This is a genomic window from Morganella sp. B601 (assembly GCF_051172335.1).
GTDB classification, from domain to species: Bacteria; Pseudomonadota; Gammaproteobacteria; order Enterobacterales; family Enterobacteriaceae; genus Morganella; species Morganella morganii.
In genome coordinates, this window is the sequence record NZ_JBPIZE010000002.1 from 516,448 (window position 1) to 631,790 (window position 115,343).

A 115,343-nucleotide genomic window follows, 5' to 3' on the forward strand; every position below is an offset into this window, starting at 1 on the left:
GCTTCGTCCTGCGCCAGTGCATTATTTAATACAATGCTTTCCGCATCACGCTGTGTGATTTTATCCGCAACAATAGCCGGGATAATGGCATATTCACTGACACTGCTGTTTTCCGTGCTTAACCGGGCAATCGCCAGACGGCCGCTGATCAGCTGAGACTGTGTGGTTTTATCCACCGTAATGCTTTTAATTACGTTATTGTCGGTGAAATTAAAATCAATACTGCCTTTTGAAATAATAATCCGGTTCATTTCAATCAGCTGCTTCACCTGAGCTTTATATTCCCTGGATAAAACAGCCTGTTTTTGCTGCTCACTCAGCTGCTTATCGCGCTCAAGCTGCGCTTTTTTATTCTCTTCCACCGCTTCCCTGGCTTCACGGGCCTGAACGCGCGATTTTTTTGCTGTTCTGCGGACTTTATCCATTTTTTTGCTGGTCACCAGTCCGGCTTTCAGCATCTGCTCTTGTAATGTGAGTTTTGTCATTGTCTTTTCTGAATCAGTTTAATATTGCAGGTAATTATACCGGTAATTTTCAGGATTGTATCCGGCACGTCAGGCCAGCTGCATTTTCAGCCAGTAACCCTGCTGGCACAGACTGAAAAATTCTTTGTGCTGCGGAGAAACCGTTTTCGCGTTATCCCCCGTGACCGTCCAGACAATCCACTGCTCCGGACACTGTTCGTCACCGGTCTGTACGGCAGTTTCTATCTCTTCACTGCACATCAGCTCAATACCATCGCGGAACTGCCATTTGCGGACCCGCCGGATCACTTCAGAGAGTTCATCTTTCTGATAATGGTCACAAATAACATCGCAATCAGTATGGTTTTGTATCGCGCGGGAAATATAATCTGCCAGCATCGTGATCATTTTTGTACTTTTGTCATAGCGGGGATTGTAAAGGGTCTGCGGCCGGTTGACAAACGGCGGCCGCTGTCACGCTTTCTGTAAAATTGTTAAATTTACGCGGATTTCAGCCGGTAAACCCGTTATATTTAAGATTCCGCAGTCATACGGGGAAGACAGAATGAAACGCTATTATAACTGGATCTGCCGCCATAAGCTGTACACCCTGCTTATCGCCTTTATTATCACGGATATCATTCTGTGGGCGATTTTGTCTTTCACCATGTGAATAACATCCCTCCGGTATTTCACGCTGTTTTTTATGACAAAACTTGTTAAGATAATTCGCAGAATAATAACAGTAACCCGTCTGTAACGAGGTTACTGATTTAACCTTAACAAGGAGAATGCAATGTCGTTTGAATTACCTGCACTGCCTTATGCAAAAAATGCATTAGCGCCCTATATTTCTGAAGAAACACTGGAATACCACTACGGCAAACACCACAACACCTATGTGGTTAATCTGAATAACCTGATCAAAGGCACCGCATTTGAAGGTAAGTCACTGGAAGAGATTATCAAAACCTCTGATGCCGGTATCTTCAATAACGCTGCTCAGGTCTGGAACCATACGTTCTACTGGCACTGCCTGGCACCAAATGCCGGTGGCGAACCAACCGGTAAAATTGCTGACGCGATTAACAAAGCGTTCGGTTCATTTGCCGAATTCAAACAGCAGTTTACCGATTCCGCAGTGAAAAACTTCGGTTCCGGCTGGACATGGCTGGTGAAAAAAGCAGACGGCAGCCTGGCTATCGTCAATACCTCTAACGCGGCAACCCCTGTCAGCGGTAACGACAAACCAATCTTAACCGTTGATGTCTGGGAACACGCTTATTATATCGACTACCGTAATGCCCGTCCTAAATACCTGGAAAACTTCTGGGCATTAGTGAACTGGAAATTTGCGGAAGAAAACCTGGCGTAATCCGGAAACACATCATCCGGAAACGCAATACAGTTGATCAAAAAAGGGCGGAATTTTCCGCCCTTTTGTATTGATGAGGTGAATCAGAAAAGCATTGTTGCAAATAATACGATCATAACCAGTGCTGCAACCGCGGTTGACAAACCATATTTCAGATCTGTATCCATTCTTATCTCCAAAATAGCTGCTTAGTGACCAATGATGACTACCTGACATCCTGAATCATCAAAATAATTAAAACGGATGGTCTGACCGGAAAACCCGAATAGCTGACCATATCAATAACCATAGCACAGGTAATATTTTTTACTTTTGACCCGGATCAGACAACAATACCTGTTTTTACAGAAATTTTTCTATTGTTACCGCATAATGGCACTATAATAGCAATCGATTAACCGAATAATAAAATACAGACCGGCAGGTCAGGAGTTATTTTCATCATGGCAACGATTAAAGATGTGGCTAAGCGCTCGGGCGTTTCGACCACAACCGTCTCCCATGTCATTAATAATACCCGTTTCGTTGCGGAAGAAACGAAGGCGGCTGTCTGGGCTGCTATCAAAGAACTGCACTATTCACCGAGCGCCGTGGCGCGCAGTCTGAAAGTCAATAACACAAAGTCCATCGGGCTGCTGGCCACCTCCAGTGAAGCGCCGTATTTTGCGGAAGTGATTGAGGCGGTGGAAAACAGCTGCTACAGCAAAGGGTATACCCTGGTGCTGTGTAACTCTCACAATAATCCTGACAAACAGAAAGCCTACCTGGCGATGCTGGCACAGAAACGTGTCGATGGTCTGCTGGTGATGTGTTCAGAGTACCCGGATCAGCTGATTGCCATGCTGGAAGGCTACCGCAATATCCCGATGGTGGTGATGGACTGGGGCAAAGCGCGCGGGGATTTCACCGATGCGATTATTGATAACGCTCTGCACGGCGGTTATCTCGCCGGCCGTTACCTGATTGAACGCGGTCACCGCGATATCGCGGTTATTCCGGGGCCGCTTGAGCGGAACACCGGCGGCAACCGTCTGGAAGGATTCCGCAAAGCAATGAAAGAAGCCGGAATTACAGTACGCGATGAATGGATTGTCCAGGGCGATTTTGAACCGGATTCCGGTTATCAGGCCATGACACAGATTTTATCCGGTAAACAGCGCCCGACCGCGGTATTCTGCGGCGGTGATGCTATGGCGATGGGCGCGATTTGCGCGGCTGATGAAATGGGTCTGCGCGTGCCGCAGGATATTTCTGTGATCGGGTATGACAATATCCGTAACGCCCGTTACTTTACCCCTGCCCTGACCACCATCCACCAGCCGAAAGAGCGGCTGGGACAGATGGCACTGACGATGCTGCTCGACCGCATCGTCAACAAACGCGAAGATGCGCAGACCATTGAGGTGCATCCGCGCCTGGTCGAACGCCGCTCCGTGGCGGATGGTCCGTTTATCGATTACCGCCGCTGAGGATCAGCGCAGCCATTCGGCATTGAGCGTGTTGCTGTCCCCGAGATAATCGAGCAGCCAGCTCAGTGCCGGAGAGGTGTCTTTATCCACCCAGGTAATACAGCACGGGCTGTCCGGTAACGGCTGCTCTATCTTCAGCGCTGCCAGCCGCCCCTCTTTAATCAGCGGATCGGCGCGGTGTGCCGGCATCATTGCCACACACAATCCCGATTCCACACAGGCAATCCCGCGATCCCAGTCCGGCACCACCAGGCGGCGCTGATTATCCAGTGCCCACGTATCGCGTTTCGGCAGAGAACGTGAGGTATCTTCCAGACACAAACTCGGGTACGGCATCATCTCCTCATTGGTCAGGACATGACCGGCAGAGGCCAGCGGATGATCCGGACTGACCACCGCACGCCACGGCATAAAGCCCATATCGCGGAAATTATAGCGCTCGCCGATAGGGGATGCGCGTGTCGCACCGATTGCCACATCCACCCGTCTGTCCACCAGCGCATCCCACACCCCGTTAAACACTTCCGGATAAATATACAACTCGATATCCGGGAAATGATGATAAAAATCCAGCAGAAGTCGCGTTATCCGTTCCGGTTTTACGATACAGTCAACGGCGATGCTGAATTGTCCGCGCCAGCCGTTGGCAATCATCTGGCACTGGTGACGTGTGGATTTCATTTTTTTGATGACATCACGCGCTTCTTTGACAAACAACGCCCCGGCAGGTGTCAGTTCAACATCGCGGTGACGCCGTTCAAACAGCGGAACCGCCAGCCACTCTTCCAGCTGGCGGACACTGTAGCTGATGGCAGAAGGCACCCGGTGCAGTTCCTCTGCCGCCGCACTGAAACTGCCTGTCCGCGCCACAGCATCCACCACATCCAGCGTATATTCTGACCACATAATCCTTCCTTTCAAAAAATTTCACAGCAGTGTGCAAATAATAACGTTTTACAAGGGAAAACTCGAATAGTTAAAATACTAACTCACGCATTACACTTATTTAACATTCAGGTATTTCTCTGTGACTGTCAATAAATCGCCTTCCCGCGGCTTTCTCTTTTATCTCGCCGGACTCAGCATGCTGGGTTATCTCGCGATTGATATGTATCTGCCTGCATTCGGTATGATGCAGGACTCTCTGAACTCCACCGCCAGCGCTATCAGCGCCAGTCTGAGTATCTTCCTGGTCGGCTTTGCCATCGGCCAGCTGTTATGGGGACCGCTCTCCGATAAAATCGGCCGCAAGCCGGTTCTGCTGATGGGCCTGAGCCTGTTTGCCCTGAGCTGTCTGGCCATGGTCTGGGTTTCCACCCCGGCACAATTATTATTACTGCGTTTTGTGCAGGCCGTCAGTGTCTGCTCTGCCGCTGTCACCTGGCAGGCGCTGGTTATCGACCGTTATGATGATCACCGTGCGCAGCGTGTTTTTGCCGCAATTATGCCGCTGGTGGCACTCTCTCCGGCTCTGGCACCGTTACTGGGCGCATGGCTGCTCAACCACGGCGGCTGGCATGAAATTTTCCTCGTGCTCGGCGGTATCACCCTGCTGGTGCTGATCCCGACCCTGATGCTGAAAGAAAAGCATCATATCGCGCCGGATGCGGTCAAAACGGAAAAACAGAAAATCTCCTTCTTCCGTTTGCTGAAATCTCCGGTTTACAGCGGTAACGTACTGATTTACGCCGCGTGCAGCGCCGGTTTCTTCGCCTGGCTGACCGGTTCGCCGTTTATTTTGCGCGATATGGGTTATAACCCGAATGATATCGGTCTGAGCTACATTCCGCAGACTATCGCCTTTATGGTCGGGGGCTACGGCTGCCGTGCCCTGCTGTCGCGGATTAACGGCAAAACACTGCTGCCGTTCCTGCTGGCCGGTTACGCCGTCAGTATGGTGGGTCTGTATGCGATGGCAAAATTCAGTACTCCGTCACTGGTGGCGATCCTGATCCCGTTCTGCTTTATGGCCGCCATGAACGGCGCGTCTTACCCGATTGCGGTATCAAACGCCCTGGCGGTTTATCCGGAACACAGCGGTAAAGCAGCGGCATTACAGAATGCCATTCAGCTCGGTTTATGCTCCGCGATCAGTTTCCTGGTCTCTGCTCTGATGCATGAGCCACTGCTCTCCACCACAGCAGTGATGGCGGCAACAGTGATACTGACCATCGGCGGTTATATTATCCAGCGCCGCCCTTCGCGCACCTCCGTGACTATTGCGGAACAAAATCAATAGATTGCATCTCCTATTAAGAATATTCCTAATTACAGGCCGTACTCATGTACGGCCTTTTTTGTCATTGAATTTTAATTTCAGGCTCCTATACTTTTCTGACAATTCGTTTTAAATCCGGATTTTGAGCTTTGTTTTTGTTTTAACGATCACGTTAATACGCAGACTGTCACCCGATGACGGCCAATTACACCGGTTCTGTTGTTCCCGCGCAAAACGTCATAAATAAAGCACTCAGAATCCCGCTTTGATAAAAATTGGAGATAATATGAGTTCTGATTGTGTCGAAAATCAAAAAACGCCTGCCGACTCCTGGCAGCGGATTGCCTCCGATCTTTTAGACGAAGCCGGCATTGAGATTAATGGTTCCCGCCCTTTCGATATTCAGGTGCATAACCAGCAGTTCTTTAAACGGGTCTTACAGCAGGGCTCAATGGGACTGGGTGAAAGCTATATGGATGGCTGGTGGGACTGCGAGCGGTTAGATATTTTCTTTCAGCGGGTGTTACGCGCAGGGCTGGAAAATAAACTGCCGCAGAATATCAACGATATTATAAAAATCGCCATGGCTCGTCTGCGTAATCTGCAAACCAAAAAACGGGCGCGGATTGTCGGCGAAGAACATTATGATCTGGGTAATGACCTGTTTGAGCTGATGCTCGACCCGTATATGCAGTATTCCTGCGGCTACTGGAAAGGTCTCAGCGATGACCCTGCCAATCTGGCGAAGGCACAGGAGCAGAAACTGCATCTCATCTGTGAAAAGTTACAGCTGAAACCGGGTATGCAACTGCTGGATATCGGCTGCGGCTGGGGCGGGCTGGCAGCGTATGCCGCAAAGCACTTCGGTGTGTCCGTGACCGGTGTGACCATTTCCGCTGAGCAGCAGAAATATGCTCAGGCGCGTTGTGCTGATCTTGACGTAAATATTATCCTGGAAGATTACCGCGATTTACATGAACAGTATGACCGGATTGTGTCTGTCGGGATGTTTGAGCACGTCGGGCCGAAAAATTACGCCACCTATTTTGATGTAGTCAAACGCAATCTGAAACCGGACGGCTTATTTTTACTTCACACCATCGGTTCAAACCGCAATAAAGTGAATGTGGATGCCTGGATCGGAAAATATATTTTCCCGAACGGCTGTCTACCGTCTGTGCAGAATATCGGTGACAGCAGTGAAAATAAATTAGTAATGGAAGACTGGCATAATTTCGGGGCTGATTATGACCGGACACTGATGGCGTGGCATTCCCGTTTTCAGGCAGCCTGGCCGTCACTGGAAAATAATTACACACCGCGCTTTAAGCGGATGTTCACCTATTATCTCAACGCCTGTGCCGGTGCATTCCGTGCCCGTGATATCCAGCTGTGGCAGATATTATGGAGCCCGCAGGGTTGTGAGGGCGGATTACGCGTTCCGCGCTGAATAGCATATCTGCAATAAACTATCCGCAATAAAAAATCCGGTCTGACAAAAATCAGTACCGGATTTTTTTATCTGAATAATATCAGACCTGCGGTTTTTCCGTCGGCACCGGCGGCGTCAGGCTTTCCTGCAACTGCTGCATTTTCTGCGCCAGCACCCGCTCTGTGGTATCAACAATCGCCTGCGTCTGCGGATCCAGCTCAATATTCACTTTATCGCCCAGCCGTTTTTTACCCAGCGTGGTGCGCTCACGGGTTTCCGGAATCAGATGCACACAGAAACGGTTATTAACCACATCCCCGATAGTCAGGCTGATACCATCAATACCGACAAAGCCTTTATGCAGGATATATTTCATCAGGGCTTTATCTTCGATACGCAGCCAGATCTGATAATTATTTTCAGAAACAAAAATCTTGGCAATTTCCGCCGTGGTGACAATATGGCCGGACATAATATGCCCGCCGATTTCATCGCCATATTTAGCGGCTCTTTCCAGATTGACCACATCACCGGTTTTAATGCTGCCGAGATTGGTCAGTCTTAAGGTTTCCTTAACCAGATCAAAACTGATTAAATCCCCGTCTATTTTTGTGACTGTCAGACAGCAGCCGTTATGTGCCACTGATGCGCCCGTTTCTATCCCGGCCAGCATATCAGGCGGGAATTTCACAGTGTGAGTACGAAAATTTTCTTTTTCTTCGATGGCGACGACGGGGCCTTTGCCTTGTACAATCCCGGTAAACATGCGGATCTCCAGTCAGTATTCGGATAGATTTATGCAGTTTATCCTGAAACAGAGAATTAAACAGCCCTTCCCGTTACATCCCGCACATTTAATTGTATTGGCTTGTATTTGATTAATCGCTAGAATGATTTTTCCGCCTGATCCGGTAAATATGTTACGAATCCCGGAAAGTCTTTCCTCCTCCTTTTATCAGAATAAATAAGGTGTATTACGTGCAGAAGTATTTGAAAGAAGCGCGTACTTTGCTGGCTCTTGGTATTCCCGTTATTATCGCGCAGTTTACACAGACAGCGATGGGCGTGGTTGACACTGTGATGGCCGGCAGAGTCAGTGCGACAGATATGTCCGCCGTGGCTGTCGGTACCTCCATCTGGCTGCCCGCTATCCTGTTCGGCCATGGCCTGCTGATGGCGCTGACCCCGGTGGTCGCGCAGCTCAACGGCTCCGGTCGCCGTCCGGTGATTGCCAATCAGATCCGTCAGGGTATGTGGCTGGCGGCATTTTTATCCGTCCTGGTTATCGCGGTGCTCTATAACAGCCGCTACATTATTGAAAATATGCCGCATATTGACCCGGTTCTGGCTGAAAAAGCCGTCGGGTTCACTCACGCTATTATGTGGGGTGCGCCGGGTTACCTGTTTTATCAGGTGCTGCGCAGCCAGTGTGAAGGACTGTCGAAAACCAAACCGGGGATGGTGATTGGTTTTCTCGGCCTGCTGGTGAATATCCCGGTCAACTATATTTTTATTTACGGAAAATTCGGCGCGCCTGCTCTCGGCGGTGTCGGGTGCGGTGTCGCGACAGCTTCCGTGTTCTGGGCAATGTTCCTGTTTATGCGCTGGTATGTGAAACATGCCCGTTCACAGCGCGATGTGCAGCCGAAGACCCGTTTTACCCCGCCGGACTGGGCGGTAATGAAGCGGATCACGCAGCTCGGCCTGCCGATTGCCCTGGCACTGTTCTTTGAGGTCACGCTGTTTGCCATTGTTGCCCTGCTGGTTGCGCCATTAGGTGTCACGGCGGTGGCCGGACACCAGATTGCCCTGAACTTCAGCTCTCTGATGTTTATGTTCCCGATTTCACTGGGGATCGCCACCACTATCCGTATCGGCTTTAACCTCGGAAAAAGTTCCACGGAGAAAGCGCGTGTATCCGCCTATACCGGGCTGGGTGTCGGGCTGATGATCGCGGCGGTGACAGCGCTCTTTACCGTGCTGTTCCGTGAGCCTATCGCGCTGCTGTATAACGACAATCCGGAAGTAGTGATTATGGCCTCCGGCCTGATGCTGTTTGCCGGTATTTATCAGTTGTCGGATTCCGTTCAGGTAATCGGTGCCGGTGTGCTGCGCGGTTATAAAGACACGCGCGCCATCTTCTATGTCACCTTTACGGCTTACTGGATCCTCGGCCTGCCGTCCGGTTATATTCTCGGACTGACAGATCTGGTGGTACCGGCGATGGGCCCTGCCGGGTTCTGGATCGGTTTTATCATCGGATTAACCGCCGCCGCCATCGGTATGGCATGCCGGATCCTGTGGTTACAGAAACAGCCGGACAGTTTTATCCTGCAACACGCCGGTCGTTAACGGCTTTTTGGCAGGGGAAATGCACAGTTTTCAGTCCGATAGCATTAAATACGAGCAGTCGGACAAGAAAATGTGTTTTTCCCCTTGCAAGAGTCGGTTCTGATCGTTAATATTCGTCCCCGTTGTCAGCGAAGATATTAAAGAATGCGTCCATAGCTCAGTTGGTTAGAGCACCACCTTGACATGGTGGGGGTCGGTGGTTCGAGTCCACTTGGACGCACCATTTACTTCGCAAAGCAATTTTCACACAGTGCGTCCATAGCTCAGTTGGTTAGAGCACCACCTTGACATGGTGGGGGTCGGTGGTTCGAGTCCACTTGGACGCACCATTTCTCAGCAGTTCTGTTTTACCTCCCTTTTCAGTTCATCCGATTTTCAGTCCGCTACCCTCTTCTGTTTTCATTGTATTTCTGCGTATCAATACAGCTGTTTTCTTGCGTTACCGCAAGAATGTTAATTTATTTCTGATTTTATGATTCAAATCACACTAATAACCCTCTATAATGCCTGCGTAGTTGTTGAATGGATTCAGCTTGCTGATTTACAAGCACTGAAACAGAGAGGCGTGATAAAAAACACGCTATACTGAATCTGTTTTTTTACAAAAACGACTAATTTTAATAACCGGGGATCACGACAATTGCCTATTCTTACTCATGCGGTGTGAATACAGGCGGTTGTTCACTATTTACTCTCAATAACTGTAGATGGGCTGTCATGAAAAAGACCAAAATTGTTTGTACTATCGGACCTAAAACCGAATCAGAAGAGAAACTCGAAGCACTGTTAGATGCCGGCATGAATGTTATGCGTCTGAACTTCTCCCACGGCGATTACGAAGAACATGGTCAGCGCATCAAAAATCTGCGTGCTGTCTGTGCGCGTACCGGTAAGAAAGCAGCCATTTTACTGGATACCAAAGGCCCTGAAATCCGTACCATCAAACTGGAAGGCGGCAATGATGTCGCACTGGTGGCGGGTCAGACCTTTACCTTTACCACGGATAAATCTGTCATCGGTAACAATGAGCGTGTTGCCGTCACTTATGCGGGCTTCGCGCAGGATCTGAAACCGGGCAATATCGTTCTGGTCGATGACGGCCTGATCGGCATGCGTGTGAAAGAAACCACCGCAACAGAGGTTATCTGCGAAGTTCTGAATAACGGTGACCTCGGTGAAAACAAAGGGGTTAACCTGCCGAATGTGTCTATCGGCCTCCCTGCTCTGGCAGAAAAAGACAAACAGGATCTGATTTTCGGTTGCGAGCAGAATGTTGACTTCGTTGCAGCTTCCTTTATCCGTAAACGTGCCGATGTGGACGAAATCCGCGCTCATCTCAAAGCCAACGGCGGCGAACATATCCAGATCATCTCCAAGATTGAAAACCAGGAAGGGATGAACAACTTCGACGAAATCCTCGAAGCCTCTGACGGTATCATGGTTGCCCGTGGTGACCTGGGTGTGGAAATTCCGGTTGAAGAAGTGATTTTCGCGCAGAAACTGATGATCGAAAAATGTAATACCGCCCGTAAAGTGGTCATTACCGCAACTCAGATGCTTGACTCCATGATCAAAAACCCGCGCCCTACCCGTGCGGAAGCCGGTGACGTTGCCAACGCCATCCTCGACGGTACCGATGCGGTTATGCTGTCCGGTGAAAGTGCGAAAGGGAAATACCCGGTTGAAGCTGTCAGCATCATGGCGACTATCTGCGAGCGCACTGACCGCGTGATGCACAGCCGTCTCGGCGATTTACAGGCCGGTAAAAAACTGCGTGTGACTGAAGCAGTCTGCCGTGGTGCGGTTGAAATGTCAGAAAACCTGGATGCTCCGCTGATCGTTGTGGCAACCGCCGGTGGTAAATCCGCGAAGTCTGTCCGCAAATACTTCCCGAAAGCCCCGATTCTGGCGCTGACCACCAACGAAACCACTGCCCGTCAGTTACTGCTGGTGAAAGGTGTGACCACCAAACTGGTGAACGAAATCTTATCGACCGATGATTTCTACCGTATCGGCCGCGAAGCTGCGCTGGAAAGCGGTCTGGCCACCAACGGTGAAATCGTGGTGATGGTATCCGGTGCGTTAGTACCAAGCGGCACCACCAATACCTCATCCGTACAATTACTGTAATATTTTTCAGCATTGTCTGAATTAATGAGAGCACCCGCTGCGTGGGTGCTTTTTTTATTCTAAACTGTAGGGGAACATGAAATGAAGCAACGGGCCGCAAAATAATTGCCGCTTTCTGAATACGGGATGATACCGCACTGCTGTATCTGTCTCCGCATCAGATTATTTGGTTGAGAATTACGCAATTGCCGTTTTTTTTTGATTTATTTTGCGGTTTCAGGAAAATAATCTTTGTAAACGCTGAATTTCTATTCTCTTTCCCTATTGAAATGTGTAATATCATTACTGCTACTTGGTGATTAACTTTAATCTAGAGGGTATTAAAATGGGTCGTTCTAAGATTGTATTAGGTGCTGTAGTTTTAGCTTCTGCATTATTAGCAGGTTGTTCTTCTAACGCTAAATTTGACCAACTGGACAACGACGTTAAGACGCTGAATGCCAAAGTTGATCAACTGAGCAACGATGTTAACGCAATCCGCGCTGATGTTCAGCAGGCTAAAGACGAAGCAGCACGCGCTAACCAGCGCTTAGACAACCAGGTTCGTTCTTACAAAAAATAATTTGTAATCACGATCTGAAGAACAGGTGGCGTAGCATAAATTATGTTACGCCATTTTTTTATGCCCGCGATTTATGCCGGGCGTAAAAAAACCGCCTCACAGCGGAAGCGGTTTTCATTTATCACAGCGTAAAAGCGATATTACTCTGCGCTGTTTTCCTCACGGACAATCGGACCCGGCTGGGTTAACTGACCCGGAGCAAAATCGGCCGGTTTCAGGTTCAGTGCTTTCACTTCCGCTTCTTCGTCCATTTCCACCGGTGCAAAGTTAGTTTTCTCTGCCGGTGCTGCTTCCTGCTTATACTGCGCATCACGGCTGACATTCACCGGCATACCGGAGCGGCGGGCAATCGCCTGCTCAACGATGGCGCTGTTAGTGTCCGGAGACTGAATAAAGCTGGTCAGTCCGGCAGAACGCGCAATCGGCATAGTCTGCGGGTCGTCATTTTTATTACGGGACAGCGGCTGGTGTACTTCCACATAGCGCTGACCATCCGGTTCAACGGCATATTTCACCGGCTCATTCACGATCTGAACCCGTGTACCTTTCGGAATGGTTTTAAACAGTGCTTCAATATCATGCGGACGCAGACGGATACAACCGGAGCTGACACGCATACCGATACCAAAGTCCGCATTGGTGCCGTGGATCAGGTATTCACCGCGACCGTGCGCCAGACGCAGAGCAAACAGCCCCATCGGGTTTTCCGGGCCGGCCGGGATAACTGCCGGTAAGGTGATCCCCTGAGCCGCATAGGCTTTGCGGATATTCGCGGTTGGTGTCCAGGTCGGATCTTTGATCAGCTGGGAAACTGAGGTGGTCATGACCGGGGTATCACGCCCCAACTGGCCGATACCAATCGGGTAGACCCGCACGGTATTGGTGCCCTGCGGGTAATAGAACAGACGCAGTTCCGCCAGGTTAATCACAATACCCTGATGCGGGGTGTCCGGCAGGATCAGTTGTGACGGGATAATCAGTTCGCTGCCGGGTTTCGGCAGATACGGATCCGTCCCCGGGTTAGCTTCCAGCATCGCCAGCAGGCCGATACCGTATTCGGCTGCAATCGCTTCCAGTGAGCGTCCGTCATCCGGCACAACATAGGTGACGTTTTCGCCGATGACCCGGCCCTTATCCGCAGGGAGTTGATATTCGGTTGCCCGGGCTGTTAACGCAGTAACCGCTAACAACAGCCCGCCCAGCAACGGGAGAATTCGTTTCATTCCAGATCCTCAGCTGATGATATAAAAAAATACGTGGCCGCTTTCCGGCCACGCCAGGTAATATATTATTAGCAGAGTAAGTAAAAGGGAACGATGTTTTATCTCATTTGCTGCGTGTTTTGTATGATTGTTCTGACCATGGCGTTCAGTCCCTGAGTACGGGACGGGGTCAGATGGACAGAAAGTGCCAGTTCCGAAAAGATTTGTGCGATATCCAGATCACGGATTTCCGCCGGCGTTTTTCCCTGATACAGCGCGATAACCAGCGCCACCAGGCCTTTAACAATCGCGGCGTCGCTGTCACCGGCGAACCAGACCCGCCCTTCCTCATCCTGCTGCATGATGATCCAGACCTGACTCTGGCAACCTGATATTTTATACTGCGGCTGCCGCTGCTCTTCTGTCAGCGCCGGTAATTTTTCCCCCAGCTCAATCAGGTACAGATAACGTTCCTCCCAGTCATGGCAACGGGAGAAATTGCGCAGTAATTTTGCCTGATCCGGCAGCGTAATTTTCATCAGGATCCTTAACCCAGCAGTTTTGCGGTACGTTTCAGTGCGTCCGTCAGTATATCAATATCAGCTTCCGTGGTGTAGAGCGCCAGTGAGGCACGGCACATGGCACTGACACCATAATGCGCCAGCAGCGGCTGTGCGCAGTGATGCCCGGTGCGGACAGCCACGCCGTAGCGATCCAGAAATGCGCCGGTATCAAAAGCGTGATGCGCCCCGAGGTTAAAGGCGATCACCCCTTCCCGCTGTGCATTACCGTACAGAATAATACCGGGCACCTCTGCCAGCCGCGTCAGTGCATACTGCATGAGCGTGTGCTCATACGCAGCTATCTCCGCCATACCGATGTTATTCAGGTAATCCAGAGCAGCTCCCAGGCCGATAATGCCCTGGATATTGGGTGTTCCCGCCTCAAAACGCCACGGTACATCCGCATAGGTAATGCCGTTCGTCAGGCTGACCTCTGCGATCATGGCACCGCCGCCTTCGCGGGGCGGCATGTTATCCAGCAGGGATTTACGTCCCCACAGAATACCGATACCGGTCGGTCCGTACAGCTTATGGCCGGAGAATGCATAGAAATCACAATCCAGCGCCTGTACATCCACCGGCTGATGCATTGCGCCCTGAGCGCCGTCCACCAGTACCGCCAGTTCTCCCCCGGCGGCACGACTCAGTTCACGCGCCTGCGCAATAATCGCTTTCACCGGGTTCACGGTGCCGAGCACATTGGAGAGATGGGTAAAACTCAGTAATCTGGTGCGGTTATCGAGCAGTTCCGGCAGTTTGCTCAGCACCAGAGTGCCGTCATCCGCCATCGGCAATACACGAATTTCAATCCCCGCGCTCTCCGCCAGCATATACCAGGGCACAATATTGGCGTGATGTTCCATCTCCGTGATAATGATATTGTCACCATCATTGCAGAATGCGCGGCCAAAACTGTCCGCCACCAGATTGATGGCTTCCGTGGTGCCTTTGACAAAAATAATCTCTTCCGTCTGCGGCGCATTGATAAACGCCGCCGCTTTCTGCCGCACCGCTTCCGTGGCGGCCGTGGCCTCTGCACTTAATGTGTGAATGCCGCGGTGAACCGCAGCATAATGGTGAGACGTAAAATCACTCACCGCATCAATCACCTGCTGAGGTTTCTGGGCACTGGCGGCACTGTCGAGGTAGACCAGTGGTTTGCCGTTCACCTCCCCGGCCAGTACCGGGAAGTCTGCCCGCCGCTGTTGTGCTGAATAACTCATTACTGTTTATCCCCCTGATCCAGCGACTGACGGATACGCGCCATCACCACGTTATTCAGGACTTCATCGCTGATCGCATCAGTCAGTTCCGCAGCAAACGCGAGGATGATCATCTGCTTCGCGGCTTTTTCCGCGATCCCGCGTGTGCGCAGATAAAACAGCTGTTCCTCATCAATCCGCCCGACCGTCGCACCGTGGCTGCACTTCACATCATCGGCATAGATTTCCAGCTGCGGTTTGGTATCGATTTCTGCTTTCCGGCCCAGCAACAGGTTATTGTTGGTCATCTGGCCGTCTGTTTTCAGTGCATGCGGTGCCACTTTGATCATGCCGTTAAATACCGCGCGGCTGTTATCCATCACAATGGTTTTATGGCGCTGGCGGCTTTCACAATACCCCTTGTTATGCTCCAGATAAGTACGGGTATCAGCGATTTCGCCGTGTTTCGGCAACACCAGGCTGTTCATGGCCAGCACGATAGCTTCGCCGTTAAGCTGTGTACTGGTGTGATGGCGGGTCAGTTTGCCGCCGAGCAGAAAACTGGTGCTTTCCACACGGGCATGAGCGGCGATCACCAAATCATTATGAGCAAAATGGTACGCCTGCGGGTTTTCAAACCCCAGTTTCAGATGGCGGAAATCACTGTTTTCCCCCACGACTGCCGTCATCCGCGCCCCGGTGAAATGGGCGGATTGTTCATCCGGGCTGATAAAGTGCTCAATCACAGAAACAGCCGCATTCGCGCCGATATCGAGGTGATAGCGGCTGTGGCGCATATTCAGTGCGTCATTATGTGCCGTTGAAATATTCACGATATACAGGGGTTTTTCCGCCTGTGCGCCGGCTTTCACGCGGATCATTAACGGTGTCTGCGCCAGGCTTTCAGTCAGGTGCAGGAAAATCTCGCCGTTAACCGGTGCCGGGAATTTACTGTGGCGGTCAGCCACAGATAACTCAAACACACCAAAATCCGCATCACTCCACTGCGGGGCAAACACACCGTCCACCAGCACTATGCGGTATGCATTCAGTGAGGTCAGCACCGCCTCCGGTAAGACGTTCAGTGTTCCGGTCTTATCCTGATAATCTGCCTCCAGCAATGGTGTCAGCGACGTATAATGCCAGTCTTCCTGATGAAAGGCCGGGAAGCCGGTTTTCTGTGCCTGCTGCCAGTGCTGCGCGGCGTGCCCGGAGAGCGGATGCTGCGCGATCAACTGCTCTATCCGCCCCATTGCGGCCAGGTTGCGCTCACTGACCTCGCGGCGTTTCAGCGCGCGTTCACTGTTGGTCAATAAGCCAGCCATATCCCTGCTCCTCCAGTTTTTTCGCCAGTGAGAAATCACCGGATTTGATGATTTTGCCCTGATACAGCACATGAACAAAGTCCGGCTTCACATAATCCAGGATGCGCTGATAGTGAGTGACAATAATAAAGGCGCGATCCGGACTGCGCAGCTGATTCACCCCGTTAGCCACGGTCTTCAGGGCATCAATATCCAGCCCGGAATCCGTTTCATCAAGAATGCAGAGTGACGGCTCAAGGGCGGCCATCTGCAGGATATCGTTACGCTTTTTCTCACCGCCGGAGAACCCGACGTTCACCGCACGCGTCAGCAGATCCTGCGGCATATTCAGCAGCTCAATTTTATCTTCGATAAAATCGGCGAAATCGAAGCGGTCCAGCGCCTCTTCACCACGATATTCGCGCACTGCATTGACTGCGGTTTGCAGGAAGAACTGGTTACTTACCCCGGGAATTTCCACCGGGTACTGAAAGGCGAGGAAAATCCCTTCACCGGCACGGTCTTCCGGTGCCAGTTCCAGCAGGTCTTTACCTTTAAAAGTGACGGTTCCGCTGTCAATTTCATACTCTTCCCGGCCGGCCAGTGTGGCAGACAGGGTACTTTTACCGGAGCCGTTCGGCCCCATAATGGCGTGGATTTCCCCCGGTTTCACGTCCAGTGATAACCCTTTGAGGATTTCGTTACCTTCCACGCTGACATGCAAATCTTTTACGCTTAACATAATGTACTACTCCGTCCCGCCGGTTATCCCGCAGGCGCTGATTCTGATGGATTAACCGACACTGTGTTCCAGGCTTATCGCCAGCAGTTTCTGTGCTTCCACAGCAAATTCCAGCGGCAACTCAGAGAACACGTCTTTACAAAAACCATTTACAATCATCGAGATGGCGTCATCTTCGCTGATCCCGCGCTGTAAGCAGTAAAACAGCTGGTCTTCACCGATACGCGAGGTAGTGGCCTCATGCTCCAGTTGCGCACTGTTATTCATCACTTCCACATACGGGAAAGTGTGTGCGCCGCACTCTGTGCCGATCAGCATAGAGTCACACTGGGTAAAGTTACGGGCGTTTTCCGCCCCCGGCAGCACCTTCACCAGTCCCCGGTAGCTGTTCTGGCTTTTCCCGGCGGAAATCCCTTTCGAGATAATGGTGGATTTGGTATTGCGACCGATGTGGATCATCTTGGTACCGGTATCCGCCTGCTGTGTGCCGTTGGTCAGGGCAACAGAGAAGAATTCACCGACAGAGTTATCCCCTTTGAGGATCACACTCGGGTATTTCCAGGTGATAGCAGAGCCGGTTTCAGACTGTGTCCATGACATTTTGGAATTTTCACCCTCACACAGTGCCCGCTTGGTGACAAAGTTGAGGATGCCGCCTTCACTGTCACCGCCGGAGAACCAGTTCTGAACAGTGGAATACTTCACTTCCGCATCTTTATGGATGATCACTTCCACAACCGCCGCATGCAGCTGATAAGTGTCACGCACCGGTGCGGAGCAGCCTTCGATATAGCTGACATAACTGCCTTCATCCGCAATCAGAATGGTGCGTTCAAACTGGCCTGTTTTGGCTGCATTAATGCGGAAATAGGTGGATAATTCCATCGGGCAGCGCACCCCTTTCGGGACATAAACAAAGGTGCCGTCAGAGGCAACCGCCGAGTTAAGTGCGGCGAAAAAGTTATCGTGATTGGATACCACGGTACCGAGGTATTTCTGCACCAGTTCCGGATAGTCGTGAATCGCTTCCCCGAACGAGCAGAAAATCACACCGTGTTTTTTCAGCTCATCACGGTAAGTGGTTGAGACGGATACGGAGTCAAAAATCGCATCCACCGCCACCGCCTGCCCTTCGCGAACCGGCACGCCGAGTTTTTCAAAGGCTTCTTCCACTTCACTGGTCAGGAAACTGCCCGCCGGGCTTTGCACTGCCCCCGGCTGTGAGCCGCAGGTATCATCACACGAGCCGCATGACGGCGCGGAGTAATAGCTGTAATCCTGATAATCCAGCTGCGGATACTTCGCCTTCAGCCAGTGCGGCTCTTCCATCCCCAGCCAGTGCTGAAAAGCCTCCAGCCGGAAATTGAGCATCCACTCCGGTTCATTTCGTTTGGCGGAAATGGCGCGGATCACATTTTCGTTGATCCCTTTCGCCAGTTCATCGGTGGCGACGTTAGTGAAAAAGCCTTCTTTATAGCGTCCGTCATTCAGCCAGGTTTGGACGTCTTCACCAATCTCTGCATTGCTCTGAGACATAATATGGCTTCGCTCTTAAACCCCGAAGCTTTCACCACACCCGCAGGCATGCTGAGCTTTCGGATTATTAAATTTAAATATCTGATTCAGTCCCTCACGGACAAAATCCACTTCCGTGCCGTCGATAAACGGCATGGCTTTGCGCGGAACATACAGCCGGGCGCCATCACGCTCAAACAGCATATCCTCTGCATCCGCCTGATTAATCATTTCAAAAACATAACCAAACCCGGCACAACCGGATTGTTTGACACTCAGGCAAAGCCCGATACTGTCCGGGGTGTTTTTCATCAGTGTCACAATCTGCTTTGCAGCGGCCGCTGTCAGTGTGATACCTGTCCAGTCATTATCATTCAGTGAAAAAGTTTCCACCGGGTTGGTGCTGTGCGTTGTCATTATTGACCTCATAAAATTCGACGGGAGCTCTCCGTAAACATCATGTTAATGATAATATTTCTCACTTCAACCACTTGCTTTGAAAGGATATTCCGATTGCTGCTTAAATAATAGACAAATATGTCGGGCGGGCGTTATCATTTTTGAGCGGAAAATGAATTAATCTTTTGTTTATAAAAGAGATTATTTATCAATGATAAATACTCATTACCGTACCGTTCAGTACAATATCAATGGCACAAAAGGATCATTATAAATACGACTTTTGAAGAGAAGTGCCGGTACACGGAAATTCCGGGCGGAATTCACGTAATACCGGCTGATATATTGCTCAGATGTTAATTTTTTGACCCGCGCAGGATCGCGGTGGTCAGACGGGAAATACAGCATAAGCGCTGCTGTTCATCAAAAATCTCAATAGACCAGACCTGCTGATTGCGTCCGAGGTGTATCGCCTTGCAATAACCGGTAACAACACCACTGCGCACCGCACGCACATGGTTAGCGTTAATCTCAACACCGACCACGGTTTCCTCCCCTTCACTGCACAGATAACCGGCCACAGAGCCGAGGCTTTCCGCCAGTACCACCGATGCCCCGCCGTGCAGCAGGCCGTGCGGCTGTTTTGTCCGTTCATCAACCGGCATCGTCGCGATTAACTGCTCCGGCTCAACTGCCGTAAAGACAATGCCCAGGTGGCTGAGCATATTCCCTTCCGAAATGCGATTCAGTTCTGCCGGTGTTGCAGGTCGTTTCCATATCATTAATAAGCTCTCCGCGTCGTGTTTTATCCCGCTGTCAGGATACCAGTGTCAGCAGCGCCTGCAACGGGTGCAGCATCACTTTGCCTTCCATCCGTTTTACCTGACTGCGGCAGGAGTACCCGGTGGTCAGGCAACGCTCTGACGGCAGAGACTGGTACGGCTGCGCCCAGGAAAGCTGATAAATCCCTTTCGAGCGCGCCAGGTTCGGCATCTCATGACCGTAGGTTCCCGCCATACCACAGCAGCCGGTACTGACAGACTGTAGCGAGGCGCCAAAACGACGGAAGAGATTCTGCCAGATTTTCACACTGTCCGGCAGTGCTGTGGACTCAGTACAGTGGCTGAACAGATACCAGGGGGGAGTATCCTCACTGACATCTTTCACCGGTAATAAATCCGTATGTTCCGTCAGAAATTCATGGACTAACATCACGCGGAACTGTTGTTTCTCCGGTGGCAGAACGGTTTTGTATTCATCGCGGTAACAGAGCACCAGTGCCGGATCAACCCCCGCCATCGGGCAGCCGAGCCGCGCAACCCGGTTGAGGAAATCCGCCGTTTTGTTTGCCGTACGGGCAAAGCGGGCGAGAAAACCTTTAATATGCTGCGCTTTTCCGTTCGGACTGAACGGCAGCAGTACCGGCTGAAAACCAAGCTTTTCCGTCAGCGCGGCAAAATCGGCCACCACTTTTGCGTCAAAATAGCTGGTGAACGGATCCTGAACGATAAAGAGATAGCGCCCGGCCCGGCGCTGTTCCTCACTCATGCTTTCCAGCATTTCCAGGGTGACGGAAACCGCATTGCTTCCCGCCAGATGCTGTTTCAGTGACGGTGAGGACAACAGCGGTAAATCGGTCATGCCCACTGTTTTTTCACTGAGTTTCTGCACCCACGGCTGTTTCAGGAAAAAGTTAAACACCTTCGGCGCTTTCGCCATCAGCGGCGCACCGGCCTCCACATTCGCCACCAGATGGTCGCGCAGTGGCCGCAGATAGCGTCCGTGATAAAGTGCCAGAAACCGGGCGCGGAATTCCGGCACATCAATTTTAATCGGGCACTGTGTGGAGCAGGCTTTGCAGGCCAGACAACCGGACATCGATTCCTTCACTTCATGGGAGAAATCATATTCCCCGCGTGAGGCCCGCCGCGTATTACCGATTTTTTCAATCAGTCCGCGAAGTGAAATACGGTTCTGCGGTACGGCCTGTGATAATAATGCAGGGTCTGTGCCCTGCTCTGCCAGCAGCCGCAGCCACTCACGTACCAGTCCGGCACGGCCTTTCGGCGAGTGAAAACGTGATTGCGTCACTTTCATTGACGGGCACATCGGACTTTTGACATCAAAATTAAAACACAGGCCGTTGCCGTTACAGTTCATCGCACCGGAAAAAGTATTTCTGACCTCAACGGGGATCGTTCTGTCATAGGTGCCGCGCTTAATGGCATCCACCTGCATCATTGGTGCGTCACTGGTTAACGGCGCACAGATTTTGCCGGGATTGAGCCGGTTTTCCGGGTCAAATGCCCCTTTTATACGGCGCAGTTCGCGATACAGCGTATCACCGAAGAAAGCCTCACTGTACTGCGCCCTGAACCCTTTACCGTGCTCCCCCCACAGCAGCCCGCCGTATTTGGCAGTCAGCGCGACAATATCATCGGAAATCTGCTTCATCAGCATTTCCTGTTCCGGAGAGCACATGTCCAGCGCCGGACGCACATGCAATACGCCCGCATCCACATGGCCGAACATGCCGTATTCCAGGTGATGACTGTCCAGCAGTGCACGGAATTCAGTGATGTAATCCGCCAGATGTTCCGGAGGCACACAGGTATCTTCGACAAACGGGATCGGTTTTGCCGCCCCTTTACTGTTACCGAGCAGGCCCACCGCTTTTTTGCGCATTGCATAAATACGCTCAATACCACTCAGTTCCCGGCAGACCTGATAGCCAATCACACCCGCTTCATTATTTGCCATTAATGAATCCAGGCGTTCACACAGTGACGCAACCTGCCCGTCAATCAGCGCTTCATCATTACCACAGAATTCAACGATATTTAATCCCAGCAGGGTCTTATCCGGCACATCTGTGATCAGTTCACTGACGGAGTGCCAGACGATATCTTCCCGTGCCAGATTCAGCACTTTTGAATCCACGGTTTCCACTGACAGCGCCTGAGCCGCCACCATAAACGGTGCATTGCGCAGCGCGGAATCAAATGCATCATATTTGACATTCACCAGGCGGCGCACTTCCGGGATCGGTGTGATATTGAGTTTTGCCTCAGTGATCACCGCCAGTGTGCCTTCCGAGCCGGTCAGGATACGGGTCAGATCAAAGGTCTGCATATCATCACTGAAGACATGGCGCAGATCATAACCGGTCAGAAAACGGTTGAGTTTCGGAAAGCTCTCCAGAATGGTCTGCCGGTGAGTTTCGCAGCTCTCCAGTATGGTGCGGTAAAGTTCCCCCGCAGCACTTTCCTCCTGTGCACAGCGCCGCGCCTCACTGACCGGCAGCGGCGCGGTATCCAGCAGATCACCGTTAAGCAGTACCGAGCGCAGCCCCAGCACATGATCTGAGGTTTTGCCGTATACCAGTGAGCCCTGGCCGGAAGCATCAGTGTTAATCATTCCGCCGAGGGTGGCGCGGTTGGAGGTGGATAACTCCGGCGCGAAAAAATAGCCGTAAGGTTTCAGATACGCATTGAGCTGATCTTTAATCACGCCCGCTTCCGCCCGCACCCAGCCCTGCTCCGGGTTAATTTCAAGAATGCGGTTCATATAGCGGGATAAATCGATCACCACACCGTTATTCAGCGACTGACCATTGGTGCCCGTACCGCCGCCGCGCGGGGTAAAGGTAACCGACCGGAATTCATTCTGTGCGGCGAGGCGCATCACCAGAATCACATCGGCGGTCGAACGCGGGAAAACGATTGCCTGAGGCAGAAGCTGATAAATACTGTTGTCGGTCGCGAGTGTCAGCCGATCGCCATAGCGGGTGGTGGTATCGCCGGTAAATCCGCTTTCATTGAGGGCGTGAATATAACGTTCAACCGCCGGGCTTACCTGTGGGGATTGCGTTAATCGTGGGATCATTATCTGCGGCTCTTTTATCATAAATGGTCACATTGCAAATCTGACAATATAATTATGTGGTTAACTCTTCATTCTGATGCATGATTCATGCGAGAATATTCACCTTAACACACAATGTATTCATTTTGCGCCTGCAATAAAATAACGCAATATTTGCGCTCCTTTATCGGGAACAACCAGTTAATTCATTTACAAAGGGAAACTTATCCGTGGAAAAATCGCAACCGGGTTATGATTTACCTAAACTAATATTCGCCGTCGGAGCGATATCAATTCTCATTGTCATTAGTTTTTGGGTATTAAGTCCGTTTCTTCCGGGCTTCGTCTGGGCGGGTATGATAGTGATTGCCACCTGGCCGGTTTATACCGCAATCCGCCGCCGTGTCCGTAACAGCCGCTGGATAGCCGCATCTGTGATGGTCATGCTGATTATTCTGCTGTTTGTCTTTCCGCTGGCGCTGCTTATCAACAGTATTGTCGAGAACAGCGAGCCACTGATGCGCTGGGTCAAATCTCCCGGCCAGCTGACACTGCCGGAACTCTACTGGCTTGACTCAATCCCGGTTATCGGGCCGAAACTGTTTGCCAGCTGGACAACCCTGGTCGCCAGCGGCGGCAACGCGATGATGGCCAAAATCCAGCCTTACCTCGGACAGGGCGCGGCCTGGTTCCTGACTCAGCTACTGAGCGCCGGTAAATTCCTGTTCCATCTCGCGATTATGCTGCTGTTCAGCGCGCTGCTCTATCTTCAGGGCGAAGAAACAATGCGCGGCTTCCGTCACTTTGCTCTGCGCCTCGCCGGCATGCGCGGTGATGCCGCCGTACTGCTGGCAGCGATGTCTGTCCGTGCCGTAGCGCTGGGGGTGGTGGTCACCGCACTGACTCAGGCAATTATCGGCGGGCTGGGACTGGGGCTTGCCGGTGTGCCGTTTGCCGCTATCCTGACGGTGCTTATTTTTATCTGCTGTGTGGCGCAACTCGGCCCGCTGCTGATTATGATCCCGTCCATCATTTATCTGTTCTGGACCGGAGATACCACCTGGGCTGTCGTCATGATTGTCTGGGCCGGTATTGTTGCCACCATGGATGGCGTACTGCGCCCGTACCTCATCAAAATGGGGGCGGATTTACCGATGGTATTGATTCTGACCGGCGTTATCGGCGGGATGTTATCGCTCGGAATGATCGGGCTCTTTATCGGCCCTGTCGTGCTGGCGGTCTCCTACACTCTGCTGAAAGCGTGGATGAATGATGTGCCGAAGCCGTCAGATGACCTGACCGAGGTTCGCGCCTATATGGAAGAACAACTCACAGAAAAAGAATAAGTTTTTAATCAGAGGTGCAGAAATGCACCTCTGATATATTTAATTAATTATTCAAATATGGTTCATAAATAGCATTAATAATTTGAAATATTAATATACATTGAGAGAATTGCACCGGACTTATTCCGGATACGGACAGAGGTTCTGAATATATTTCACTTATCTAACAATCAGTAAATATATATATTGAGACAATTCTTAATGCAGGCATATCTTAATTATTTTAATATATCAGCCATCAAGTAACGAATTAAAAGGTATTGTTATTCATTACAATGATACCTTCCGAATACAAATATTGCTGTGTGTAGTCTTTGCCTGTCAGCCCATGATAGGCTTTTTTTTTGCCTGTAATTCAGGGTATCTGATTTGGTTTTATTTTGATTTGCCTTAAGTGCGCACAGACATTCTAACACTGAATACGAAAAAAAAGCCCGAAATAATCCGGGCTTTTAATCATTTTAAATGATTGAATCAGTGATTTTCTGCTAATGAAATCCAGGTTTTCACTACAGTATCCGGATTAAGAGAAACACTGTCGATTCCCTGCTCCATCAGCCAGGCAGCAAAATCCTGGTGGTCGGATGGCCCCTGACCACAGATTCCCACATATTTGTTACGTGCTTTCGCCGCTTTGATAGCCATCGACAGCAGCGCTTTCACCGCATCGTTACGCTCGTCAAACAGAGTGGAAACCACACCGGAATCGCGATCCAGACCCAGTGTCAGCTGTGTCATGTCGTTGGAGCCGATAGAGAAGCCATCGAAATACTCGAGGAACTGATCTGCCAGCAGTGCGTTTGACGGGATTTCACACATCATGATCAGACGCAGGCCGTTTTCACCGCGTTTCAGACCATGAACCGCCAGTTCATTCACCACGGCTTCTGCCTGTGCCACAGTACGGACAAACGGGATCATCACTTCGACGTTAGTCAGATCCATATCATTACGCACACGTTTCACTGCTTCACATTCCAGCGCGAAACAATCACGGAAATCATCATGCACATAACGGCCTGCACCACGGAAGCCCAGCATCGGGTTCTCTTCATGCGGTTCGTAGATATCTCCGCCGACCAGGTTGGCATATTCGTTGGATTTAAAGTCAGACAGACGGACAATCACTTTCTTCGGATAGAACGCCGCTGCAATCGTGGCAATCCCTTCAACCAGACGACCGATATAGAATTCAACCGGATCATCATAGCCCTGCATCATGCTGCGGATTTCAGCCTGTAATTCCGGAGTCTGCTGATCAAATTCCAGCAGTGCGCGCGGGTGCACACCAATCATACGGTTGATGATAAATTCCAGACGCGCCAGGCCGACACCTTCATGCGGCAGGCAGGCAAAGTCAAATGCACGGTCAGGGTTACCGACGTTCATCATGATTTTGGTACCCACTTCCGGCATTTTATCGATTTCAGAAGAGTGGATATCAAAATCCAGTTTGCCGCCGTAGACGTAACCGGTATCCCCTTCAGAACAGGAAACCGTCACTTCCTGGCCTTCTTTCAGGAGTTCGGTGGCATCACCGCAACCAACCACCGCCGGGATCCCCAGCTCACGGGCAATGATTGCCGCATGACAGGTACGGCCGCCGCGGTTGGTGACAATCGCCGCCGCTTTCTTCATGATCGGTTCCCAGTCCGGGTCAGTCATATCAGTGACTAACACATCACCCGGCTGAATACGATCCATCTGGCTCAGGTCATGGATAACTTTGACCACACCGGCACCGATACGGTGACCGATTGCACGGCCTTCAACCAGCACATTGCTCTGGCCGTTCAGCTGATAACGTTCCATCACCTGCTGGTTAGAGCGGACGGTTTCCGGACGCGCCTGAACGATATACAGTTTGCCGTTGTTACCGTCTTTCGCCCACTCGATGTCCATCGGACGACCGTAGTGTTTTTCAATGGTAACAGCCTGTTTTGCCAGTTCTTCCACTTCGCTGTCGGTCAGTGAGAAACGTTTGCATTTTTCTGCATCCACATCCTCAATACGCACCTGTTTGCCGTGGCTGGTGTCATCCGCATAAACCATCTGGATTTTCTTGGAACCCATGGTGCGGCGGACAATGGCCGGACGGCCTTTTTCCAGGGTTGGTTTGTGGACATAAAACTCATCCGGGTTTACCGCGCCCTGTACCACCATCTCACCCAGCCCGTAAGCGGATGTGATAAAGACAACCTGGTCAAAACCGGACTCGGTATCGATAGTAAACATCACGCCGGAAGACGCGAGATCAGAACGCACCATGCGCTGAACACCGGCAGACAGTGCAACACCACGATGGTCATAGCCCTGATGCACGCGGTAAGAAATCGCGCGGTCATTAAATAATGAGGCAAATACGTGCTTGATGGCGACCATGATCGCATCAATACCCTGCACGTTTAAGAAGGTTTCCTGCTGTCCCGCGAAGGAAGCGTCCGGCATGTCCTCAGCCGTTGCGGAAGAACGCACAGCAAAAGATGCGCCTTTCTCGCCTTCGGACAGCTGCTCATACGCGTGACGGATGTCCTGCTCAAATTCCGCGGAGAACGGGGTATCAATTACCCATGCGCGGATCTGTGCACCGGCTTTCGCCAGCTGGTTGACATCATCAACATCCGTTTTATCCAGCAGCTCATAAATGCGCTGGTTGACGCCACTTTGCTCAAGAAAGTCATTGAAGGCCTGTGCCGTGGTGGCAAAACCATTGGGAACAGACACGCCTAATCCGGAAAGATTGGTTATCATTTCGCCTAAAGACGCATTTTTACCACCGACACGGGGTACGTCATTCATACCTAACTGGTTATACCAAAGTACATTACACGGGGTTTGACCATTGTTGGACATTGCAAGCAATCCTTTTAACATTCAAAAGAAGGTAAAATCGGAAATACGGGCTCTGCTGAGCATCAGAAACAGATTATCACAATGTTTGTAAGAATATAGACAGGTGAATCGATCAACCCGATTACAATATTTTTTTATCCTTTATAATCATGTTTTAATTTATTTATGCCGTTGCTCCGGATTATCGATTCAGCAAAAAACATAGGAAAATAAATAACATGTCTATCACAACCGGCTCATCTTCTGATACACAAAATAAAGAAACACGGAGTGTCTTCTTTATTTCTGACGGAACGGCAATTACGGCGGAAGTATTAGGCCATGCTGTATTATCACAATTCCCTATCGATATTATCGCTTACACCCTGCCGTTCGTGGCAACTGTCGAGCGCGCGCTGGAAATCAGACAAAAAATCGATACCATTTTTGAAACCACCGGGTTACGCCCTCTGGTGTTCTACTCCATTATCTGTCAGGACGTGCGCGAAGCCATTACCGGCAGTCAGGGCTGCTGCCAGGACATAGTGCAAACCCTGGTCGCGCCGATTCAGAAAGAGATTCAGATGGATCCGCAGCCGATATTCAACCGGACCCACGGTTTATCCAAACGTAATCTGAGCCAGTATGACGCCCGTATCGCAGCCATTGATTTCGCACTGGCACATGATGATGGTGTATCCCTGCGCAATATGGATCAGGCGCAGGTTATTCTGCTCGGCGTTTCCCGCTGCGGTAAAACCCCGACCAGCCTGTATCTGGCTATGCAGTTCGGTATTCAGGCTGCCAACTATCCGTTTACCGCAGATGATATGGATAACCTGCAGCTGCCTGCGGCCCTGAAGCCGTATAATAATAAGTTATTCGGTCTGACCATTGATCCTGAACGTCTTGCCGCTATCCGCGAAGAGCGCCGCGAAAACAGCCGCTACGCCTCAATCCGTCAGTGCCGGATGGAGCTGGCAGAGGTGGAAGCGCTGTACCGCAAACACAAAATCAGCTACCTCAATACCACCAACTATTCGGTGGAAGAGATATCGACAAAAATCATCGATTCTCTGGGATTAAACCGCCGTATGTTCTGACAGCGGAAACGGTTAAGTGGATCACATTCCCCCGGTGATCCACTTTCTGCAATTGTATCTTGTAATCATCACGTTTTCGTTTATTGTGATCGGTATCACTGTGGTTTAACACAGCAACTGACCGAATTCAGAGACAGCACTAATCTATGGAAAAAACGGATGAACTGCGCACACGGGCGATAGACAAACTGATCACCCCGTCTGCGCTGGCCGGTGAGTTTCCGGCCACAGAAGCAATTAATAAGAATGTCACCACATCACGAACCCGCATTGAACGTATTTTAACCGGCGATGACCCGCGTCTGCTGGTGATTGTCGGCCCCTGCTCCGTGCATGACCCGATTGCCGCACTGGATTACGCACAGCGCCTGAGCGAGCTGCTGCCGAAATACAGCTCACGCCTTGAAATTGTGATGCGCACCTATTTTGAAAAGCCGCGTACCGTGGTCGGCTGGAAAGGACTGATTTCAGATCCGCGTCTGGATAACTCCTGCCAGGTCAATGAAGGTATCCGGCTGGCGCGCAAACTGCTGATCGACGTTAATGCACTGAATGTCCCGACAGCCACCGAGTTTCTCGATATGGTCACGGGGCAGTATATTGCGGATCTTATCAGCTGGGGGGCTATCGGTGCCCGGACCACGGAAAGCCAGATCCACCGCGAAATGGCCTCCGCACTCTCATGCCCGGTCGGCTTCAAAAACGGTACTGACGGCAATATCAAAATTGCGATTGATGCCATCCGCGCCGCACAGGCCGGTCATATGTTCCTGTCACCGGATAAAGACGGGCAGATGACGATTTATCAGACCAAAGGCAATCCGTTCGGGCACATTATTATGCGCGGCGGTAAGACACCGAACTATGCTGCCGGTGATATTGCTCACGCCTGTGATCAACTGCGCCAGTTTGATCTGCCGGAACATCTGGTGATTGATTTCAGCCACGGCAACTGTCAGAAAATCCACCGCCGTCAGCTGGATGTCGCCAAAGATGTCGCACAGCAGATTAAAGACGGCTCGCGGGCTATCGCCGGTGTTATGGCCGAAAGCTTTATTCAGGAAGGCACACAAAAACTGGTGAATCACAAAGCGCCGGTTTACGGACAATCAATTACCGATCCGTGTCTGAGCTGGGCAGATACCGTCACCATGCTGGATATTCTGGCTGATGCGGCGGATGCCCGTTTCATCTGAAACTATTCCCTTGTTACGAAACAGGATGCACCTGCATCCTGTTTATTCATCACCCGCAGTTATCATTCCTTCCCCATATAGTTGAGATGCCGCTCAATTTTTCCATGTAAATTCCCTCTCCCGAAAAAAATCACTTGAACCGGTTTCGTCAGCTGCTGATAATAATTTGCGAATGCGAATTGATATCAAATAAAATTATATGACTGAAAATAATCAGAATTCTGCTATATCCGTACTTACCGGATATAAAAATACAGCAACAGATAAAATCACGGTTATCAGCAGTGAAGCACTCCTGGGGCCGCAGCAGCGGATTATTATCCGCCACCAGAATGAGGAATATCACCTGCGCCGGACCAAAAACGGAAAACTCATTCTGACCAAATAACACACAGGCCAGCCACCTGTTTTCTTAAGGCAGCCAGCTTACTTTTTAATACCGGTTATCCGGTCTGCGCCGGTTTGGTGCAGATCGCGAAAAAGTAAGGATCTGCTATGCATAGTGAAACACTCTCCCGTTACCTTGCCCTGAAAGAACAGGGGCATCTTATCCACGCCCGTGATATCGCCGCTGAGATGGGTATATCCGAGGCAGAACTGGCACACTGCCGGACCGGTTATGATGCCTGCCGCCTCACCCCGGATATCCCCGCCATTTTCCGGATGCTGGGCACCGCCGGGGAGCTGAAAGGCATCACCCGCAATGACCACGCGGTACATGAACATACCGGCACCTATGATAATGCTGAATTCGGGGAACACGCCTGCCTGCTGCTGAACCCGTACGGGCTGGATTTACGCTTTTTCCTGTCTCAGTGGCAGACAGTATTTGCCTTCGCGGAAAATACTCCGCGCGGCCTGCGCCACAGCCTCCAGTTTTTTGATCGTCACGGGGATGCTGTCCATAAAATTTACACCACCGCTGATACTGATATGGGTGTCTGGCATCATCTGACGGCACAGTTCGCCGCATATGATAACCCGCCGGTTGTTCCGGAACCAGCCGTCATCCCGGCCTGCACATCACTGACACCGGAGCAGCAGGCTGAATTTACCCGTCACTGGCAGAAAATGACGGATGTTCACCAATTTTTTGTTCTGTTAAAAAGATTTAATATCAGCCGCTTGCAGGCATTCCGTTGTGTGGATAACACCCTGGCACAGCGGGTGGATAACAGCGCGTTGTCACGCCTGCTCGCACAATGCACGGAAGAACAGAATGACATTATGATCTTTGTCGCCAACCGGGGCTGTGTACAAATTTTTACCGGCGCCATTGGCCGGGTTGAACCTTATATCAGCCCCCGCGACGCACAGCACTGGATCAATATTTTCAATCCGTCGTTCACTCTCCATCTGATCGAATCAGCTGTTGCGGAATCCTGGATTACCCGCAAACCCACCACAGACGGTATTGTCACCAGCCTGGAATTATTTGATAAAAACGGTCAGGCTATCGCCCAGCTGTTCGGACAGCGTACCGAAGGCGAACCGGAACAGGCTCTCTGGCGCAGTCAGATTAATGCCCTGCTGACAGACTGCGGCGGTGAGGCGGCGGCATGAAAAAATATGTCCTCCTGCTACTGCTGCTCTGTTTTTTTCCGTCTGCACGCAGTATGCAAGGCAGCATTATTACCCTTGGCGGTGATGTCACAGAGATTGTATTTGCACTCGGTGCCGGTGACAGAGTAATTGCCCGTGATACCACCAGCGAGCATCCGCCGCAGGTCACTCAGTTGCCGGATGTCGGCTATCTGCGGCTTCTGAATGCGGAAGGTCTGCTCTCGCTTCAGCCTTCACTGATCCTCGCCAGTGAACTGGCTTATCCTTCTGCCGTGTTATCGCAGATCAGCGCGGCGGGTATCCCTGTCGTCACTGTCAGTGCCGCTGCAGAGCTGCCGGCCATTACCGCGAAAGTCCGTCAGATTGCGGAGACTCTGGCCTTGCAGTCAGCCGCCACCGAACTAGTCGCTGACATTAACCGGAAACTGGATGCTGTACCGCAGACACCTCTGCCGGTGAATGTACTGTTTCTGCTCAGCCACGCCGGTACTGCTCCGATGGCAGCAGGTACAGATACGGCAGCAGACAGCCTTATCCGCAGTGCAGGCGGCAGAAACGCAGCCGCTTCTTTCCGCCGTTATCGCCCGCTGTCCGCAGAAGGGATGATTGCCGCTCAGCCCGATTTAGTGGTGATCACCCGCAGCGGTCTGGCTTCTCTCGGCAACACCGGCAATCTCTGGCAGTTACCGGGACTGGCTCAGACACCTGCCGGGAAACATAAGCGGGTGCTGGTGGCTGATGATATGGGGTTTCTCGGCTTCGGGTTACAAACCCCGGATACACTGCATCAGTTACGTGAAGCGATGGAGGCAGCAGCCGTGTTATGAATAATCCGCCCGCCTTTCATCTGCGCCGCCTGTGCCTCTGTTTTCTGTTGGCGCTCATGGTATTAACTGCCATGAATACCGGCGGACTGCCGGTCTCTGTCAGCGCATTCCTGCGGGGTGAAATAACCCCGCAACTCTGGCAGATCTGGTTATCTATCCGTCTGCCGCGAATTGTTCTGGCAGTTCTGGTGGGTATGGCACTGGCCACCGCCGGGGTATTATTGCAGGGATTATTCCGCAACCCGCTGGCAGACCCCGGTCTGCTTGGGATCAGCAGCGGCGCAGCCGTTGCGGTGGCACTGGGAATTGTTTTTATCGCGCCTTATCTGAGTGGTGCAATCACACTGTACCTGCATATTATTACAGCCTTCAGCGGTGCACTTTGTATCAGCGGACTGATTTTTCTGCTCAACCGCCGCCGTCAGCCTTTGCTGCGTCTGTTGTTATGCGGCATTGCTGTTAATGCAATCAGTATGTCCTTTGTCGGCGTGCTCAATTATCTGAGTGATGATAAAGAATTACGCCAGTTTTCACTGTGGATGATGGGCAGCACCGGACACATCAGCTGGACTTTGCTTCTGCCTGCTATCGTACTGGTACTCCCTGTGTTTTATGCCGCATTCAGACTGGCACGTCCGCTGGATATAATTCAGTTGGGGGAAGAAGAAGCGCATTATGCCGGAGTGAATGTCCGCCGGACACAACAGTGTGTCCTGCTGGTAAGTGCTCTGCTCACCGGTATCGCTGTGGCACTGAGCGGAATTATCGGTTTTATCGGCCTGGTTATCCCGCACCTGATGCGTATGATTTTCGGCTGGCACCACCGGCTTCTGCTGGTGACATCAGCCCTTGCCGGTGCACTGCTGTTACTGCTCTCCGATACACTCGCCCGCACGCTGGTGGTACCGGCAGAAATCCCGGTCGGATTACTGACCGGACTGCTTGGCGCACCTTATTTTCTCTGGCTGATTTTCTCTGTGAAGGATTGATATGCCCCGTATAACCGTCAATAATCCGCCACCTGTGCTGGTTGCAGAGAATGTCAGTTTTTCCCGCCACGGACAGCCGGTAGTCAGTGATATTTCCCTGGCTTTGCACTGCGGAACCATCACTGCCGTTACCGGCCCGAACGGTGCTGGTAAATCAACCCTTCTTCGTTTACTCAGCGGCTATTATCCCTGTGACAGCGGACAGATTATGCTTCGCGGAAAACCAATGGCGTCCTGGTCTTCCGGTGCACTGGCACAAATCAGGGCGGTAATGACACAACAAAGTGTTATCTCTGCCCCCTACCGGGTCAGAGATATTATTGCATTAGGGGATTTGCACAGAGAATACACACACCAGGTAACTATTGATGAAGTGATACACCTGACAGCCTGTGAACCACTGCTGGAGAAACGCTGGTATCAGCTTTCCGGTGGTGAACAACAGCGGGTTCATCTGGCGCGCGCACTGATGCAACTAAGCTGTCCGCTGCCACTCCCCCGTCTGTTATTACTGGATGAACCGACTGCCGCACTGGATCTTCACCACCAGCAACACCTGATGCGGATGCTGAAACAGCGGGTAAGCACGACCTCCCTGGCGGTCTTCTGTATTCTGCATGACCTGAATCTGGCCTCTTTATATGCTGATCACGTCATAATGCTGAATAACGGGCGCATTACCCGTCAGGGAACACCAAGCGAGGTGCTGCAAAAAATGGTACTCGCGGAAACTTATCAGGCAGACCTGATAACACTCCGCCATCCGCTTACCGGCAATACATCTGTGTTACTTGCACCTTAATGTTGATCAGGTTTTGCCGTAACCCGTTGTTTGCGGCAAAACATGATTGCCGAAAGCAGACATAAGGTGTAGCCGAGCAATTCACAACCTTCTTCCGCCAGGTTTTTTGCCAGCCGGTTAAAATCATCACCCATCATTCCGCGCCATAAAATTCCCATACCGAACAGGCGGGAAAAAACCAGCACCACAAGCAAACCGGTAACCATCATGCCGTATGCCGGATGTGAGACAAAACGGTACAGCCCGTTAACCGCCGTACGCGGATGCAGAAAAGCATAGATAATCGCAATCAGTGAGACCGGAACGGCAAACCAGAACCATGCCCCGTGGGAAATATAGTCAAAAATCTGATCCAATTCTCTGATCAGCATGCTGGCAAAAAATCCGGCAATCAGAAAAAAGCCCGCCCTGTCCTCCGGCTCCTGCAGCCCTTTGCGGAAAAACAACACAATCACTGCCAGCAGCATCACCTCAGCAACAATTTCTGTCACCGAGTCTTCACCCAAATCATTCTTAAGAACCAGAATATCAATAAACAACAGACCTGTACTGGCAGCCATGATCAGTGCCAGCATAAAAAAACGTCCCATTGCCCCAAAAAGAAACCGAAATTGCTGTGACATAACTATCCTGAATTATATTTATCGTTGGTAGATTCTATCGATTTTGAAATCATAATTGGTGACATATGGTGCTATATGCTGGTGATAAAACAATTGGTTTCATCTATTGGTCTGATAATGATTCTCAATCATGAAAGGCACGATTTGCCTACACAATTCTTGGAAAATTCATAAAATATGGTTAATAACATATGTGACTATTAGAATTTATAGATTGTAAGCCCGATTTTGGGAGGTGAACATGTCAGAAAGTGTAGTGAACGATATTATCAAATGGCTGGAAACCCAGTTACAGCGCAATGAAGGGATCAAAATCGATACTATTGCGGATAAGAGCGGTTATTCAAAATGGCATCTCCAGCGTATTTTCAAAGATATCAAGGGATGCACATTAGGCGAGTATGTCCGTAAGCGCCGCCTGCTGGAAGCAGCAAAATCTCTGCGCGATAACGATATGTCTATTCTGGATATCGCGTTGCAGTATGGCTTCAGCTCACAGGCAACCTTTACCCGCATCTTTAAAAAACATTTCAATACCACACCGGCAAAATTCCGCGACCACGGCCAGCTGCCGGAACCGCGCTGTTTTATGGAGTGCGGGTCACACTAAACGGCTGAAAAAATATCCCCGTCTGCCGCAACCGGCCAAACGGGGATATTTTTTATTCTGCTGCAATCACTGAACAGATTAACCACCTGCTTTACTGAAGCTCTGATATCAGCCAGTCCCGCAACTGGATCAGCTCATCGTGCATGTCCGGATAACCGGCCATCAGCTCAGTGAATACCGCCGTTACAGCATCAGCGCTGTACCGCTGACCGGTCAGTAGTTGTGCCAGTTGCTCCAGCGGAGCCGGGTCAAGACTGTCAGTAAAAATCTGCGCCCGGCTGATAATCCCGCGCTCCACATCAAAATGCAGCTCAATACCCCCCCATTTAAAGCGGGTATCCAGCAGATGGCTGAAGGCCGGTGCATTGCCGAAATTCCAGTCCCAGCTGCTTTGTCTGGCAAAGGTTTCAGCAAATCCCGGCAGATCGGGCAGTGAATCCGGTGAAATCAGTTCCGCTTCCGCTTTCTCGCCGTAATAGTCGAAAAACGCGGTTTTAATCGCTTCGCAAACCCGCTCATGGTCAATCCCCGGAATAATTTCCGTCAGATTGGTCACCCGCGAGCGGACAGAAGTGATCCCTTTGGCCTGCAATTTCTTCGGATCCGGATTGAGATAATCCGCCAGACGGCTTAAATCCGCATTAATTAATACCGTGCCGTGATGAAAGCCGCGATCTTTGGTTTCCCGGTACGCCGAGCCGGAAATTTTCCGCTCACCGTCTTCGCAGTTAACCACCAGATCATTACGGCCGGATGCCGATACCGAAATACCGAGCCGGGATAAACCGCTGAGAATAATATTGGTGGAAACCGTTTTATCATATTCCGGTTTCCCGGCCATAAAGGTGAAATTCGTATTTCCCTTGTCGTGGAATACCGCCCCGCCGCCACTGCTGCGCCGGGCTAATTTAATATGGTCGGATTCCATTTTGCGGGTATTACATTCCTTCCACGGGTTTTGCGCCCGGCCGATAACCACGGTGTCATTATTGCGCCATAAAAACAGCACGCGCTGGTCAGCAGGCATCTGCCGGAAAATACACTCTTCAACGGCAAGGTTAAACCACGGATCAAAGGAATCAGAAATAAAAAGACGAAGTGACGACATGTTGTCCCCCGGAAAAAATAGGCTGCCGATAAGATAGCATATTTATCCCGGTGATTTTAAAGTCTGCGCGCCTGCCAGAAGACTTTTTTCCAGTAAACGTTATCCAGGCTGGAACGCATCACACCTTTGCTGGTCGAGGCATGAATAAAGGCACGGTCAGAATCATAAATGCCGACATGCAACCCGTTCTCGCCACCGCCGGTTTTAAAGAATACCAGGTCACCGGGTTGTAAATCCTCAACATCGATCCGGGTGCCGTAGGTTGTCTGAGCTTTGGTGGTGCGCGGCAGAGAAATAGCAAAGCGGTCATTAAATGTCCGGTAGACGAAACCGGAACAATCAATTCCGTTTAAATCCATTCCGCCGTAATGATATGGCGTGCCGTACCATTGCGATAATTGTTCCCGCAACTGGGCAATCACCATAATCGGGTCCGATAATTCTGTTTTGATCGGCGGTGCATGATATTTACGCGGCGTTGATGAACAGCCGACAACGGCTAATACGCAGATAAAAAGCAGAGAACGGAATATGATTTTCATTGTATTATCCCCGGCACGGCTGACCTTCAACCCGCAATACTGTATTAATATCTGCGGGTGAAAGTCAATATTTGCCGTATTTTACCGGGTGTTAAGGCATTTTCCGGTAATAAAGTAATGTCAGGTTTTCATCAGTGACAAATTCATCCGCCGGAGAAACATCATTTTCATCCACCCCGTGACGGTCACGCAGGATCAGTGCAACATTACCGGTTTTACGGGCATTTTTCAGCCAGGATTCAAAATCATCATGTGCAATAAATTTTGATCTGGTATCCGGATAGATATCACTCAGTCCGTATTTCAGCTCTCCAGGGCGGTCAAACATATAAATATCACTGCGCTGTAATTCCCAGGCCGCTGACGTGCCGACACCCACACTGTTAACCAGAATATAACGGGCGTCTTTCAGCAGCGCGATATTATTCTGAATAAAGATCTGCGGTAAATTTGCCCGTTCCGTCCGGCTCGGCAGCAGTGAGCTGACCGATAAGCTGATCGCCACGGTACAAAATGCTGCCAGCATCCAGTAACGACATCCTTTTATCAGGGTGAACACCGAAACAGCAATCCAGAACAGGAAAATTGCAATGGCGCCGATAAATTTCCCGCGCTCATCCGCAGAATATACCAGGGTATTTTCCAGGTTATTTATCACCAGCAGAGCAACAACTGCGCAACTCCCGAAAATAATATTGGTTACCGCATTCAGTTTAAAGACTGATACGGCTTGTTTCTTTATCAGGGTATGGATATACGCCGCCATCAGGAGTGTCAGTGGCGCGATAACCGGCAGAATATAGGTCAGTAATTTTCCTTTGGCGATACTGAAAAATAAGAACGGTAATACTGTCCAGCACAACAGGAAGAATAACGGCTTATTTTCACGGCGCTGTTGCCAGCCCTGTTTTAATGCGCCGAATAAAAAACCACTCCAGGGTAAAACACCGGCAAACAAGATCGGAATAAAGAACCAGAACGGCGAGAGGTTTTGCGCCTCTTTACTCATAAAGCGCTGTATGTGCTCAACCATCACAAAATAGCGCCAGAAATCAGGTTCGGCGTGATATATCGCCAGCGCCCACGGCAGTGTGATAAGCCCGGCGGCCGCAATTCCCGCCCAGCAATAACAGAGCATGGTTTTAAAACGGCGGTAAAAAATATGCACCGGGATCAGTGCAATAACAGGCAGCACCAATGCCAGAAAGCCTTTTGTCATCAGTGCCATGCCACAGGCCAGCCCGAAGGTGATCCAGTAGCCCAGCAGTGCACGGCGTGACTGCGCGGTGGTCAGGCCATAACTGAGGTAAATCACCAGCGTGACCCACATGGTCAGAATCGGGTCCAGCGTACTGTAGGTCCCGAGAGCAAGCACCAGTAACATACTGGCATACAGGAAAGCCGCTGTACGGGCGATTACTTTCTCATCCCACATTTTCATTGCCAGCCGGTAAACCAGCAATGTGCTGATCATCGTCGAGAACAGGACACCAAAACGCACGGCAAATTGTGTGTGACCGAACAGCATCTGACTGATGTTATTTACCCAGTAACCCGCCACCGGTTTTTCAAAATAGCGGATATCCAGCAGATGCGGCACCACCCAGTTGCCGTCAGCCAGCATTTCCCGGCTTATTTCCGCATAGCGGGTTTCATCCGGCTGCCATAACGCACGAAATTCCAAAGGAATAAAATAGGTCACTGCAATAAACAACAGAAATAACACAGTCCACATTGCGGCAGACGGATACGCCACATTAAACGCGGACTTACGGCTGTTAACGTCCAATATAACCTCCGGACAAGGATACAATTTTATAACAATAAGGTAACCATCTCTGTTACTTCCATTAAGACCAGAGCCCTGCAGAATAATTCACGGAAGAACAGGATATTTTTGTTATACAAGAAAGAATAAAAGGGAGGATTAATTCAGGCTTAACGGTTAATGGCGGCTTAATAAAACAGCAAACCGCCCCGTGACTATGAGGCTGGCTTCTCTTTGCTGTGAATCAGGCGCACACCAAACAGAATAAAAATAATACCGATGCTCTTTATCAGCGACACACCTTCATTAAACCAGGGCAGAAAGGCAGCCAGCAGATAGACAAACACATAACTCAGGCTGATAAGCGGATAAGCTTTATTGAGCGGCAAATCCCGCAGCGCGAGCAGCCAGCACACCATTGACAGGACATACCCCGCCAATCCGGCAAAAACGACTGCGAACGGCTGCCACTGAGACAACAGCCAGCGGATATCCAGCCATTGTGAACTCAGTGCAATATCGGGTAATTGTGTCACGCCCAATTTCAGCAGCAACTGAGCGGCTGTGACAAACAGCACACTGCCGAGCACCCAGAGATATCCGCGCATCAGTGTCCCGCTCCCATCAGAATCACGCCGGTGACAATTGCGGCCACACCGCACCAGTGCTTGCGGGTCACCCGCTCACCGTATAAAAACTGCGCCACCAGAGTGACCACCACAAAATTGATGCTCAGCATCGGATAGGCGATATTCAGCGGCATCACCTGCAGGAGTTTCAGCCACAGCAGCATCCCCAGCCCGAGCAGAAACACCGCCAGCACCAGCCAGTACAGGCCTCTGCGTTTTGCATTTTCCTGCGCTGCCTGCCAGACATCCACCGCCTGTTTCTGGCAGATCTGGCCGCCGCAGGTAAGAAAACTGACAATAATCAGTAAAACAATTTGCCCGAACACCATCACACCTTATGGCTGTTTATCATAGATATAGAGGGTCATCCGGCTATTTTCGGTCCGTTTGTCCGCCGGCGGCAGTTTGGCATCGTAGGTGTCATTTTTATCTGTTACCAGCAGTGCGACCTGCCCTTTTTTGCGGGTTTCCGCCAGCCAGTCTGCGAAAGTCGCATCATTCAGCAGACGGTATTCACTGTCCGGATATTTCAGGCCGTAAGTCAGCTCACCGGAATTATTCAGCAGATAAATATCACTGCGTTTCAGCTCCCAGGCCAGCCCGGCACCGATGCCGACACTGTTACTGACAATAAACGGACTTTTTTCCAGATCAGCCATATTCTGGCGGATAAACGCCTGCGGCAGTTTGGAATCCACGGAACGATCAGGCACAGCACTGCCAAATGTCAGACTGATCACCAGTGAGCAGGAAGCCGCCCACAGCCAGTGTTTTGCTTTCAGCAGATAACAGAGATACCCGATGATGCCCCAGATAGTAAAGGCGACAATGCCCAGTACCACTTTGGACCATTCATCCGGCTGATAGATTGGTTTTTTCACCAGATAGCTGGCCACGATCAGCCCGGCAACAGCCACCGCACCAAAGGTCAGGTTGAGAATGCCGTTCGCCTGCAGCGCTTTCATCCGGTGCTTGCGCACACAATCAACGCCATATTTGGCAATCATCACCGCGAGCGGTGCCATCAGCGGCAGCATATAGGTCGGCAGTTTACCTTTGGCAATACTGAACAGCAGGAACGGGGCAACAAACCAGCAGAACAGGAAAAACATCGGCGGATTATTGCGCCGCTCTTTCCAGCCTTTAAACAATGCGCCGGGCAGTAACGCCAGCCACGGCAGGCAACCGAGCAGGATCACCGGAATGTAGTACCAGACCGGTGAGGCGTGCTGGGCATCTTCCCCGGAGAAACGCTGGAAATGCTCCACCACAATGAAATAGCGCCAGTAATCCGGCTCCTGCTGATGAACCGCTATCGCCCACGGCAGGCTGATCAGCACCGCGCAGATCACCGCCAGCGGGCCGAATTTCAGTAACTCAGGGAAACGCCGCTGGTACAGCATCACCGGCAGCATTGCCACCACCGGGATCGCCAGCGCAAGGAAGCCTTTGGTCATAAAGCCCATACCGCAGGCCAGACCCAGCAAGCACCAGGAGGTTATCCTGGTTTTCACATTTTCGGCTTTCAGTGCCCTGAAGCTGAAGGCCATTGAGGCCACCACCCACATAGCAAACATCGGGTCCAGCACACTGTATGTGCCGACACTGAACACCAGAAACATGGAGACAAAGACCAGCGACGCAACAAATGCCGTATGACGGTTGCGCCACATCAGGAGAGTCATCCAATAAACCAGCAGAGTACTGATAAGGATGCTGAAGACAGAGCCTGCACGGACAGCAAAATTGGTATGACCGAAGACCAGCTGGCTGACGTTATTCACCCAGTAACCAGCCACCGGTTTTTCAAAATAACGCAGATCGAGTAATTTGGGAACGACCCAGTCGCCCTGTGTCACCATTTCACGGCTGATTTCCGCATACCGGGTTTCATCCGGATGCCAGAGCAGACGATCATTGATCGGGAAAAGGTAAGTTAACACGAAAAAAAGAGCCAGCAGAAAGGCTCCGATTTTACTCGCCCGGTTATTCAGCATGTAATGCTATCCCTCTTGTTGGCAGCCCAGCCACCCTTCCCGGCCGGGGAAATCACCCCGGACCACTTTGCCTGTCGGTAATGTTGATAAATCAGACGGCAGCAGTTCACTGAGCGGACAAAAGCGGAAATCCTCATTTTTAATCCGATCCAGCAACGCCTCAAACTGTGCGGCTTTGGACATGCCTTCCACTTCTGTGTGGATAGTATAGACCGGTACGCCCTGATCCCGTCTGATTGCATCGAGGATAAAGTCGTTGAAATCCGCATCAGCCACCTGCGGCCCCACCACTTCATCATAGGTCGGCAGTGTAACAGGAATCTGCACGGTTCCGGTAGTCCCGTCTGCAAGAAGCGGACGAAACGGATGCGTTCCGCGGCAATCACTGTTGTAGGCAAAATCAAACGCCTGTTTGGCTTCAATCACCCGCTCATCCGCGCGCCAGCCCGCTACCGCAGAGCACTGCACCGGCTGCCCGGTAGCCTGTGATAAGGCATCGGTTCCCAGACGAATCTGCTCTGTGATTTGTGCCGGTGTCCAGCGGCCGATTTTCGCCTGCCAGCCCTGGTGATCCCACGCATGCAGGCCGACTTCATGACCGGCATCCAGCGTCTGTTTCATCAGGTAACCCAGGTCACGGGCAATTTTCTTACCCGGCCACGCCGTACCAGCCAGCAGAATATCGAGGCCGTATAATGAAGCCGCATTGGAGCGCAGCATTTTCCACAGGAACTTAGGACGCAAAAGGCGCCACAAGTGACGCCCCATATTGTCCGGCCCGACGCTGAAGAAAAAACTGGCTTTAATATCGTGCTGCGCAAATACCTTCAGTAACTGCGGCACACCTTCCAGTGTGCCGCGGTAAGTATCCACGTCAACCCGCAGGCCGACATTTTTCATTACTCGTCGTTCCTCAGCTCTTCAACCGCACCGCGCAGGAAGAAGTCGAGAGTTTCTTCCACAGTCTGGCGGGTATCGATAGTCGGTTTCCAGTCCAGTAAACGTTCAGCATTTTTGATGCTTGGCTTACGGTGTTCCACATCCTGGTAACCTTTACCGTAGTAAGTGCTGCTTTCGATTTTACGGAAGCCGGCAAACGGCGGGAAGTTATCACGCAGCGGATGTTTCTCGAAGCAGTCGAGCAGCATTTCTGCCAGTTCGCGGATACTCGCTTCGTTCACCGGGTTACCGATGTTGATGATCTGGCCGTCACACTTGCCGTCACGGTTTTCAATGATGCGGAACAGTGCTTCGATACCGTCGTGAATATCAGTAAAGCAGCGTTTCTGCTCACCACCGTCAACCAGTTTAATCGGCGAACCTTCCACCAGGTTCAGGATCAGCTGAGTGATAGCACGGGAGCTGCCGATACGCGCGGAGTTCAGGCTGTCCAGACGCGGTCCCATCCAGTTGAACGGACGGAACAGCGTGAATTTCAGACCCTCTTTCGCGCCGTATGCCCAGATAACCCGGTCAAGCAGCTGTTTGGAAACGGAGTAGATCCAGCGCTGTTTGTTGATTGGGCCGACAATCAGGCGTGAATTATCTTCGTCAAACTCTTTGTCATCACACATGCCGTACACTTCGGAGGTAGACGGGAAGATGATGCGTTTGTTGTATTTCGCGCAGTAACGGACGATTTTCAGGTTTTCTTCGAAGTCCAGCTCGAACACGCGCAGCGGGTTACGGGTGTACTCGATTGGTGTGGCAATCGCCACCAGCGGCAGAATGACATCACATTTTTTGATGTGGTACTCAATCCACTCGGTGTGAATACTGACATCCCCTTCGATAAAGTGGAAACGCTCATCACCGATGAAACGGTCAATCGCGGAAGAGCTGATATCCATACCATAGATATCGTAGTTGCCGTCTTCCAGCAGACGCTCTGTCAGGTGGTTACCGATAAAACCGTTCACACCCAGGATCAGCACACGCTTGCGGCGGGCAACCTGCGCAGTGGCTTTCGGGCCGACGCGGACATCAGTCACGATACCCATTTCTGCTGCCAGACGGGCGCCCTGCACATACAGGCCGGATTCACCCTGGCCGCTGATCACTTCCAGCGCGCCGTTTCCGCAGGCAATCACCAGCGGTTCAGCTGAAATAACAGTTCCCGGACGTTTGCCTTTGTTATCGGCCAGCACGCGGCTGCGCCAGATAATCATTTTGCGCTCACCCAGGAAGGTGAATGCGCCCGGATACGGTTCTGTCACCGCGCGGACCAGGTTGTGGATCTGTGCAGCAGGCTGATTCCAGTCGATCAGACCATCTTCCGCACAACGGCGGCCGAAGTAAGTTGCCTGAGATTCATCCTGAGCGGTGGTTTTATAAGTACCGGCCTCAATCAGCGGTAAAGTTTTGTTCAGCAGTGTTTCTGCGGCTTCACGAACTTTACCGTGAACAATCAGGGAAGTATCGTCACCCCCGATAGTCACTTTTTCCTGCGCGACGATATCGCCGGCATCAGCTTTGGCAACCATTTTGTGCAGGGTAACACCGGTTTCGGTTTCACCGTTCAGCACGGCCCAGTTGATTGGTGCGCGGCCGCGGTATTTCGGCAGCAGAGAACCGTGCAGGTTGAATGCGCCTTTCGGTGCCAGCGCCAGAATCTCTTCGCTCAGCATATCGCGGTAGTAGAAAGAGAAAATAACATCCGGTTTCAGTTCACGGATGCGATCCACCCACAGAGGATGGTTAACGTTTTCAGGGGCATAAACCGGCAATTCCATGTCCGCACTGACGCGGGCCACCGATGAGAAGAAATGGTTTTCACCCGGGTCGTCCGTATGGGTAAAGACGGCCTGAATATCAAAGCCCGCTTTTTTCAGGGCCTTCAATCCGACACAACCAATATCATGGTAGGCAAATACGATTGCTTTCATTAGTTTTTTTCCTGAGTTTCAGTTTCACTGGTCTCTTTCGCCTGAGCGCCGACCACTTTTTGAATAAAATACCGGGGACGTGCACGAACATCGTTATAAATCCGCCCGATATATTCCCCGAGCAGACCCATTGCCACGAATTGTGCGCCGATAAACATAAATAAGATGGCGAACAGGGTAAACACTCCCTCTGCCGCCCACAGCGCGCCGAAAGCCACGCGCAGGATAATCAGTAACAGCGCCAGCAGGAAACCGGACGCGGCAATGATACTGCCGACAATGCTTAACAGGCGCAGCGGCGCTGTGGTCAGGCAGGTCAGCAGGTCATACATCAGATTGATCAGTTTGAGGAAACTGTATTTTGAGTCCCCGAACTCACGTTCTGCGTGTTTAACATCAATTTCAATCGTTTTACGGGCAAAGGTATTTGCCAGAATCGGAATAAAGGTGCTGCGCTCATGGCACTGTAACATCGCATCTATGATATGACGGCGGTACGCACGCAGCATACAGCCGTAGTCACCCATAGCGCTGCCGGTTGCGGCGATGATCATTTTGTTGATCATTTTTGAGGCGGTTTTGCGGAACCAGGAATCCTGACGGTTTGCGCGGCGTGTGCCGACCACGTCATAACCCTCTTCTGCTTTCTCAACCAGACGCGGGATCTCTTCAGGCGGGTTCTGTAAATCCGCATCCATGGTGATCACCAGATCACCACCGGCCTGTCTGAAACCCGCCATAATTGCGGAATGCTGGCCGTAGTTACGGTTCAGCAGGACAGCAACCACATGGTTTTCAGGGATCTCTGCTGCCTGCGTCAGCATTTCCGCTGAGCGGTCACGGCTGCCGTCATCCACCAGCACAATTTCATACGCCTGCTTCAGCGACTGACAGGCTTTGATTGTACGTTCCAGCAACTGAGGGAGACTCTCTTCCTCGTTGTAAACCGGAATTACCACTGAGACTTTCTTAATTTCGTTAAATGACACTTATTTCTGCTCCGCAAGAATAGCTCTGATTGCGTCTGTCACACGGGTCACATCACTGTCTTTCATATCCGGGAAGAACGGCAGCGAACATAATGTCGCGGTGTTCCACTCCGAATTCGGCAGTGATAATGACGGGTACCGTTCCCGGTAATATTTCTGGGTATGCGCTGCACGGAAATGCAGACCTGTCCCGATATTGACCGCTTTTAACTGCTCCATAAAGGCATCGCGATCGATGCCGCAGATCGCTTTATCCACACGGATCATCAGCAGATGATTGGCATGCAGATGCGGGTAATCCGGCACGGATAACAATTTAACCGGCAGCCCGTCCAGGGCTTCACGGTAAAGCTGTGCCAGGTGTGCGCGGCGTGCGTTCAGTTCGTCCATCCGGCTCAGTTGCACCACCGCAATCGCGGCGTGGATATCTGACAGGTTATATTTGAACCCCGGTTCGACCACTTCCGCCTGCGGTTTACGGCCCTGCATCTGACGGTCAAACGCATCCACACCCAGCCCGTGGAACTTAAGACAGCGGATACGCTGTGCAAGTTCATCGTTATCTGTAGTAATTAATCCGCCTTCCGCGCAGGTGACGTTTTTAATCGCGTGGAAAGAGAAAATAGCGGTGCCTTTTTCGCCGATCCATTCATCCCCGTAACGGGTACCGACGGCATGCGCGGCATCTTCCAGCAGGAAAATATTGTGTTCCTGTGCAATAGCACGTAAAGCAACCAAATCACAGGGCGCTCCGGCATAATGAACCGGGATGATGACTTTGGTCTTCGGGGTAATGGCTGCACGGACAGCATCCGGCTGAATCATCAGTGTATCGCGGTCAACATCAATCATCACCGGCACTGCGCCAAGCAGTTCGATCATATTGATGGTGGAAACCCAGGTCTGTGAAGGCGTGATCACTTCATCTCCGGGGCCGACACCCAGAGCCATCAGCGCAACATGCATACCGGCAGTTGCTGATGCCAGAGCAATGGCATGTTTACAGCCGAAACGCTGACAGAAATCCGCCTCCAGCTGCTGATTTTGCGGGCCGGTGGTGATCCAGCCGGAACGCAGTACTTTTTCAACAGCCGCGATTTCTGACTCCCCGATAGCAGGCCGGGAAAACGGAAGAAACTCAAGCATAAATACAACCTAATAAGAATCGGAAGTGATGATTATATCCTGAATTGATTCAATTGACGCTCAACACCAGGGCTTCGTTTAAACAATTCTTAATCTTTACGGCGACTACATAACAACAAATATATGTGACAGCATAACAAAAATCAGCGCTGTTGTTGATGCCAATCTGTTATTTGCCACTGTGTTTCTTGCGTTGGTCTGATACTTTTTATTTCAGACTGAAAAAGTTCGCTCAAAATATCTTCAGTCATAATTATCTGAGTTTCACCGGCCGCAAGTAACTGACCATCTTTAAGTAACACCACCGCATCGGCATGCAGATAACTGTGGTTTAAATCATGACCGCTGGTAATAATCGTCCCCTGCTGCTCACAAAACCGGGCTATCCATTTATCCAGCATCGCCTGCTGGGTAATATCCAGGTGGTTACGCGGCTCATCCAGTAATAAGTATTTCCCGGACAAGTCGTCCGTTGTCCATAATTGCAGAAATATAGCCGCTATTTTCACCCGCTGCCATTCGCCGCCGGATAATTGCATCAGCATACGCGGCAGTAACAGCTCCAGCTGAAAATCGCCGCACAGCTGATAAATAAGCTGTGTATTCTCCTGCACCGCCGGCATATAGAGTTGCAGATACTGAAACACCGTCATCACCGGGACACAGTCGGTGGTTTGGGTCAGATACGCACGGAACTGCGCCTGCTGCCGTTTGGGGATCGATTTTAAATCCGTGCCGCGATAGCGGATTTGCCCCTCATAACGCACAGCATCCGCCAGTGCCGCCAGCAGTGTACTCTTGCCGGAGCCGTTCGGCCCCAGCAGATGGATTTGCTGTCCGGCAAAAAACTGCAGGGCATCACAGGAGAGACGGCGGCCGATGCGGATCCCGCTGACATCAAGTAACAGATTGTCCATCAGCGGCGTCCTCCGTGATGCCGGGTCAGCAGATAAATAAAGGCCGGTGCACCGATGGTTGCAGTCACCACACCGATCGGAATTTCGGCATTGGATAAAATCAGCCGTGAGCATAAATCCGCCAGCAACAGACTGACGGCGCCGAATAATGCACAGGCAGGTAATAATGTCCGGTGATCGGTAATACCCATCAGCCGCAGCATATGCGGGATAATCAGCCCGATAAAGCTGATAGCGCCGGCCACCGCCACACTCAGGCCGATCAGCAACCCGACCGCAATAATAAACACATTGCGCCAGCGGTGTGCCGATACCCCCAGTTGCTGGGCATTAACCTCGCCCAGTGCAAGATAGTTAAGCACCGGTGCCTGCCACAGCAGCCACACAGCCACTACGGCTATCGCTGCCAGCAGCGGACTGAGCCGCCAGTCCGCCCCGGAAAAACTTCCCATCATCCAGTACATCAGCTGACGTAAATCCAGACTGGTGCTGAAATACACCATCCAGGTCATAAATGCGCCGCAGATAACCCCGAGAGCCACCCCGACCAGAAGCAACTGGCTGTTACTCAGCCGCCGGAAATGAGCAAACCAGAGTAAAATCAGTGTCAGCAGTGTCGCCCCGATCACCGCCCCGCCCCCCAGCACCCACAGCGGCGGCATGCCTTTGAAAAACAGGACGATAAAGACAACAAACACCCCGGCACCGTTACTCACACCGAGTAACCCCGGTTCCGCCAGCGGGTTTTCAAAAATAGCCTGCATCACCGCGCCAGCCATTGCCAGCCCGGCCCCCACGGCAATCACCGCCAGCACTCGCGGGAAACGCAGATCCCAGACAAATAACTGCGCGGTTTCAGATAGCCACTGGTCCGGTAAAATCCACATCTCACCGGCGCACAGTGCAACGGCGATCATTATCAGCAAGGTAACAGAAAGAAGAATTATGCGCTGTACATCCCGCTTTTTCCGCGTCTGTACCAGCTTCGTGATGGGGTTGTGAATATGCATGAGATCCCTGTCATTGTTCAAGACGGGAGGCAGTATACCTGAGTCAGAGTGATGTTAATGTCTGACAAACCACAGAAAAGAAAACGACCTCATAAGAGGTCGTTTCAGGTCTTACTCTTTCGGTGTCGATTTTTCGACCTTGGCTTTCAGTTTCTGCCCCGGACGGAAAGTGACAACACGACGGGCTGTGATAGGAATATCTTCACCCGTTTTAGGGTTACGGCCCGGACGCTGATTCTTGTCCCGCAGATCAAAGTTTCCGAAACCGGATAATTTTACCTGCTCACCATTCTCAAGAGAACGGCGTACCTCTTCAAAAAACAGTTCAACCAGGTCCTTCGCATCGCGTTTGCTCAGGTCCAGTTTTTCCGACAGATTTTCTGACATTTCAGCTTTAGTAAGCGCCATAGGTTTAGTCCCTCAAGGATGCTTTAAATCGCTGTTGCAACGCGGCAACGCATTTGTTTACGGTTGCTGCAATTTCATCTTCTTCAAGTGTACGCTCTGTATCCTGTAAGGTCAGACTGATCGCCAGACTCTTATAACCCTCAGCAACACCCTTACCATAGTACACGTCAAATAAGTTTATGCCAACTAACTGATTTACGCCAACTTTTTTACATTCGTTCAGAATGTCTTGTGCAGCGACGTTTTCCGGCACAACGATGGCGATATCCCGGCGGTTCGCAGGGAAGCGTGAAATTGCTTCAGCCTCAGGAATAATACGGTTTGTCAGTGCGTCCCAGCGGATTTCAAAGACAACCGTACGGCCGTTGAGATCCAGTTTTTTCTCCAGTTCCGGATGAACCACACCGATATAACCAATATGCTCATCTTCCAGATAAATCTCAGCACCTTGTCCCGGATGGAGGGCCGGATTTGTCGTTGCTTTAAACGATACACGATCTAATTTGCCAGTCAATTCCAAAATGGCTTCCAGATCACCTTTTAAATCATAAAAATCAACGACCTGTTTTTCCGATGACCAGTGTTCTTCATTACGGTTACCGGCGATAACGCCTGCCAGCATGGTTTCCTGACGGATCCCGAGGTCTGCGGCCGCATCCGGCACAAAGCGCAGACCGGATTCAAACAGGCGGACACGGCTCTGCTGACGGTTCTGGTTGTACACAACAGTGCTTAACAGGCCGGTCAGCAATGACAGACGCATGGCTGACATATCCGCAGAGATTGGGTTCGGCAGAATAATCGCGTCCTGACCCGGGTGCAGCAGGGTCTGAATTTTCGGGTCGACAAAACTGTAGGTAATCGCTTCCTGGAAACCACGGTCAACCAGCAGTGTTTTCACACGCTTAAGCGGCAGATGTGCTTCGTGGCGGGAGGTCATAATCAGGTCAGCGCGCAGCGGAACATCCGGGATATTGTTGTAGCCGTAAATACGGGCCACTTCTTCCACCAGATCTTCCTCAATTTCCATGTCGAAACGCCATGACGGCGCAGTCACCAGCCACTGATCCTGAGACATTTTCACATCACAACCCAGGCGGGTCAGAATATCCGTTACCTGCGCATCATCCACATGATGGCCGATCAGACGGTCAAGCTTGTTACGGGTCAGTGTGATCGTTGCCGTTTTCGGTAAATCAGCCTCAGAAACCACTTCAATGATTTCGCCCGGCTCACCGCCGCAGATATCCAGAATCAGACGGGTGGTACGCTCAGCCGCGATACGCTGTAACTGCGGGTCCACGCCGCGCTCAAAACGGTGTGAAGCATCGGTATGCAGACCATACTGACGTGCACGGCCGGTGATAGCCAGCGGGTTAAAGAATGCGGTTTCCAGCAGGATATTTTTAGTGGTGTCAGACACACCAGAGTGCTCGCCGCCGAAAATACCGGCCATACCCAGCGCACCACGGCGATCTGCAATCACCAGAATGTTATCTGTCAGTGTGACTTCGTTGCCGTCCAGCAGCGTCAGTTTCTCACCCTGCTCTGCCATGCGGACAATCAGTTCACCCTCAAGGGTATCCAGATCATAAGCATGCTGCGGCTGACCCAGCTCCAGCAGAACGTAGTTGGTGATATCCACGACCGGATCGATAGAACGGATGCCGCCGCGGCGCAGTTTTTCCACCATCCACAGCGGAGTTTTTGCTGTCACATCGACGTTTTTAATCACACGTCCGGTAAAACGCGGACACGCCTGCGGCGCATCAACACGGATAGGGAACGTGTCCTGATGGACAGCGGCGACCGGGGACATATCCGGAGCCTGATAATCCATCTTATTGAGAACCGCCACATCACGGGCCACACCACGGATGCTCAGGCAGTCCGCACGGTTTGGTGTGATGCTGATTTCAATCGCGGTATCATCCAGCTTCATATAGTCGCGCAGATCGGTACCGATTGGCGCATCTGCCGGTAATTCAATAATACCGCTGTGGTCAGCGCTGATACCCAGCTCAGAGAATGAGCAGAGCATACCTTCTGACGGCTCGCCGCGCAGTTTGGCAGCTTTGATTTTAAAATCGCCCGGTAAGACCGCACCGACTGTCGCAACAGCCACACGCAGCCCCTGACGGCAGTTTGGCGCGCCGCAAACAATATCGAGCAGGCGGTCACCGCCGGTATTCACTTTTGTCACACGCAGTTTATCGGCGTTCGGGTGCTGTCCGCACTCAACCACTTCCCCGATAACCACACCGTTAAACTGACCGGCAACGGCTTCTGTGCCGTCCACTTCCAGGCCGGCCATGGTAATCTGATCAGATAACGCGTCGCTGCTGACAGCCGGGTTTACCCATTCGCGTAACCAGAGTTCACTGAATTTCATGAGAGTATCCCGCCTTATTTGAATTGCTTGAGGAAACGAAGGTCATTTTCGAAGAATGCGCGTAAATCGCTCACGCCGTAGCGCAGCATAGTCAGGCGCTCCATCCCCATACCAAAGGCGAAACCGGAGTAAATGTCCGGGTCAATACCGACATTGCGCAGCACATTCGGATGTACCATCCCGCAGCCCAGCACTTCCAGCCATTTGCCGTTTTTACCCATCACATCCACTTCCGCTGACGGTTCAGTGAACGGGAAGTAGGACGGACGGAAACGCACCTGCACTTCTTCTTCAAAGAAATGATTCAGGAAATCATGCAGTGTGCCTTTAAGATTAGTGAAACTGATATCAGTATCCACAATCAGACCTTCTGTCTGATGGAACATCGGGGTGTGAGTCTGATCGTAGTCATTACGGTAAACACGGCCCGGCGCAATAATGCGGATTGGCGGCTGTTTATCTTTCATGGTACGGATCTGCACGCCGGAGGTCTGCGTACGCAGCAGACGTTTGGTGTCAAACCAGAAGGTATCGTGATCAGCACGTGCCGGATGGTGTGCCGGAATATTCAGTGCGTCAAAGTTATGATAGTCGTCTTCGATTTCAGGGCCGGATTCAACAGAAAAACCCAGTTCGCTGAAAAAGGTTTCGATACGTTCAATCGTACGCGTGACCGGATGCAGACCGCCATTTTCCATGCGGCGTCCCGGCAGAGAGACATCAATCCGCTCTTCAGCCAGACGGGCATTCAGCGCCGCAGATTCCAGGGAATCTTTGCGGGCATTCAGTGCGGTCTGAACTTCTTGTTTGGCTTCGTTAATCACTGCACCCGCAGCAGGACGATCTTCCGGCGGCAGATCCCGCAGCGATTGCATCTGTAAGGTTAAATGCCCTTTCTTACCCAGGTATTCAACACGTACCGATTCCAGCGCTGCAACATCCTTTGCCTCTTCGACGGCTGCTTTTGCCTGAGCAACCAGTTCAGCGAGATGTGGCATGTTTTCCTATTCCTCTGACCCTGTGGTCTTCAATTATGACGACGGTGCTGCCGGACGTGATTATCTCACCCGCTCCGGCAAGCCCCTGAAACAAAAAAGCCTCCAAACTGGAGGCTTACGGCGTTACTTTTCGTTTCTTTTTTACGCGCAAAGCCCCCTGAGTTCAGGCGCTAAAGTAAAAAAAGAAGCGGAAAGAAACGATATTATTCATTTTCTCAACTATTTATCAGTTAACCGGATGTATTTTGTCATATTACGCGAAAAACATACGGATATACAATGACAAATTATTCATTTCACAGATTTTTTCTGCCGGATAGCAAAAGAGGGAGCAAGCTCCCTCTTTTGTCTGAACAATTACGCCAGAGCGCCTTTTGCTTTTTCGACCAGCGCAGTAAATGCGGCTTTATCGAATACAGCGATATCGGCTAAGATCTTACGATCGATTTCGATGGATGCCTTTTTCAGACCGTTGATGAAACGGCTGTAAGACAGACCATTCTGACGAGCTGCTGCGTTGATACGTGCAATCCACAGCTGACGGAACTGACGCTTACGCTGACGACGGTCACGGTAAGCATACTGGCCAGCTTTGATTACTGCCTGGAAGGCAACACGATAAACGCGCGAACGGGCACCGTAGTAACCTTTCGCTTGTTTCAGAATTTTTTTGTGACGTGCGCGAGCAATGACACCACGTTTTACACGAGCCATACTAATCTCCTAAAGTCGTAAACTTTGCTAAAAACTTGCTTATGCGTATGGCAGGCAAGCGACAACTAAACCCAGATCCCCTTTGGAGACCATACCTTTCGGACGTAAATGACGTTTACGCTTAGTTGATTTTTTAGTCAGGATATGACGGAGGTTAGCATGCTTACGCTTGAAACCACCTTTAGCGGTTTTTTTGAAACGCTTAGCTGCACCACGTACAGTTTTAATCTTTGGCATTTTTATTTCCACTTCGCATTGTTAAACAACGAATTAATCCGGCGAATAAAAGCCGGGGTTGCCCCCGGCATTTATTACTTGGATTGCCGGACTATTTCTTCTTAGGAGCGAGCACCATGATCATCTGGCGACCTTCGATCTTCGACGGGAAGGATTCGACGGAAGCTAATTCACTCAGATCGTCTTTGATGCGGTTAAGCACTTCAATACCAATCTGCTGGTGCGCCATTTCACGACCACGGAACCGCAGTGTGATTTTGGCTTTATCGCCATCTTCAAGAAAACGAACCAGGTTGCGTAGTTTGACCTGATAGTCGCCTTCATCTGTGCCAGGACGGAATTTGATTTCCTTAACCTGAATAACTTTTTGTTTCTTCTTCTGCTCTTTAGCCGATTTGCTTTTCTCGTAGAGGAATTTGCCGTAATCCATGATACGGCAAACGGGCGGTTCGGCATTAGGGCTGATTTCAACTAAATCAACCCCGGCTTCCTCGGCTTTCTCAAGAGCTTCTCTCAGGCTGACAACACCAAGCTGCTCGCCTTCAAGACCAGTTAAACGAACTTCATTGACACGGATTTCCGTATTGATACGGTTCGGACGTGCTGTTTGAATTCTTTTTCCGCCTTTAATACCTTATTCCTCCGGTTGTTCTTCAAGTCTGCGACTGCGAATTTCTTCAAGCAGTGCGTCTTTAAATTCGCTCACGTTTATGCTGCCAAGATCGTTGCCGCGGCGGGTACGAACAGACACTTCGCCTGTTTCCATCTCTTTATCACCGCAGACCAGCATATACGGAACACGACGTAGCGTGTGTTCGCGAATTTTAAAGCCAATCTTCTCATTTCTCAAGTCTGCTTTTGCACGAATTCCGGCATCCTGCAGTTCTTTGACGACTTTCTGGACATAATCGGCCTGAGAATCAGTGATGTTCATCACCACTACCTGGTTAGGCGCTAACCATGTCGGGAAGAAACCGGCAGTTTCTTCAGTCAGGATACCAATGAAGCGCTCCATCGAGCCTAAGATCGCGCGGTGAATCATCACCGGGGTCACGCGTTCATTGTTTTCGGCAACATAAGTTGCCCCCAGACGAGCCGGCAGAGAGAAATCGAGCTGCACTGTACCACATTGCCATGCACGATCCAAACAATCATACAAAGTAAATTCAATTTTCGGCCCGTAGAAGGCACCTTCGCCCGGCAGATATTCGAATTCGATGTTGTTTTCTTTCAGTGCACTTGCCAGGTCAGCTTCGGCTTTGTCCCACTGGACATCAGAACCGATGCGTTTTTCCGGACGGGTGGACAGTTTAACCACAATCTTTTTAAAGCCGAAAGTGGAGTACATGTCATAGACCATGCGGATACAGGAACTGACTTCGTCCATTACCTGCTCTTCTGTACAGAAGATGTGCGCATCATCCTGAGTAAAGCCGCGGACACGCATCAGGCCGTGCAGTGCACCGGAAGATTCGTTACGGTGGCAGCTGCCGAACTCCGCCATACGCAGCGGCAGATCACGGTAAGAACGCAGACCCTGGTTGAAGATCTGAATATGACCCGGACAGTTCATCGGCTTAATGCAGTATTCACGGTTCTCGGAAGAGGTTGTGAACATGTGCTCTTTGTAGTTTTCCCAGTGTCCTGTTTTTTCCCACAGAACGCGGTCCATCATAAACGGACCTTTCACTTCCTGGTAATCGTACTCTTTCAGTTTCACACGGACGAACACTTCCAGCTCACGGAAAATTGTCCAGCCGTCGTTATGCCAGAACGCCATACCCGGCGCTTCTTCCTGCATATGATACAGGTCAAGCTGCTTACCGATTTTACGGTGGTCACGTTTTGCGGCTTCTTCCAGGCGCTGCAGATAAGCGGCTAACTGCTTCTTATCGCCCCACGCTGTGCCGTAAATACGCTGCAGCATTTTGTTTTCGCTGTCGCCGCGCCAGTAGGCACCGGCCACTTTCTGTAATTTGAAGTTATGGCAGAAGCGCATATTCGGTACGTGCGGACCACGGCACATATCGACATATTCTTCATGGAAATACAGCGCAGGATGCTCATCCTGACCGATATTTTCGTCCAGAATTTCAACCTTGTAATCTTCGCCGCGGGAAACAAACGTCTCGCGGGCCTCGCCCCATGTGACGCGTTTTTTAACGACGTCATAATCTTTTTTGGCGAGTTCCATCATCCGCTGTTCGAGTTTCTCGAGGTCTTCCTGGGTCAGTGACTCATCAAGATCAACGTCATAATAGAAACCGTTATCGATTACCGGACCAATCGCCATGCGGGTGTTCGGCCATAACTGTTTGATGGCATGACCTAACAGGTGAGCACAGGAGTGACGGATAATTTCCAGTCCTTCCTCGTCTTTAGCGGTGATAATGGCTAAATTTGCATCGTGTTCAATCATGTCGCAGGCATCGACCAGCGTACCGTTGACACGACCCGCGATACAGGCTTTCGCCAGACCGGCACCGATATCATTCGCAACATCAAGGACAGAAACAGGATGGTTAAACTGGCGCTGACTGCCGTCAGGAAGAGTAATTACAGGCATTTTTAAATCCTTATCTACAGTGGTGACCCATACGTAAGATCACATATAGAAATCTCATTTATTTGATTTTCAGTACGTTACCGGCAATTTCTTGCGTACATTGCAAGCCGGGTCACACCTGCGGATCATAATCTGCCGGGCGCCCTTGCCGGAACTCAAAATCCATACTAGCACAGCAAATAAGGATTAATAGATTTATGTGACCAGGTATCTGAAAAAGTGTGCCATGTCACAAAGAATGCAGAAATTATGAACATTTCCTTTTTAAAACAGTGCCTGCGGCGGATTTTAAATCATTTTTTTGTACTGTCAGAATCCGCCGCAGGCCGTTTTCAGGGAAGAACCAGATTATCTTCAGGTAATGAATCAAATGATTTCAGTTCATTTTTAAAATTCACCACACTCTTTTGGCCGGCACATTCGGTATCCCGCAACCAGTCACAATGATTATCCAGTTTGGCCTCTTTAATGCCCATCCACTGACTCAGCAGAGGCAGCATCGATAATCCGCTGCGGAAATGTGTTATGCGGTTTTGTGACTGTGCATCAAATGCAGTAATAAAAAACGGCACCTGAAAATTTTGTTTCATGCTGTCGCCGTGTGTCAGATTGGTATTCTCTGTGCCCTTATCCGTAAACAGCAGACCGTGGTCAGAGAAGTAAGCCATTGTCCAGCGCTGATGCTCCTGCCCTGCCATCGCGGCAATATCGGACAGTAATTTATCGGTATTCTCAATACTTTTGATATAGCAGGAAATATTACGGGAACCGATAAATTTATCGAAATTTTCAGTCAATCTTCCGCAGGGTTGCGGATGAGAACCGATTAAATGCACCACAATCAGTTTTTTACCGTTCTTCTCTGCCAGCGCATCGCGGACAAACGGCAGCAGCATTTCATCCGGCCCGCCTTTATCTGAACGGTTCGGGGCGAGAAAATGATAAAAACCCGCTTTTTTCCCCATAATCCCCACCGGAGAATCATAAATGCCTTTCATATGCTGATTTGAAATCCAGTACGTATGAAAACCGGCTTTATTTGCCAGTGCGATAAGATTATTACTCAGGTTTGTCACATTCCCTTCACGGGCAGCAAGTGCATTTGTCAGGGAGAGCGTGGTGGAACCGGACGCAGAAATATAGTTATCGAAAAACAGGCCGTTGCGGCTGCTCATCCACGGTGTATTCGGGTGTAATTCAAAACCGAATGCATGCATAAAATCTTTGCGGACACTTTCACCGATGACAAGAATATAGGTGTCATAACCGGTCTCTGTGACTTGCGGATCCCAGTGATCACTGGTTTCAATAACCTTGGCATAACGCAGATTATCTTTGCGGATTTGCACATAGCTTTCATAACTGTCACGGAAAAAACGGATTTCCGGTAAACCGGACTTAAATACCGAGACAAATCCTTCAGATTTTCCCTGAATATAATCTTTTGAGGATGACCAGAATGCGGTAATAAAAAAGACGGTAAACAATACAATTCGCTGATGGCGTTTTTTCGGCGGCTTCATCAGCAGCGCACAGCCTGCGGATACCAGCAGTCCGGCAAGATACAGATAGGTTTTGAACGGAAGTCCGGCAATATATTCCAGTGATTCCCCGTTATCCGTATACATCAGTGAACCAACCGCATTCACATCAGGATAACCGTAATTAATCCCTACCGCCCCGTAAATAAGGCCCAAAAGTAAATATATTGTCAGCAGCAGAACATACAGCACCCGGCTGAATGACAAACAGAATGTAAACAGCGCCGCCGCACTGAGAACATAAATAAACTTATATTCATAACCAAAACTTAAATGCAGAACCGACAGAAACAGAAAAAGTCCGGCTGTCGCAATAAAAATCCGTAACATACGTGTTGTCATCATACCCGGCAATTTTAATTATCAGTACAGAGAAAGTCCCGCATTATAGCGGGACTTTCCTCCGGGGACGACCGCTTTGTAACAATCACAGCTCTCAATTATTCACACCACAAAACTACCAGGTAAAACATTGATACAATTTATCATTGTTAATTCACCAATTGTAAAATGTTGTCCGTTATACTCCGTCCGTAGTAGAGATAAGTGAACTTTTGGTATTTCTCTTGCCCTGATCCTGAATCAGGGCTTTTTTTTTCATTTTTTCCGCACAACACGCAATTCCTCATACTCCCTCATTCTTTTCTTCACTATTAATGATGCCGGTCGTATGCTTTTTATACACAGAAGACGGACGCGTCATACCGAAATATCAGACGGATTTTTTGCAGCGGGAAATTCTGCGGGACAATGTCCGCTGCAGATCCACACTGCGGCGCAGTATCTGCAACGGAGAAAGAGTTCAGGAAGGGAAAATCAGAGAGTCAGTCGGCCATCGCCAGCGCGCGGTACGCGTTTTTCACTTTCCACAGATAACGGGGAGCCTGTGATGCAGGGTGTTTGCTCTGCACATGCTCATAAAATTCATCGGCTGACAGCGCGTTAATTTTTTCAATCGCCAGTGACCGGTTGTTATCAAACGTACGCAGTAATGCACCGGCGCCGTTAACATAAGAGACAATCGTTGCGTAATTGAGGGTTTGCGGGTCGGTAATGCCGGCCAGATGCTGGTCACGGATAATCCGGATATAGGTGGTACCGATGTCGATATTGGTTTGCGGATCCAGCAGTTCACGGGTGCTCGGTTCGCCGTTGCGGCCTTTCACACGATAGGCATCGCGCCCGGCGGTTGAGGCTTTAATCTGCATCAGACCCACCGCGTTGGATTTGCTGATCACGTCCGGCCGGTAAGAGGATTCCACCTCAATAATGGCGCGGATCAGTGTTTCATCAACTTCATAACGGTTGGATGCCTGGCGGATAAACTGATCAAACGGAGTGGCCGGATAGACACCACTGCCCTTTACCGGATAGGCGGAATAATCACCGATGCCGGACGATGGCGGCGTTATCCAGCCGCCGGAACCGGTACGGGACTGTTTGCTGCTTCCTGAGCAGCCCGCCAACAATAATGCTAAAGCAATCACACTAACGGTTTTTTTCACTCTGTTACCCTTTATCCGGCATTCTGACGAAGCTAAGAATACTGAAAACACACATAAACCAAAAGGAGTTTACTTAACTTTTACATTTTATGTGATTCATAGCATAGTGTGAATCGATCGTACTGAATGTTATAAAGATATTACGGAAGTGCTTGACAATACTAAATGATATTGATAATCATTATCAATAACGATATCCTTAGTGATTGTCACACTTTAACCAGGCAGGCTTATAAAATGAACAAAAAACAAAATGTGTTTTCCCTTCCGTCCCTGACACAGATATTCCGCCATGCTGTGCTGCTGCTTACCCTGTGCGCGGTCAGCGGATATGCCGCTGCAGCGGAGAAAAAATTTAAGGTCGTAACCACCTTCACCATTATTCAGGATATGGCGCAGAATGTGGCCGGTGATGCCGCTGTTGTGGAATCCATCACCAAACCCGGGGCCGAAATCCATGACTACCAGCCAACCCCGAAAGACATTATGCGGGCGCAGGATGCGGATCTCATCCTGTGGAACGGCCTGAACCTGGAACGCTGGTTTGAGCGCTTCTTTGAAAATTTACAGGATGTCCCGGCGGTTGTCATTACCGAAGGTATTACCCCTAATTCCATCCGCGGCGGCGCCTATAACGGTAACCCGAACCCACATGCCTGGATGTCCCCGACCAACGCCCTGATGTACATCGAAAATATCCGGGCTGCGCTGGTAAAACATGACCCGGCGAATGCGGAAACCTACAATAAAAACGCAGCTGAGTATGCCGCGAAAATAAAAGCACTTGATGCCCCGCTCCGTGCCCGTCTGGCCAATATCCCGGAAAATCAGCGCTGGCTGGCGACCAGTGAAGGCGCATTCAGTTATCTGGCCAATGATTATGGTTTTCAGGAAGTGTATCTGTGGCCGATTAACGCAGAAGAGCAAGGTACCCCGCAACAGGTCCGCCACATGATTGATACCGTCCGCGAATATAAAATTCCGGTTGTATTCAGCGAAAGCACCATTTCCGACAAACCGGCTAAACAGGTCGCCAAAGAAACCGGTGCAGAATACGGCGGCGTACTGTATGTGGACTCCCTGTCTGCCGCTGACGGCCCTGTTCCGACCTATATTGATCTGCTCAATACCACTGTAGATACTATCGCCAAAGGATTTCATCAATGAGTGATCAATTCAGCAAACCACAGCTGGTTGTCGATAACGCCACTGTCACTTATAACAACGGCCATACCGCGATTTTTGATGCCAGTTTCAGCATAGAGGGCGGCTCTATCTGCGCCCTCGTCGGTATTAACGGCAGCGGTAAATCCACCCTGTTTAAAACTATTATGGGGCTGGTCACACCGACACAGGGCCGGGTGACACTGAATGATGAACCGGTGCGTGCCGCGCTGAAAAAGAATGTCATTGCCTATGTCCCGCAGACAGAAGAAGTGGACTGGAACTTTCCGGTTCTGGTCTCTGATGTGGTGATGATGGGCCGCTACGGAAAAATGGGGTTTCTGCGCATTCCCGGTAAAGAGGACAAAAAAGCTGTCGCCGATGCACTGGAACGTGTCGGCCTTACCGGGCTGGGTCACCGTCAGATAGGCGAGCTTTCCGGCGGTCAGAAAAAGCGCGTGTTTCTGGCCCGCGCGCTGGCACAAAACGGTAAAGTATTGCTGCTGGATGAGCCTTTTACCGGTGTGGATGTCAAAACAGAGAATGCCATTATCGATTTACTGCGCTCACTGCGCGAAGAGGGGCATCTGGTACTGGTCTCCACCCATAACCTCGGCAGTGTGCCGGAATTCTGTGACCATGTGATTCTGATAAACCGTACGGTGCTCGACAGCGGCCCGACCGCCACCACGTTTACCCAGAAAAATCTGGAAAAAACCTTCGGTGGTGTGCTGCGTCATATCAATCTGTCCGGACCGGATCTGCATGACGACGATGACCCGCGTTCACTGACTGTTATTACAGATGATGAACGCGCCGCTGTCTTCTACGGCCATCAGGACAATCTGACGGTGAAAACCGGCAGTAAGGAAGAGCAGCCATGACAGAGCTGTTACTCCAGCCGTTTGAATACAACTATATGGTAAAAGCCATCTGGGTGAGCGGTATTGTGGGCGCGGTGTGTGCCTTTCTGTCCGCTTACCTGATGCTCAAGGGCTGGTCACTGATGGGAGATGCTCTCTCCCACTCTGTGGTTCCCGGTGTGGCGGGGGCTTACGCTCTCGGTTTCCCCTACTCTGTCGGTGCGTTCTTCACCGGGATGCTCGCTGCCCTTTCCATGACCTTTGTCCGGCATCTGACCCGCCTGCGGGAAGATGCGGTGATCGGGTTTATATTTTCCACCTTCTTTGCCGCCGGTCTGCTGATCGTTTCCCTGAACCCGACCTCTGTGAATGTACAGACCATTATTATGGGGAATATCCTCGGGATTGCCGATGAAGACATGCTGCAGGTGGAAATTATTATTGCTGTTTCTTTCCTCGTGCTGATGTTCATCTGGAAAGATCTGCTGGTGGTTTTCTTTGATGAAACCCATGCCCGCTCAATCGGCCTGAACCCGCTGGCACTGAAAATTATTTTCTTTACCCTGCTCAGTGCCTGTACTGTCGCGGCACTCCAGACAGTCGGGGCGATTCTGGTGATTGCGATGGTAATTACCCCGGGAGCCACCGCCTATCTGTTAACTGATCAGTTTAAAAAACTTCTGGTTATCGCGGTTGTATTAGGGGCTGTCACCAGCAGTGCCGGCGCCTACATCAGTTATTTCCTGAACGGCGCGACCGGCGGCATGATTGTGACCTTACAGACTATTGTTTTCCTGATTGCCTTCTTCTTCGCACCAAAACACGGCATGCTCTCAGCCCGCCGCCGTGCCCGCCGTGAATCAGCAAAACTGCGTCAGGAGGCAAACTCATGAGTGATTTTCTGACCTCTCTGTTTATTGACCCGTTTGCCTTTCCGTTTATGCAGCGGGCTATGTTTGCTGCTATTCTGACCGGCGCGGTCTGTGCCGTTCTCTCCTGCTTTCTGGTGCTCAAAGGCTGGTCGCTGATGGGGGATGCCATTTCCCATGCGGTATTGCCGGGTATTGTGCTGGCCTTTGTGATGGGCATTCCGCTGATTATCGGTGCGTTTATATCAGGGCTTTTCTGTGCTTTTGCCACCGGTTACCTGAAAGAACACAGCCGGATCAAAGAAGATACCGTGATGGGGATTGTGTTCTCCGGTATGTTTGCCCTCGGCCTGGTGCTGTTCACCCGTATTGATACCGAACAACACCTGACACACATTCTGTTTGGTAACATCCTCGGGATCACGCAGGCAGAACTGCGTCAGACCCTGATCATCGCGGGGCTGACCATGGTGGTACTGATGGTGAAATACAAGGATTTCATGCTGTACTGCTTTGATCCCAACCAGGCACGGGTTATCGGACTGCCGGTCCGCATGCTGCACTACGGGCTGTTATCACTGCTGGCACTGACCATCGTCGCCTCTCTCCAGGCGGTCGGGATTATTCTGGTGATCGCCATGCTTATTTCTCCGGGTATCATCGCCTTCCTGCTGTGCCGCAGCTTCGGCAAAATGATCCTGGTGGCGATTCTGGTCTCTGTCAGCTCCAGCTATACCGGCACTGTCGTCAGCTTCCATATCGACGGCGCCACCGGTGCCTGTATTGTTCTTGTGCAGGCACTCTATTTTGTGCTGGCACTGATTTATAACCAGCTGCGGTTATCTGCCCTGAAACGCCGCAGACAGGTTGCCTGACCTTCTGCATCACAGGGGATATTCTGTTACCGGGATATCCCCCGCTTCCGGACTCTTCCGAAACAGCCATCCGTTTTTGTCCTTTTCTGTATTTCCCTGCTCTTACTGTATAATTTGTGTGAGATGTCCGCTTTTTTCTTTTATTTTCCGGCGGTAAGATAGACTGACTGATAGACGGCTTAGTGAGGTGGCTCATGTGGCAGGCAGCAGGACGTATACTCAGTGAACATTTCGGCGAACACTCGTTCTCTGACAAGAAACAACTCGATGGCGGTGAAATCCACCGTTCCCGGAGTGCCCGTTACGGCGATCATCCGGTTTTTATCAAATATAACCGGCGTGACATGTTGCAGGTATTCAAAACCGAGGCGGAGCAGCTTGATGCTCTCAGCCGCAGCCGTACACTGACAACCCCCGCCGTTTATGGTGTCGGGTCGACAAAAGAGTTCAGCTTCCTGATTATGGAATATCTGCCGCTGAAGCCTTTTGATTCCCATTCCGCCTATATGTTCGGGCAGCAGCTGGCGCGTCTGCACCAGTGGCATGAACAGCCCCGTTACGGTTTCGATGAAGATAACCTGCTGGGCACCAATCCCCAGCCGAATGCCTGGGATAAAAAATGGGCTTCTTTCTTTGCTGAAAAACGCATCGGCTGGCAGTTACAGCTGGCGAAAGAAAAAGGTATCATCTTCGGCGATATTGACAGCATTATCCGGCGTGTACAGCAAAAGCTGTCTGACCACCAGCCGCAGCCATCCCTGCTCCACGGTGATCTGTGGCCGTCAAACTGTGCGGCGGTGGCTGACGGCGGAACAGTCGCGTTTGACCCGGCGTGTTACTGGGGTGATCGCGAGTGTGATCTGGCGATGCTCTCTTTTTTCCCTGAGCTGCCGATGCAAATCCTCGACGGCTATCAGCAGGTCTGGCCGCTGGAAAGTGGTTTCTTAGAGCGCCAGCCGCTCTATCAGCTCTATTATCAGCTTCACCGCAGCCATTTATTTGGTGATCGTTATTATCAGAGTGCACAGACGATTATTGACGATATTCTCGCCGGTTAATCCCTGTCTTACAGACAAAAAATACCCCGTCAGAGACTCTGCGGGGTATTTTTCATTCAGGCTGTTCTGCTTACCAGTTAAGAAACTTAATTAAGAACCACGCAATCGCGCCGATAAATACCGGCAGCACATACAGCACAAAAATTTGCCGGAAAATAGTGTGATTCGGAATACGTATTTTGGCGATTAAATCCGCCGGTGTTTTTCCGCTCTCTCTGGCATTTTCAATAATGGCCTGATCTTCAATATTCTCGCGGATAAATTTTACCTGCCGGGACATACGGATACCGGATGCACTCAGCGCCAGCCCCACAAACATCAGGATATAAATCAGTAAGAAACTCAGATTATGACCTTCAAAACCGAGTAATTTATCCGGTACAGGAGAGTTATTCCAGAATGTGTTCAGGAACGGTGTATTCACACGGATCATTTCCGTCACCACATTGATAAAATCCCCGATAACGGCATTAATTTTATCACTGCCGGTACTCTGCTGATGAGCCAGTTTCAGTAACGAAACAATGGTTGAGATCAGGGCCGGAATAAAAACCACCCAGCCTGCCACCCGTTTAAATACAGCAACCCAGCGTGCCTGTTGCAGCGTCATGCGCTTTCCTCATTTGATTTTTTCCCTGTAATCATAGCGCAGAAATCAGGAGAAGATCATTATCATTATTCCGGACTTTTTTACCCCGTAAATTATTAAGTCACTTAATGAACTCTCTGTCCCGGCTTGTTACAATCAGGGAATGTTTTAATTCATTGCAGGATCTCAGGAGCATACACTATGTCCCACACCTTACCGGTACAGGCCGCTGTTTTTGATATGGATGGTTTACTGATTGACTCCGAGCCGTTCTGGCTTCAGAGCGAAAATCAGGTTTTCAGCAGCATCGGCCTGGATATGTCATTGCGGGATAAGTTGCCCGATTTGCTGGGTCTGCGTATCGACCAGGTCGTGGAGCTGTGGTATCACGTTTCGCCGTGGCAGACTCCCTCCAAAGAAGAGGTCATTCAGCGGATTATTGATTCCACGATTGCCATGGTGGAAAAAGAGCGTCCGCTTCTGCCCGGTGTGGAACATGCGCTGTCCCTGTGTCAGTCACAGGGACTGAAAATTGCTCTGGCCTCCGCCTCGCCGCTCTATATGCTGGAATCTGTGCTGGAGATGTTTAACATCCGCCATTATTTTGATGCGGTGGTGTCTGCCGGTGATCTGTCTTACAGCAAGCCGCATCCGCAGGTTTATCTGAATGCCGCTGAAGCGCTGGGTGTTCCGCCGGTGCAATGCGTGGCGCTGGAAGATTCGGTTAACGGTATGATTGCCTGTAAAGCCGCCCGCATGCGCTCCATTGTGGTTCCGTCCGCTGAAATGGCCGCCGACCCGCGCTGGTCACTGGCAGATTACCGCCTGTCATCGCTCAGCGAACTGACTGCGGCGATGATCCGCTGATTATTTTTATGGCGGGAAATATCCCGCCCTGCTCCGTTAGTGAAATATTCCGGAGTTATTCATTAATAAATAAGCCTTTTTCTTTCTTACCCTCTGGCCGGGAGTCATAAAAGACTTTATACTGTAACACTGTATAAATAAACACCTGAGTATTTACCCGGTATCATGACAGCTGAGGGTCACCTGCTTTTCTCTGTCGCTTCTGTAGTGATGGTTCATCAGCTTCAGATTTCGCCTGATATCAGTCAGGGGGACTGGCTGCACCTGATCCCCGGCGCACTCGCCGGTGCACTGCTGCCGGATATCGATCATCCTAAATCCATGCTGGGGCAGTGGGTCCGCTTTATTTCCGTGCCAATCTCCCGCCTGTGCGGCCACCGGGGTTTCACCCACAGTCTGCTGGCTATTCTGACCGGCGTTATTCTGTTCCGCACACAACTGCCGGTCAGCTGGTCTGTTCCGGCGGATTTTTATCAAGCAGTGATTGTCGGGTATCTCAGCCACCTGGCCGGGGATATGCTGACGACCGCCGGGATCCCGCTGTTATGGCCGGTACGCTGGCGTTTCTGCATTCCGCTGCTGGGCAGCAAAGCCAATAAACGGGCGGAACGCAGTGTGGCGCTGATTGTACTGGTGGCCTCGTTCTATCTGCCTGCTCACTGGGAGGTCTGGTGGGATCATGTCCGGGAACTGATACTGGCTCAGATATCGGCCAGGCTATAAATAATCCGTTTTATATAACCACCTGCTATAGAAAAACATCCGTTTAATGACGATTCAGGCTAAATCAACCACTGTGATCTACAATATAGCTATAAATAATACAGATTAATTATAAGTACTGCAGAAAACTCCTGTTAATCTATAACGCATCCTTTACAGTTTTAGCATCTGCATAACTGTATGCGATTTAGCCAACACACTATAACAACATACCAACAGGTATCGGAGACCGGGATGAACTTTCCATTAATCAGCAATCTCGCCATATTCGTTATTCTGCTGCTGGTGCTGATGAAGCTCAGCAGTAATAAGGACTGGAGTCTGTCCAAAAAGGTACTCACCGGTCTGGTGATCGGTGTTCTGTTCGGCCTCGGGCTGAATGCATTCTACGGCACGGAGCATGACGCGGTAAAACAGGCGCTGCCGTGGTTTGATATCGTCGGTAACGGCTATGTGAAGCTGTTACAGATGGTGATCATGCCGCTGGTCTTCGCGTCTATTCTCAGCGCGGTTGCCCGTCTGCACCAGGCATCATCGCTGGGTAAAATCAGCGTGCTGACGATCGGCACCCTGCTGATCACCACAGCAATTGCCGCCTTAATCGGTATTTTGATCACCCTCGCTTTCGGCTTAACCGCAGATGGCCTGATTCAGGGTGTGAAAGAAACCGCGCGTCTGACTCAGCTGGAATCCCAGTATGCAGGCAAAGTGTCTGACCTGACCGTGCCGCAGCTGATCCTGTCCTTTATTCCGAAAAACCCGTTTGCTGACCTGACCGGTGCTAACCCGACCTCTATCATCAGCGTGGTGATTTTTGCCGCCTTTATGGGTGTGGCTGCACTTCAGCTGATTAAAGACAACGAAGAGCGCGGTGCCAAAGTGCTCAGCGCGATTGATATCCTGCAGGCGTGGGTGATGAAACTGGTGCGTCTGGTGATGCGCTTTACCCCGTACGGCGTATTTGCTCTGATGACCAAAGTGGTTGCCGGTTCAAACATTCAGGACATCATTAAATTAGGGACTTTCGTCGTTGCTTCTTATATTGCGATCCTGCTGATGTTCGTCGTTCACGGCCTGATTGTCGGCGCTGCCGGTATCAATCCGCTGCGTTTCTTCCGTAAAATCGCGCCGGTACTGACTTTCGCCTTTACCAGCCGTTCAAGTGCGGCCAGTATTCCGCTGAGTGTGGAAGCACAAACCCGCCGTATCGGTATTCCTGATTCTATTGCCGGGTTCGCAGCTTCCTTCGGTACCACCATCGGTCAGAACGGCTGTGCCGGGATTTACCCGGCCATGCTGGCGGTGATGGTTGCCCCGACCATGGGTATCAACCCGTTTGACCCGCTGTGGATTGCCACACTGGTCGGTATCGTCACCGTCAGTTCTGCCGGTGTTGCCGGTGTCGGCGGCGGTGCCACTTTCGCGGCACTGATTGTTCTGCCTGCAATGGGTTTGCCGGTCACTCTGGTCGCGCTGCTGATCTCTGTCGAGCCGCTGATTGATATGGGCCGTACCGCCCTGAACGTCAGTGGTTCCATGACTGCCGGGACAGTCACCAGCCAGATCCTGGGCCAGACAGACAAAACCCTGTTTAATAATGATAACGACGAAGATTTACAGCAGGGATAATATCCCGCCGCTGATTATCGTCAGATAACAGAAAGCCCGTATTCAGGATATGAATACGGGCTTTTTATTGATATCACTATGGCCCCAGCAAACTCACCACCCGCGTCACACAATCCGGTTAATCATCGGATCCGCCCGTCACATTATGTTTTCGGCTGCCACCTTCGGCATTATTGCTGCTCCGCAGACAGGCATAAAAAAGGCCGTAACTCTGTGCGTTACGGCCTTTTTATCAATATATAGTGATTAATTCAGAAACTCACCGCTTCGCAGTGCTTCAATACGCTTATCCAGCGGCGGGTGAGATAAAAACAGTTCGCTGAATGATTTATTGCGGCCGTTGATGCAAAATGCCATCATACTGCCCTCTTCCTGCGGCTCGTAGCTGGTTTTCAGGCGTTGCAGTGCGGCGATCATCTTCTCGCGGCCCACCAGTTTTGCAGAGCCCGCATCCGCATAGAATTCACGGCGGCGTGAGAACCACATGGTGATAATGCTGGCCAGAATACCGAACACAATTTCCAGTACCATCGATACCGCGAAGTAAATCATCGGGTTGCCCTGGCTGCCGGAATTTTCGTCATTGCTGTTTGACATAAAACCTGCCGCCAGTTGTGCCAGAATACGGGAAATAAAGATAACAAAGGTGTTTACCACGCCCTGTAACAGCGTCATGGTCACCATGTCACCATTCGCGATATGGCTGATCTCATGGGCGATAACCGCCTCCGCCTCATCGCGGCTCATGTTTTCCAGTAACCCGGAGCTGACCGCCACCAGTGACGCATCACGGCGTGCACCGGTTGCAAAGGCGTTAATGTCCGGTGCGTGGTAAATCGCCACTTCCGGCATGCCGATACCGGCCTGCTGTGCCTGACGGCGTACCGTCTCCACCAGCCAGCGCTCCGTCTGAGTGGACGGATTGGTGATCACCTGCCCGCCGACAGAGCGCAGTGCCATCCATTTTGACATCAGAAGAGACACAAATGCGCCGCCGAAACCAAATAACCCTGCCATAATCATCAGTCCGGTCACACTTTGACTCTGAACGCCGGTCAGCGACAGAATAATGCCGAAGACAACCATTACGGCCAGGTTTGTGAGTAAAAATAATGCAATTCGCATCATATCAGTATGATCCTTTAAATAGTGTGCCCATCATATGCCTCAGAAAATAGGGGCATTTTGCCATATTTCAAGGCTTTTTAACCGAATAACTTTAATTATTAAACAACTTTACACTTAATTTTAATAAAGTGACCTTTTGCTGTTTTGTGCGGTTTGGTTTGCTGTGCAGATAATCAGCGTTTTTTATTAAAAAAACACTTTACTTTTTAAATGGTAAAAATTATCATTCTCGTTGTCGGTACCTGAGTAAATTACTAAGGTATTGGCAAACGACATTGCTCACATTGCTTCCAGTATTTCGAAGTTTCTCAGCCAGCCATCGCGCTGGCTTTTTTTTATCCGTCAGCGGGCATAAAACTCCACCGGCAGATTATCCGGGTCAAAACAGAAGAAAAATGATTTGCCGGTAAATTCATCCGTACGAATGCTGTCACAACGGACACCACATTGTTTCAGATGTGTTTCCCATACGGTCAGATCCTGCACTGCAAATGCCAGATGGCGCAGACCACAAGCTTCCGGCTGTGATACCCGCACCGGGCTTGCCGGAAAGGTAAAAAGCTCCAGCAGGTATTCTCCGTTCAGTGCCAGATCCACCTTGTAAGAATCCCGTTCCGCACGATAGTGCTCACTGAGCACTGTTAATCCCAGTACATCGCAATAAAACGCCAGACTGGCCGTGAGGTCAGAAGCAATCACGGCGATATGATCCACTTTTTCAATCTTCAGCATATCTTTCCTGTACAACGCCCCGTTGCCGGGGCGTTTGAGTTACGGCTTTATTTACAGAGGCTGAGTCTGCGCTTCCACCGCCGCCAGCGCCACCATGTTGACGATACGCCGCACGGAGGAGATAGACGTCAGAATATGCACCGGCTTGTTAATCCCCATCAGCACAGGACCGACCGTCACCCCTTCCGAGGTGGTCACACGCAACAGGTTATAACTGATACGGGCTGCTTCCCCGTTCGGCATAATCAGCAGGTTTGCCGCACCTTTCAGCGGGCTGTCCGGCATCAGATCACGGCGGATAGCTTCCACCAGCGCCGCGTCACCGTGCATTTCCCCGTCAATTTCCAGTGACGGTTCCCGTTCGCGGATCAGCGCCAGAGTATCACGCATTTTCTCTGCGGACGGCGACGGACAGGAGCCGAAGCTGGAGCGGGATAACAGCGCCACTTTCGGCTCGATACCGAACCGGCGCACCGCGGCGGCGGCCATCAGGGTGATCTCCGCCAGTTGTTCGGCTGTCGGCTCATCATGCACATAGGTATCGGCGATAAAGGTGTTACCGGTCGGCAGACTGAGCGCATTCATTGCCCCCGCCGTATGCACACCTTCATGGAAACCAAACACATTTTCCACAATCCGGTAGTGATCGTGATAATCGCCGACCACGCCGCAGATCATACCGTCCGCCTCACCACGGTGCACCATGATGGCACCGATACTGGTCGGGTTAGTGATAATGGCACGGCGGGCCTGTTCCTGAGTCACGCCCTTGCGCTTCATCAGCTGATAATATTCCTGCCAGTATTCAGCAAAACGCGGGTCACTTTCATTGTTAACGATTTCAAAATCCTGATCCGGCACAATCTGCAGTCCCAGCTTTTTGATTCGCATTTCAATCACATCCGGGCGGCCAATCAGGATCGGATACGCCAGCCCCATGCTGACCAGTTCCTGTGTCGCATGCAGCATGCGCGGCTCTTCCCCTTCGGCCAGCACGATACGTTTGCGATCTTTGCGTGCCATGGAGAAAATCGGCTTCATAAACAGGGTGGTTTTGTAGACAAACTCATTGAGGTGTTCCAGATAGACACTGAAATCCTCAATCGGACGCGTCGCCACACCGGTTTCCATCGCCGCTTTTGCCACAGCCGGAGCGATTTTCAGGATAAGACGCGGATCAAACGGTTTCGGGATAATATATTCACGGCCGAAAGATAATTCCTGACCGCCGTAAGCGGAGGCAACCTGCTCGCTCTGCTCTGCCAGCGCCAGATCGGCAATCGCCTTCACACAGGCCAGTTTCATCTCTTCATTAATCGCTGTTGCGCCGACATCCAGCGCACCACGGAAAATAAACGGGAAGCAAAGCACGTTATTGACCTGGTTCGGATAATCCGAGCGCCCGGTACAGATAATGGCATCCGGACGGACCGCCAGTGCCAGCGGCGGCAGGATTTCCGGCTCAGGGTTGGCCAGTGCCAGGATCAGCGGGTCACGCGCCATGCCTTTGACCATCTCCGGTGTCAGTACACCCGGACCGGAACAGCCGAGGAAAATATCCGCGCCCGGCATCGCATCCGCGAGTGTCCGCATGCCGTTATCATCAATAGCATACGCCGCTTTGGTTTCCGCCATATTGGCTTCACGGCCTTTGTAGATAACCCCTTTCGAGTCACAGACAATAATATTGTCGCGTTTCAGGCCCAGCAGCACCATCAGGTTCATACAGGCAACAGAGGCAGCTCCCGCACCGGAGACCACCAGCCGGACATCGCCGATCGCTTTATTGACGATACGCAGTCCATTGAGTACAGCTGCAGTACTGATAATCGCGGTACCGTGCTGGTCATCATGGAAGACCGGGATTTTCATGCGTTCGCGCAGTTTCTTTTCAATATAGAAACATTCCGGTGCTTTGATATCTTCCAGGTTGATGCCGCCGAATGTCGGCTCCAGAGAGGCAATAATATCCACCAGTTTGTCCGGGTCGGTCTCATTGACTTCAATATCAAAGACATCCACACCGGAGAATTTTTTAAATAAAACCCCTTTTCCTTCCATCACCGGCTTGCCGGCCAGCGCCCCGATATTACCGAGGCCGAGCACCGCCGTACCGTTGGAAATTACCGCGACCAGGTTGCCTTTGGCGGTATATTTATAAGCTGCCAGCGGATCATCCGCGATTTCGAGGCAGGGAGCTGCAACTCCGGGTGAATAGGCCAGAGCCAGATCACGCTGGGTGGTCAGCGGTTTGGTCGGGGTAACGGTAATTTTACCGGGAGAGGGAAACTGATGAAACTCAAGGGCACTTTGTTTTAATTGTTCGTCCATTTCAGGATCCTTTACAGGCGTTAATAACAGGGTCAGGGCGGACCGGCAGCGTAAGCTCTGCCGCCGGCCACGTTATTCAGCGCTACATAATCAGTATACTGATAAATAGCGGAATAGTGAAAAAAGTGTAATATTCATGTAGTTAATGTGCTGAACCTGTTGAAAAAAACAACATATCTCTTATTGGTTATCTGATAATAGCGGCCTTCTCCGGCTATACCGCCAATTATATCTTCCTGTCTTAAACCATGAACTTCATCCCTATAATATGCTTCATGTTATTAGGGACATTATTATTTTTAAATACTTTGTTATTTGCACATATAACACTTTTGCGTAAAAATTAATTGTCCTGGCGATTATGGTATATTTTGTATTTCAATAATTAATATATCAATTAAATCGTTTTAATTAATATCATCTCATACCGTACACCCGGCAAGGGAGAACTCTATGCCTCATCACACTATTATGGTTATTGATGACCATCCGTTGTTACGTTATGGTTTTAAAATGCTTTTACAGCCGGATTATGCGTTAACCATCATGCCGGAATTTACTGATAACAATGGTCTGTTCAGCCATATCCATCAGCATACCCCCAGAATGATTATATTGGATATCAATGTCCGTGCTTTTTCCGGTATTGATTTTATTAAAAAATTACGCCACAAGAAAATATCCAGTTATATCCTGGTGTTTTCACAGTCACGGGAACGGAATGATATATACGCTGCTATTGATGCCGGAGCTGATGGTTATTTATTAAAGAATTGCGATGTTGATTATTTATTAAGTCAGATTAAAAATGCTTTTAAAGGAAAAAAGATTTTCAGTGAGGCAATTTATAAGATTTTGCAGGAACGTGAACACTATCACGATCCGGTCAGTTACCTGACACAACGGGAAGCCGATGTTCTCAAAGAACTGGCCTGCGGGATGAAAAATAAGGAAATTGCACGGGCACTGTTTATTTCGGAAGAGACAGTGAAAGTTCATATCCGCAATATACTGAAAAAGCTGAATGTCTCCACACGGCTCGCCGCCAGCCTGCTCTATCTGAAATACCGGCTGCCCCGCTGAGAGGGATCCCCGGGATGGCTGTCCGGGGGTTACTCGCTTTCTTCGTCGATACTCGCCGGTGTCGGGTAATTGAGCAGTTCCAGGGTACCGTCCGGATTTTCGCGGACATCCACCTGGATCACCTCTTTATTCATCCCCCTGAGGATCGTATCCACTTCACTGTAGGCGTAACGAATGTTTTTATCACGCGCCCAGTCCGGCATACCGGTCACACCATAGTAAAAGTACACGGTGCTGATGCCGTTGCCTTGTGGCTCTATCGCCTTGATTTTACTGATACGCAGTGCGCCGTAACAAAAATCCTCATGCGCCTGCCAGGCTTCTTTACCTTTGTCCGTCAGCTGATATTCCACACCGGACGATTCAATAGTCGCACTGATAAAACCGACGGAAGCCAGCGCATTCAGCCGTGAAATCATCCATGGCTCTGACTGACTTGAGCTGAACTGCGGCCATTTGTGTTCATCCAGGCACAGTTCGCTGTTTTCCGTAAATTTGAGCTGAAGTTCATTCAGATACACGTCCGTTTGTCCCGCGAGGGTAAAGCTGGCAAATAACAGCGTGCTTCCGGCTAAGTACTCTTTCATCGATCCTGTCTCAACATCTTCCGGATGTTTTTGTCATGGTTATGGCGTAATGCTACCCCACTTTTTTGCATTTATCGAATACTCTCTGCACGTAAGATTCTGGATAACTGCATCAAATTCCCGCATTATGCTATTTTTCGTGTTCACGACAAAGGATAAAAGATGAAAAATACAACCTCCGTCTGCCGGATTTTCGGGATTAAAAACTGCGACACGATGAAAAAAGCCCGGGCATGGCTGGATGCTCATCAGATAGCGTATGAGTTTCATGATTACCGGCAGGATGGTGCGGATACAGAACTGCTCAGTGAATTTGCCCGTCATATTGACTGGACACAACTGCTTAACAAACGCGGCACCACCTGGCGTCAGCTGGATAAGACTGAACAGGATGCGGTGACAGATGCGCAGTCCGCCATCCGTCTGATGTCAGAAAAACCGGCGCTGATCAAACGCCCGGTGCTGGTCTCTGCGGACGGCCGTTATCGCCTTGGTTTTAAAGCTGATGATTATCAGCAGTTCTTCAGTCTTCCTGCCTGATACAAAGGAAACACCATGCATTGTCCTGTAACAGAACTGGCAAAACAGCTTATCAGCCGGGAATCGGTCAGCCCGGATGATAAAGGCTGCCAGACACTGATGGCTGAACGCCTGATTGCCGCCGGGTTTATCGTCGAACATATGCCTTTCGGCGACACACAGAATTTCTGGGCATACCGTGGCGGCAGCGGCACAACGCTGGCCTTTGCCGGTCACACCGATGTGGTCCCCCCGGGTGACCTCAGCCACTGGCGTACCCCGCCGTTTGAACCGGCACTGATTGACGGCATGCTGTACGGGCGCGGTGCTGCCGATATGAAAGGTTCACTGGCGGCCATGATTGTCGCCGCCGAGCGTTTCACTGAACGTTATCCGGACTATCCGGGACGCCTTGCTTTTCTTATCACCTCAGATGAAGAAGCGTCAGCCGTCAACGGCACAGTGAAAGTGGTGGAAACGCTGATGGCGCGCCATGAAAAGGTGGAATATTGCCTGGTCGGTGAGCCGTCAAGCCAGTCGCAATTAGGGGATATGATTAAAAACGGCCGCCGGGGTTCCGTTACCGCAAACCTGACGATTCACGGCACCCAGGGCCATGTCGCCTATCCGCATCTGGCTGATAACCCGGTTCACCGCGCCGCGCCGTTTATACAGGAGCTGGTGGCTGAACACTGGGACAGCGGCAATCAGTTCTTCCCGCCGACCAGCATGCAGATAGCCAATATCCGTGCCGGTACCGGCAGTAACAACATCATTCCCGGTGATCTGTTTATTCAGTTCAATTTCCGCTTCAGCACTGAATCTACCGCTGAATCACTGAAAGCACGGATTGCGGCACTGCTGGAAAAGCATCAGCTGAAATACACTATACACTGGTCACTGTCCGGCCACCCGTTCCTGACCCCGGAAGGCCCTCTGACCGGTGCGGTCTGCCGTGCCATCGGTCAGTACTGTAATCTGACACCGGAGCTCTCCACCAGCGGCGGAACCTCTGACGGACGCTTTATTGCACGGATGGGCACACAGGTTGTGGAGCTGGGTCCGGTCAACGCCACCATTCATAAAGTGAATGAATGCGTCAGCGCCGCTGATTTGCAGCAACTCAGCCGTATCTATCAACGGATTATGGAGCAGATACTGCTATGATGACCTTTGAAATGCTGACCGGGCAGACCCGTGATCATGTCATTAATTTTGCCGGTAATCATCACCTGCAATTTAATGCCACCAAAGCGTTTCTTGCCATGCAGAAAGCGGCGGCAACCGCCGGATTTAAACTGATGCCCGCCAGCTCCTTCCGCGATTTTTCCCGTCAGCAGATTATCTGGAATGAAAAATTTGCCGGGATCCGCGCTGTGAATGATGCAGAAAACCGCCCGCTGGATGTCTCCGGACTGTCAGAGGCGGAGCGCTGTCAGGCGATCCTGCGCTGGTCAGCCATTCCGGGTGCCAGCCGTCATCACTGGGGAACAGAGGTCGATTATTACGATCCGTTCCGCCTGCCTGCCGATACTTCCCTTCAGCTCGAACCTTGGGAGTATGAGGAAGGCGGCTATTTTGCCGCCCTTTCCGCCTGGCTGGCGGACAACATGGCACAGTTTGATTTTTATCTGCCGTTCACACAGCGTCAGACCGGTGGTGTGGCTTATGAACCGTGGCATATCAGCTACTGGCCGCTTTCGTATGAAGCAGAACAGCTTTACACCCCGGAGACGCTTGAAAGAGTGCTGAAAACACAGGATATCGCCGGTAAAACATGGCTACTGGCTAATCTTGACGCAATTTATCAGCAATATGTCACATTACCGGAGAGCCATTAGTCCGGTGATTTTTCTTCCGGCGCCGGGGTATTCTCCGGCGTCATTTCATCTGTTTCCGGCAGGCGCAGCATAAAGATCAGCAGCCAGACCAGAATACACAGCAGTAGCAGCCGGATATAAATCAGTTTCACCAGCCAGAGCGACACCGCGAACGTCAGCAGGATCACGATTACTGCACGCCGTTTTGCTTTGCGCGGCAGGCCTTTGTGTGTCTGCCAGTGACGGATGTAGCCGCCAAACCAGGAACGGTACAGCAGCCAGTGATGGAACCGGGGGGATGAACGGGAGAAACACCACGCTGCCAGCAGCAGAAACGGCGTCGTCGGCAATACCGGCAGCACAACCCCGAGGGTTGCCAGTATGACGGCAATCCAGCCTGATAACAGCAGCAGTATGCGGGTGAACGGCTTCACGTCCTGAGCCTCCGGTAATGAGAATGCAACTCAATGTTATCGTTGTGTAACAACTTATTCAACCGGCTTGTGATAACAAATGATAATCCGCTGACAAAACGGCTCTCTGTTCCGCACAAAGAGCCGCTCAGGTTACTGTCAGTATTATTACCGGCAGAAAATCAAATGATTGATACTGATATCACATCAGTGGCGGTACTGACGGCCGGATCGGCACAACGAGCACTGTCGGCCCCTTGCGCTGTAATGCCGCTTTGCAGGCCGCAATTACCTCAGCCTCTGTTTCTGCCCGGACTGCGGTGCAGCCGTAACCGGTGGCAAGAGCCGCAATATCCAGCCCCGGAATATCCAGACCCGGCACCCCCGGCGTATCTTCCAGCACTGCGAAAGATTTCAGAATGCCGTACTGCCTGTTTTCCGGAATGACAAACAGGATCGGTAACTGATGCTGTGCGGCAGTCCATAATCCCTGCACAGAGTACTGCATGGAGCCGTCACCGATAATCGCCGCCACCGGCCGGTTACGCCCGCTGTCCCGTTCACCGAGGGCAATCCCCGCACTGGCCGGTAATGTCCAGCCGAGTGAGCCGCTGGCAAAGGTATAGAATGAGTCCGGTTTATTAACCGGCCAGGCAGCATGCAACTCCCCCAGGTTAGAGGGGGATTCCTCAGTCAGAATCGTTTCTTCCGGCATTGCATTTCTGACCGCGCGGAACAGTTGTGAAGCACTCAGTAACCCGTCTGATACCGCTTCCTGCGCGGCAGGATGCGGTGCCATACCGTGCGGTTGTTTACTGACGGCGGCTGACCGCACCGGTCGTGCACTCACCAGCTCAGTTAACTGCTCAACCGCCAGTACCGCATCGCATAACAGGCTGTCACCGACCGGCGCCCGGCCGGCTTCCTGCGGATCATCCGTGATATGCAGCAACCGCAGTCCCGGCGGGATATAGTCACCGGCCACATACGGATAATAGCGGAAGACCGGCGCACCGATGATCAGCGCCACATCATGCCCGGCGAGTTTGTCCGAGAGCGGTTTCATGGCAAACGGCAGGCCGCCTGCATACAGAGGATGAGATTCCGGGAACGGCGGTCGCTCGGAGGCGGGTGCCGAATACACCGGGATATTCAGTTTTTCCGCCAGCCGGATCCCGGCATCCCAGCCCTCCCCCCGCGCAAGGGATGAGCCGTAAATCAGCACCGGATTTTTCGCCTCTGATACATTCTGCGCAAACTCCCGCATCCGCACCGGGTCGGCACTGATACGGTGAGACACGGTGCGGACAACCGCTGCATCTGCTTCCGCCGGTTTATCCCAGTCATCCAGCGGGATCGATAAAAATACCGGGCCCGCCGGTGGTTGCAGCGCCATCGCATACGCCCGCATAAAGGCCGCCGGAACATCTTCCGCCCTCACCGGCTGATAACTCCATTTCACCCACGGTTCCGGCAGTGTTTCCGGCTTGATATTAGTCAGCCACGGTTCCATCAGCAGCATGTCGCGGGTCTGGTTACCGGCGGTAATAATCAGCGGCGTGCGGTTCATATATGCTGTGAGGATATTGCTCATCGCGTTACTCAGCCCGGCGGAGGTATGCACATTGACCAGTGCAACATTACGGGTGGATTGTGCATAACCATCCGCAGCAGCGACCGCAGACGATTCATGCAGTGTCTGGATATAACGGAAATCTGCCGGAAAGTTTTTCAGGAAAGTTTCTTCTGTCGAGCCGGGATTACCAAAAACAGTCGTGATATTCAGTTGCCGGAGTAATTCAAATGTCACCTGACGGATTGTTTTTCCCATCGTAATGCTCCTGTGAAATCATTATTCTGCTGATGCCGGACCTACCGGCGAATGGAAAAGGCATGCTGATCGCTTTATTTGCCTGACGATAATTTTTACTTAAATAACAATAATAAACAGCGGGGATATAAATTAACAGAACAGTGAAAGATTCAGATATTCCGGACTCTATTACAGCAGAAAATAAAGATCAAACTGCGGTTTTATGGCTCTGCGCCTGATTATCAGACCGGCAGAATCGTTATTTCTGATATAAAGCAGAAAGATAGAGGTAAGACCAGACAACAGCATCATAAAAGGTCAGTGTAATACCCCTGCCGGGTCCGGTTGAGAGTAAACAACGCGATAACATGCTGGCAGTTTGTTAATCCGTTACAGTTCCGTTTAACTCAGAGCTGTTATTGTCTGCCGCGTGGTACCAATTGGTTATTTTGCTTTTTTTCAGCTCTCCGCGGATGCAGAGAGCTTTTTTTTATTTCCGGTATACTATCCGGATTATTCACACTGTTTATGTGCAGAGGTCATATGCTGAAAATATTCTGCTTTATTGCCGTTATTCTTCTTTCAGGCTGTGCCGGGGTTGGCGTAGGTGCATCCGGAGGTTCTGAAGGCGCTTCTGTGGGAATCGGTACAGGTATCGGCTTTTAACCCGGATGTTAATAAATAAGAGCGGTAACAATAGTGCATTAGTCATACAGGATGAAAAAAGTAATATTTAAGATTCAATGTATTGATAAATAAACCCATTTAAAAACCACCTGAGCGGGTTGGTAATATATAATTACCTGAAATATAACCAGGTAAAGCGTATCACCGATATGCCGGGAACATACCGGCAAAAACTGTATGATGGCATTCCTGAATATGCACAGAAAGCATTACCCCGGTCCGGGGTGCGGGCATTGTTCCGTAGTGAAATTATGCGCCATTAATTTATGGAAAAGGCAGTTGGAACATAACTGCCTTAGTGTCCGTCAGACGGAAATAAACATAAATGTGACAGGAAGAAAAAAGATACCGCCGGGAATAGTTGCTGTAATCAAAGGTAATAAAGCAAAAGCTTCCATAAATTACTCCTCATTATTATCACTAAATATATTTTAATCAGCATCAATAAAATTTCAATATACCTGTTATTTTTCAGGTATATCTGCAGGTAAACAACATGATAACCAACCCGTGTCGCGCTGCGTACGGTTCTGACGTGGCGTGCATCTCTGTGCTATTTTTATGCCTTGCCCGATATGCGGCAAGGGTGGCGATATCCGCCTGAATGTCCTGGCATGTCCCCGGAAGATGTGATTAAGAAATGTTATTCCGTGTATGGCGGATGTGATAACCTTATAACTTCATCTTTCAGGAAAGAAATAACGACCACAATCGTTTCCGGAGGGTTCGTGAAAGCCGGGGAAGCCACCTCAGTTAACCGGAGAGACAACCCGCCTGGTAATGGTTTTAAACTCATTTTGAATGATAGTGACTTATCCATTCTGATTTATTGATAAATAAAGACAAAAAAAGGTAACAACAATGCATTGGTTAGCAGACTACTGGTGGGTCATCCTGGTGCTGTTTGTCGGCGTGATCCTGAACGCCATTAAAGATCTCAAACGCGTGGATCACAAAAAATATCTGCAGAACCGCAGGGAACTGCCGCCTCACCGTGATAATAACGCACAGTGGGATGATGAGGATGACTGGCCGGATAATAAATCTAAAAAGTCCTGATCTCTTCTGCTGTCTGCTGCGCCCACTGCGGGCGCAGTATCTGCAGTATCACTGCTGTTTCCTGTCTCAGCACACTAAGTAATGTCTTTTTTCCGCTGATATGGCGAGCTTTCAGTATCTCCGGTTTACCGGACAGCAACTGTGACAATTCCGCTGTCTGTGCCGGGTATTCCCTTTGCAGGAGTACCAATGCAGGATCTGCCACCGCCTGTGGTTTAGCGGCATACGCAAACCCGGCCAGCATCCGCCATTCCCATTCATTGAGTGATTCCGCCTGCTCCGGCGGTACCGGTGAAAATCCCCATATCTGAGAAAAAACAGTGCAATCCCGGGCAAACTGCTGTTCTGCGTCATCCGCCAGTGCCTGTCCGGCCCGCGTCAGCGGCAGCAGCAGCATTGCGGTATAACATCCGCTGCCCGCTTCCGGGTGTGTCCCCATTCGGGCAAAACGAAAGCCGCAGGATGTCCAGAACGCAGCCAGTTCCGGGGTATAGCCGAAACTGACGGACAGATAATCCATACCGCTGTTTTTTGCCGCGTCAGCCGCCCGCTGTAATAACTGACGTCCCAGCGCATTGCGCCGGTAGCCTGCATGTACGGCAATACGGCTGATACGGCGTGAACGCAGTTGTGCCGCCTGCGGGAAATAACTGTGTGCCGCCAGCGATTGTGCCAGCAGATTTCCGCGCGGCCGCCGCGTGCCCGCCCAGACAGACAGTGTCAGTGCTGCCGGTAACCCACCCTCGTCGGTCAGCCAGAGCGCCGCAGTCACCTGCTGCCGGTGGCGGAACAGCGCGAAATGCTGTCCGGGCGCATCGGCCAGCCGCCGCAGATCCAGCGGGGATGTCCGGTAATGCGCTGCCGTCAGCAGGCCGTAAAACCCGGACAATAAATCCGGATCATCACATAACGCCTGCTGTGTTACGGACTGATATTCACACTTCCCCGTCTGTATGATTTTTTCCGCCGGCTCGGTGAGCAACAGTGCCTTATCGAGCCAGGCTTCCGCCGGATCATGCTCTGCCCAGCGTACCGGCTGCGTCAGCGTCAGTGCGGTAAACTGCGGTAATGAGTGACAGAATTTCAGTAAAAATCCCCGTCCGGTGCCTTCATAACCCTGAACAGTGGTCAGCAGCAGCACACGGGAAAATACCGCCGTAAAACGCGCGAGCAGCGGCAACGGGATCATCGCCGCTTCGTCGATCACCAGCCAGCCGTATGTGCTGACATCCGCCGTTTCCGCCAGTGTCAGTAAATTATCCGGGGCGATAAATTCTGTTTGTTGTGAATCATGAAGATAGCGCTGTATCACCGTGACCGTGGCTTTTGCCGGGGCACATAATAAATGACGGCCCGGCGATTCTGCCAGGAACAGACCGGCCACGGCGGATTTGCCCCGTCCTCTGGCCGCGGTCAGACAGAAAATGCCGCTTTCCGCACGGCGGAGCTGTGCCAGTATCTGCTGCTGCGCAGGGGTCGGTGTGCCATCCGGCGGCTGCCACGCGTTTTGCGGCGGCAGCAGAGTCATGTCAAATGGCCTGTTTTCATACCGGCAGAGATGAGCGGGATGGATAAGTGTACGGGCGAAGTGGCGCATAAAATGCGGCGCGGGGATCATCTGTCCGCCGTCATTCCAGCGCAGGCTGTCCTCATCCGGCCGGGTCTGCCATTGTGAGGCAGGCGGCAGCAGCAGGATCAGCCAGCTGCCCGCCTGTAGTGTGCCGGTCAGCATAGCCAGTGCTTCACTGTGCAGCCCGCGCCTGGCATCAAACACGCCGTGGCGGAACTCCTGTCCCAGCAACAAACGGGCTTTTTCCGCCGCGATACCGCCGGGCAGCTGAGCGGAAATGACCGGCCAGTCGCCGGGCGCCGCGTCTCTGATTTCCTGTAACCGGGATTCACACCAGTCATCACTGCCGCTCAGTACCCACAGACGGCGGATACCCTGTATACGGAGCTGTTCTGTGCAGGCGTGAAACAGTGCAGGTAACATGAGAACCGCTACATCTTACCGACAAGCAGTGACAGGATCCCCGCCGCAATCAGCGGCCCGACCGGCACCCCTCTGAACAGCGCGACACCGATAATGGTACCCACCAGCAAGCCGGCAACCGTGGACGGCTGGTTACTCATCAGTGTGACGCCCCGGCTGCCGAGCCAGGACACCAGAATGCCGATCGCTATCGCCAGCAGGGATTTCCAGTTCAGAAAGGAGCTTAAAACATCATTGGCACTGATTTTACCGCTGGCAATCGGTGCCATCACACCGACGGTCAGAATGAGGATCCCCAGTTTGAGGCCATATTTTTCCACAAACGGGAAATAGCCGTTGAGCGGCGTGATGCGCACAGCCAGCAGAAAAAGAATAGCCAGGGTTACCGTCATGTTATTACTGATAAGCCCGAGCCCGGCTAAGACCAGGAGGATAATCAGGGTCGGGTCAATATTACTCATATCAGATCCTGCGTGTCGGGGGGAATGAAAGCCGCCAATAGTATGCCGTTATACGATGATAATCAAACTCTGCCGGTTTTGCAGGAAAAACCGGCAGAAAGGCTTATTTCAGTGCGGAAAATGTGTCACATTGCGCAATATTACCGCTGTCAAAACCGCGTTTGAACCACTCATAACGCTGTGCGGATGTTCCGTGTGTGAAGCTGTCCGGAATAACCCGTCCCTGACTCTGTTTTTGCAGACGGTCATCGCCGATGGCCTGCGCCGCATTCAGAGCATTTTCCAGATCACCGTTTTCGAGGATCCCGGCTTTTTCCATCTCATGGCCCCAGATCCCGGCAAAACAGTCAGCCTGTAATTCCATTTTCACTGACAGGCGGTTTGCCTCTTTCTGACTGCTGCGCTGCTGACGTTCACGTACCTGACGATCGATACCGAGCAGATGCTGAACATGGTGTCCCACCTCATGAGCAACCACATAGCCCTGCGCGAAATCCCCGCCCGCCCCTAATTTGGTGCGCATATCGTCATAGAAAGAGAGGTCGATATAGACTTTCTGATCAGCCGGACAATAAAACGGCCCCATCACCGCCTGCCCCGCTCCGCAACCGGTCGGTGTTGCGCCCCGGTACAGCACCAGTTTCGGTTCGCGGTACTGCCGGTTCATCTGTGCGAATTTTTGTCCCCAGACCGCTTCGGTTTCCGCCAGCATCACACCGGTAAATTCCGCCTGTTTCTGCTCCTGTGCACTGTTTTGTGCCGGACGCTGCTGTGAGGTGGTCTGCCCGGTATTGACCGGGTCACCGGTAACCAGGCCGGTCAGGTCAATGCCGTAAAAACCGGCCACGACCACGATAACGACCACAACCAGTCCGGCTTTGCCGCGCGGCAGCGGAATACGCGGCCCACCTGCGGATCCGCCCGGAATTCTGCCCCCCGCACTGCGGCGGTCTTCAATATTGTCGCTCTGGCGACGCCCTTGCCAACGCATGATGATTCTCTGTTTATCGGATAATAGTCGGATAACTACATAGTACAGAGAAAATGAAGTGAGGAAAAATGCTTCTTTCTTTCAGGGGAGTGATAAATCAGCTTAATGCCGGTGATACGCAGGTTCTGTTATCACCGGCCATACATTCAGAAGGGGAATGATTAATCCAGTTTCACACCCAGACGGCGTGCCACTTCCTCATAAGCTTCAATCAGGCCGCCGAGGCTCTGGCGGAAGCGGTCTTTATCCATTTTATCCAGAGTTTCTTTATCCCACAGACGGCTGCCGTCCGGTGAGAACTCATCACCGAGCACGACCTGACCTTTATACAGACCGAATTCCAGTTTGAAATCCACCAGGATCAGACCCGCTTCATCAAACAGACGGGATAACACGTCATTGGCGATATAGCTCAGACGTTTCATTTCTGCGAGATTTTCCCGGCTGACCCAGCCGAAGGTTTCGCAGTAGGATTCATTGATCATCGGGTCATGTTTGGCGTCATTCTTCAGGAACAGATCGAAGATTGGCGGATTCAGCACCATCCCCTCTTCCACACCCAGGCGTTTTACCAGCGAACCGGCAGCGCGGTTACGGATGACACACTCCACCGGCACCATATCCAGCTTTTTCACCAGAATTTCGGTATCGGATAACAGACGTTCCATCTGAGTCGGGATACCGGCAGCTTCCAGTTTTCCCATGATAAAGTGGTTGAATTTATTATTGACCATGCCCTTGCGGTCAAACTGCTCGATGCGCTCACCATCCAGTGCTGATGTATCATTACGAAATTCCAGAATCAGCAGATCGGGATTATCCGTGGTGTAGACCGTTTTGGCTTTCCCACGATACAGTTCAGCATGTTTTTGCATCTTGCACTCTCCAGACAGGATTAATAATAGGCGTATCGCCTGACGGATAATATTCTCCCTCAGAACGATGCAATAAGCAATCGTTTGCGTAAGAAAAGATACAGACCCTGAAAGAGAGTGTTGTCCGGCAGAAGTGTGTTTACACCATAATGAGGGATAAACCCCGGGCTGTCAGCAGGTCACGGGCAGATTGCGGAGCCTTCTGAGTAAGCACAACGTGATCCAGTTCCTCATATGCCGCCACACGATAAGGTGCAATACGGCCGAGTTTGTCACCGGTCACACCGGCCACGGTCAGGCTGCTCTGTCTTATCAGTGCCCGTTTGAAAGCGGCTTCCTCAAACCCGGTAACCGTCAGACCACTGTCCGCATCCAGTGCGCATCCGCCGGGAAAACAGAGGTCAATATTCAGATAAGACAGCTGCTCCAGTGCCTGCGCCCCGATGCAGGTTCCGGATGCACGGTGCAGCTTTCCGCCCAGCACAATCAGCTCAAAATGCGGGTAGTCACTCAGTGCGGCTGCAATAAGCGGACTGTGTGTTATCACGGTCAGAGAAAAATCTTTCGGCATATGCTGTGCCAGCAACAGGTTCTGACTGCCGCCGTCCAGAAAAACTGAGCTGTGATTACGGATCAATCCTGCACAACCGAGCGCAATTTTTTCTTTTTCTGCACTGTTCTGCCCGATCCGCTGCTGAAAATCCGCCACATCACCCAGTACACTGACCGCACCGCCATACACCCGTTTACAGAGCCCTTCATCCGCCAGAACCTGCAAATCACGGCGGATGGTGTGCTCTGATACACCAAGCTGTTCAACCAGTGTGCTGCACTGTACCCGGCCGTCACTGTGTAATAACTGTCGGATCAGGGCTTGCCGTTGTTCCGGAAAAGCTGCATAATCGAGCATGTATTTCTCCTGTAAATTGCATAAAGCATCATAAACGTGCATCCCCTGCGGGTCAATCGAAACCCTGCCACTGCTGAGGTCATTCTGTGAACACACATCATCCGGATATCGCATTTTTTCATCAGTTAGCCAACCGCGCAGCACAAGAGACGTTACCGCGTTTTTTACCCGGGCATACACTGTCCGTCGATACCAAAATCAAAGAAGGTGTCAGTTTTGATCCGGTGACGGATGCAGACCGGCAGGCTGAAATCGCGCTGCGGGAAATGATCAGCGCAGCATATCCGCAGCACAGTATTCTGGGTGAGGAGTTCGGTCTGACCGGCGAAGGGGACTATCAGTGGATCCTTGATCCGGTGGACGGTACCCGCCCGTTTATGCTCGGGTTGCCGGTCTGGGGAACACTGGTCGGATTAACATGTCGCGGAACGCCTGTAATGGGAATGATGAGCCAGCCGTACACCGGCGAGCGTTTCTGGGCGGATGGTGAACGCAGCTGGCACAGCAGCCCGCACGGGACATATGTGATGAAAACCCGCAAAAACATCACCCTGGCCAATGCCATTCTGCATACCAATTCACCGGAGCCGATGCCCCGTTTCCCGGAAATCCGGCTGGCCGATCTGATGGAAAAGGTCTTAATGACCCGTTTCGGCGGCGAGTGCTATGCCATGGCGATGGTAGCGGCAGGCAAAATCGATCTGTGTTTTGATTACGCCCTTCAGCCATATGATATCGCTGCATTTATCCCGATCATTGAGCAGGCCGGTGGTTGCGTGACAACCCTTGACGGCGGACCTGCCATACAGGGCGGTGCTGTTCTCGCCAGTGGTTGTCCGCGTCTTCATCAGCAGGTGCTGACTATTCTGAACAAAAATATTTAATAATCGTATAATGATTATGATTATAAATTCGTATTACAAAGGTTATTGTGAATGTGTGATGTAATTGCAGTAACGCCGCCCGCCGTACCGGCCCGGCGGGAACAGATGGCCACCCGCGCGCTCTTTTTTGTTGCCGGTTTTGCCTCCGCGGCCTGGGCGGCACTGGTGCCGTTTGCCAAACTGAACACCGGCGTGAATGACGGGGTTCTCGGGTTATTACTGCTCTGTCTCGGCGGCGGTGCGCTGGTCGCCATGCCGCTGACCGGTGTGCTGACCACCCGTTTCGGCTGCCGCAGGGTGATGACCGTTTCCGTTCTCCTGCTTAGTGCAGCCCTGCCACTGCTGGCGATCATTAATCACACCGGATTACTGGCTCTGACGCTGATTATTTTCGGTATGGGGATCGGTATTACCGACTGTGCCATGAATATTCAGGCCATTATTGTTGAGAAAGCGGCACCAAAACCAATGATGTCCGGCTTTCACGGGTTCTACAGTGTCGGCGGCATTGCCGGTGCGGGTGCCATGAGTGGTTTTATGCTGGCCGGGATGGACGCATTACAGGCGGCCGGTGCCGTAACAGTGATTTGCCTTCTGCTGCTGGCTCTCAGTTATAAAGGCATACTGGATTACGCCTGGCCGTCAGAAGGCCCTGCATTTGCTGTGCCGCGCGGTGCGGTATTGCTGATAGGGATTATCTGCTTCGCCACCTTTCTGGCCGAAGGCAGTGTGCTGGACTGGAGTGCGGTTTTCCTGACTGAATATCGCCATGTGCCGGAGAGCATGGGCGGACTGGGTTTTGCCTGCTTCGCGGTGCTGATGTCCCTCGGGCGGCTGACCGGCGACAAAATTGTTGCGGTACTCGGACGGCCGCAGGTGGTGCTGTGGGGTGCTCTGCTGGCTGCCGGTGGTCTTCTGCTGAGTGTCCTGAGTGACAACTGGCTTCTGGCGCTCACCGGTTACGGGCTGATCGGCCTGGGATGTGCCAACGTGGTACCGGTGATGTTTTCCGCTATCGGCCGCCAGACCAGTATGCCGCAGGCCGTTGCCGTTCCGGCGGTAACCACGCTGGGTTATCTCGGTATTCTGGCAGGACCGGCGTCTGTCGGGCTGATTGCTTACCGCTTCACCCTGCCCGCAGCGCTGCTGACCGTGGTCGCGCTGCTGTTGCTGGTCGCGCTGCTGTCGCGCAAAGTCCGGATGTAAAAACACCGGCCGTCAGGCCGGTGTTGCTGTATTCTCCGCAGCGTCTTTCAGAATCGCTTTCAGGCGCGGATAACGGCGGGCCAGCCGCCAGCGCAGCCGCAAATCTTTGGCGTTATCCCAGATGAGTGTCCATATCCCGCGATCAAACAGTTCGCGCACAATCTCCTGTTTCACCTCCGGCGATTCTATCTCACTGATGGTGTGCAGGATCCCCAGTCCTTCTTTGGAAATCTGCCAGTAGCAGGCAGGGATCTGCTTCGCGACATCCACATGGCGCTGATTGATATCATTCAGCATTTCCAGAATTTTCATGTAATTATGGACTGTCCGCTCCCGGATTTTGTCATCAGGCGGCGTATGTGATACCGATTCGGAATGAATCAGATAATCGTAATAACGCTCATCAATATATTCCACCCGCGCTGCGGTCATCAGCAGTTCGGTTGTCCACGGAATATCCTGATGATGCAGCCCCGGCTCAAAATAATAGCCCTGCTCACGCAGAAAATCAGTGCGGTACAGGTTCAGCCAGGTCACATGCAGGAACTTACGGGAGTTGAGCGCCCGTTTCAGCCAGTCCGGCCCGGAAATAACCCCGGTGGAACGCAGACGATCAGGCGGGAAAATCGGCCGCGGTTCACGCCCGTCTTCATAAACATAGGTGCCGTTGCAGGTTGCCACATCCAGTTTCTCGGCAAGCGCAATCTCCAGCAGGCGGCCGTACATCTGCGGGTGAATCACATCATCAATGTCCGGAAACGTGATGTATTGCCCTTTTGCCACTGCAAAACCGGTATTCCGCGCCACAGAGACGCCCTGATTTGCCTGCTCCAGAATAGTGACAGAAGGGAATTTATCCTCCCATTCACGCAGCACAGCATCCGTATTATCTTTGGAACCGTCATTAACGAGGATCAGCTCCCAGGCAGGAAGTGTTTGTTTCAGCAGGCAGTCAAAAAACTGAGGAAGAAATTTTTCCCCGTTATAGACGGCAACAACAATGCTCAGTAAAGGTCGTGAAGAGTCAGAAGATAAATCCATGTCAGCCCTGTCAATTCCGGGTAGCCTGATATTCAGCAGGCAATACGGCTGAATATAGCGACAAAATAATTATAAGTTTTTAAATATAACCGGAGAGTCTGACATAAACGTGGCTAATAATGCGGTACGACAGACAGGAAAATAAGAATTTATCTTAAAAATTATTATGTTGTGTATCAATTTATTACAAAATAATAACGGCATAAAAAAATACCGGCCATTAACAATGGCCGGCACCGATAATTATATTTACGAACTTATATATTGCGTGAATATATTATTTTACAGATGATTTGCTGAATGCCGCTTCCAGAGCTTTCACCATTTCATCATTTTCTTTCTGTGTCAGCGGTTTCCCTTTGGCACTGATAAACTGGAGGCTGCTGCGGTTATCCAGATCACCGACCTGTAAGGTGTAATCGCCTTCGGCCACTGACGGATCATCCATACCCAGGCTGCTCCACTCTGCAGAACTCAGCCCTTTGTATGTCACTTCAATATTCCCGGTCGAACGGGTGCGGTCGCCCACTTTCATGCCGACGCTTTCCAGCACAACCGGCAGACGGGACCAGACCACATCAAACGGCGCGCGGACAATAATCTGCGGCAGACCGGTTTTATCACTGCCGCTCTGAACGTCCGGAGCCGCATACTGTGACGCATTGGTTTCCTGACGCGCGGCATTACGCATACGGTCAAGGCCGTCCACCAGCTCGTTGAGAGTCAGGTTGTTATAACGGGTGATTTCCGTTTTGTCTGTCACCGGGTTTTCCCCCTGCTTCAGACCTTCGCTGGTCACAACAACCGCCACCTGTGAACCGGCTGGTTCAATTTTAATACGCTGGCGGGACTGTAACGGCAGGTCTTCATCCGCACGCTGCCAGACAATCCAGTCAGTGACAATCACGCCACCGGCTTCATCACGCTGGCTGACCGGCACTGAGCGATCGGCCAGAACGCGGTTGATCTGAGCCCACAGCGTTCTGTTTTCCGCTGAATTCTCCAGCAGAAGACGGCTTGCGTCTCCTGCTGTTTCAGTACGGGAACCTGCTAACAGGCTGACCGTCTGTACCGGCGGACGGATGTCCAGCGCCAGACCGGTCGCACCATCCTGCTTAACCTGAGGAATATCATACTGGCCGCTCTGTAACGGCAGGATCATCCCCTGAGGAACATTCAGCGCCTGTAACTGCGGCGCATCCAGGTACGAAGTATCGCCGCTGACCTGACGCTTATAGTGCTGATCGCCGGAGCAGGCTGCCAGTAATAAAACCACGGAAAGACCAGCGAGCTTCGTAACCTTTGATTTTTGCAGTAGTGTTGCCATTCAGATTCCCTAAAATATTATCGTATGCCCGCCGTCTTCATGGCACGGCCGACCGTATTCTGCCCCGCTTCCGTGAGCGGTAACAGCGGCAGACGCAGTGTCTGCTCTGCGATCAGACCCAGCTGATGACAGGCCCATTTTACCGGTGACGGGCTTGGCTCACAGAATAATGTGTGATGCAGGTCCATCAGTTGATTATTAATCACACGCGCACGGTCAAAATCCCCGCGCAGGGCAAAATCAAACATCTGTGCCATCTCTGCCGCAGCCACGTTGGCTGTCACAGAAATCACACCTTTGCCGCCCAGGAGGGTGAAATCCAGTGCTGATGCGTCATCACCGCTGAGCAGAATGAAGTTTTCATCATTCACCAGGGTTTTGATTTCATTCACACGGCTTAAGTTCCCGGTCGCTTCTTTAATTGCCACAATATTGTCCAGTTTTGCCAGCCGGGCAACAGTTGCAGGTAACATATCACAGCCGGTGCGCGTTGGCACATTATACAGAATTTGCGGTAATGCGGTATTCTCTGAAATCACTTTAAAGTGCTGATACAGACCTTCCTGTGACGGACGGTTGTAATACGGGGTAACGGTCAGACAGGCCGCCACGCCGCTGTTTTCAAATTGCTCAGTAAACCAGACGGCTTCGTTGGTCGCGTTAGCGCCGGTACCGGCAATAACAGGAATACGGCCTTCCGCAAACTCCAGTGTCGCCAGTACCACATCCACATGTTCCTGATGTGACAGTGTGGCGGACTCCCCGGTAGTTCCGACAGCCACAATGGCGGACGTGCCTGCCGCGACATGGTAATCCACTAATTTCCGGAGCCCCGCCTTATCAACACGACCCTGTGTGTCCAGTGGTGTAACCATCGCAACAATACTGCCTTTTAAAACGTCATTTATGTGTGACATGTACGAAACCCTCATAATCGGATAAATATAGGACAACATTTTAATGGTACTTGTTCAGAGCGCAGAAAAAAACACCCTAACTGTACGTTTTTAATGAATTTTGTTAATACCCGGCGGCACACCTTAAAAAGAAGTAATAATGTCCGCTTTTTTCACCGGTAAAACGGCGGAACACATGATAACGTGTCTGTATCCGGCAGGTTTGATATGCCGCAATCATTTGATTATTACCGCAGAGCACACAACAGGTTATTGCTATCGGCCTTATCTTTCTTTATGTTTAACACATTCACGGTGTCATGAAGAGGAATGAGGGTTTGCCGCAACGCGATCAGCAATATCTGGTTATCACTGCACTGGGACGGGATCGCGCAGGGATTGTGAATGCGATTACCCGTCATGCCGGAGAGTGTGACTGTAATATCGAAGACAGCCGTCTGGCGATTTTCGGTGAGGAGTTCACGTTTATTATGATGCTGTCAGGCAGCTGGAATGCCATTGCCATGCTGGAGGCTACCCTGCCGGTACTGGCGGCGGAGCTTGACCTGCTGACAGTCATGAAACGGACACAGCGCGGGCATCAGCCTGCCGCCACCACCGGTGTCAGTGCGCAGGTCACGGTGCCTGATGCCGCGGGGCTGGTGGAACGCTTTACCAATCTGTTTATGAGACTGGATTACACCCTGGCTGAACTGGTGTCCAAAACCCGGCCGGAGGATGATACAGACGCAGTACTGCTGGAGATTCAGATCACCGCGCATCACCCGACAGGGGAAAACAACGCGGTGCTGCAGCAGCAGTTTTACCGTCTTTGTGCTGAGTTACAGGCCGAAGGCACTATTACCCTGATGAATCATTAATGTTTGTGTTTATTATTACGTTTACGGAGAGTGTGTAATGAGCCCATTGAACGCCGGTGATAAGGCGCCCCTGTTCAGCCTTCCCGACCAGGATGGTGAATCAATCAGCCTGGCCGATTATGCCGGTCAGCGTGTGCTGGTGTATTTTTATCCCAAAGCCATGACGCCGGGCTGTACTGTCCAGGCATGCGGTCTGCGCGACAATATGGATGAACTGAAACAGTTCAATGTTGAAGTGCTGGGGATCAGTACAGACAAACCCGAAAAACTGTCCCGTTTCGCGGAAAAAGAGTTACTGAATTTTACCCTGCTGTCAGATGAAGACCACGCAGTTGCTGAAGCATTTGGCGTCTGGGGTGAAAAACAGTTTATGGGGAAAACCTACGACGGTATTCACCGCATCAGCTTCTTAATCGGCGCTGACGGTAAAATCGAGCATGTTTTTGATAAATTCAAAACCAGCGACCACGACCAGGTTGTGCTTGAATACCTCAAAACCCACAGCTGATTAATCAGTCTGCCCTGATATAAACACCATCTTACCCATGGTGTTTTTTTATGGCTGTTATCTGACATAAAAAAACACCGGCATCATCATACCGGTGTCTTTTTTATCGTATCAGGTTACGCCTGCCCTGATATTTTCTTATCCGGTATTTTGTCATCCGGCATTGTCTCCTCCGGCCAGGAGTGGATCACCGCTTTAATCAGGGTTGCCAGCGGGATCGCGAAAAATATCCCCCAGAATCCCCACAATCCGCCGAAAATAATGATCGACAGAATAATCACCAGCGGGTGCAGATTCACCGCCTCAGAAAACAGGATCGGCACCAGGATATTGCTGTCCAGCCCCTGCACCACCAGATAGGCGATAAACATGGTCCAGAAATCCGAATCCAGTCCCCACTGGAACAGCCCGACCAGAATGACCGGTACCGTCACAATCACCGCTCCCACATACGGGATAAGAACTGACAGCCCCACCAGTACACCCAGCAGTAACGCATAATTCAGACCGACCACCGCGAAGACGATATAAGTACAAACACCGACAATAATCATCTCGGTGACTTTGCCGCGGATATAATTGGAAATCTGCTGATTCATCTCCACCCACACTTTCCCGGCCAGTGAGCGGTTACGCGGCAGAATGCGCTGGAAGCCCCGCAGCAGTTGTTCTTTATCTTTCAGTAAAAAGAACACCATCAGCGGTACTAAAATCAGATAAATCGTCAGCGCCAGTAATCCCACCAGCGATGCCAGCGACATTTTCACCACTGAATCCCCGACCGAGAGCAGCTTGCTGCGGGCATTATCGAGGATCATATCCATCAGCCCGACATCCATCAGCGCCGGGAACCGGTTCGGCAGTTCGCGGGCGAACTCATTGAAACGGCTGAACATTGTCGGCATATCCAACAGCAGATTGCGCCCCTGTCCCCAGACCGTCGGCGCGAGGATAAAGATCACCAGCACACTGACACCGATAAACAGCGTCAGGATCAGCATAATCGCCAGCTTGCGGGATACGCCGCGCTTTTCCATCTGATGAATCGGCCACTCCAGCAGGTACGCCAGTACAATTGCCACCAGCAGCGGCGCTAAGATACCGCTGAAAAAATAAATAATTCCGAAACCCGCCAGTAAAATAACGGTCAAAGCAACTGCCTGCGGATCGGCAAAACGTCGTCGGTACCACTGAATGATCAAATCTAACATTATTCTGCTCCCGGGATTAGCGGCAAAAATATGACAAATCCTGCCCACCGGGCAGACTGTGTGAGGATTTTACTTGAGTGTTTGCTATGATACACGAATTATTACCAGTGATAATCAACGGGGAAAGCGTCATCCTATGAATACGTTTCTGAAAAAACCGTTAGCCGTCTTACTGAGCCTTGCCCTGACCTTCCCGGTACTGCCTGCCGCACAGGCTGCGGTTGAGGATGCGTTACCTGAAATCGGCACCACCGCCGGCGGTACACTCAGTATCGGACAGGAAAACCTGATGGGGGACTTTTACCTGCGGATGATCCGCAGCAGCTCCCCGATGGTCTATGACCCTGTTTTACTGCAATATATTAATAATCTCGGCCAGCGTCTGGTCTCAAACGCTGACTCGGTCAAAACCCCGTTTAATTTTTTCCTGATAGCCAACCCGAACATTAACGCCTTTGCTTTCTTCGGCGGCAATGTGGTGCTGCACACCTCCCTGTTCCGCTACAGCCTGACAGAAAGTGAACTTGCCTCTGTGATGGCGCACGAAATCGCTCACGTTACCCAGCGCCACCTGGCGCGGATGATGGAAGATCAGCAGAACAAAGCACCGCTGGCCTGGGCGGCCACTCTGGGCTCTATCCTGCTTCTGATGACCGGCACTCCGGTCGGTGCCGCCGCCATGACTTCGACCATGGCCGGGATCCAGCAAAATATGATCAGCTTTACACAATCCAACGAGCAGGAAGCGGACCGCATCGGCATGGGCACACTGAGCCGTGCCGGGTTTGATCCGCAGGGTATGCCGGACTTTATGACCATCATGGTGGATATGTCCCGTTACAGCTCCAAACCACCGGAAATGCTGCTGACTCACCCCCTGCCGGACAGCCGTCTGGCGGATGCGCGCAGCCGCGCCGGTCAGATGCCGCGTAAAAACCCGCCGCAGTCCTTTGATTTCCTGCTGGCGCGCGCCCGGGCGATGGCAATGTACGGCGGCCAGCCGCTGCGCAATGCGACTGACCAGATGATTGACAACTACAGCAAAGGCAACAGTAAAGAACAAATGGCGGCGGATTATGCCCGTGCCATTCTGCTCTACCGTGACAACAAATATGAGCCGGCCTCACAAATTCTGACGAAATTGCTGGCCGCCGATCCTGACAATGTCTGGTTTATCGATGTCATGACAGATGTGGATATCGGTCTGAACAGAACCTCTCAGGCGGTGACCCGGCTGGAAAATGCCCTGAAACGGGAACCGGGGAATTCGGTATATCAGATAAACCTCGGTAATGCCTATATTCAGAATAAACAATATGATAAAGCAACTAAGATTCTGCGCAATTATACCTTTGATCACCCGGCTGACCCGAGCGGCTGGGATCTGCTGGCAGAAGCAGGTGGTAAAGCCGGCCACCGTGCGGATGAACTGGCCGCCCGGGCGGAATATCAGAACTTAATGGGCAACTTTGACGGTGCTATCCGCAGCCTGACCGAAGCCGCCCGTCAGGCGAAACCCGGCAGTTATGATCAGGCCCGTTATGATGCGCGGATTGACCAGATCCGCCAGTTACAGCTGCAATTCAAACAATTTAAATAATGAGGAAAACCATGACTGAGACTGTCACCATCTGGCACAACCCGCGCTGCTCCAAAAGCCGTGAAACTCTGGCACTGCTGGAAGAAAACGGCGTGTCTCCGGCAGTAATGCTCTATCTGGACACTCCGCCGTCAGTAGCGGACATCAAAACCGTGCTTCGTGAGCTGAAATTTGATGACGCCCGCAAACTGATGCGCACCAAAGAAGCCCTTTACAGTGAGTTGGGACTGGCGGCGGTCACTGATCAGGATGCACTGATTCAGGCCATGCATGACAACCCGAAACTGATTGAACGCCCTGTGGTGATTAAAGGCAAACAAGCCCGTCTCGGCCGTCCGCCGGAGCAGGTGCTGGAGATTATCTGAACCTGATCATCTGTCCCCGGTGACCGCCGGGGACAGAGCTCAGAATTGCCTTCCCTTACAGCGGGAAAACGCCTCGATAACGGCATTACCCAACTCTTCATCTGAAGCCGATACCGGAATAATGACATAATCAGTTTCTGATATACCATCACCGTCCCAGGCTTCAAGTTTAATATGGTTCAGGGGTTTTATTTTAATAATATTACCAACTTGCCTTACAAGGCATTTATTCATTTTTTTAAAAAGTAATTTTTTATTCTTATATCCGCATAACCTCATTAATTTTACTATATTTTCTTTATAATTCTCCTTGTTTAATTCATGATCAAATATATAAGAACCTTCAGACCCTCCATCTTTATTTTTTGTGAGAGCCTGCTTTAAACTCAAGCCAATATTGTCAATTGCTGCATCCACAGGAATAATAATATCACCAAATAAATAGTCCGGTATTAACAACCCATGATTAATCATCCTTAAAAAATAAAAATAATCTTCATTAAAACTTACGACTGCATTAAACTCATCAGGATTTATCGAATTCATACTAATTACCTTTTATAATGGTTATTTTAATCTCTATATTTTTATCATTTGCGTTCTTTACTGCTCTATTTATTGACTTCCATTGTTCAGATGTTGTTTTTTCCGGAAGACCAATATGTAATACTCTTTTCTTGATATCATCTGAACTCAATGGAATACCCTCTTTTATGTGACCTGTAAACTGAGCTATTTTATTAACATGGCCATTAATGGTATATTTAATGGCATCAGGTTTATTTAGTCTACTATCTGTTTGAGTGTTAATAGTTTTTACGCTAATCGCTATTTTATCTTTACTGTCATAATAATCAAAGGTTTTGAATCCATCCGGAAGTTTTGAGCCTGCCGGTAATTGTGTACCAATATAATGCTCAAACGGCATACCCTGCTGGTTGATAGAGGAACCTGACTGATACCACTCATCGGGATTTTATTGCCCTTTTTATCGGTGGTATAGATTTGATTTAAATCTGCATAACTGACCTTTCTGATATGTTTATGCATTCTGGCAGGATTACCTCTCCCGCCATTCACTGATGACATCAATATACTGTCGATAATAATTTCGGCAGTTGCTTTTTTCAGACCGGTAAAATCTGTTATATATTCCGCATATTGATTACGGACAAAATCATCAATATCATCATGTCGTTCAGTTTCACTGTAAGTAAAAAGCTGTACTTTTTCAGGTGCAACTGACCAGGGATAATAACGAATGCCGTCATCCGCTTTTGTCACCCAGTAATTTGTCAGTAAATTATCTTCAAGATACGTCTCCGGATATTTTGCCATTAACGCATCAAAACGTAATTTATCCGGTGAATTTGCAGATTCCTGCACAGTACAGTTGATCAGACGGCAACCTGCTGCGAGCAGGCGCTCTTTTTTAAAATTATCACCGTCAGCCAGTTCCTCTATCGCCTTTAATTCCTGCAAATGAAACTGACGGTTATAACGTTCAACGATCTCAGCAGCATCCGCCGCAGTGGTCAGCCCGTTGATATGGCCTGTTGCAATCAATCCGGCAACAGCACCTGTCATCCGGGCCAGCTGTGCCTGTTGTTCATGTTCCTGCGCTGTCTGATCTAAAGAATCGCCTAATATAATACCGGCTGCCGACGCTGCCAGCGCCCCGGTAACCGCCCCCCTGACACTCCGGTTGGTCAGCTCGGCTCTGACAGCGGCAACCGCAGCATGCGTAATTGCTTTGCCCGGTTCCGTTAATATTTCACCGTGGTCACCAATTAATTTTGCGCCTTCAGCATTAAACTGACTTCCCGTGTTACTGAGAAGCGCATTAATAAAGTTCTCCCTGAAGCTTGTTTCTGATACTGCCGAACCCACCGCTGAGCTGATTACAGACTGGGCGGAAACGCGCTGTGCAACCTTATGCCAATCTCCGTCACTCAGTAACGGAATCCGCGATTGTGCCGGATTTCCGTTCTGCCAGCCCATCGATTTATCCAGACCATTGAACGCCCCTCCGACAACCATCTGACCAATAACAGACTTAACACTTTCACTGCGTCCCAGTGACTTAAATGTTTCAGATAAATCGCCTTTATTCTCTGCCAGTGCAACCGCAGCCTGTGTTGTCAGTGCTATCATTCCGGAATGCGCAGCTCCGGAAATAACAGCGGCAGCCGTTCCTGTGGCTGCGGAAGATGCGGTACTCCCTGCCCATGCGGCCAGCCCGGAGCCCGATGTCGCAGCGGTGACGGCAACAGCCAGAACAGCTGATGCTACCGGATTAAGGTGCTGCTCTTTATAGTCCCAGCGCTGACAGGCATCAGCAACCCGGTTCCACTGAACATCATCGCGGGTTATCAGTTCTTTCAGCCAACCGGTTCCGGTATGGCTGCTCAGCATCATTGCGGATTCTTTAAATTCAGGAATGCTGAATGTTTTACTGTCTGCTGTTATGCCATTTGCTGCATCAACAGATAAATTTCCGCCGTAATAAATCTGCGGCAACCGCCAGCGGCTCAGCGAGTGCCCCTGATCCCGGCGGGTAATGTAGAACCCCTTTGAATGGCTGATGGTTTGCTCATAAAGAGAGTCGTTAACGGCTTTAAAATTAATTTTCCCTGTAGCAAGGGTAATATCAGGTACCTTAATGAAATTACAGCCATCACAGGTAATACCATTAGGATTAGCAATAATAACTGATGCCGGATTACCGGAAACCTCCATAGCCCCCGACAAGTCAGAAGGATACCAATTGATTACCTCGTTAATAATTAAACTGGCACTACTCCCCTGGAAATTTATGTTTCCCTCTATTTTACCTGCCAGATAAGATTCACTGTCTTTTATTCCGTTATTCAATACCACACCTGTTTCAGGAACATTAAATTTCCTGTATTTATTGTATGACAATCCATTTTCATCCGGCTTTGAAATATCAATAACAGTTACATTTTTTTTGATGTTTACTTTTAAACGTCTATCAATCGGAATTATTTCCGAAGCATGTAAATCACAGGGAAAAACAAAAAATAATATAAGTAATAATTTTTTAATCTTGCTGTCAAAACGCATAACACCTCCGGTGTGTTAATCGAATAACACATAAATACACTCACCGGAAGATATCCTATGAACAATCATTGCTGATACTCATGATGAACTTATCAATAACAATTGATTCATTCCTGAAACAAATACCCCGTATTTTTTATTAATTTATAGTTTTATCTATTTTTAGATTTTATGTTTTTTTTATGAAATCGTCATTTATTTCAAGTGGTAAAGTTCGTTTGGTTATTTACACTTAATATAATGATTAAAGGAATAAATCATGAAAAAGACATTAGCTGCATTATCATTAATTTCTGCTGTACTATTTTCCGCACACGCTGTTGCCGGGCCGGGGAGCACTGAATATACCTACAAAAACGGCGATAAAATCCGTGTAGTCAGCCCTGAAGTCCAAACCAAACTGTTTAAAGATGAATCAGGAAAACCGGTTCTGGTCATTAATTCACCTGATGGTCGCGGGATCTCTCACAATGTCTTCTCAGATTATAATGTCGGTAAAAAAGGACTGGTTATTCATAATAAAGAAAATGCCAAGACCATTATTAATGAAGTGATCGGTGACAATAAAACCCGTCTGCGCGGCAGTACCCTGGTTGCAGGCGGCAAGGCCAGCCTGCTGATTGTTAACCCGAACGGTGTGGTCTGTCAGGGTTGCAGCTCAACCAATACCTCTCTCTATTCTCACCGCGAAACACTGCCGGTGATTATCAATGCTGCAAAAAATAATGAGGTGATTTTCGATGCCCGCAAACCGCTGCATGCATCAGAACGTCTGACCGGCATCAGTCATAATATTTCAGTAAATTCACCACGCTGACCCCTGTTATACCGCCGTTTTCACGGCGGTATTGCTTTTATCAGAAACTTTCCCTGCCGCAGACTGTCATACCTGTAACAACACAGCCCTGTGATCACACCGTATTAACTTAAGAAAACTCTTATTGCGGCGATCACAGAATAACGTATTGATAATACAGATAACTGACTGTGTATCATCAGGGAAAAAAATGACCATTTATGATCTAAAACCGAAGTTTCAGAACCTGCTGCGTCCCGTGGTAATCCGCCTGTTTAATGCCGGAATCACGGCCAACCAGGTCACGCTGGCAGCGATGTTCCTTTCCCTGCTTACCGGTTTCATCCTGATCCTGTTTCCCGATCCGCGCCTGTTTCTGCTGCTGCCGCCGGTACTGTTTATCAGGATGGCGCTCAACGCCATTGACGGCATGCTGGCCCGCGAACATCACCAGAAAAGCCGCTTCGGCGCGATCCTCAATGAACTGGGTGATGTGGTATCCGATACCATTCTTTATTTCCCGTTTGTCCTGCTGTTCCCGGGAGCCGCCATCTGGATACTGCTGATCCTGTTTATCTCTGTACTGACTGAATTTATCGGGGTACTGGCACAAACTATCGGGGCATCACGCCGCTATGACGGCCCGGCCGGAAAAAGTGACCGCGCCTTTTTGTTCGGCGCACTGGGTCTGTGGGCGGCGGTTTTTCCCGCATCACTTGACTCCGTCCTGTTTCCTGTATTGTTTGCGGTCTTTGCCGCCCTGCTGTTTCTTACCTGTTATCACCGTATCCGGCGTGCGTTGCAGGAATCTGCGCAACAAAGCGCATCTCAAAAGGACTGATTATGAGTGTATCTTCTGATTATCCGACTCAGCGTGAATCTATTGAATCTCACTTTACCACCAGTGACCAGCAGCGGTTATTCTTCCGTTACTGGCCTTCCGCGACCGCAGAAAAGAAAGCCGTAGTGCTGTTTCACCGGGGTCATGAACACTCCGGACGTGTGGCACATCTTGCGGATGAGCTGGCGCTGCCTGATTTCGCGGTATTTGCCTGGGATGCCCGGGGTCACGGCCGTAATGACGGGCCGAGAGGCTACAGTCCGTCAATGGGAACATCCATCAGTGACATCAATGAATTTATTAACTTCATTACATCCGAATATGAAATTCCGATAGAAAATATGGTCGTGCTCGGACAAAGTGTCGGCGCTGTCACCCTGACCGGTTGGGTACATGATTTCGCACCGAAGATCCGGGGTCTGGTACTGGCTTCTCCGGCCTTTAAAGTCAAACTCTATGTGCCGTTTGCCCGTAGCGGACTGGCGCTGATGCAGAAAATACGCGGGCTGTTTTATGTAAACTCCTATGTCAAAGCCAAATATCTGACCCACGACCCGCTACGTATCGCTTCATTTGAGCGGGATCCGCTGATCACCCGGCCGATTGCTGTCAATATCCTGCTGGAACTCTACAAAACCGCTGACCGGCTGGTGGCGGATGCTGCCGCGATAACAGTGCCGACTCAGCTGTTTATCTCCGGCAGTGACCACGTGGTGCACCGCAAGCCGCAGAATCAGTTCTATGCGCGGCTTAACACCCCGTATAAAGAAAAACATATTCTGCCGGGGTTCTATCACGACACTCTGGGCGAGAAAGATCGTCATATCCCGCTGGCGGAAATCCGCCACTTTGTCACCACCCTGTTTGAACAGCCGCGCTATCAGCACGATTACCGGTTTGAGGATGTGTGCAGCGCCGGTGCCGATGCTTATCGTGAATTGCAGGTTCCGCTGCCGGATTACTGCCCGAAAAATCTCGGCTATAAACTGCTCAGCAAAGCGATGTCCACCCTCGGCAAAGCCTCGGAAGGCGTCAGTATCGGCTACGATAAAGGCTTTGATTCCGGATCCACCCTCGATTATGTCTACCGTAACCAGGCTCAGGGCAAAGGCATTTTCGGCCGCATTGTTGACCGTCAGTATCTCAACAGTATCGGCTGGCAGGGGATCCGCCAGCGCAAAGTGAATATTGAGAAAATTCTGCGCCGCACCATCCGGGCATTACAGGAAGAAGGCCAGCCGGTGCGGATCATGGATATCGCAGCCGGTCAGGGACGCTATCTCTTTGATGCGATTAATGATTACAGCCGGATAGAATCTGTTCTGATGCGCGATTACAGCACCATCAATGTGGAACAGGGCCGTTTACAGATCAAAGAGCGCTTCCTGGAAGACAAAATCCGTTTTGAAGAGGGCAATGCCTTTGATAGCGCCGATCTGGCGGCGGTCACCCCGAAACCGACCCTCGGCGTGGTGAGCGGGTTATATGAACTGTTCCCGGAAAACCATCTGCTGCGCGATTCCCTTGCCGGGCTGGCGCAGGCGATTGAAAGCGGCGGTTATCTTGTCTACACCTGTCAGCCATGGCACCCGCAGGTAGAGATGATAGCCCGCGTTCTGCCGAGCCATCAGGGCGGTAAAGCCTGGGTGATGCGCTGCCGCAGTCAGGGGGAAATGGATGCGCTGGTGGATGAGGCAGGGTTTGAAAAACTGGATCAGCTCATTGATAACTGGGGTATTTTCAGTGTATCAGTCGCCAGACGCCGCTGATTACTATCATACTGATGAAGATGCGCCTTTTTGCGCATCTTCTGTTTTACAGGGAATGAAAAATTATGTCTGATGCCGCACTGCCGCTGCCTGCTTCCCGCCGTAAACGGTGGGGATTTGCCCTGCTCTGGCTGCTGTTTCTGGCACCTTTCTTTTTTCTGACTTACGGACAGGTCAATACCTATACCGCTTCGCTGCCGTCAGTCCCTTCCTTTGCGTTCAACTGGGAAACACATATTCCGTTTCTGCCGTGGACAATTATTCCGTACTGGAGCATCGATCTCTTCTACGGTTTATCCCTGTTTATCTGCACCTCTCTGCGCGAACAGTGTATTCACGGGCTTCGGCTGGCAGTTGCGTCACTGGCAGCCTGTGCCGGGTTCCTGCTCTTTCCGCTGAAATTCAGTTTTCCCCGTCCGCAGACAGGCGGTACCGCAGGCTGGATGTTTGACCAGCTGGAGATGTTTGATCTGCCGTTTAATCAGGCCCCTTCTCTGCATATCATTCTGCTGTGGTTGCTGTGGCTGCGCTTCCGGGCGCACACACCGCAGAAATGGCACTGGTTTCTGCACCTGTGGTCAATTCTGATCTTAATTTCTGTACTGACAACCTGGCAGCACCATTTTATTGATGTGATCACCGGTGCCGCCACCGGTGTGGTGATAAGCTATCTGCTGCCGGTAAGTACACGCTGGCAGTGGGCCCCGCACCGTATCCGCCGCGGCTATCAGCTGGCCGGACGGTACGCCGTTATTTCGCTGGTGCTGATAACAGCGGCTGTCGTGATGGGTGGTCAGGGCTGGTGGCTGCTGTGGCCGGGGCTGGCATTTTTATGTATCACAGCGGGTTATCTCGGTGCCGGCGCATCCGTGTTTCAGAAAGACAGCGCCGGGCGCATTTCACCCTCTGCCGCACTCCTGCTGCTGCCATACCGGATTGCGGCGCAAATCAGCTATTACTGGTATGCAAAGCGGTGCCGTCACACCAGTGTGGTCAATAAGCATATCGCGCTGGGCGGTTACCCTGCGGCACCACTGACGGCCTCCGCTGTACTGGATATGACAGGGGAATTTCCCCGCAACCGCTATACCGCCGGGCTGGCTTATCACTGCCAGCCGCAGCTGGATCTGTTTCCGCTGACAGAGATGCAGATTGAAACGGCGGTGAACAATCTCAGCCGCCTGGCGCAATCCGGTCAGGTTTATGTACACTGTAAACTGGGTTACACCCGCAGTACGACCGTCGTGGTCGCCTGGCTGATACGTGCCGGGCTGGCAGACAATGTGGAGCAGGCGCTGGCGGCCGTCAGACAGGCCCGGCCGCAGATTGTTCTGCGGGAACAGACAATTGCCGCCCTGACCCGCTGGGCAGCCCGTTACGGAAAAAACGATGAATAACAGACCTCATGATGAACAGATTATGGTGATTTTCACGGCGGGCTGGCGTTTTCTGGCCGCCTTATCGGTGATGGCCTTTCTGACGCAGTTTTTGCTTTATATATCAGGATTTTCCGGTGAATATCCGATGGCGGCGGGGATCCTGTTCTTTCTGTGTGCCATGTACTTTATCTTCCGGTTGTGGCTGGATCACCATCTGTTCCGCCGCCTGGCACAATCGTCCGATACCGATATTTTTGATGAATCCCTGACGACGCTGTTTCCGGGCAGAGCACAGCACACCCACTTCTCACAGCGCTGGCGAGGCACAAAACGGCTGTTTCAGCAGGGCGCTCTCTGCATGGTGCTCCAGTGGGGAGTAACGGTGATTGCCCTGCTTAACTGACGGTCACAGCCGCAGGATATCTTTAACAAACGGAATGGTCAGTTTGCGCTGGGCAACAATCGATGCATGATCAAGCCTGTCGAGCATGTCAAACAGTGTGCGCATCTGACGGTCGAGGCGTTTTAAGATAAAGCGCCCGACATCTTCCGGCAGCTCAAACCCGCGCAGTTTTGCCCGCAGTTGCAGTGCCTGAATTTTTTCGTCATCACTGAGCGGATGAAGTTTGTAAATCTGCCCCCAGTCAAGGCGGGAAGCGAGATCCGGTAACTGCAGCGGGATCTGACGCGGCGGTCTGTCCCCGGTGATCAGCAGACGGGTCTTGCCGGTCTCCAGAATGCGGTTATAGAGATTAAACAGCGCCATTTCCCACTCTTCATCCCCCGCAATACACTGCACATTATCAATACAGACCAGCGACAGATGCTCCATGCCTTCCAGCACATCCGGCACAAACCAGGCGCGCTTATCGAGTGGCACATAACCGACCGCCCGGTCTTTGGAAGATACTTCGGCACAGGCCGCATGCAGCAGATGACTTTTACCGCCGCCATCGCGGGACCAGAAATAGAGATAACTGCCGTGTGGCTGACTGATCGCCGCCTGAATGGCAGATACCAGAGATGCGTTTGCCCCCGCATAGAAACTGGTAAACGTTTCATCATCGGGAAGAGAAAGTGGTAATGAGAGCTGAGACGGCGTGTTCAGAATTACCTCGGCCAACGTATAAAAAACGCAGACAGTTTAGCATAATCAGCACAATCCGTGCAGATATTTGCACTTAAACGACAAGATTAGTTGCCGTAATGTCCTGAATAACAGCAAACGGCGGACACGATCTGCTCAGGTTATAAGTAACCTATATATTAAACATCGCTTAACTTATCTGTTTATAAATTATTATATTAAGCAATGATTTATCATGAATATATTGTATGTTTATTTTTTGCAAAAACACATTTAACAATTGTTTATTATATACATGTAATATCAGTATGCTGATAACAGGGAGTCAATAGATAAAGGAATGACTATGAAAATAAAATTAATATCATTAGTAATCGCCACTACCATCTCATCACCATCTTTTTCTGCCAATGAGTATTGGTATACTGATGACCAGAAAATTAAGCTAAGTGAAAAAAACATACAGGCACATCTGACTGAAAGAGTTGGCAAACCCGTTCTTCATATTGAAAAACCGGATAGCAATGGCGTATCCCATAATTTCTTTGATGAATTCAGTGTAGGTAAAGAAGGGTTGTTCATTAATAATAAAAACAAAGCTGATGTAATCATTAATGAAGTGATATCTGATTCACAATCTGTATTATCAGGAAACATTAGAGTCGTATTTAATAATGCTGATTTGATTATTGCTAATCCTAATGGCATTACCTGTGATGGATGCAGTACAACTAATGCCCCTAATACTACACTCATTACGGGTAAAATTACGGATAGTGTAAATAAAAAAGATCCGCTCAGCTATCAAAGTTCAGATGGTAAAATAGAAATAATCAATACATCTAACATTAATAATAATTATAAAAAAAATGCTGAAAAGAACAAACTATCTCTGATCGCCAACCAGATAATTATTAAGAACAGCACCATTGATATACCTGATGTTTTTATCAAAACAACAGAAACAAATGAATATATATCACACAAAACAGGTACGTATTATCATAGCCATACACCAGGTATCTTAACGGAAGAAACTGTCGAAGAGCGCAGACCTTCGCTATTATACATTGATGAATCATCCTCTATTTTAAGTGATAAACTGAAAATAGATGCTCATTCCGGCCATGTAGTTAATAATGGAAGTATTAAATCATATAAAAATGATACCAATCTGTCACATGTATTATTTGTCAATAGTGGTAATATTACCTCAGTAATATCTGATGTAACATCTTTTTATTCCAGTATGTATAATCGGGGAAATATCACTGCTCAAAAACTAAATATGTCATTTAATGATACTCATCATCATTTTGATACTTCTGAAAAAGAATATGTTTCGGCAAAATTTGCTTTTGTTAATGACGGTATTATCAAAGGATCATTCGCAAAAATTGATTCACGCGGAGCTGATCTTAAAAACAATGGTAACATCGATATGTGGGGGCGAACTAATATCGCTCTCCATAATGAATATGATATGGTCGAGCATAAATTAATCAATAATGGCACCATCTCAAATCAATACTAAAACCGGGTCATTTTTGTAATATACCAAAAAAAAATCTGCCGCTGTCCGCGGCAGATTTTTTCATTATAATGATCATTTTCTTCAGATAATAACAATGAATATCTCCGGAAGAAATAAACTATCCGGACATACTCTGCTATTAATCTTTCTTCACTTCATCCAGATTCACATCCACCACCCGCTCTTCCGGACGAATGATGTTCACCAGACGGAACACCAGAGCCAGACCAATGCCGACAACCGTCGCCAGTGCCATCCCTTTCAGTTCAGCTGCGCCGATATGGATGGTTGCACCACTGACACCAATAATCAGGATAACTGCCGTCAGAATCAGGTTCTGCGGCTTGTTGTAATCCACTTTGGAATCAATCAGCACGCGGATACCGGATGCACCGATAACCCCGTACAGCAGCAGCGATACCCCGCCCATCACCGGTACGGGCACAGCAGCAATCGCGGCAGCCAGTTTACCGACACAGGAGAGCAGAATCGCCAGTACCGCTGCCCCGCCGATAACCCACGAACTGTACACTTTGGTGATAGCCATTACGCCGATGTTTTCGCCGTATGTGGTGTTTGGTGTGGAACCGAAGAAGCCTGACAGTACAGTCGAAAAACCGTTGGCAAACATCGAACGGTGCAGACCGGGGTCTTTCATCAGGTCGCGTTTGACAATATTCGCGGTGACCACCAGGTGACCGACATGCTCGGCAATTACCACCAGCGCGGCCGGTAAGATGGTCAGAATGGCAAACCATTCAAAACGCGGTGTGTAGAATGTCGGCAGTGCAAACCACGGTGCTTCACTTACCGGGGTTAAATCCACCGCGCCCATAAAGAAGGACAGCGCATAACCGGTCAGCACCCCGATAAGGATCGGGATAATCGCCAGGAAGCCGCGGAACACCACAGAGCCGAGAATCGTCACCCCGAGAGTGGTCAGGGAGATGATCAGCGTGGTGCTGTCCGGCGTGGCGCCATTCTCGAATTTCAGCCCGGCCATACCGGCAGCGGTTCCGGCCAGTTCAAGGCCGATAACCGCCACAATCGCACCCATTGCCGCAGGCGGGAACAGCACGTTGATCCAGCCGCGCCCGGCGATTTTGACAATCCCCGCCACCAGCATAAACAGCAGCCCGCAGATGATAAACCCGCCGAGAGCAAGTTCATACCCGAGCGGCAGTAAAATCAGCACCGGCGAAATAAAGGCAAAGCTGGAGCCCAGGTACGCCGGGATTTTTCCTTTACAGATAAACAGATACAGCAGTGTCCCGATACCGTTAAATAACAGGATCGTGGCCGGGTTTACCTGAAACAGGATCGGCACCAGAACAGTAGCACCGAACATCGCAAACAGATGCTGTAAACTTAACGGAATGGTGACCAGCAGTGGTGGGCGTTCATCGACTTCAATAACGCGGCGCGTCATCTTAAACCTCTTAAATGATTACTCAGGGATATGCCAAAAAAAAGCCGACTATCAAGTCGGCTCATTAACTTATTTCGTACCAAATATCTTATCGCCCGCATCACCCAGGCCCGGTACAATGTAACCGTGTTCGTTGAGGTGATCGTCGATGGATGCGGTATACAGCTCAACATCCGGATGGGCTTTTTCCAGCGCTTTCAGACCTTCCGGCGCTGCAACCAGCACAAGGATTTTAATCGCGGTACAGCCTGCTTTTTTCAGCAGATCGATGGTAGCGATCATTGAACCGCCGGTTGCCAGCATCGGGTCAACCACCAGCGCCATACGCTCTTCAATATTAGAGGCTAATTTCTGGAAGTACGGTACCGGCTCCAGTGTTTCTTCATCACGGTAAACACCGACAACACTGATACGGGCACTAGGGATGCTTTCCAGCACACCGTTCATCATACCGATACCCGCACGCAGGATTGGCACAACGGTAATCTTTTTACCCTTGATTTGTTCAATTTCGACCGGACCACACCAGCCGTCAATTGTCACTTTCTCAGTTTCTAAGTCTGAAGTTGCTTCATAGGTCAGCAGGCTACCGACTTCTGAGGCCAGTTCACGAAAGCGTTTTGTGCTTATATCATGATCTCGCATCAGGCCAAGTTTGTGTTTAACGAGCGGGTGTTTTACCTCGACGACTTTCATGGGTTCTCCTACTGTGTAAGCCCTGGCGGACAAAAAAATCGCGAGATTATACCGCTTTTCTTTCGCAGCGCCACCCCGGATTTGTTGATTATAGTCAATTATCACGCGTTTCATGTTTGTTACATGAATAAGTGTGATCTGACGCATTTTGACAAAAACCGGCATAAATCCTCTCGCAAACGTTTGCGTGGCCTGTTAGAATAGCCGCGTTTTCGATACACCCACTTACTTGCAATCGCCGTTGGGGGCCGCAGTGACTGACAAAACTTCCCTGAGTTACAAAGATGCCGGTGTTGATATTGATGCCGGTAATGCCTTAGTTTCCCGTATTAAGCATGTTGTCAAAGAGACACGCCGTCCTGAAGTTATGGGCGGGCTGGGTGGTTTCGGTGCGCTGTGTGCGGTACCGCAGAAATATAAAGAACCGGTGCTGGTTTCCGGCACTGACGGCGTCGGCACCAAGCTGCGCCTGGCGATGGATCTGGCGCGTCATGACACTATCGGTATCGACCTCGTCGCCATGTGTGTGAACGATCTCGTCGTCGCCGGTGCTGAGCCCCTCTTCTTCCTTGACTATTACGCGACCGGCAAACTGGATGTCGATACTGCCGCCCGTGTGGTCACCGGTATTGCCGAAGGCTGCAAACAGGCGGGTTGTGCGCTGGTCGGCGGTGAAACCGCTGAGATGCCGGGCATGTATCACGGCGATGATTATGACGTGGCCGGGTTCTGTGTCGGTGTGGCGGAAAAATCAGAAATCATCGACGGCAGCAAAGTCCGCGCCGGTGATGTGCTGATAGCGCTGGCCTCCAGCGGCCCGCACTCCAACGGCTATTCTTTGATCCGCAAAATCCTTGAGGTCAGCAAAACTGACCCGGCAGCCACAGAGCTTGACGGCAAATCACTGGCGGATCATCTGCTGGCACCGACAAAAATCTATGTTAAATCTGTGCTGAAACTGATCGAAAACACCGATGTTCACGCCATCGCCCACCTGACCGGCGGCGGTTTCTGGGAAAATATCCCGCGTGTATTACCGGCCTGTACCCAGGCGCGGATTGATGCCTCATCCTGGCAGTGGCCGTCTGTCTTTAACTGGCTGCAAAAAGCCGGGAATGTGGAAGACTATGAAATGTACCGCACCTTCAACTGCGGTGTCGGTATGGTGATTGCACTGCCGGCGGCGTCTGTGCCGGCCGCCCTCGCCCTGCTGACAGAAGCGGGTGAAAATGCATGGCTGATCGGTGATATCGCGGTATGCCGTGAAGATGAACCTCAGGTCATCATCCGCTGATGAAAAAACGCCTTGTTGTCCTGATTTCCGGCAGCGGCAGTAATCTGCAGGCGTTGATTGATGCCTGCAGTTCACAAACCCTCAATGCGGAAATTGTTGCGGTCTTCAGTAATAAAGCGGACGCTTACGGGCTACTCCGCGCACAACAGGCCGGTATTCCCGCACTGGCACTCAGTCCGGCGGAATTATCTTCACGGGATGATTTTGATGCCGCATTGCAGACACAGATTGATGAGTATCAGCCGGACTTACTGATCCTCGCCGGATATATGCGGATTCTGACACCCGCCTTTGTCCGCCATTACCACAGCAGAATGCTCAATATCCATCCGTCTCTGCTGCCGAAATATCCGGGCCTGCACACGCACCGTAAAGCCCTGGAAAACGGCGATGCCGAACACGGTACCTCTGTACATTTCGTCACGGAAGAGCTGGACGGCGGCCCGGTTATCTTACAGGCACGCATTGCCGTTCTGCCGGATGATACCGAAGACACCCTCACCGCACGGATACAACAGGAAGAACACCGCATCTATCCGCAGGTGGTTAACTGGTTTGTGCAGGGGCGTCTGGTGTTACAAAACGGGCAGGCATATCTGGATAACCAGTTATTGCCACCGGATGGTTTTCATTCATAAAATAAATGACTCACTGATATGTGAGTCATTTATCTATATTTATTTTCTTTTATTTCCGTTATTTCTTTTTTTGCTGGAATAACGCTCACAATTTTATCTCCCGTCCACGATAATCCTGCTGCATAATGCTATGTTGTTGTCACCAACAGGTAACAATACTCTCGTTTGACAAAATTTAATTCAGACTGCAATAATTGCTGTTATCTGAATGACATAACCCTGAAGGTATGACCATGAAAATTACCCGAGTCCGTCTGAAAAACTGGAAGAATTTCCGGAATATCGATATCAAAATGAATGACCGGGTATATATCATCGGCCCTAACGCCGTGGGTAAATCTAACTTCCTTGATGTTTTCCGTTTTATGAGTGATCTGTGCAAGGATGGCGGCGGCTTACAGAAAGCGGTTAATGATCGCGGGGGTATCACTAAGCTACGTTGCCTTCAGGCGCGTAACGATACTGAAGTGGCTATTATTCTGGATTTATCTGATGATGATAATGAATGGGTGTATGAATTAAAATTCAAAGCATCCGGTAAAGGGAAGCAATTAATTCATATTACCAGTGAAAATGTCACCCGTAACAATGAGACCATATTGTCCCGGCCGAATGCTAATGATCAAACCGATGAAATTCAACTGACGCAAACACACCTGGAACAAATTTTAGCAAACCAGCCATTTCGTGCTGTGGCTCAGTTTTTTGCCTCTATCACGTATCTGCATATTGTTCCTCAGTTACTTAAGTTTGCTAAAGAAATTGGTGTCACCAAAATTGAAGATGATCCCTTTGGACAGGGATTTCTGGACCGGCTGGCGAATACTAATGCTAAAACCCGTGATGCGTGGCTGAAAAAAATTCAGACGGGTTTATCTATTGCAGTACCGCAATTTAAAGAACTCCGTTTTGAGCGCGACAGTTCCGGTCAGCCACACCTGGAAGCCCGTTATGACCACTGGCGCCCTAATGCAGGATGGCAGAAAGAAGACCAGTTTTCTGACGGCACATTAAGACTGATTGGCCTGATGTGGTCACTTCTTGAAAAAAGACAATTGCTCCTGCTGGAGGAACCGGAACTTTCCCTGAATAATGAAATTGTCCGGTATATCCCTGAAGTGATTGAAAATACGCTGAAAGGAGCACGAAACCAAAAACAGATCCTTATCAGCACACACAGTGTTTCGCTGTTAAGCAACAACATAGACGGTAATGACATTATTCTGCTTCTGCCCTCTGAAAACGGTACAACGGCACGTTCGCCGGATGACGATGAACTGGCCGCAATGCGGGCTGGTCTGACAGCCGCAGAAATTATGTTACCACTGACAGCACCAGCCAATATCAGAAAAATGCCAGAGATATAATGAATGAAAATTTCGATCGCGACAGAAGATATTTTAACAGAAGAAGTTATGGTCAAAATACTGTCTTCTGTCAGCGATGTTGATATCCCGTTTAAATTAGGGAAGAAGGGCTGTGGTTATCTGAAAAAGAACATTGATAAATTCAATGAATTATCTTATCGTCATAATGTCCTTGTTGTTTTCGATTCAGACTTACAAACTAATATTAACGAATTCCGTTCATCAATAGAAAAAGAAATAAAAAACAAAAGCCGGAGCCTGGATATCATTATTCCGGTACGGGAAATCGAAAGCTGGATTTTAGCTGATCGCGAAGGATTAAGTGCATTTTTGAATATTTCCGGCGATAAACTCTGCCGATCACCGGATGATTTACTTGACCCGAAAGAGAAAATTATAAGTCTGGCGAAACTGTCTAAAAATGCGGATATACGCAAAGGAATTCCGCCTAAAAAAGGTGCTGCCTCAAAAGTCGGGCTGTCTTACAACACGCTGCTGACCCGTTTTGTTCAGGAAAACTGGGATATTGACAGAGCAAAAGTGCATTCACCCAGTCTGCGTACTGCACTGATGACGATTAACCGTATTGTCAGTCAGGTTGACTCATAACTACCGCAGTTTCGCCATCTCATTAAGATACGCTTTGCGCTGTCCGGTATAATTCCACCACGGCTGTGCCGGTTGTCCTGCAAGAAAATCAGTGACTGACCAGAACACATCAATAACACAGGGATCCTGACGGACGCCGGTTACCGCGCAGAGCATTTCATACATAATCACCGGGTCTGAACCGGTAATATCCTGCGGCGTCTCATACCCCAGCAGACGCAGATCTTCCGCCATCGCCTCGCCGATATTCGGCAGGTCGGTAAGCGTATAAAGACGGGTGCGGCACACTTTTGTCGGGTTCATGGAAATATCCGGTATTTATTAATGATATGCGTACTACCACATACTTTATCATCTGTCTGCTGTGACCGGTACTCAAATAACACGTAATTGCCATAATTTTACACGGCTGTGCCCGTCGTGACGCGGAAAAGCGGATCCCCGGATAATTCCGTTTCTGTTATGTGTTACACTGACTGATAAAATACAACCAATACCGAGGTGATTTATGTCCGGTGGTACTGCTGTTCCGCCTGTAAAACTGCGCCCGCTTGAGCGTGAGGATTTAGCTTTTGTTCATCAAATGGATAATAACGCCAGCATTATGCGTTATTGGTTTGAGGAGCCGTATGAAGCCTTTATTGAATTAAGTGATTTATACGATAAGCATATTCACGATCAGTCAGAACGCCGCTTCATTGTGGAAAGCGACGGCACCAAGGTCGGGCTGGTGGAACTGGTGGAAATCAATCATGTACACCGCCGCGCTGAATTCCAGATTATTATCGCCCCGTCACATCAGGGTCACGGATTTGCGTCCCGCGCTGCCCGTCTGGCTATGGATTATGCGTTTTCTGTTCTCAATTTATACAAACTGTATCTGATTGTGGATGTGGAAAACGAAAAAGCGATCCACATCTATAAAAAGCTCGGTTTTCATACCGAAGGCCAGTTAATTGATGAGTTTTTCGTCAACGGGGAATACCGCACTGCTATCCGTATGTGTATTTTTCAGCCGGAATATCTGGTCATGAAAAATAAATCTGCGGATGCGGAAAGCTACGTTGAAAAAAATGCCCGCGTAAAGCAGAACCTGTAACGATTTTTTAGTAAACTGTACGCTGTGTTCAACCCTGATTCAGAGTAACCCGTTCCGGAGTAACAATGTCCCAAGATAGGCTCTATATGGAAAAAGAACTCAGTTGGCTGTCGTTCAACGAGCGGGTTCTTCAGGAGGCTGCCGATAAACGCAACCCGCTGATTGAGCGCATGCGTTTTCTGGGCATTTACTCAAATAACCTGGATGAGTTTTATAAAGTCCGCTATGCGGATGTGAAACGCCGCATCCTGATTAATGAGGAACAGCGTGGTTCCGGTGCCAGCGGGCGCCATCTGCTGCGTAAAATTGAAAACAAAGTGGCAAAACAGGATCAGGCTTTTGATACCCTGTATAACGACCTGCTGCTGGAAATGGCGCGTAACCAGATTTTCCTGATCAACGAACGCCAGATTTCGCCGAAACAGCAAATCTGGCTGCGTCAGTATTTCCGTCAGCATCTGCGCCAGCACATCACGCCGATTATGATCCAGACCAGCACCGATTTGGTCGAATTCCTCAAAGACGATTACACCTATCTGGTGGTGGAGATTGTCAAATCCGGCCGTGAGACCCGCTATGCACTGCTGGAAATTCCGTCCGATAAAGTGCCGCGTTTTGTCAATCTGCCGACTGAAAACGGCCGCCGCCGCCAGTCGATGATCCTTATCGACAATATTCTGCGCTACTGCCTGGATGAAATCTTCAAGGGCTTCTTCGATTTCGATGCCCTCAATGCCTATTCCATGAAAATGACGCGCGATGCGGAATATGACCTCGCCACCGAAATGGAATCCGGGATGCTGGAGCTGATGTCCTCCACCCTGAAACAGCGTCTGACCGCTGAGCCGGTGCGCTTTGTCTATCAGCGCGATATGCCGGATGAAATGGTGACGCTGCTGCGTGAAAAACTCGGCCTGACCAATGATGACTCCGTGATTGCCGGCGGTCGCTATCATAATTTCAAGGATTTCATCCGCTTCCCGAATGAAGGCAATAAGAATTTATTAAACAAACCGCTGCCGCGTCTGCGTCATGTCTGGTTTGATCATCACCGCAACGGGTTTGATGCTATCCGCGAACGGGATGTACTGCTCTATTATCCGTATCACACCTTTGAGCATGTGCTGGAACTGCTGCGCCAGGCCTCCTTTGACCCGAGCGTGATTTCCATCAAGATGAATATCTACCGTGTCGCCAAGGACTCCCGCATTATCGATTCCATGATCCACGCGGCACACAACGGTAAAAAAGTCACCGTGGTGGTGGAATTACAGGCACGTTTTGATGAAGAAGCCAATATTCACTGGGCGAGACACCTGACCGCTGCCGGGGTGCATGTTATTTTCTCCGCGCCGGGGCTGAAAATCCACGCCAAACTGTTTATTATCTCGCGGCTGGAAGACGGGGATGTGATCCGCCGTTATGCCCATATCGGCACCGGTAACTTCAACGAAAAAACCGCGCGTATCTACACGGATTACTCGCTGCTGACCGCCAACGAAGAGATCACCAATGAAGTCCGGCGCGTGTTCAACTTTATTGAGAACCCGTACCGCCCGGTCTCCTTTGATAACCTGATGGTGTCGCCGCAGAATTCACGGGCAATGCTGAATCAGCTGATTGATGATGAAATAGCCAATGCACTGGCCGGTTATGAAGCCGGAATTACACTGAAGATCAACAACCTGGTGGATAAACAGCTGAGTGAGCGCTTGTATGACGCTTCGGAAGCCGGGGTGAAAATCCGTCTGCTGGTGCGCGGCATGTGCGCACTGGTGCCGGGACAGGTTCCGTACAGTGAGAATATCCAGGTGACCAGTATCGTTGACCGGTTCCTGGAGCATGACCGGGTGTATGTGTTCACCAACAAAGGGGACGAAAAAGTCTATCTCTCCTCTGCGGACTGGATGACCCGTAATATCGATTACCGGATTGAAGTGGCGGTTCGCCTGCTGGATCCGGTGCTGCGCCGCCGGGTGCTCGATATTCTGGATATTCAGTTCAGTGATAATGAGAAGGCGCGTTATCTCGATAAAGAGATGTCCAACCATTATGTGCCGCGCGGCAACAAGCGGAAAGTCCGCTCGCAGATGGCAGTTTATGACTATATTCGTTCCCTGGAACAACCGGATAATTAAAAGGCCCGTGCATGCCATTATCACTGATCACTGAAAAAGATCGTCCGCTGGAAATTGCAGCCATCGACCTCGGGTCGAACAGCTTTCATATGGTGATTGCCCGTATTGTCAACGGCGCACTCCAGGTTCTCAGCCGCCTGAAACAGCGGGTGTATCTGGCTGAAGGCTTAAATGATCAGAATGAGCTGAGCGAAGAAGCCATGGAGCGCGGGCTGGCCTGCCTGGCGCTGTTTGCCGAGCGCCTTCAGGGTTTTCCCGCCGCACAGGTCACGATTGTCGGGACTCACAGTCTGCGTGAGGCGGTCAATGCGCACGAGTTTCTCGAACGCGCCGCGTCCGTTATCCCCTATCCGATTGAAATTATTTCCGGTCACGAAGAAGCACGCCTGATTTTTATGGGTGTTGAACACACGCAACCGGAAAAAGGCCGCAAACTGGTGATCGATATCGGCGGCGGTTCGACAGAGCTGGTGATCGGCGAACGTTTTGAGCCGATTTTAATCGAAAGCCGCCGTATGGGCTGTGTCAGTTTCAGCCGTCAGTTTTTTCCGGACGGCAAAATCACCGAAGCCAACTTTAACCGCGCCCGGCTGATGGCCGTTTCCAAACTGGAAAACCTGGCAATTGCCTTCCGGGTACAGGGCTGGGATGTATGCCTCGGTGCATCCGGCACCATCAAAGCAGCCTGTGAAATCCTGCGTGAACTGGGGGAACGGGACGGCATTATCACCCCTGTACGCCTGGAAATGCTGGTCAAACAGGTGCTGCGTTATAAACGGTTTGATGCCCTGAATTTACCGGGCCTGTCTGACGATCGCAAAAAAGTGTTTGTGCCGGGTCTGGCAATTCTGTGTGGTCTGTTTGACGCACTGGAAATCACTGAACTGCGCCTGTCTGCCGGCGCCCTGCGCGAAGGGGTGCTGTATGAGATGGAAGGCCGTTTCCGTCATCAGGACATCCGCCAGCGCACCGCACAAAGTCTGGTGGAACACTATAATGTGGATAACGCCCAGGTGCTGCGTGTCCTGACCACCATGAAAAACCTGTACCGCCAGTGGGCGGAGCAGAATCCGTCCCTGGTTGATCCTCAGCTGGAAGCCATTCTGGTCTGGGCGGTCTGGCTGCACGAAGTCGGGCTGAGCATCAACCTCTCCGGCCTGCACCGTCATTCGGCCTATATTCTGCAGAACACCAATTTACCGGGATTCACCCAGGAACAGCAACTGCTGCTCGCCACACTGGTGCGTTACCACCGCAAAGCGGTAAAAAGTGACGACATCCCGAAATTCACACTGTTTAAACGTAAACAGGTCATCCCCCTGATACAGATCCTGCGCCTCGCGGTCTTACTGAATAATCAGCGCCAGTCCACCACCAAACGCTCCTCACTGCGTCTGGAAACCAATGAAGGACACTGGACACTGTTTTTTCCGCGCCGCTATCTGACTATCAACACATTAATGCAGCTTGATCTGGAAAAAGAGCAGGCTTACTGGGATGATGTGCCCGGCTGGCACCTCGGTATAAAAGAAGAAGACGTCTGACAGAGAATCCCCGGCCAGTCTTATTTGTTTAAAAGTTTTATG

At 50.6% G+C, this 115,343-nt stretch carries 109 protein-coding genes, 2 tRNA genes and 1 other annotated feature (1 of these 112 running past the window's edge); of the genes, 51 read left to right on the forward strand and 60 right to left on the reverse strand.

Translation table 11 applies throughout. From position 1 onward, the window contains the following. Together ACSBQN_RS07170 and ACSBQN_RS07175 are read right to left on the reverse strand one after the other, a co-directional pair. Positions 1–485, reverse strand: partial view of a DUF2058 domain-containing protein gene (locus tag ACSBQN_RS07170; protein WP_024473237.1) — the 5' portion only. It extends 55 nt beyond the left edge of the window; the window shows 485 of its 540 coding nt (coding positions 1–485); it begins with the start codon at positions 483–485; its stop codon lies beyond the left edge, outside the window. A 69-nt stretch (positions 486–554) separates the two neighbouring features. Continuing rightward, positions 555–863 (reverse strand): hypothetical protein, encoded by a 309-nt coding sequence (locus ACSBQN_RS07175; protein WP_172973060.1) that lies wholly within the window; start codon positions 861–863, stop codon positions 555–557. A gap of 397 nt (positions 864–1,260) precedes the next feature. On the opposite strand from ACSBQN_RS07175, the gene sodB reads away from it, so the two are divergent. Beyond that, on the forward strand, positions 1,261–1,839 hold the full coding sequence (gene sodB / locus ACSBQN_RS07180; protein ID WP_004239101.1) for a superoxide dismutase [Fe]: 579 nt from the start codon (positions 1,261–1,263) through the stop codon (positions 1,837–1,839). An 83-nt stretch (positions 1,840–1,922) separates the two neighbouring features. Here sodB and ACSBQN_RS07185 read toward each other — a convergent pair whose 3' ends face one another. After that, positions 1,923–2,006: a YnhF family membrane protein gene (locus ACSBQN_RS07185; RefSeq protein ID WP_108695365.1), complete on the reverse strand. Its 84-nt coding sequence runs from the start codon at positions 2,004–2,006 to the stop codon at positions 1,923–1,925. A gap of 276 nt (positions 2,007–2,282) precedes the next feature. Between ACSBQN_RS07185 and purR the strand changes: the two genes are divergently transcribed. After that, positions 2,283–3,308: an HTH-type transcriptional repressor PurR gene (gene purR / locus ACSBQN_RS07190; RefSeq protein ID WP_004235455.1), complete on the forward strand. Its 1,026-nt coding sequence runs from the start codon at positions 2,283–2,285 to the stop codon at positions 3,306–3,308. Between the two features lie 3 nt (positions 3,309–3,311). Here purR and punR read toward each other — a convergent pair whose 3' ends face one another. Then, the gene (gene punR / locus ACSBQN_RS07195) at positions 3,312–4,214 is read right to left on the reverse strand and encodes a DNA-binding transcriptional activator PunR (protein ID WP_354633301.1); all 903 of its coding nucleotides are present in this window, start codon (positions 4,212–4,214) and stop codon (positions 3,312–3,314) included. A 121-nt stretch (positions 4,215–4,335) separates the two neighbouring features. On the opposite strand from punR, the gene punC reads away from it, so the two are divergent. Further along, a complete protein-coding gene (gene punC / locus ACSBQN_RS07200) occupies positions 4,336–5,547 on the forward strand; it encodes a purine nucleoside transporter PunC (RefSeq protein ID WP_036408129.1) in 1,212 nt (403 codons plus the stop codon). Between the two features lie 265 nt (positions 5,548–5,812). Continuing rightward, positions 5,813–6,976, forward strand: coding sequence for a cyclopropane fatty acyl phospholipid synthase (gene cfa, locus ACSBQN_RS07205; protein WP_004239097.1), 1,164 nt, complete (start codon positions 5,813–5,815; stop codon positions 6,974–6,976). Between the two features lie 82 nt (positions 6,977–7,058). Here cfa and ACSBQN_RS07210 read toward each other — a convergent pair whose 3' ends face one another. Next, entirely contained in the window at positions 7,059–7,724 is a 666-nt protein-coding gene (locus ACSBQN_RS07210) for a riboflavin synthase (protein WP_036408130.1), read from the reverse strand. Between the two features lie 212 nt (positions 7,725–7,936). Between ACSBQN_RS07210 and ACSBQN_RS07215 the strand changes: the two genes are divergently transcribed. The 5 genes from ACSBQN_RS07215 to ACSBQN_RS07235 all read left to right on the forward strand — a co-directional run bounded on the left by ACSBQN_RS07215 (position 7,937) and on the right by ACSBQN_RS07235 (position 12,002). Then, positions 7,937–9,310: an MATE family efflux transporter gene (locus ACSBQN_RS07215; RefSeq protein WP_354633300.1), complete on the forward strand. Its 1,374-nt coding sequence runs from the start codon at positions 7,937–7,939 to the stop codon at positions 9,308–9,310. A gap of 146 nt (positions 9,311–9,456) precedes the next feature. Next, positions 9,457–9,533, forward strand: a tRNA-Val gene (locus ACSBQN_RS07220). 29 nt (positions 9,534–9,562) lie between these two features. Further along, a tRNA-Val gene (locus ACSBQN_RS07225) sits at positions 9,563–9,639 on the forward strand. A 388-nt stretch (positions 9,640–10,027) separates the two neighbouring features. Continuing rightward, the gene (gene pykF / locus ACSBQN_RS07230; protein ID WP_004235443.1) at positions 10,028–11,440 is read left to right on the forward strand and encodes a pyruvate kinase PykF; all 1,413 of its coding nucleotides are present in this window, start codon (positions 10,028–10,030) and stop codon (positions 11,438–11,440) included. A gap of 325 nt (positions 11,441–11,765) precedes the next feature. Then, positions 11,766–12,002 carry a major outer membrane lipoprotein gene (locus ACSBQN_RS07235; RefSeq protein ID WP_004239093.1) on the forward strand — a complete coding sequence of 79 codons (237 nt, stop codon included), beginning with the start codon at positions 11,766–11,768 and terminating at the stop codon, positions 12,000–12,002. Between the two features lie 140 nt (positions 12,003–12,142). On the opposite strand, the gene ACSBQN_RS07240 is transcribed toward ACSBQN_RS07235, so the two are convergent. The 9 genes from ACSBQN_RS07240 to ydiJ form a co-directional block, all read right to left on the reverse strand. Beyond that, positions 12,143–13,225: a L,D-transpeptidase family protein gene (locus ACSBQN_RS07240; RefSeq protein WP_024473244.1), complete on the reverse strand. Its 1,083-nt coding sequence runs from the start codon at positions 13,223–13,225 to the stop codon at positions 12,143–12,145. Positions 13,226–13,323: 98 nt separating this feature from the next. Then, positions 13,324–13,743 carry a cysteine desulfuration protein SufE gene (gene sufE, locus ACSBQN_RS07245; RefSeq protein ID WP_024473245.1) on the reverse strand — a complete coding sequence of 140 codons (420 nt, stop codon included), beginning with the start codon at positions 13,741–13,743 and terminating at the stop codon, positions 13,324–13,326. An 8-nt stretch (positions 13,744–13,751) separates the two neighbouring features. Further along, positions 13,752–14,990 (reverse strand): cysteine desulfurase SufS, encoded by a 1,239-nt coding sequence (gene sufS, locus ACSBQN_RS07250; protein ID WP_024473246.1) that lies wholly within the window; start codon positions 14,988–14,990, stop codon positions 13,752–13,754. Then, on the reverse strand, positions 14,990–16,294 hold the full coding sequence (gene sufD / locus ACSBQN_RS07255) for a Fe-S cluster assembly protein SufD (protein WP_024473247.1): 1,305 nt from the start codon (positions 16,292–16,294) through the stop codon (positions 14,990–14,992). Before sufD ends, sufS begins: the two co-directional genes overlap by 1 nt. Further along, the gene (gene sufC / locus ACSBQN_RS07260; protein WP_024473248.1) at positions 16,269–17,015 is read right to left on the reverse strand and encodes a Fe-S cluster assembly ATPase SufC; all 747 of its coding nucleotides are present in this window, start codon (positions 17,013–17,015) and stop codon (positions 16,269–16,271) included. Before sufC ends, sufD begins: the two co-directional genes overlap by 26 nt. 51 nt (positions 17,016–17,066) lie before the next feature. Further along, positions 17,067–18,551: a Fe-S cluster assembly protein SufB gene (gene sufB / locus ACSBQN_RS07265; RefSeq protein WP_024473249.1), complete on the reverse strand. Its 1,485-nt coding sequence runs from the start codon at positions 18,549–18,551 to the stop codon at positions 17,067–17,069. 15 nt (positions 18,552–18,566) lie between these two features. Next, positions 18,567–18,947, reverse strand: a complete 381-nt coding sequence (gene sufA, locus ACSBQN_RS07270) for a Fe-S cluster assembly scaffold SufA (protein WP_004235425.1) — start codon at positions 18,945–18,947, stop codon at positions 18,567–18,569. A 338-nt stretch (positions 18,948–19,285) separates the two neighbouring features. Further along, positions 19,286–19,711, reverse strand: coding sequence for a hotdog fold thioesterase (locus ACSBQN_RS07275; protein WP_036408137.1), 426 nt, complete (start codon positions 19,709–19,711; stop codon positions 19,286–19,288). 34 nt (positions 19,712–19,745) lie between these two features. Next, positions 19,746–22,814, reverse strand: a complete 3,069-nt coding sequence (gene ydiJ / locus ACSBQN_RS07280) for a D-2-hydroxyglutarate dehydrogenase YdiJ (protein ID WP_201893226.1) — start codon at positions 22,812–22,814, stop codon at positions 19,746–19,748. Positions 22,815–23,023: 209 nt separating this feature from the next. Between ydiJ and ydiK the strand changes: the two genes are divergently transcribed. Next, positions 23,024–24,139: an AI-2E family transporter YdiK gene (gene ydiK, locus ACSBQN_RS07285; protein ID WP_024473252.1), complete on the forward strand. Its 1,116-nt coding sequence runs from the start codon at positions 23,024–23,026 to the stop codon at positions 24,137–24,139. A gap of 474 nt (positions 24,140–24,613) precedes the next feature. Here ydiK and ppsA read toward each other — a convergent pair whose 3' ends face one another. Further along, the gene (gene ppsA / locus ACSBQN_RS07290; protein WP_004239083.1) at positions 24,614–26,992 is read right to left on the reverse strand and encodes a phosphoenolpyruvate synthase; all 2,379 of its coding nucleotides are present in this window, start codon (positions 26,990–26,992) and stop codon (positions 24,614–24,616) included. 218 nt (positions 26,993–27,210) lie between these two features. Here ppsA and ppsR point away from each other — a divergent pair, with 218 nt between their 5' ends. From ppsR to ACSBQN_RS07325, 7 genes are all read left to right on the forward strand, one after another. Then, the gene (ppsR, locus tag ACSBQN_RS07295; protein WP_004235416.1) at positions 27,211–28,074 is read left to right on the forward strand and encodes a posphoenolpyruvate synthetase regulatory kinase/phosphorylase PpsR; all 864 of its coding nucleotides are present in this window, start codon (positions 27,211–27,213) and stop codon (positions 28,072–28,074) included. 146 nt (positions 28,075–28,220) lie between these two features. Next, positions 28,221–29,270, forward strand: a complete 1,050-nt coding sequence (locus ACSBQN_RS07300; protein WP_024473253.1) for a 3-deoxy-7-phosphoheptulonate synthase — start codon at positions 28,221–28,223, stop codon at positions 29,268–29,270. A 199-nt stretch (positions 29,271–29,469) separates the two neighbouring features. After that, entirely contained in the window at positions 29,470–29,658 is a 189-nt protein-coding gene (hemP, locus tag ACSBQN_RS07305; RefSeq protein ID WP_117072762.1) for a hemin uptake protein HemP, read from the forward strand. Between the two features lie 107 nt (positions 29,659–29,765). After that, positions 29,766–30,833: a hemin-degrading factor gene (locus tag ACSBQN_RS07310; RefSeq protein ID WP_024473255.1), complete on the forward strand. Its 1,068-nt coding sequence runs from the start codon at positions 29,766–29,768 to the stop codon at positions 30,831–30,833. Continuing rightward, positions 30,830–31,660 carry a heme/hemin ABC transporter substrate-binding protein gene (locus ACSBQN_RS07315; protein ID WP_354633280.1) on the forward strand — a complete coding sequence of 277 codons (831 nt, stop codon included), beginning with the start codon at positions 30,830–30,832 and terminating at the stop codon, positions 31,658–31,660. Before ACSBQN_RS07310 ends, ACSBQN_RS07315 begins: the two co-directional genes overlap by 4 nt. Next, positions 31,657–32,649: a FecCD family ABC transporter permease gene (locus ACSBQN_RS07320; RefSeq protein ID WP_354633279.1), complete on the forward strand. Its 993-nt coding sequence runs from the start codon at positions 31,657–31,659 to the stop codon at positions 32,647–32,649. Before ACSBQN_RS07315 ends, ACSBQN_RS07320 begins: the two co-directional genes overlap by 4 nt. Position 32,650: 1 nt before the next feature. Then, positions 32,651–33,451: a heme ABC transporter ATP-binding protein gene (locus ACSBQN_RS07325; RefSeq protein WP_024473258.1), complete on the forward strand. Its 801-nt coding sequence runs from the start codon at positions 32,651–32,653 to the stop codon at positions 33,449–33,451. On the opposite strand, the gene ACSBQN_RS07330 is transcribed toward ACSBQN_RS07325, so the two are convergent. Then, positions 33,448–34,074, reverse strand: coding sequence for a hypothetical protein (locus ACSBQN_RS07330; protein WP_227989231.1), 627 nt, complete (start codon positions 34,072–34,074; stop codon positions 33,448–33,450). The two genes, ACSBQN_RS07325 and ACSBQN_RS07330, sit on opposite strands and share 4 nt — an antisense overlap. 241 nt (positions 34,075–34,315) lie before the next feature. Between ACSBQN_RS07330 and ACSBQN_RS07335 the strand changes: the two genes are divergently transcribed. Continuing rightward, on the forward strand, positions 34,316–34,684 hold the full coding sequence (locus tag ACSBQN_RS07335) for a helix-turn-helix domain-containing protein (RefSeq protein WP_004235398.1): 369 nt from the start codon (positions 34,316–34,318) through the stop codon (positions 34,682–34,684). 91 nt (positions 34,685–34,775) lie between these two features. Here ACSBQN_RS07335 and ACSBQN_RS07340 read toward each other — a convergent pair whose 3' ends face one another. The 15 genes from ACSBQN_RS07340 to pheS all read right to left on the reverse strand — a co-directional run bounded on the left by ACSBQN_RS07340 (position 34,776) and on the right by pheS (position 51,473). After that, positions 34,776–35,792: a lipoate--protein ligase A gene (locus ACSBQN_RS07340; protein WP_186723829.1), complete on the reverse strand. Its 1,017-nt coding sequence runs from the start codon at positions 35,790–35,792 to the stop codon at positions 34,776–34,778. A gap of 56 nt (positions 35,793–35,848) precedes the next feature. After that, positions 35,849–36,334 carry a C40 family peptidase gene (locus tag ACSBQN_RS07345; RefSeq protein ID WP_004235392.1) on the reverse strand — a complete coding sequence of 162 codons (486 nt, stop codon included), beginning with the start codon at positions 36,332–36,334 and terminating at the stop codon, positions 35,849–35,851. 91 nt (positions 36,335–36,425) lie between these two features. Continuing rightward, on the reverse strand, positions 36,426–38,069 hold the full coding sequence (arnT, locus tag ACSBQN_RS07350; RefSeq protein WP_419789160.1) for a lipid IV(A) 4-amino-4-deoxy-L-arabinosyltransferase: 1,644 nt from the start codon (positions 38,067–38,069) through the stop codon (positions 36,426–36,428). 248 nt (positions 38,070–38,317) lie between these two features. Next, entirely contained in the window at positions 38,318–38,713 is a 396-nt protein-coding gene (arnF, locus tag ACSBQN_RS07355) for a 4-amino-4-deoxy-L-arabinose-phosphoundecaprenol flippase subunit ArnF (protein WP_172973059.1), read from the reverse strand. Further along, positions 38,710–39,060 carry a 4-amino-4-deoxy-L-arabinose-phosphoundecaprenol flippase subunit ArnE gene (gene arnE / locus ACSBQN_RS07360; protein WP_024473263.1) on the reverse strand — a complete coding sequence of 117 codons (351 nt, stop codon included), beginning with the start codon at positions 39,058–39,060 and terminating at the stop codon, positions 38,710–38,712. Before arnE ends, arnF begins: the two co-directional genes overlap by 4 nt. 6 nt (positions 39,061–39,066) lie before the next feature. After that, entirely contained in the window at positions 39,067–40,728 is a 1,662-nt protein-coding gene (gene arnT, locus ACSBQN_RS07365; protein WP_024473264.1) for a lipid IV(A) 4-amino-4-deoxy-L-arabinosyltransferase, read from the reverse strand. A gap of 6 nt (positions 40,729–40,734) precedes the next feature. Continuing rightward, on the reverse strand, positions 40,735–41,628 hold the full coding sequence (gene arnD, locus ACSBQN_RS07370; RefSeq protein WP_024473265.1) for a 4-deoxy-4-formamido-L-arabinose-phosphoundecaprenol deformylase: 894 nt from the start codon (positions 41,626–41,628) through the stop codon (positions 40,735–40,737). Further along, positions 41,628–43,613, reverse strand: a complete 1,986-nt coding sequence (arnA, locus tag ACSBQN_RS07375) for a bifunctional UDP-4-amino-4-deoxy-L-arabinose formyltransferase/UDP-glucuronic acid oxidase ArnA (protein ID WP_004239987.1) — start codon at positions 43,611–43,613, stop codon at positions 41,628–41,630. Before arnA ends, arnD begins: the two co-directional genes overlap by 1 nt. Beyond that, positions 43,613–44,602 carry an undecaprenyl-phosphate 4-deoxy-4-formamido-L-arabinose transferase gene (gene arnC / locus ACSBQN_RS07380; RefSeq protein ID WP_004239985.1) on the reverse strand — a complete coding sequence of 330 codons (990 nt, stop codon included), beginning with the start codon at positions 44,600–44,602 and terminating at the stop codon, positions 43,613–43,615. The genes arnA and arnC overlap by 1 nt, the downstream gene beginning before the upstream one ends. Beyond that, complete coding sequence (gene arnB / locus ACSBQN_RS07385) at positions 44,603–45,748, reverse strand: UDP-4-amino-4-deoxy-L-arabinose aminotransferase (protein WP_354633277.1); 1,146 nt, start codon at positions 45,746–45,748, stop codon at positions 44,603–44,605. It lies immediately after the preceding gene. Between the two features lie 143 nt (positions 45,749–45,891). Further along, entirely contained in the window at positions 45,892–46,665 is a 774-nt protein-coding gene (locus tag ACSBQN_RS07390; protein WP_354633276.1) for a vitamin B12 ABC transporter ATP-binding protein BtuD, read from the reverse strand. After that, positions 46,665–47,675, reverse strand: a complete 1,011-nt coding sequence (gene btuC / locus ACSBQN_RS07395; protein ID WP_004239981.1) for a vitamin B12 ABC transporter permease BtuC — start codon at positions 47,673–47,675, stop codon at positions 46,665–46,667. The genes ACSBQN_RS07390 and btuC overlap by 1 nt, the downstream gene beginning before the upstream one ends. A gap of 111 nt (positions 47,676–47,786) precedes the next feature. Then, the gene (ihfA, locus tag ACSBQN_RS07400; RefSeq protein ID WP_004235369.1) at positions 47,787–48,083 is read right to left on the reverse strand and encodes an integration host factor subunit alpha; all 297 of its coding nucleotides are present in this window, start codon (positions 48,081–48,083) and stop codon (positions 47,787–47,789) included. A gap of 4 nt (positions 48,084–48,087) precedes the next feature. Further along, the gene (gene pheT, locus ACSBQN_RS07405; RefSeq protein ID WP_354633274.1) at positions 48,088–50,475 is read right to left on the reverse strand and encodes a phenylalanine--tRNA ligase subunit beta; all 2,388 of its coding nucleotides are present in this window, start codon (positions 50,473–50,475) and stop codon (positions 48,088–48,090) included. A gap of 14 nt (positions 50,476–50,489) precedes the next feature. Continuing rightward, on the reverse strand, positions 50,490–51,473 hold the full coding sequence (pheS, locus tag ACSBQN_RS07410) for a phenylalanine--tRNA ligase subunit alpha (RefSeq protein ID WP_354633273.1): 984 nt from the start codon (positions 51,471–51,473) through the stop codon (positions 50,490–50,492). Between pheS and ACSBQN_RS07415 the strand changes: the two genes are divergently transcribed. After that, positions 51,472–51,756, forward strand: a complete 285-nt coding sequence (locus ACSBQN_RS07415; RefSeq protein ID WP_024473271.1) for a hypothetical protein — start codon at positions 51,472–51,474, stop codon at positions 51,754–51,756. The genes pheS and ACSBQN_RS07415 overlap by 2 nt on opposite strands. Continuing rightward, positions 51,563–51,688 (reverse strand) — a sequence feature (Phe leader region). Its footprint overlaps the gene before it by 126 nt. 74 nt (positions 51,757–51,830) lie before the next feature. Here ACSBQN_RS07415 and rplT read toward each other — a convergent pair. The 6 genes from rplT to ACSBQN_RS07445 form a co-directional block, all read right to left on the reverse strand. Beyond that, positions 51,831–52,187: a 50S ribosomal protein L20 gene (gene rplT, locus ACSBQN_RS07420; RefSeq protein ID WP_004235362.1), complete on the reverse strand. Its 357-nt coding sequence runs from the start codon at positions 52,185–52,187 to the stop codon at positions 51,831–51,833. A 39-nt stretch (positions 52,188–52,226) separates the two neighbouring features. Continuing rightward, entirely contained in the window at positions 52,227–52,424 is a 198-nt protein-coding gene (rpmI, locus tag ACSBQN_RS07425) for a 50S ribosomal protein L35 (protein ID WP_004235358.1), read from the reverse strand. A 91-nt stretch (positions 52,425–52,515) separates the two neighbouring features. Continuing rightward, positions 52,516–53,055, reverse strand: a complete 540-nt coding sequence (infC, locus tag ACSBQN_RS07430) for a translation initiation factor IF-3 (protein ID WP_071592720.1) — start codon at positions 53,053–53,055, stop codon at positions 52,516–52,518. A gap of 3 nt (positions 53,056–53,058) precedes the next feature. Next, positions 53,059–54,990: a threonine--tRNA ligase gene (thrS, locus tag ACSBQN_RS07435; protein ID WP_004235354.1), complete on the reverse strand. Its 1,932-nt coding sequence runs from the start codon at positions 54,988–54,990 to the stop codon at positions 53,059–53,061. 332 nt (positions 54,991–55,322) lie between these two features. Further along, entirely contained in the window at positions 55,323–56,876 is a 1,554-nt protein-coding gene (locus tag ACSBQN_RS07440; RefSeq protein ID WP_434991639.1) for a phosphoethanolamine transferase, read from the reverse strand. A gap of 479 nt (positions 56,877–57,355) precedes the next feature. Further along, the gene (locus ACSBQN_RS07445) at positions 57,356–58,036 is read right to left on the reverse strand and encodes a transglycosylase SLT domain-containing protein (RefSeq protein WP_024473273.1); all 681 of its coding nucleotides are present in this window, start codon (positions 58,034–58,036) and stop codon (positions 57,356–57,358) included. Between the two features lie 237 nt (positions 58,037–58,273). Here ACSBQN_RS07445 and ACSBQN_RS07450 point away from each other — a divergent pair, with 237 nt between their 5' ends. The 5 genes from ACSBQN_RS07450 to ACSBQN_RS07470 all read left to right on the forward strand — a co-directional run bounded on the left by ACSBQN_RS07450 (position 58,274) and on the right by ACSBQN_RS07470 (position 62,865). Beyond that, positions 58,274–59,203 carry a metal ABC transporter substrate-binding protein gene (locus ACSBQN_RS07450; protein WP_354633271.1) on the forward strand — a complete coding sequence of 310 codons (930 nt, stop codon included), beginning with the start codon at positions 58,274–58,276 and terminating at the stop codon, positions 59,201–59,203. Next, the gene (locus tag ACSBQN_RS07455) at positions 59,200–60,084 is read left to right on the forward strand and encodes a manganese/iron ABC transporter ATP-binding protein (RefSeq protein WP_024473275.1); all 885 of its coding nucleotides are present in this window, start codon (positions 59,200–59,202) and stop codon (positions 60,082–60,084) included. Before ACSBQN_RS07450 ends, ACSBQN_RS07455 begins: the two co-directional genes overlap by 4 nt. Further along, positions 60,081–60,956, forward strand: coding sequence for a metal ABC transporter permease (locus ACSBQN_RS07460; protein ID WP_004239973.1), 876 nt, complete (start codon positions 60,081–60,083; stop codon positions 60,954–60,956). The genes ACSBQN_RS07455 and ACSBQN_RS07460 overlap by 4 nt, the downstream gene beginning before the upstream one ends. Beyond that, the gene (locus tag ACSBQN_RS07465) at positions 60,953–61,807 is read left to right on the forward strand and encodes a metal ABC transporter permease (RefSeq protein WP_354633270.1); all 855 of its coding nucleotides are present in this window, start codon (positions 60,953–60,955) and stop codon (positions 61,805–61,807) included. Before ACSBQN_RS07460 ends, ACSBQN_RS07465 begins: the two co-directional genes overlap by 4 nt. A 194-nt stretch (positions 61,808–62,001) precedes the next feature. Further along, positions 62,002–62,865, forward strand: coding sequence for a fructosamine kinase family protein (locus ACSBQN_RS07470; RefSeq protein WP_004235340.1), 864 nt, complete (start codon positions 62,002–62,004; stop codon positions 62,863–62,865). Positions 62,866–62,935: 70 nt separating this feature from the next. Here ACSBQN_RS07470 and ACSBQN_RS07475 read toward each other — a convergent pair whose 3' ends face one another. Further along, entirely contained in the window at positions 62,936–63,475 is a 540-nt protein-coding gene (locus ACSBQN_RS07475) for a YniB family protein (RefSeq protein ID WP_004235338.1), read from the reverse strand. A gap of 180 nt (positions 63,476–63,655) precedes the next feature. Between ACSBQN_RS07475 and hxpB the strand changes: the two genes are divergently transcribed. The 3 genes from hxpB to ACSBQN_RS07490 all read left to right on the forward strand — a co-directional run bounded on the left by hxpB (position 63,656) and on the right by ACSBQN_RS07490 (position 66,673). Then, on the forward strand, positions 63,656–64,321 hold the full coding sequence (gene hxpB / locus ACSBQN_RS07480; protein WP_354633269.1) for a hexitol phosphatase HxpB: 666 nt from the start codon (positions 63,656–63,658) through the stop codon (positions 64,319–64,321). 165 nt (positions 64,322–64,486) lie between these two features. Further along, positions 64,487–65,044, forward strand: a complete 558-nt coding sequence (locus tag ACSBQN_RS07485; RefSeq protein ID WP_024473278.1) for a metal-dependent hydrolase — start codon at positions 64,487–64,489, stop codon at positions 65,042–65,044. Between the two features lie 234 nt (positions 65,045–65,278). Beyond that, on the forward strand, positions 65,279–66,673 hold the full coding sequence (locus ACSBQN_RS07490) for an L-cystine transporter (RefSeq protein ID WP_004235333.1): 1,395 nt from the start codon (positions 65,279–65,281) through the stop codon (positions 66,671–66,673). Positions 66,674–66,919: 246 nt separating this feature from the next. On the opposite strand, the gene htpX is transcribed toward ACSBQN_RS07490, so the two are convergent. The 3 genes from htpX to maeB form a co-directional block, all read right to left on the reverse strand. Continuing rightward, positions 66,920–67,801 (reverse strand): protease HtpX, encoded by an 882-nt coding sequence (gene htpX / locus ACSBQN_RS07495; RefSeq protein ID WP_214167413.1) that lies wholly within the window; start codon positions 67,799–67,801, stop codon positions 66,920–66,922. Between the two features lie 342 nt (positions 67,802–68,143). Further along, positions 68,144–68,533 carry a VOC family protein gene (locus tag ACSBQN_RS07500; protein ID WP_024473279.1) on the reverse strand — a complete coding sequence of 130 codons (390 nt, stop codon included), beginning with the start codon at positions 68,531–68,533 and terminating at the stop codon, positions 68,144–68,146. 51 nt (positions 68,534–68,584) lie between these two features. Beyond that, positions 68,585–70,864 (reverse strand): NADP-dependent oxaloacetate-decarboxylating malate dehydrogenase, encoded by a 2,280-nt coding sequence (gene maeB / locus ACSBQN_RS07505; RefSeq protein WP_004235329.1) that lies wholly within the window; start codon positions 70,862–70,864, stop codon positions 68,585–68,587. Positions 70,865–71,317: 453 nt separating this feature from the next. Between maeB and ACSBQN_RS07510 the strand changes: the two genes are divergently transcribed. Further along, positions 71,318–71,947, forward strand: coding sequence for a LuxR C-terminal-related transcriptional regulator (locus ACSBQN_RS07510; RefSeq protein ID WP_024473280.1), 630 nt, complete (start codon positions 71,318–71,320; stop codon positions 71,945–71,947). Between the two features lie 29 nt (positions 71,948–71,976). On the opposite strand, the gene ACSBQN_RS07515 is transcribed toward ACSBQN_RS07510, so the two are convergent. Continuing rightward, positions 71,977–72,534, reverse strand: a complete 558-nt coding sequence (locus ACSBQN_RS07515; protein WP_024473281.1) for a hypothetical protein — start codon at positions 72,532–72,534, stop codon at positions 71,977–71,979. A 162-nt stretch (positions 72,535–72,696) separates the two neighbouring features. On the opposite strand from ACSBQN_RS07515, the gene ACSBQN_RS07520 reads away from it, so the two are divergent. From ACSBQN_RS07520 to ACSBQN_RS07530, 3 genes are read left to right on the forward strand one after another with little or no spacing between them, the layout of a single operon-like run. Continuing rightward, the gene (locus ACSBQN_RS07520; protein ID WP_024473282.1) at positions 72,697–73,074 is read left to right on the forward strand and encodes an ArsC family reductase; all 378 of its coding nucleotides are present in this window, start codon (positions 72,697–72,699) and stop codon (positions 73,072–73,074) included. Between the two features lie 15 nt (positions 73,075–73,089). Next, entirely contained in the window at positions 73,090–74,220 is a 1,131-nt protein-coding gene (gene dapE / locus ACSBQN_RS07525; protein WP_024473283.1) for a succinyl-diaminopimelate desuccinylase, read from the forward strand. Continuing rightward, positions 74,217–74,894 (forward strand): M15 family metallopeptidase, encoded by a 678-nt coding sequence (locus tag ACSBQN_RS07530; RefSeq protein ID WP_024473284.1) that lies wholly within the window; start codon positions 74,217–74,219, stop codon positions 74,892–74,894. Before dapE ends, ACSBQN_RS07530 begins: the two co-directional genes overlap by 4 nt. Here the strand turns inward: ACSBQN_RS07530 and ACSBQN_RS07535 are convergent. Then, a complete protein-coding gene (locus tag ACSBQN_RS07535) occupies positions 74,891–75,307 on the reverse strand; it encodes a DUF454 family protein (protein ID WP_024473285.1) in 417 nt (138 codons plus the stop codon). The two genes, ACSBQN_RS07530 and ACSBQN_RS07535, sit on opposite strands and share 4 nt — an antisense overlap. Positions 75,308–75,488: 181 nt before the next feature. After that, positions 75,489–77,117: a benzoylformate decarboxylase gene (gene mdlC, locus ACSBQN_RS07540; protein ID WP_024473286.1), complete on the reverse strand. Its 1,629-nt coding sequence runs from the start codon at positions 77,115–77,117 to the stop codon at positions 75,489–75,491. 1,530 nt (positions 77,118–78,647) lie between these two features. On the opposite strand from mdlC, the gene ACSBQN_RS07545 reads away from it, so the two are divergent. Next, positions 78,648–78,845: a YpfN family protein gene (locus tag ACSBQN_RS07545; RefSeq protein ID WP_004235313.1), complete on the forward strand. Its 198-nt coding sequence runs from the start codon at positions 78,648–78,650 to the stop codon at positions 78,843–78,845. Here ACSBQN_RS07545 and ACSBQN_RS07550 read toward each other — a convergent pair. The 5 genes from ACSBQN_RS07550 to ACSBQN_RS07570 form a co-directional block, all read right to left on the reverse strand. After that, positions 78,832–80,838 (reverse strand): tRNA(Met) cytidine acetyltransferase TmcA, encoded by a 2,007-nt coding sequence (locus ACSBQN_RS07550; RefSeq protein ID WP_354633268.1) that lies wholly within the window; start codon positions 80,836–80,838, stop codon positions 78,832–78,834. The two genes, ACSBQN_RS07545 and ACSBQN_RS07550, sit on opposite strands and share 14 nt — an antisense overlap. Positions 80,839–80,846: 8 nt before the next feature. Then, the gene (locus tag ACSBQN_RS07555) at positions 80,847–81,299 is read right to left on the reverse strand and encodes a DUF441 domain-containing protein (protein ID WP_024473288.1); all 453 of its coding nucleotides are present in this window, start codon (positions 81,297–81,299) and stop codon (positions 80,847–80,849) included. Positions 81,300–81,402: 103 nt separating this feature from the next. Beyond that, positions 81,403–82,290, reverse strand: coding sequence for a KPN_02809 family neutral zinc metallopeptidase (gene ypfJ / locus ACSBQN_RS07560; RefSeq protein WP_201893231.1), 888 nt, complete (start codon positions 82,288–82,290; stop codon positions 81,403–81,405). 161 nt (positions 82,291–82,451) lie between these two features. Continuing rightward, a complete protein-coding gene (gene purC, locus ACSBQN_RS07565; protein WP_036405776.1) occupies positions 82,452–83,165 on the reverse strand; it encodes a phosphoribosylaminoimidazolesuccinocarboxamide synthase in 714 nt (237 codons plus the stop codon). 139 nt (positions 83,166–83,304) lie between these two features. Continuing rightward, entirely contained in the window at positions 83,305–84,075 is a 771-nt protein-coding gene (locus ACSBQN_RS07570) for a DeoR/GlpR family DNA-binding transcription regulator (RefSeq protein ID WP_434991640.1), read from the reverse strand. Positions 84,076–84,161: 86 nt separating this feature from the next. On the opposite strand from ACSBQN_RS07570, the gene ACSBQN_RS07575 reads away from it, so the two are divergent. Both ACSBQN_RS07575 and ACSBQN_RS07580 read left to right on the forward strand, forming a co-directional pair. After that, on the forward strand, positions 84,162–84,959 hold the full coding sequence (locus tag ACSBQN_RS07575; RefSeq protein WP_024473292.1) for an inositol monophosphatase family protein: 798 nt from the start codon (positions 84,162–84,164) through the stop codon (positions 84,957–84,959). A gap of 51 nt (positions 84,960–85,010) precedes the next feature. Then, positions 85,011–86,165: an MFS transporter gene (locus tag ACSBQN_RS07580; RefSeq protein ID WP_354633265.1), complete on the forward strand. Its 1,155-nt coding sequence runs from the start codon at positions 85,011–85,013 to the stop codon at positions 86,163–86,165. A gap of 12 nt (positions 86,166–86,177) precedes the next feature. Here the strand turns inward: ACSBQN_RS07580 and ACSBQN_RS07585 are convergent, their stop codons facing one another. The 3 genes from ACSBQN_RS07585 to dapA form a co-directional block, all read right to left on the reverse strand. Continuing rightward, positions 86,178–87,206, reverse strand: a complete 1,029-nt coding sequence (locus ACSBQN_RS07585; protein ID WP_354633264.1) for a glycosyltransferase — start codon at positions 87,204–87,206, stop codon at positions 86,178–86,180. A gap of 277 nt (positions 87,207–87,483) precedes the next feature. Further along, complete coding sequence (gene bamC, locus ACSBQN_RS07590; RefSeq protein ID WP_024473295.1) at positions 87,484–88,533, reverse strand: outer membrane protein assembly factor BamC; 1,050 nt, start codon at positions 88,531–88,533, stop codon at positions 87,484–87,486. A 17-nt stretch (positions 88,534–88,550) separates the two neighbouring features. Next, complete coding sequence (gene dapA, locus ACSBQN_RS07595; protein WP_186723803.1) at positions 88,551–89,450, reverse strand: 4-hydroxy-tetrahydrodipicolinate synthase; 900 nt, start codon at positions 89,448–89,450, stop codon at positions 88,551–88,553. A gap of 317 nt (positions 89,451–89,767) precedes the next feature. Between dapA and ACSBQN_RS07600 the strand changes: the two genes are divergently transcribed. Together ACSBQN_RS07600 and bcp are read left to right on the forward strand one after the other, a co-directional pair. Beyond that, on the forward strand, positions 89,768–90,310 hold the full coding sequence (locus tag ACSBQN_RS07600) for an ACT domain-containing protein (RefSeq protein WP_004235282.1): 543 nt from the start codon (positions 89,768–89,770) through the stop codon (positions 90,308–90,310). Between the two features lie 37 nt (positions 90,311–90,347). Next, positions 90,348–90,818 (forward strand): thioredoxin-dependent thiol peroxidase, encoded by a 471-nt coding sequence (bcp, locus tag ACSBQN_RS07605; RefSeq protein ID WP_024473296.1) that lies wholly within the window; start codon positions 90,348–90,350, stop codon positions 90,816–90,818. Between the two features lie 116 nt (positions 90,819–90,934). Here bcp and ACSBQN_RS07610 read toward each other — a convergent pair whose 3' ends face one another. Further along, on the reverse strand, positions 90,935–92,029 hold the full coding sequence (locus ACSBQN_RS07610; RefSeq protein ID WP_214177218.1) for an AI-2E family transporter: 1,095 nt from the start codon (positions 92,027–92,029) through the stop codon (positions 90,935–90,937). Positions 92,030–92,165: 136 nt separating this feature from the next. Between ACSBQN_RS07610 and ACSBQN_RS07615 the strand changes: the two genes are divergently transcribed. Together ACSBQN_RS07615 and arsC are read left to right on the forward strand one after the other, a co-directional pair. Then, a complete protein-coding gene (locus ACSBQN_RS07615; RefSeq protein WP_024473298.1) occupies positions 92,166–93,629 on the forward strand; it encodes a tetratricopeptide repeat protein in 1,464 nt (487 codons plus the stop codon). Between the two features lie 11 nt (positions 93,630–93,640). After that, positions 93,641–93,994: an arsenate reductase (glutaredoxin) gene (arsC, locus tag ACSBQN_RS07620; RefSeq protein ID WP_036405785.1), complete on the forward strand. Its 354-nt coding sequence runs from the start codon at positions 93,641–93,643 to the stop codon at positions 93,992–93,994. A 39-nt stretch (positions 93,995–94,033) separates the two neighbouring features. On the opposite strand, the gene ACSBQN_RS07625 is transcribed toward arsC, so the two are convergent. Genes ACSBQN_RS07625 through ACSBQN_RS07635 form a run of 3 tightly spaced genes read right to left on the reverse strand, consistent with a single transcriptional unit; the run spans position 94,034 to position 97,081 of the window. After that, positions 94,034–94,540 carry a contact-dependent growth inhibition system immunity protein gene (locus ACSBQN_RS07625; protein WP_354633263.1) on the reverse strand — a complete coding sequence of 169 codons (507 nt, stop codon included), beginning with the start codon at positions 94,538–94,540 and terminating at the stop codon, positions 94,034–94,036. A 1-nt stretch (position 94,541) separates the two neighbouring features. Further along, positions 94,542–94,922, reverse strand: coding sequence for a hypothetical protein (locus ACSBQN_RS07630; protein ID WP_354633262.1), 381 nt, complete (start codon positions 94,920–94,922; stop codon positions 94,542–94,544). Beyond that, positions 94,823–97,081, reverse strand: a complete 2,259-nt coding sequence (locus ACSBQN_RS07635) for a DUF637 domain-containing protein (protein WP_354633261.1) — start codon at positions 97,079–97,081, stop codon at positions 94,823–94,825. Before ACSBQN_RS07635 ends, ACSBQN_RS07630 begins: the two co-directional genes overlap by 100 nt. A gap of 259 nt (positions 97,082–97,340) precedes the next feature. Here ACSBQN_RS07635 and ACSBQN_RS07640 point away from each other — a divergent pair, with 259 nt between their 5' ends. From ACSBQN_RS07640 to ACSBQN_RS07660, 5 genes are all read left to right on the forward strand, one after another. Further along, positions 97,341–97,898 carry a filamentous hemagglutinin N-terminal domain-containing protein gene (locus ACSBQN_RS07640; RefSeq protein WP_024473302.1) on the forward strand — a complete coding sequence of 186 codons (558 nt, stop codon included), beginning with the start codon at positions 97,341–97,343 and terminating at the stop codon, positions 97,896–97,898. Positions 97,899–98,088: 190 nt separating this feature from the next. Next, a complete protein-coding gene (locus ACSBQN_RS07645; RefSeq protein ID WP_024473303.1) occupies positions 98,089–98,718 on the forward strand; it encodes a CDP-alcohol phosphatidyltransferase family protein in 630 nt (209 codons plus the stop codon). Positions 98,719–98,720: 2 nt separating this feature from the next. Then, the gene (locus ACSBQN_RS07650) at positions 98,721–100,487 is read left to right on the forward strand and encodes a bifunctional alpha/beta hydrolase/class I SAM-dependent methyltransferase (protein ID WP_434991641.1); all 1,767 of its coding nucleotides are present in this window, start codon (positions 98,721–98,723) and stop codon (positions 100,485–100,487) included. A 65-nt stretch (positions 100,488–100,552) separates the two neighbouring features. Continuing rightward, entirely contained in the window at positions 100,553–101,884 is a 1,332-nt protein-coding gene (locus ACSBQN_RS07655) for a dual specificity protein phosphatase family protein (RefSeq protein WP_354633259.1), read from the forward strand. Beyond that, positions 101,877–102,269 (forward strand): hypothetical protein, encoded by a 393-nt coding sequence (locus ACSBQN_RS07660; RefSeq protein WP_024473306.1) that lies wholly within the window; start codon positions 101,877–101,879, stop codon positions 102,267–102,269. The genes ACSBQN_RS07655 and ACSBQN_RS07660 overlap by 8 nt, the downstream gene beginning before the upstream one ends. A 3-nt stretch (positions 102,270–102,272) precedes the next feature. Here ACSBQN_RS07660 and hda read toward each other — a convergent pair whose 3' ends face one another. Continuing rightward, a complete protein-coding gene (hda, locus tag ACSBQN_RS07665) occupies positions 102,273–102,989 on the reverse strand; it encodes a DnaA inactivator Hda (protein WP_276513034.1) in 717 nt (238 codons plus the stop codon). Between the two features lie 310 nt (positions 102,990–103,299). Between hda and ACSBQN_RS07670 the strand changes: the two genes are divergently transcribed. After that, a complete protein-coding gene (locus ACSBQN_RS07670; RefSeq protein ID WP_214167430.1) occupies positions 103,300–104,487 on the forward strand; it encodes a filamentous hemagglutinin N-terminal domain-containing protein in 1,188 nt (395 codons plus the stop codon). A 139-nt stretch (positions 104,488–104,626) separates the two neighbouring features. On the opposite strand, the gene uraA is transcribed toward ACSBQN_RS07670, so the two are convergent. Together uraA and upp are read right to left on the reverse strand one after the other, a co-directional pair. Further along, on the reverse strand, positions 104,627–105,916 hold the full coding sequence (uraA, locus tag ACSBQN_RS07675; protein WP_024473309.1) for a uracil permease: 1,290 nt from the start codon (positions 105,914–105,916) through the stop codon (positions 104,627–104,629). 69 nt (positions 105,917–105,985) lie between these two features. After that, positions 105,986–106,612, reverse strand: a complete 627-nt coding sequence (upp, locus tag ACSBQN_RS07680) for a uracil phosphoribosyltransferase (protein WP_004235255.1) — start codon at positions 106,610–106,612, stop codon at positions 105,986–105,988. Positions 106,613–106,865: 253 nt separating this feature from the next. On the opposite strand from upp, the gene purM reads away from it, so the two are divergent. The 4 genes from purM (at position 106,866) to ACSBQN_RS07700 (ending at position 110,520) form a co-directional block, all read left to right on the forward strand. Beyond that, complete coding sequence (gene purM, locus ACSBQN_RS07685) at positions 106,866–107,906, forward strand: phosphoribosylformylglycinamidine cyclo-ligase (RefSeq protein ID WP_015422770.1); 1,041 nt, start codon at positions 106,866–106,868, stop codon at positions 107,904–107,906. Beyond that, complete coding sequence (gene purN, locus ACSBQN_RS07690; RefSeq protein WP_024473310.1) at positions 107,906–108,544, forward strand: phosphoribosylglycinamide formyltransferase; 639 nt, start codon at positions 107,906–107,908, stop codon at positions 108,542–108,544. Before purM ends, purN begins: the two co-directional genes overlap by 1 nt. A 233-nt stretch (positions 108,545–108,777) precedes the next feature. Then, the gene (locus ACSBQN_RS07695) at positions 108,778–109,911 is read left to right on the forward strand and encodes an AAA family ATPase (protein WP_024473311.1); all 1,134 of its coding nucleotides are present in this window, start codon (positions 108,778–108,780) and stop codon (positions 109,909–109,911) included. A 3-nt stretch (positions 109,912–109,914) separates the two neighbouring features. Then, positions 109,915–110,520, forward strand: a complete 606-nt coding sequence (locus tag ACSBQN_RS07700; RefSeq protein WP_354633258.1) for a hypothetical protein — start codon at positions 109,915–109,917, stop codon at positions 110,518–110,520. Here ACSBQN_RS07700 and ACSBQN_RS07705 read toward each other — a convergent pair whose 3' ends face one another. Further along, positions 110,521–110,823: a helix-hairpin-helix domain-containing protein gene (locus ACSBQN_RS07705; protein WP_004239921.1), complete on the reverse strand. Its 303-nt coding sequence runs from the start codon at positions 110,821–110,823 to the stop codon at positions 110,521–110,523. A gap of 205 nt (positions 110,824–111,028) precedes the next feature. Here ACSBQN_RS07705 and speG point away from each other — a divergent pair, with 205 nt between their 5' ends. From speG to ppx, 3 genes are all read left to right on the forward strand, one after another. Beyond that, positions 111,029–111,619, forward strand: a complete 591-nt coding sequence (gene speG, locus ACSBQN_RS07710; protein WP_024473313.1) for a spermidine N1-acetyltransferase — start codon at positions 111,029–111,031, stop codon at positions 111,617–111,619. A 65-nt stretch (positions 111,620–111,684) separates the two neighbouring features. Beyond that, positions 111,685–113,757 (forward strand): polyphosphate kinase 1, encoded by a 2,073-nt coding sequence (gene ppk1 / locus ACSBQN_RS07715; RefSeq protein WP_015422771.1) that lies wholly within the window; start codon positions 111,685–111,687, stop codon positions 113,755–113,757. Positions 113,758–113,768: 11 nt separating this feature from the next. Then, complete coding sequence (gene ppx, locus ACSBQN_RS07720; RefSeq protein ID WP_004235245.1) at positions 113,769–115,301, forward strand: exopolyphosphatase; 1,533 nt, start codon at positions 113,769–113,771, stop codon at positions 115,299–115,301. Positions 115,302–115,343: the final 42 nt, after the last annotated feature.

Excerpts from the sequence above, each read along its gene's own strand:
- ACSBQN_RS07520 (WP_024473282.1), top strand. The coding sequence starts at position 72,697 with ATGAAAAATACAACCTCCGTCTGCCGGATTTTCGGGATTAAAAACTGC.
- ACSBQN_RS07320 (WP_354633279.1), top strand. The coding sequence starts at position 31,657 with ATGAATAATCCGCCCGCCTTTCATCTGCGCCGCCTGTGCCTCTGTTTT.
- purR (WP_004235455.1), top strand. The coding sequence starts at position 2,283 with ATGGCAACGATTAAAGATGTGGCTAAGCGCTCGGGCGTTTCGACCACA.
- arnD (WP_024473265.1), bottom strand. The coding sequence starts at position 41,628 with ATGAAAAATGTCGGCCTGCGGGTTGACGTGGATACTTACCGCGGCACA.
- ppk1 (WP_015422771.1), top strand. The coding sequence starts at position 111,685 with ATGTCCCAAGATAGGCTCTATATGGAAAAAGAACTCAGTTGGCTGTCG.
- ihfA (WP_004235369.1), bottom strand. The coding sequence starts at position 48,083 with ATGGCGCTTACTAAAGCTGAAATGTCAGAAAATCTGTCGGAAAAACTG.
- sufD (WP_024473247.1), bottom strand. The coding sequence starts at position 16,294 with ATGGCTGGCTTATTGACCAACAGTGAACGCGCGCTGAAACGCCGCGAG.
- ACSBQN_RS07705 (WP_004239921.1), bottom strand. The coding sequence starts at position 110,823 with ATGAACCCGACAAAAGTGTGCCGCACCCGTCTTTATACGCTTACCGAC.
- ACSBQN_RS07515 (WP_024473281.1), bottom strand. The coding sequence starts at position 72,534 with ATGAAAGAGTACTTAGCCGGAAGCACGCTGTTATTTGCCAGCTTTACC.
- ACSBQN_RS07650 (WP_434991641.1), top strand. The coding sequence starts at position 98,721 with ATGAGTGTATCTTCTGATTATCCGACTCAGCGTGAATCTATTGAATCT.
- sodB (WP_004239101.1), top strand. The coding sequence starts at position 1,261 with ATGTCGTTTGAATTACCTGCACTGCCTTATGCAAAAAATGCATTAGCG.
- bamC (WP_024473295.1), bottom strand. The coding sequence starts at position 88,533 with ATGGCAACACTACTGCAAAAATCAAAGGTTACGAAGCTCGCTGGTCTT.
- ACSBQN_RS07335 (WP_004235398.1), top strand. The coding sequence starts at position 34,316 with ATGTCAGAAAGTGTAGTGAACGATATTATCAAATGGCTGGAAACCCAG.
- ACSBQN_RS07475 (WP_004235338.1), bottom strand. The coding sequence starts at position 63,475 with ATGACGCTGCAACAGGCACGCTGGGTTGCTGTATTTAAACGGGTGGCA.
- ACSBQN_RS07275 (WP_036408137.1), bottom strand. The coding sequence starts at position 19,711 with ATGATATGGAAACGACCTGCAACACCGGCAGAACTGAATCGCATTTCG.
- ACSBQN_RS07670 (WP_214167430.1), top strand. The coding sequence starts at position 103,300 with ATGAAAATAAAATTAATATCATTAGTAATCGCCACTACCATCTCATCA.
- ppsA (WP_004239083.1), bottom strand. The coding sequence starts at position 26,992 with ATGTCCAACAATGGTCAAACCCCGTGTAATGTACTTTGGTATAACCAG.
- mdlC (WP_024473286.1), bottom strand. The coding sequence starts at position 77,117 with ATGGGAAAAACAATCCGTCAGGTGACATTTGAATTACTCCGGCAACTG.
- arnA (WP_004239987.1), bottom strand. The coding sequence starts at position 43,613 with ATGAAAGCAATCGTATTTGCCTACCATGATATTGGTTGTGTCGGATTG.
- ACSBQN_RS07530 (WP_024473284.1), top strand. The coding sequence starts at position 74,217 with ATGATGACCTTTGAAATGCTGACCGGGCAGACCCGTGATCATGTCATT.
- ACSBQN_RS07440 (WP_434991639.1), bottom strand. The coding sequence starts at position 56,876 with ATGATGACAACACGTATGTTACGGATTTTTATTGCGACAGCCGGACTT.
- ACSBQN_RS07455 (WP_024473275.1), top strand. The coding sequence starts at position 59,200 with ATGAGTGATCAATTCAGCAAACCACAGCTGGTTGTCGATAACGCCACT.
- pheS (WP_354633273.1), bottom strand. The coding sequence starts at position 51,473 with ATGCCACATCTCGCTGAACTGGTTGCTCAGGCAAAAGCAGCCGTCGAA.
- uraA (WP_024473309.1), bottom strand. The coding sequence starts at position 105,916 with ATGACGCGCCGCGTTATTGAAGTCGATGAACGCCCACCACTGCTGGTC.
- ACSBQN_RS07660 (WP_024473306.1), top strand. The coding sequence starts at position 101,877 with ATGAATAACAGACCTCATGATGAACAGATTATGGTGATTTTCACGGCG.
- purN (WP_024473310.1), top strand. The coding sequence starts at position 107,906 with ATGAAAAAACGCCTTGTTGTCCTGATTTCCGGCAGCGGCAGTAATCTG.
- ACSBQN_RS07325 (WP_024473258.1), top strand. The coding sequence starts at position 32,651 with ATGCCCCGTATAACCGTCAATAATCCGCCACCTGTGCTGGTTGCAGAG.
- ACSBQN_RS07185 (WP_108695365.1), bottom strand. The coding sequence starts at position 2,006 with ATGGATACAGATCTGAAATATGGTTTGTCAACCGCGGTTGCAGCACTG.
- ACSBQN_RS07550 (WP_354633268.1), bottom strand. The coding sequence starts at position 80,838 with ATGTTACCTGCACTGTTTCACGCCTGCACAGAACAGCTCCGTATACAG.
- ACSBQN_RS07310 (WP_024473255.1), top strand. The coding sequence starts at position 29,766 with ATGCATAGTGAAACACTCTCCCGTTACCTTGCCCTGAAAGAACAGGGG.
- ACSBQN_RS07635 (WP_354633261.1), bottom strand. The coding sequence starts at position 97,081 with ATGCGTTTTGACAGCAAGATTAAAAAATTATTACTTATATTATTTTTT.
- ACSBQN_RS07655 (WP_354633259.1), top strand. The coding sequence starts at position 100,553 with ATGTCTGATGCCGCACTGCCGCTGCCTGCTTCCCGCCGTAAACGGTGG.
- ppx (WP_004235245.1), top strand. The coding sequence starts at position 113,769 with ATGCCATTATCACTGATCACTGAAAAAGATCGTCCGCTGGAAATTGCA.
- pykF (WP_004235443.1), top strand. The coding sequence starts at position 10,028 with ATGAAAAAGACCAAAATTGTTTGTACTATCGGACCTAAAACCGAATCA.
- ACSBQN_RS07315 (WP_354633280.1), top strand. The coding sequence starts at position 30,830 with ATGAAAAAATATGTCCTCCTGCTACTGCTGCTCTGTTTTTTTCCGTCT.
- sufE (WP_024473245.1), bottom strand. The coding sequence starts at position 13,743 with ATGAAAATTACGCTGCCGGATCAGGCAAAATTACTGCGCAATTTCTCC.
- ACSBQN_RS07645 (WP_024473303.1), top strand. The coding sequence starts at position 98,089 with ATGACCATTTATGATCTAAAACCGAAGTTTCAGAACCTGCTGCGTCCC.
- ACSBQN_RS07585 (WP_354633264.1), bottom strand. The coding sequence starts at position 87,206 with ATGGATTTATCTTCTGACTCTTCACGACCTTTACTGAGCATTGTTGTT.
- ACSBQN_RS07625 (WP_354633263.1), bottom strand. The coding sequence starts at position 94,540 with ATGAATTCGATAAATCCTGATGAGTTTAATGCAGTCGTAAGTTTTAAT.
- arnB (WP_354633277.1), bottom strand. The coding sequence starts at position 45,748 with ATGCTTGAGTTTCTTCCGTTTTCCCGGCCTGCTATCGGGGAGTCAGAA.
- ACSBQN_RS07700 (WP_354633258.1), top strand. The coding sequence starts at position 109,915 with ATGAAAATTTCGATCGCGACAGAAGATATTTTAACAGAAGAAGTTATG.
- ACSBQN_RS07240 (WP_024473244.1), bottom strand. The coding sequence starts at position 13,225 with ATGAAACGAATTCTCCCGTTGCTGGGCGGGCTGTTGTTAGCGGTTACT.
- ACSBQN_RS07210 (WP_036408130.1), bottom strand. The coding sequence starts at position 7,724 with ATGTTTACCGGGATTGTACAAGGCAAAGGCCCCGTCGTCGCCATCGAA.
- hxpB (WP_354633269.1), top strand. The coding sequence starts at position 63,656 with ATGTCCCACACCTTACCGGTACAGGCCGCTGTTTTTGATATGGATGGT.
- ACSBQN_RS07510 (WP_024473280.1), top strand. The coding sequence starts at position 71,318 with ATGCCTCATCACACTATTATGGTTATTGATGACCATCCGTTGTTACGT.
- hemP (WP_117072762.1), top strand. The coding sequence starts at position 29,470 with ATGACTGAAAATAATCAGAATTCTGCTATATCCGTACTTACCGGATAT.
- thrS (WP_004235354.1), bottom strand. The coding sequence starts at position 54,990 with ATGCCTGTAATTACTCTTCCTGACGGCAGTCAGCGCCAGTTTAACCAT.
- sufB (WP_024473249.1), bottom strand. The coding sequence starts at position 18,551 with ATGTCTCAGAGCAATGCAGAGATTGGTGAAGACGTCCAAACCTGGCTG.
- punR (WP_354633301.1), bottom strand. The coding sequence starts at position 4,214 with ATGTGGTCAGAATATACGCTGGATGTGGTGGATGCTGTGGCGCGGACA.
- ydiJ (WP_201893226.1), bottom strand. The coding sequence starts at position 22,814 with ATGATCCCACGATTAACGCAATCCCCACAGGTAAGCCCGGCGGTTGAA.
- arnE (WP_024473263.1), bottom strand. The coding sequence starts at position 39,060 with ATGGTGTTCGGGCAAATTGTTTTACTGATTATTGTCAGTTTTCTTACC.
- bcp (WP_024473296.1), top strand. The coding sequence starts at position 90,348 with ATGAGCCCATTGAACGCCGGTGATAAGGCGCCCCTGTTCAGCCTTCCC.
- pheT (WP_354633274.1), bottom strand. The coding sequence starts at position 50,475 with ATGAAATTCAGTGAACTCTGGTTACGCGAATGGGTAAACCCGGCTGTC.
- ACSBQN_RS07470 (WP_004235340.1), top strand. The coding sequence starts at position 62,002 with ATGTGGCAGGCAGCAGGACGTATACTCAGTGAACATTTCGGCGAACAC.
- ACSBQN_RS07570 (WP_434991640.1), bottom strand. The coding sequence starts at position 84,075 with ATGCTCGATTATGCAGCTTTTCCGGAACAACGGCAAGCCCTGATCCGA.
- arnT (WP_419789160.1), bottom strand. The coding sequence starts at position 38,069 with ATGTGGACTGTGTTATTTCTGTTGTTTATTGCAGTGACCTATTTTATT.
- ACSBQN_RS07615 (WP_024473298.1), top strand. The coding sequence starts at position 92,166 with ATGAATACGTTTCTGAAAAAACCGTTAGCCGTCTTACTGAGCCTTGCC.
- htpX (WP_214167413.1), bottom strand. The coding sequence starts at position 67,801 with ATGATGCGAATTGCATTATTTTTACTCACAAACCTGGCCGTAATGGTT.
- dapA (WP_186723803.1), bottom strand. The coding sequence starts at position 89,450 with ATGTCACACATAAATGACGTTTTAAAAGGCAGTATTGTTGCGATGGTT.
- ACSBQN_RS07300 (WP_024473253.1), top strand. The coding sequence starts at position 28,221 with ATGGAAAAAACGGATGAACTGCGCACACGGGCGATAGACAAACTGATC.
- sufA (WP_004235425.1), bottom strand. The coding sequence starts at position 18,947 with ATGACAACGCACAGCACCAACCCGGTGGAAACTTTTTCACTGAATGAT.
- ACSBQN_RS07415 (WP_024473271.1), top strand. The coding sequence starts at position 51,472 with ATGTTTTCCTATTCCTCTGACCCTGTGGTCTTCAATTATGACGACGGT.
- dapE (WP_024473283.1), top strand. The coding sequence starts at position 73,090 with ATGCATTGTCCTGTAACAGAACTGGCAAAACAGCTTATCAGCCGGGAA.
- ACSBQN_RS07465 (WP_354633270.1), top strand. The coding sequence starts at position 60,953 with ATGAGTGATTTTCTGACCTCTCTGTTTATTGACCCGTTTGCCTTTCCG.
- ACSBQN_RS07490 (WP_004235333.1), top strand. The coding sequence starts at position 65,279 with ATGAACTTTCCATTAATCAGCAATCTCGCCATATTCGTTATTCTGCTG.
- speG (WP_024473313.1), top strand. The coding sequence starts at position 111,029 with ATGTCCGGTGGTACTGCTGTTCCGCCTGTAAAACTGCGCCCGCTTGAG.
- ACSBQN_RS07485 (WP_024473278.1), top strand. The coding sequence starts at position 64,487 with ATGACAGCTGAGGGTCACCTGCTTTTCTCTGTCGCTTCTGTAGTGATG.
- upp (WP_004235255.1), bottom strand. The coding sequence starts at position 106,612 with ATGAAAGTCGTCGAGGTAAAACACCCGCTCGTTAAACACAAACTTGGC.
- cfa (WP_004239097.1), top strand. The coding sequence starts at position 5,813 with ATGAGTTCTGATTGTGTCGAAAATCAAAAAACGCCTGCCGACTCCTGG.
- ACSBQN_RS07460 (WP_004239973.1), top strand. The coding sequence starts at position 60,081 with ATGACAGAGCTGTTACTCCAGCCGTTTGAATACAACTATATGGTAAAA.
- ACSBQN_RS07450 (WP_354633271.1), top strand. The coding sequence starts at position 58,274 with ATGAACAAAAAACAAAATGTGTTTTCCCTTCCGTCCCTGACACAGATA.
- sufC (WP_024473248.1), bottom strand. The coding sequence starts at position 17,015 with ATGTTAAGCGTAAAAGATTTGCATGTCAGCGTGGAAGGTAACGAAATC.
- ypfJ (WP_201893231.1), bottom strand. The coding sequence starts at position 82,290 with ATGCGTTGGCAAGGGCGTCGCCAGAGCGACAATATTGAAGACCGCCGC.
- ACSBQN_RS07545 (WP_004235313.1), top strand. The coding sequence starts at position 78,648 with ATGCATTGGTTAGCAGACTACTGGTGGGTCATCCTGGTGCTGTTTGTC.
- ACSBQN_RS07330 (WP_227989231.1), bottom strand. The coding sequence starts at position 34,074 with ATGTCACAGCAATTTCGGTTTCTTTTTGGGGCAATGGGACGTTTTTTT.
- ACSBQN_RS07695 (WP_024473311.1), top strand. The coding sequence starts at position 108,778 with ATGAAAATTACCCGAGTCCGTCTGAAAAACTGGAAGAATTTCCGGAAT.
- ACSBQN_RS07340 (WP_186723829.1), bottom strand. The coding sequence starts at position 35,792 with ATGTCGTCACTTCGTCTTTTTATTTCTGATTCCTTTGATCCGTGGTTT.
- ACSBQN_RS07500 (WP_024473279.1), bottom strand. The coding sequence starts at position 68,533 with ATGCTGAAGATTGAAAAAGTGGATCATATCGCCGTGATTGCTTCTGAC.
- ACSBQN_RS07235 (WP_004239093.1), top strand. The coding sequence starts at position 11,766 with ATGGGTCGTTCTAAGATTGTATTAGGTGCTGTAGTTTTAGCTTCTGCA.
- sufS (WP_024473246.1), bottom strand. The coding sequence starts at position 14,990 with ATGAGTTATTCAGCACAACAGCGGCGGGCAGACTTCCCGGTACTGGCC.
- ACSBQN_RS07345 (WP_004235392.1), bottom strand. The coding sequence starts at position 36,334 with ATGAAAATCATATTCCGTTCTCTGCTTTTTATCTGCGTATTAGCCGTT.
- ACSBQN_RS07630 (WP_354633262.1), bottom strand. The coding sequence starts at position 94,922 with ATGCCGTTTGAGCATTATATTGGTACACAATTACCGGCAGGCTCAAAA.
- arnT (WP_024473264.1), bottom strand. The coding sequence starts at position 40,728 with ATGCTGAATAACCGGGCGAGTAAAATCGGAGCCTTTCTGCTGGCTCTT.
- rplT (WP_004235362.1), bottom strand. The coding sequence starts at position 52,187 with ATGGCTCGTGTAAAACGTGGTGTCATTGCTCGCGCACGTCACAAAAAA.
- purC (WP_036405776.1), bottom strand. The coding sequence starts at position 83,165 with ATGCAAAAACATGCTGAACTGTATCGTGGGAAAGCCAAAACGGTCTAC.
- ACSBQN_RS07640 (WP_024473302.1), top strand. The coding sequence starts at position 97,341 with ATGAAAAAGACATTAGCTGCATTATCATTAATTTCTGCTGTACTATTT.
- ppsR (WP_004235416.1), top strand. The coding sequence starts at position 27,211 with ATGTCTATCACAACCGGCTCATCTTCTGATACACAAAATAAAGAAACA.
- btuC (WP_004239981.1), bottom strand. The coding sequence starts at position 47,675 with ATGCATATTCACAACCCCATCACGAAGCTGGTACAGACGCGGAAAAAG.
- arsC (WP_036405785.1), top strand. The coding sequence starts at position 93,641 with ATGACTGAGACTGTCACCATCTGGCACAACCCGCGCTGCTCCAAAAGC.
- ACSBQN_RS07390 (WP_354633276.1), bottom strand. The coding sequence starts at position 46,665 with ATGGACAATCTGTTACTTGATGTCAGCGGGATCCGCATCGGCCGCCGT.
- ACSBQN_RS07580 (WP_354633265.1), top strand. The coding sequence starts at position 85,011 with ATGTGTGATGTAATTGCAGTAACGCCGCCCGCCGTACCGGCCCGGCGG.
- ACSBQN_RS07610 (WP_214177218.1), bottom strand. The coding sequence starts at position 92,029 with ATGTTAGATTTGATCATTCAGTGGTACCGACGACGTTTTGCCGATCCG.
- rpmI (WP_004235358.1), bottom strand. The coding sequence starts at position 52,424 with ATGCCAAAGATTAAAACTGTACGTGGTGCAGCTAAGCGTTTCAAAAAA.
- maeB (WP_004235329.1), bottom strand. The coding sequence starts at position 70,864 with ATGGACGAACAATTAAAACAAAGTGCCCTTGAGTTTCATCAGTTTCCC.
- ACSBQN_RS07555 (WP_024473288.1), bottom strand. The coding sequence starts at position 81,299 with ATGAGTAATATTGACCCGACCCTGATTATCCTCCTGGTCTTAGCCGGG.
- ACSBQN_RS07175 (WP_172973060.1), bottom strand. The coding sequence starts at position 863 with ATGCTGGCAGATTATATTTCCCGCGCGATACAAAACCATACTGATTGC.